111 protein-coding genes (2 of these 111 cut by a window edge) are annotated in these 113,958 nt (G+C 72.8%); 45 read left to right on the forward strand and 66 right to left on the reverse strand.

Features of this window, described 5'->3' with window-relative positions; translation table 11 throughout:
• The 3 genes in view from BLU42_RS11210 to BLU42_RS11220 are tightly spaced (each overlapping or abutting the next) and all read left to right on the forward strand, a layout consistent with a single transcriptional unit that may run on beyond the window.
• On the forward strand, positions 1-288 hold the 3' portion of the coding sequence (locus BLU42_RS11210; protein ID WP_091074503.1) for an HAD-IA family hydrolase. 504 nt of this gene lie to the left of the window's left edge; the window shows 288 of its 792 coding nt (coding positions 505-792); its start codon lies beyond the left edge, outside the window; its stop codon occupies positions 286-288.
• Positions 285-1,202 carry a dihydrodipicolinate synthase family protein gene (locus BLU42_RS11215; protein ID WP_157719937.1) on the forward strand — a complete coding sequence of 306 codons (918 nt, stop codon included), beginning with the start codon at positions 285-287 and terminating at the stop codon, positions 1,200-1,202. Before BLU42_RS11210 ends, BLU42_RS11215 begins: the two co-directional genes overlap by 4 nt.
• Positions 1,202-2,542 carry an FGGY-family carbohydrate kinase gene (locus BLU42_RS11220; RefSeq protein ID WP_091074505.1) on the forward strand — a complete coding sequence of 447 codons (1,341 nt, stop codon included), beginning with the start codon at positions 1,202-1,204 and terminating at the stop codon, positions 2,540-2,542. Before BLU42_RS11215 ends, BLU42_RS11220 begins: the two co-directional genes overlap by 1 nt.
• Before the next feature lie 70 nt (positions 2,543-2,612).
• Here the strand turns inward: BLU42_RS11220 and BLU42_RS11225 are convergent, their stop codons facing one another.
• Entirely contained in the window at positions 2,613-2,786 is a 174-nt protein-coding gene (locus tag BLU42_RS11225; RefSeq protein ID WP_091074506.1) for a CsbD family protein, read from the reverse strand.
• A gap of 111 nt (positions 2,787-2,897) precedes the next feature.
• Positions 2,898-3,629 carry an SDR family oxidoreductase gene (locus tag BLU42_RS11230; RefSeq protein WP_091074507.1) on the reverse strand — a complete coding sequence of 244 codons (732 nt, stop codon included), beginning with the start codon at positions 3,627-3,629 and terminating at the stop codon, positions 2,898-2,900.
• 81 nt (positions 3,630-3,710) lie between these two features.
• On the opposite strand from BLU42_RS11230, the gene BLU42_RS11235 reads away from it, so the two are divergent.
• From BLU42_RS11235 to BLU42_RS11290, 12 genes are all read left to right on the forward strand, one after another.
• On the forward strand, positions 3,711-4,286 hold the full coding sequence (locus BLU42_RS11235; protein ID WP_091074508.1) for a TetR/AcrR family transcriptional regulator: 576 nt from the start codon (positions 3,711-3,713) through the stop codon (positions 4,284-4,286).
• Between the two features lie 228 nt (positions 4,287-4,514).
• Positions 4,515-5,564, forward strand: a complete 1,050-nt coding sequence (locus tag BLU42_RS11240) for an ABC transporter ATP-binding protein (RefSeq protein WP_091074509.1) — start codon at positions 4,515-4,517, stop codon at positions 5,562-5,564.
• Between the two features lie 90 nt (positions 5,565-5,654).
• On the forward strand, positions 5,655-6,758 hold the full coding sequence (locus tag BLU42_RS11245; RefSeq protein ID WP_091074510.1) for an ABC transporter substrate-binding protein: 1,104 nt from the start codon (positions 5,655-5,657) through the stop codon (positions 6,756-6,758).
• A 50-nt stretch (positions 6,759-6,808) separates the two neighbouring features.
• The gene (locus BLU42_RS11250; protein ID WP_091074511.1) at positions 6,809-8,569 is read left to right on the forward strand and encodes an ABC transporter permease; all 1,761 of its coding nucleotides are present in this window, start codon (positions 6,809-6,811) and stop codon (positions 8,567-8,569) included.
• Entirely contained in the window at positions 8,562-10,121 is a 1,560-nt protein-coding gene (locus tag BLU42_RS11255) for a DUF885 family protein (RefSeq protein WP_231918590.1), read from the forward strand. Before BLU42_RS11250 ends, BLU42_RS11255 begins: the two co-directional genes overlap by 8 nt.
• On the forward strand, positions 10,118-11,833 hold the full coding sequence (locus tag BLU42_RS11260) for a gamma-glutamyltransferase (protein WP_091074513.1): 1,716 nt from the start codon (positions 10,118-10,120) through the stop codon (positions 11,831-11,833). Before BLU42_RS11255 ends, BLU42_RS11260 begins: the two co-directional genes overlap by 4 nt.
• Positions 11,830-12,621, forward strand: a complete 792-nt coding sequence (locus tag BLU42_RS11265; protein WP_091074514.1) for an IclR family transcriptional regulator — start codon at positions 11,830-11,832, stop codon at positions 12,619-12,621. The genes BLU42_RS11260 and BLU42_RS11265 overlap by 4 nt, the downstream gene beginning before the upstream one ends.
• An 88-nt stretch (positions 12,622-12,709) precedes the next feature.
• Positions 12,710-13,663, forward strand: a complete 954-nt coding sequence (locus BLU42_RS11270) for a succinylglutamate desuccinylase/aspartoacylase family protein (protein WP_091074515.1) — start codon at positions 12,710-12,712, stop codon at positions 13,661-13,663.
• Entirely contained in the window at positions 13,660-14,910 is a 1,251-nt protein-coding gene (locus BLU42_RS11275) for a metal-dependent hydrolase family protein (RefSeq protein ID WP_091074516.1), read from the forward strand. The genes BLU42_RS11270 and BLU42_RS11275 overlap by 4 nt, the downstream gene beginning before the upstream one ends.
• Positions 14,907-15,755, forward strand: a complete 849-nt coding sequence (locus BLU42_RS11280) for an aldo/keto reductase (RefSeq protein ID WP_231918104.1) — start codon at positions 14,907-14,909, stop codon at positions 15,753-15,755. The genes BLU42_RS11275 and BLU42_RS11280 overlap by 4 nt, the downstream gene beginning before the upstream one ends.
• Before the next feature lie 184 nt (positions 15,756-15,939).
• Positions 15,940-17,505, forward strand: a complete 1,566-nt coding sequence (locus BLU42_RS11285; RefSeq protein WP_091074517.1) for an FAD-dependent oxidoreductase — start codon at positions 15,940-15,942, stop codon at positions 17,503-17,505.
• Positions 17,506-17,669: 164 nt separating this feature from the next.
• Positions 17,670-18,407 (forward strand): TIGR02391 family protein, encoded by a 738-nt coding sequence (locus BLU42_RS11290; RefSeq protein WP_091074518.1) that lies wholly within the window; start codon positions 17,670-17,672, stop codon positions 18,405-18,407.
• Positions 18,408-19,054: 647 nt separating this feature from the next.
• On the opposite strand, the gene BLU42_RS11295 is transcribed toward BLU42_RS11290, so the two are convergent.
• Both BLU42_RS11295 and BLU42_RS11300 read right to left on the reverse strand, forming a co-directional pair.
• Entirely contained in the window at positions 19,055-20,572 is a 1,518-nt protein-coding gene (locus tag BLU42_RS11295; protein WP_091074519.1) for a phytoene desaturase family protein, read from the reverse strand.
• Positions 20,569-21,270 carry a carotenoid biosynthesis protein gene (locus tag BLU42_RS11300; protein ID WP_157719938.1) on the reverse strand — a complete coding sequence of 234 codons (702 nt, stop codon included), beginning with the start codon at positions 21,268-21,270 and terminating at the stop codon, positions 20,569-20,571. Before BLU42_RS11300 ends, BLU42_RS11295 begins: the two co-directional genes overlap by 4 nt.
• Before the next feature lie 20 nt (positions 21,271-21,290).
• Here BLU42_RS11300 and BLU42_RS11305 point away from each other — a divergent pair, with 20 nt between their 5' ends.
• Together BLU42_RS11305 and BLU42_RS11310 are read left to right on the forward strand one after the other, a co-directional pair.
• Entirely contained in the window at positions 21,291-22,124 is an 834-nt protein-coding gene (locus BLU42_RS11305; RefSeq protein ID WP_091074521.1) for a prenyltransferase, read from the forward strand.
• A gap of 212 nt (positions 22,125-22,336) precedes the next feature.
• Entirely contained in the window at positions 22,337-23,557 is a 1,221-nt protein-coding gene (locus BLU42_RS11310; RefSeq protein ID WP_091074522.1) for an MFS transporter, read from the forward strand.
• Positions 23,558-23,750: 193 nt separating this feature from the next.
• Here BLU42_RS11310 and BLU42_RS20620 read toward each other — a convergent pair whose 3' ends face one another.
• The 15 genes from BLU42_RS20620 to BLU42_RS11380 form a co-directional block, all read right to left on the reverse strand.
• Positions 23,751-24,998: a hypothetical protein gene (locus BLU42_RS20620; RefSeq protein ID WP_157719939.1), complete on the reverse strand. Its 1,248-nt coding sequence runs from the start codon at positions 24,996-24,998 to the stop codon at positions 23,751-23,753.
• A 235-nt stretch (positions 24,999-25,233) separates the two neighbouring features.
• Positions 25,234-26,061: an LLM class flavin-dependent oxidoreductase gene (locus tag BLU42_RS11315; RefSeq protein WP_091074523.1), complete on the reverse strand. Its 828-nt coding sequence runs from the start codon at positions 26,059-26,061 to the stop codon at positions 25,234-25,236.
• Positions 26,058-27,083: a Gfo/Idh/MocA family protein gene (locus BLU42_RS11320; protein WP_091074524.1), complete on the reverse strand. Its 1,026-nt coding sequence runs from the start codon at positions 27,081-27,083 to the stop codon at positions 26,058-26,060. Before BLU42_RS11320 ends, BLU42_RS11315 begins: the two co-directional genes overlap by 4 nt.
• Positions 27,080-27,808, reverse strand: a complete 729-nt coding sequence (locus BLU42_RS11325; RefSeq protein ID WP_091074525.1) for a GntR family transcriptional regulator — start codon at positions 27,806-27,808, stop codon at positions 27,080-27,082. The genes BLU42_RS11320 and BLU42_RS11325 overlap by 4 nt, the downstream gene beginning before the upstream one ends.
• Positions 27,808-28,683 carry a DUF4438 family protein gene (locus BLU42_RS11330; protein WP_091074526.1) on the reverse strand — a complete coding sequence of 292 codons (876 nt, stop codon included), beginning with the start codon at positions 28,681-28,683 and terminating at the stop codon, positions 27,808-27,810. The genes BLU42_RS11325 and BLU42_RS11330 overlap by 1 nt, the downstream gene beginning before the upstream one ends.
• Positions 28,680-29,570, reverse strand: a complete 891-nt coding sequence (locus tag BLU42_RS11335; RefSeq protein WP_197680414.1) for a DUF4438 family protein — start codon at positions 29,568-29,570, stop codon at positions 28,680-28,682. Before BLU42_RS11335 ends, BLU42_RS11330 begins: the two co-directional genes overlap by 4 nt.
• Complete coding sequence (locus BLU42_RS11340) at positions 29,567-31,030, reverse strand: TldD/PmbA family protein (RefSeq protein ID WP_157719940.1); 1,464 nt, start codon at positions 31,028-31,030, stop codon at positions 29,567-29,569. Before BLU42_RS11340 ends, BLU42_RS11335 begins: the two co-directional genes overlap by 4 nt.
• Positions 31,027-32,517, reverse strand: a complete 1,491-nt coding sequence (locus BLU42_RS11345; RefSeq protein ID WP_091074527.1) for a TldD/PmbA family protein — start codon at positions 32,515-32,517, stop codon at positions 31,027-31,029. Before BLU42_RS11345 ends, BLU42_RS11340 begins: the two co-directional genes overlap by 4 nt.
• The gene (locus BLU42_RS11350; protein ID WP_091074528.1) at positions 32,514-33,677 is read right to left on the reverse strand and encodes a Gfo/Idh/MocA family protein; all 1,164 of its coding nucleotides are present in this window, start codon (positions 33,675-33,677) and stop codon (positions 32,514-32,516) included. Before BLU42_RS11350 ends, BLU42_RS11345 begins: the two co-directional genes overlap by 4 nt.
• On the reverse strand, positions 33,674-34,816 hold the full coding sequence (locus tag BLU42_RS11355; RefSeq protein WP_091074529.1) for an ABC transporter ATP-binding protein: 1,143 nt from the start codon (positions 34,814-34,816) through the stop codon (positions 33,674-33,676). Before BLU42_RS11355 ends, BLU42_RS11350 begins: the two co-directional genes overlap by 4 nt.
• Positions 34,813-35,700: an ABC transporter permease gene (locus BLU42_RS11360; protein ID WP_091074530.1), complete on the reverse strand. Its 888-nt coding sequence runs from the start codon at positions 35,698-35,700 to the stop codon at positions 34,813-34,815. Before BLU42_RS11360 ends, BLU42_RS11355 begins: the two co-directional genes overlap by 4 nt.
• Positions 35,697-36,647, reverse strand: coding sequence for an ABC transporter permease (locus BLU42_RS11365; RefSeq protein WP_157719941.1), 951 nt, complete (start codon positions 36,645-36,647; stop codon positions 35,697-35,699). Before BLU42_RS11365 ends, BLU42_RS11360 begins: the two co-directional genes overlap by 4 nt.
• A gap of 2 nt (positions 36,648-36,649) precedes the next feature.
• Complete coding sequence (locus BLU42_RS11370) at positions 36,650-38,257, reverse strand: ABC transporter substrate-binding protein (RefSeq protein WP_091074532.1); 1,608 nt, start codon at positions 38,255-38,257, stop codon at positions 36,650-36,652.
• Entirely contained in the window at positions 38,254-39,300 is a 1,047-nt protein-coding gene (locus BLU42_RS11375; RefSeq protein WP_197680415.1) for an ABC transporter ATP-binding protein, read from the reverse strand. Before BLU42_RS11375 ends, BLU42_RS11370 begins: the two co-directional genes overlap by 4 nt.
• Positions 39,297-40,097 (reverse strand): SDR family NAD(P)-dependent oxidoreductase, encoded by an 801-nt coding sequence (locus tag BLU42_RS11380; RefSeq protein ID WP_157719942.1) that lies wholly within the window; start codon positions 40,095-40,097, stop codon positions 39,297-39,299. Before BLU42_RS11380 ends, BLU42_RS11375 begins: the two co-directional genes overlap by 4 nt.
• A 627-nt stretch (positions 40,098-40,724) precedes the next feature.
• On the opposite strand from BLU42_RS11380, the gene BLU42_RS21710 reads away from it, so the two are divergent.
• The 4 genes from BLU42_RS21710 to BLU42_RS11400 are packed head-to-tail and all read left to right on the forward strand — an operon-like array spanning position 40,725 to position 44,378.
• On the forward strand, positions 40,725-41,387 hold the full coding sequence (locus BLU42_RS21710; RefSeq protein WP_407940268.1) for a D-2-hydroxyacid dehydrogenase: 663 nt from the start codon (positions 40,725-40,727) through the stop codon (positions 41,385-41,387).
• Between the two features lie 26 nt (positions 41,388-41,413).
• Complete coding sequence (locus BLU42_RS11390; RefSeq protein WP_157719943.1) at positions 41,414-42,391, forward strand: dihydrodipicolinate synthase family protein; 978 nt, start codon at positions 41,414-41,416, stop codon at positions 42,389-42,391.
• A complete protein-coding gene (locus BLU42_RS11395) occupies positions 42,388-43,182 on the forward strand; it encodes an SDR family oxidoreductase (protein ID WP_091074536.1) in 795 nt (264 codons plus the stop codon). Before BLU42_RS11390 ends, BLU42_RS11395 begins: the two co-directional genes overlap by 4 nt.
• Positions 43,179-44,378 carry a pyridoxal phosphate-dependent aminotransferase gene (locus BLU42_RS11400; protein WP_091074537.1) on the forward strand — a complete coding sequence of 400 codons (1,200 nt, stop codon included), beginning with the start codon at positions 43,179-43,181 and terminating at the stop codon, positions 44,376-44,378. Before BLU42_RS11395 ends, BLU42_RS11400 begins: the two co-directional genes overlap by 4 nt.
• Before the next feature lie 4 nt (positions 44,379-44,382).
• Here BLU42_RS11400 and BLU42_RS11405 read toward each other — a convergent pair whose 3' ends face one another.
• The gene (locus BLU42_RS11405) at positions 44,383-45,123 is read right to left on the reverse strand and encodes a helix-turn-helix transcriptional regulator (protein ID WP_197680416.1); all 741 of its coding nucleotides are present in this window, start codon (positions 45,121-45,123) and stop codon (positions 44,383-44,385) included.
• A 112-nt stretch (positions 45,124-45,235) separates the two neighbouring features.
• On the opposite strand from BLU42_RS11405, the gene BLU42_RS11410 reads away from it, so the two are divergent.
• The gene (locus BLU42_RS11410) at positions 45,236-46,312 is read left to right on the forward strand and encodes a zinc-binding dehydrogenase (protein ID WP_091080203.1); all 1,077 of its coding nucleotides are present in this window, start codon (positions 45,236-45,238) and stop codon (positions 46,310-46,312) included.
• Positions 46,313-46,321: 9 nt separating this feature from the next.
• Here the strand turns inward: BLU42_RS11410 and BLU42_RS11415 are convergent, their stop codons facing one another.
• A complete protein-coding gene (locus BLU42_RS11415) occupies positions 46,322-46,765 on the reverse strand; it encodes a MarR family winged helix-turn-helix transcriptional regulator (RefSeq protein ID WP_091074539.1) in 444 nt (147 codons plus the stop codon).
• Positions 46,766-46,826: 61 nt separating this feature from the next.
• On the opposite strand from BLU42_RS11415, the gene BLU42_RS11420 reads away from it, so the two are divergent.
• A complete protein-coding gene (locus tag BLU42_RS11420) occupies positions 46,827-47,195 on the forward strand; it encodes a VOC family protein (RefSeq protein WP_091074540.1) in 369 nt (122 codons plus the stop codon).
• A gap of 20 nt (positions 47,196-47,215) precedes the next feature.
• Here the strand turns inward: BLU42_RS11420 and BLU42_RS11425 are convergent, their stop codons facing one another.
• From BLU42_RS11425 to BLU42_RS11445, 5 genes are all read right to left on the reverse strand, one after another.
• Entirely contained in the window at positions 47,216-47,767 is a 552-nt protein-coding gene (locus tag BLU42_RS11425) for a hypothetical protein (RefSeq protein WP_091074541.1), read from the reverse strand.
• 93 nt (positions 47,768-47,860) lie between these two features.
• Positions 47,861-49,099 (reverse strand): family 1 glycosylhydrolase, encoded by a 1,239-nt coding sequence (locus BLU42_RS11430; protein ID WP_091074542.1) that lies wholly within the window; start codon positions 49,097-49,099, stop codon positions 47,861-47,863.
• A gap of 65 nt (positions 49,100-49,164) precedes the next feature.
• Positions 49,165-50,061: a carbohydrate ABC transporter permease gene (locus BLU42_RS11435; RefSeq protein ID WP_091074543.1), complete on the reverse strand. Its 897-nt coding sequence runs from the start codon at positions 50,059-50,061 to the stop codon at positions 49,165-49,167.
• The gene (locus BLU42_RS11440; RefSeq protein ID WP_091074544.1) at positions 50,061-50,999 is read right to left on the reverse strand and encodes a carbohydrate ABC transporter permease; all 939 of its coding nucleotides are present in this window, start codon (positions 50,997-50,999) and stop codon (positions 50,061-50,063) included. The genes BLU42_RS11435 and BLU42_RS11440 overlap by 1 nt, the downstream gene beginning before the upstream one ends.
• 55 nt (positions 51,000-51,054) lie before the next feature.
• Complete coding sequence (locus BLU42_RS11445) at positions 51,055-52,323, reverse strand: ABC transporter substrate-binding protein (protein ID WP_157719944.1); 1,269 nt, start codon at positions 52,321-52,323, stop codon at positions 51,055-51,057.
• Positions 52,324-52,548: 225 nt separating this feature from the next.
• On the opposite strand from BLU42_RS11445, the gene BLU42_RS11450 reads away from it, so the two are divergent.
• The 5 genes from BLU42_RS11450 (at position 52,549) to BLU42_RS11470 (ending at position 57,283) form a co-directional block, all read left to right on the forward strand.
• Positions 52,549-53,553 carry a LacI family DNA-binding transcriptional regulator gene (locus BLU42_RS11450; RefSeq protein ID WP_091074546.1) on the forward strand — a complete coding sequence of 335 codons (1,005 nt, stop codon included), beginning with the start codon at positions 52,549-52,551 and terminating at the stop codon, positions 53,551-53,553.
• A gap of 2 nt (positions 53,554-53,555) precedes the next feature.
• Positions 53,556-55,349 carry a glycoside hydrolase family 2 TIM barrel-domain containing protein gene (locus BLU42_RS11455; protein WP_091080206.1) on the forward strand — a complete coding sequence of 598 codons (1,794 nt, stop codon included), beginning with the start codon at positions 53,556-53,558 and terminating at the stop codon, positions 55,347-55,349.
• A gap of 146 nt (positions 55,350-55,495) precedes the next feature.
• Complete coding sequence (locus tag BLU42_RS11460; RefSeq protein ID WP_157719945.1) at positions 55,496-55,981, forward strand: hypothetical protein; 486 nt, start codon at positions 55,496-55,498, stop codon at positions 55,979-55,981.
• Between the two features lie 61 nt (positions 55,982-56,042).
• Positions 56,043-57,020: an epimerase gene (locus BLU42_RS11465; protein ID WP_091080210.1), complete on the forward strand. Its 978-nt coding sequence runs from the start codon at positions 56,043-56,045 to the stop codon at positions 57,018-57,020.
• A gap of 44 nt (positions 57,021-57,064) precedes the next feature.
• Positions 57,065-57,283 carry a hypothetical protein gene (locus tag BLU42_RS11470; RefSeq protein WP_157719946.1) on the forward strand — a complete coding sequence of 73 codons (219 nt, stop codon included), beginning with the start codon at positions 57,065-57,067 and terminating at the stop codon, positions 57,281-57,283.
• A 115-nt stretch (positions 57,284-57,398) separates the two neighbouring features.
• Here the strand turns inward: BLU42_RS11470 and BLU42_RS11475 are convergent, their stop codons facing one another.
• Together BLU42_RS11475 and BLU42_RS11480 are read right to left on the reverse strand one after the other, a co-directional pair.
• Complete coding sequence (locus BLU42_RS11475) at positions 57,399-58,361, reverse strand: sugar phosphate isomerase/epimerase family protein (protein ID WP_231918105.1); 963 nt, start codon at positions 58,359-58,361, stop codon at positions 57,399-57,401.
• Positions 58,358-59,380 (reverse strand): 3-hydroxyacyl-CoA dehydrogenase family protein, encoded by a 1,023-nt coding sequence (locus BLU42_RS11480; protein ID WP_091074549.1) that lies wholly within the window; start codon positions 59,378-59,380, stop codon positions 58,358-58,360. The genes BLU42_RS11475 and BLU42_RS11480 overlap by 4 nt, the downstream gene beginning before the upstream one ends.
• A gap of 131 nt (positions 59,381-59,511) precedes the next feature.
• Here BLU42_RS11480 and BLU42_RS11485 point away from each other — a divergent pair, with 131 nt between their 5' ends.
• Positions 59,512-62,124 (forward strand): HAD-IC family P-type ATPase, encoded by a 2,613-nt coding sequence (locus tag BLU42_RS11485; RefSeq protein ID WP_197680418.1) that lies wholly within the window; start codon positions 59,512-59,514, stop codon positions 62,122-62,124.
• A gap of 30 nt (positions 62,125-62,154) precedes the next feature.
• Here BLU42_RS11485 and BLU42_RS11490 read toward each other — a convergent pair whose 3' ends face one another.
• Positions 62,155-62,832: an NAD(P)-dependent oxidoreductase gene (locus tag BLU42_RS11490; protein ID WP_157719947.1), complete on the reverse strand. Its 678-nt coding sequence runs from the start codon at positions 62,830-62,832 to the stop codon at positions 62,155-62,157.
• A gap of 80 nt (positions 62,833-62,912) precedes the next feature.
• A complete protein-coding gene (locus BLU42_RS11495; RefSeq protein ID WP_091074552.1) occupies positions 62,913-63,431 on the reverse strand; it encodes a pyridoxamine 5'-phosphate oxidase family protein in 519 nt (172 codons plus the stop codon).
• Positions 63,432-63,591: 160 nt separating this feature from the next.
• Here BLU42_RS11495 and BLU42_RS11500 point away from each other — a divergent pair, with 160 nt between their 5' ends.
• Complete coding sequence (locus BLU42_RS11500) at positions 63,592-64,056, forward strand: MarR family winged helix-turn-helix transcriptional regulator (RefSeq protein ID WP_172825786.1); 465 nt, start codon at positions 63,592-63,594, stop codon at positions 64,054-64,056.
• Between the two features lie 67 nt (positions 64,057-64,123).
• Here the strand turns inward: BLU42_RS11500 and BLU42_RS11505 are convergent, their stop codons facing one another.
• The 13 genes from BLU42_RS11505 to BLU42_RS11565 form a co-directional block, all read right to left on the reverse strand.
• Positions 64,124-65,041, reverse strand: a complete 918-nt coding sequence (locus tag BLU42_RS11505) for a DMT family transporter (RefSeq protein ID WP_091074554.1) — start codon at positions 65,039-65,041, stop codon at positions 64,124-64,126.
• 11 nt (positions 65,042-65,052) lie between these two features.
• Positions 65,053-65,502: a type II toxin-antitoxin system PemK/MazF family toxin gene (locus BLU42_RS11510; RefSeq protein WP_331715233.1), complete on the reverse strand. Its 450-nt coding sequence runs from the start codon at positions 65,500-65,502 to the stop codon at positions 65,053-65,055.
• Positions 65,427-65,630: a hypothetical protein gene (locus tag BLU42_RS11515; RefSeq protein ID WP_091074556.1), complete on the reverse strand. Its 204-nt coding sequence runs from the start codon at positions 65,628-65,630 to the stop codon at positions 65,427-65,429. The genes BLU42_RS11510 and BLU42_RS11515 overlap by 76 nt, the downstream gene beginning before the upstream one ends.
• Positions 65,631-65,652: 22 nt before the next feature.
• Positions 65,653-66,132 carry a GNAT family N-acetyltransferase gene (locus tag BLU42_RS11520; RefSeq protein WP_157719948.1) on the reverse strand — a complete coding sequence of 160 codons (480 nt, stop codon included), beginning with the start codon at positions 66,130-66,132 and terminating at the stop codon, positions 65,653-65,655.
• 27 nt (positions 66,133-66,159) lie between these two features.
• Positions 66,160-66,552, reverse strand: a complete 393-nt coding sequence (locus BLU42_RS11525) for a metal-sulfur cluster assembly factor (RefSeq protein ID WP_091080216.1) — start codon at positions 66,550-66,552, stop codon at positions 66,160-66,162.
• Positions 66,553-66,593: 41 nt separating this feature from the next.
• A complete protein-coding gene (sufU, locus tag BLU42_RS11530) occupies positions 66,594-67,046 on the reverse strand; it encodes a Fe-S cluster assembly sulfur transfer protein SufU (RefSeq protein ID WP_091080220.1) in 453 nt (150 codons plus the stop codon).
• A gap of 16 nt (positions 67,047-67,062) precedes the next feature.
• Positions 67,063-68,328 carry a SufS family cysteine desulfurase gene (locus tag BLU42_RS11535; RefSeq protein ID WP_091080224.1) on the reverse strand — a complete coding sequence of 422 codons (1,266 nt, stop codon included), beginning with the start codon at positions 68,326-68,328 and terminating at the stop codon, positions 67,063-67,065.
• A 107-nt stretch (positions 68,329-68,435) separates the two neighbouring features.
• Positions 68,436-69,212 (reverse strand): Fe-S cluster assembly ATPase SufC, encoded by a 777-nt coding sequence (gene sufC, locus BLU42_RS11540; RefSeq protein WP_091080227.1) that lies wholly within the window; start codon positions 69,210-69,212, stop codon positions 68,436-68,438.
• 28 nt (positions 69,213-69,240) lie between these two features.
• Complete coding sequence (locus tag BLU42_RS11545) at positions 69,241-69,573, reverse strand: non-heme iron oxygenase ferredoxin subunit (protein ID WP_091074558.1); 333 nt, start codon at positions 69,571-69,573, stop codon at positions 69,241-69,243.
• Positions 69,573-70,793: a Fe-S cluster assembly protein SufD gene (gene sufD / locus BLU42_RS11550; RefSeq protein WP_331715235.1), complete on the reverse strand. Its 1,221-nt coding sequence runs from the start codon at positions 70,791-70,793 to the stop codon at positions 69,573-69,575. The genes BLU42_RS11545 and sufD overlap by 1 nt, the downstream gene beginning before the upstream one ends.
• A 51-nt stretch (positions 70,794-70,844) precedes the next feature.
• Entirely contained in the window at positions 70,845-72,317 is a 1,473-nt protein-coding gene (gene sufB / locus BLU42_RS11555) for a Fe-S cluster assembly protein SufB (RefSeq protein ID WP_231918106.1), read from the reverse strand.
• Positions 72,314-73,060: a helix-turn-helix transcriptional regulator gene (locus BLU42_RS11560; protein WP_091074559.1), complete on the reverse strand. Its 747-nt coding sequence runs from the start codon at positions 73,058-73,060 to the stop codon at positions 72,314-72,316. The genes sufB and BLU42_RS11560 overlap by 4 nt, the downstream gene beginning before the upstream one ends.
• A 233-nt stretch (positions 73,061-73,293) precedes the next feature.
• The gene (locus BLU42_RS11565) at positions 73,294-74,367 is read right to left on the reverse strand and encodes an ATP-dependent DNA ligase (protein ID WP_091074560.1); all 1,074 of its coding nucleotides are present in this window, start codon (positions 74,365-74,367) and stop codon (positions 73,294-73,296) included.
• Positions 74,368-74,455: 88 nt separating this feature from the next.
• On the opposite strand from BLU42_RS11565, the gene BLU42_RS11570 reads away from it, so the two are divergent.
• The 3 genes from BLU42_RS11570 to BLU42_RS11580 are packed head-to-tail and all read left to right on the forward strand — an operon-like array spanning position 74,456 to position 76,933.
• Complete coding sequence (locus tag BLU42_RS11570; RefSeq protein WP_172825787.1) at positions 74,456-75,175, forward strand: ABC transporter ATP-binding protein; 720 nt, start codon at positions 74,456-74,458, stop codon at positions 75,173-75,175.
• Positions 75,172-75,945, forward strand: coding sequence for an ABC transporter permease (locus BLU42_RS11575; RefSeq protein ID WP_091074561.1), 774 nt, complete (start codon positions 75,172-75,174; stop codon positions 75,943-75,945). The genes BLU42_RS11570 and BLU42_RS11575 overlap by 4 nt, the downstream gene beginning before the upstream one ends.
• 19 nt (positions 75,946-75,964) lie before the next feature.
• On the forward strand, positions 75,965-76,933 hold the full coding sequence (locus tag BLU42_RS11580) for a COX15/CtaA family protein (protein ID WP_231918107.1): 969 nt from the start codon (positions 75,965-75,967) through the stop codon (positions 76,931-76,933).
• Here BLU42_RS11580 and BLU42_RS11585 read toward each other — a convergent pair.
• Entirely contained in the window at positions 76,902-77,501 is a 600-nt protein-coding gene (locus BLU42_RS11585; RefSeq protein ID WP_091074562.1) for an antibiotic biosynthesis monooxygenase, read from the reverse strand. The two genes, BLU42_RS11580 and BLU42_RS11585, sit on opposite strands and share 32 nt — an antisense overlap.
• Before the next feature lie 259 nt (positions 77,502-77,760).
• On the opposite strand from BLU42_RS11585, the gene BLU42_RS11590 reads away from it, so the two are divergent.
• Positions 77,761-79,272, forward strand: a complete 1,512-nt coding sequence (locus tag BLU42_RS11590; protein WP_091074563.1) for a DEAD/DEAH box helicase — start codon at positions 77,761-77,763, stop codon at positions 79,270-79,272.
• Positions 79,273-79,275: 3 nt separating this feature from the next.
• On the opposite strand, the gene BLU42_RS11595 is transcribed toward BLU42_RS11590, so the two are convergent.
• A complete protein-coding gene (locus BLU42_RS11595) occupies positions 79,276-79,806 on the reverse strand; it encodes a 2'-5' RNA ligase family protein (RefSeq protein WP_091074564.1) in 531 nt (176 codons plus the stop codon).
• Between the two features lie 89 nt (positions 79,807-79,895).
• On the opposite strand from BLU42_RS11595, the gene BLU42_RS11600 reads away from it, so the two are divergent.
• Positions 79,896-80,510, forward strand: a complete 615-nt coding sequence (locus BLU42_RS11600; protein ID WP_091074565.1) for an HD domain-containing protein — start codon at positions 79,896-79,898, stop codon at positions 80,508-80,510.
• A 9-nt stretch (positions 80,511-80,519) separates the two neighbouring features.
• On the opposite strand, the gene denD is transcribed toward BLU42_RS11600, so the two are convergent.
• Positions 80,520-81,509 (reverse strand): D-erythronate dehydrogenase, encoded by a 990-nt coding sequence (denD, locus tag BLU42_RS11605; protein WP_091074566.1) that lies wholly within the window; start codon positions 81,507-81,509, stop codon positions 80,520-80,522.
• Positions 81,510-81,521: 12 nt separating this feature from the next.
• Entirely contained in the window at positions 81,522-82,484 is a 963-nt protein-coding gene (locus BLU42_RS11610) for a heme o synthase (protein WP_091074567.1), read from the reverse strand.
• A 289-nt stretch (positions 82,485-82,773) separates the two neighbouring features.
• Here BLU42_RS11610 and tkt point away from each other — a divergent pair, with 289 nt between their 5' ends.
• The 3 genes from tkt (at position 82,774) to pgl (ending at position 87,034) form a co-directional block, all read left to right on the forward strand.
• A complete protein-coding gene (gene tkt / locus BLU42_RS11615) occupies positions 82,774-84,987 on the forward strand; it encodes a transketolase (protein WP_172825788.1) in 2,214 nt (737 codons plus the stop codon).
• 48 nt (positions 84,988-85,035) lie between these two features.
• Positions 85,036-86,190: a transaldolase gene (tal, locus tag BLU42_RS11620; protein WP_091074569.1), complete on the forward strand. Its 1,155-nt coding sequence runs from the start codon at positions 85,036-85,038 to the stop codon at positions 86,188-86,190.
• A 91-nt stretch (positions 86,191-86,281) separates the two neighbouring features.
• Entirely contained in the window at positions 86,282-87,034 is a 753-nt protein-coding gene (gene pgl / locus BLU42_RS11625; protein ID WP_091074570.1) for a 6-phosphogluconolactonase, read from the forward strand.
• A 34-nt stretch (positions 87,035-87,068) separates the two neighbouring features.
• On the opposite strand, the gene BLU42_RS11630 is transcribed toward pgl, so the two are convergent.
• The 15 genes from BLU42_RS11630 to uvrA all read right to left on the reverse strand — a co-directional run bounded on the left by BLU42_RS11630 (position 87,069) and on the right by uvrA (position 103,850).
• Entirely contained in the window at positions 87,069-87,677 is a 609-nt protein-coding gene (locus BLU42_RS11630; protein WP_197680421.1) for a Pr6Pr family membrane protein, read from the reverse strand.
• Positions 87,678-87,739: 62 nt separating this feature from the next.
• Positions 87,740-88,144: a hypothetical protein gene (locus BLU42_RS11635; RefSeq protein ID WP_091074571.1), complete on the reverse strand. Its 405-nt coding sequence runs from the start codon at positions 88,142-88,144 to the stop codon at positions 87,740-87,742.
• 2 nt (positions 88,145-88,146) lie between these two features.
• A complete protein-coding gene (locus BLU42_RS11640) occupies positions 88,147-88,506 on the reverse strand; it encodes an RNA polymerase-binding protein RbpA (protein ID WP_091074572.1) in 360 nt (119 codons plus the stop codon).
• A 122-nt stretch (positions 88,507-88,628) separates the two neighbouring features.
• Positions 88,629-88,874: a preprotein translocase subunit SecG gene (gene secG / locus BLU42_RS11645; protein WP_091074573.1), complete on the reverse strand. Its 246-nt coding sequence runs from the start codon at positions 88,872-88,874 to the stop codon at positions 88,629-88,631.
• Between the two features lie 157 nt (positions 88,875-89,031).
• A complete protein-coding gene (gene tpiA, locus BLU42_RS11650; protein WP_091080249.1) occupies positions 89,032-89,802 on the reverse strand; it encodes a triose-phosphate isomerase in 771 nt (256 codons plus the stop codon).
• An 87-nt stretch (positions 89,803-89,889) separates the two neighbouring features.
• Positions 89,890-91,077, reverse strand: a complete 1,188-nt coding sequence (locus tag BLU42_RS11655) for a phosphoglycerate kinase (RefSeq protein WP_091074574.1) — start codon at positions 91,075-91,077, stop codon at positions 89,890-89,892.
• A gap of 133 nt (positions 91,078-91,210) precedes the next feature.
• Positions 91,211-92,215 carry a type I glyceraldehyde-3-phosphate dehydrogenase gene (gene gap, locus BLU42_RS11660; protein WP_091074575.1) on the reverse strand — a complete coding sequence of 335 codons (1,005 nt, stop codon included), beginning with the start codon at positions 92,213-92,215 and terminating at the stop codon, positions 91,211-91,213.
• A 148-nt stretch (positions 92,216-92,363) separates the two neighbouring features.
• Complete coding sequence (locus tag BLU42_RS11665; protein ID WP_091074576.1) at positions 92,364-93,479, reverse strand: Gfo/Idh/MocA family protein; 1,116 nt, start codon at positions 93,477-93,479, stop codon at positions 92,364-92,366.
• A 37-nt stretch (positions 93,480-93,516) separates the two neighbouring features.
• Positions 93,517-94,497 carry a DNA-binding protein WhiA gene (whiA, locus tag BLU42_RS11670; RefSeq protein WP_091074577.1) on the reverse strand — a complete coding sequence of 327 codons (981 nt, stop codon included), beginning with the start codon at positions 94,495-94,497 and terminating at the stop codon, positions 93,517-93,519.
• Positions 94,498-94,582: 85 nt separating this feature from the next.
• Positions 94,583-95,590, reverse strand: a complete 1,008-nt coding sequence (locus BLU42_RS11675) for a gluconeogenesis factor YvcK family protein (protein ID WP_407940177.1) — start codon at positions 95,588-95,590, stop codon at positions 94,583-94,585.
• Between the two features lie 18 nt (positions 95,591-95,608).
• The gene (gene rapZ / locus BLU42_RS11680; RefSeq protein ID WP_269458037.1) at positions 95,609-96,478 is read right to left on the reverse strand and encodes an RNase adapter RapZ; all 870 of its coding nucleotides are present in this window, start codon (positions 96,476-96,478) and stop codon (positions 95,609-95,611) included.
• A 432-nt stretch (positions 96,479-96,910) separates the two neighbouring features.
• A complete protein-coding gene (gene uvrC / locus BLU42_RS11685; protein WP_091074579.1) occupies positions 96,911-98,914 on the reverse strand; it encodes an excinuclease ABC subunit UvrC in 2,004 nt (667 codons plus the stop codon).
• 54 nt (positions 98,915-98,968) lie between these two features.
• Positions 98,969-99,484: a Rieske (2Fe-2S) protein gene (locus tag BLU42_RS11690; protein WP_231918109.1), complete on the reverse strand. Its 516-nt coding sequence runs from the start codon at positions 99,482-99,484 to the stop codon at positions 98,969-98,971.
• A gap of 462 nt (positions 99,485-99,946) precedes the next feature.
• Entirely contained in the window at positions 99,947-100,741 is a 795-nt protein-coding gene (locus tag BLU42_RS11700) for an NAD(P)-binding domain-containing protein (RefSeq protein WP_197680422.1), read from the reverse strand.
• 7 nt (positions 100,742-100,748) lie between these two features.
• Entirely contained in the window at positions 100,749-103,850 is a 3,102-nt protein-coding gene (uvrA, locus tag BLU42_RS11705; protein WP_091074581.1) for an excinuclease ABC subunit UvrA, read from the reverse strand.
• A gap of 250 nt (positions 103,851-104,100) precedes the next feature.
• Here uvrA and BLU42_RS20625 point away from each other — a divergent pair, with 250 nt between their 5' ends.
• Positions 104,101-104,751 (forward strand): maleylpyruvate isomerase family mycothiol-dependent enzyme, encoded by a 651-nt coding sequence (locus tag BLU42_RS20625; RefSeq protein WP_157719949.1) that lies wholly within the window; start codon positions 104,101-104,103, stop codon positions 104,749-104,751.
• A gap of 93 nt (positions 104,752-104,844) precedes the next feature.
• Positions 104,845-105,504 (forward strand): MBL fold metallo-hydrolase, encoded by a 660-nt coding sequence (locus tag BLU42_RS11715; protein ID WP_091074586.1) that lies wholly within the window; start codon positions 104,845-104,847, stop codon positions 105,502-105,504.
• Between the two features lie 18 nt (positions 105,505-105,522).
• Here BLU42_RS11715 and BLU42_RS11720 read toward each other — a convergent pair whose 3' ends face one another.
• Positions 105,523-106,845 (reverse strand): aminotransferase class I/II-fold pyridoxal phosphate-dependent enzyme, encoded by a 1,323-nt coding sequence (locus BLU42_RS11720; protein WP_091074588.1) that lies wholly within the window; start codon positions 106,843-106,845, stop codon positions 105,523-105,525.
• A gap of 40 nt (positions 106,846-106,885) precedes the next feature.
• On the opposite strand from BLU42_RS11720, the gene BLU42_RS11725 reads away from it, so the two are divergent.
• From BLU42_RS11725 to BLU42_RS11740, 4 genes are all read left to right on the forward strand, one after another.
• A complete protein-coding gene (locus BLU42_RS11725) occupies positions 106,886-107,551 on the forward strand; it encodes a pyridoxamine 5'-phosphate oxidase family protein (protein WP_091074589.1) in 666 nt (221 codons plus the stop codon).
• A gap of 198 nt (positions 107,552-107,749) precedes the next feature.
• On the forward strand, positions 107,750-108,256 hold the full coding sequence (locus tag BLU42_RS11730; RefSeq protein ID WP_157719950.1) for a hypothetical protein: 507 nt from the start codon (positions 107,750-107,752) through the stop codon (positions 108,254-108,256).
• The gene (locus tag BLU42_RS11735; RefSeq protein WP_091074594.1) at positions 108,253-108,558 is read left to right on the forward strand and encodes a hypothetical protein; all 306 of its coding nucleotides are present in this window, start codon (positions 108,253-108,255) and stop codon (positions 108,556-108,558) included. The genes BLU42_RS11730 and BLU42_RS11735 overlap by 4 nt, the downstream gene beginning before the upstream one ends.
• Positions 108,555-109,736, forward strand: coding sequence for an MFS transporter (locus BLU42_RS11740; RefSeq protein ID WP_091074596.1), 1,182 nt, complete (start codon positions 108,555-108,557; stop codon positions 109,734-109,736). The genes BLU42_RS11735 and BLU42_RS11740 overlap by 4 nt, the downstream gene beginning before the upstream one ends.
• A gap of 9 nt (positions 109,737-109,745) precedes the next feature.
• On the opposite strand, the gene BLU42_RS11745 is transcribed toward BLU42_RS11740, so the two are convergent.
• The 3 genes from BLU42_RS11745 to BLU42_RS11755 form a co-directional block, all read right to left on the reverse strand.
• A complete protein-coding gene (locus BLU42_RS11745) occupies positions 109,746-110,273 on the reverse strand; it encodes a DinB family protein (RefSeq protein ID WP_091074598.1) in 528 nt (175 codons plus the stop codon).
• Positions 110,274-110,362: 89 nt separating this feature from the next.
• Positions 110,363-111,757: a threonine/serine exporter family protein gene (locus BLU42_RS11750; protein ID WP_157719951.1), complete on the reverse strand. Its 1,395-nt coding sequence runs from the start codon at positions 111,755-111,757 to the stop codon at positions 110,363-110,365.
• Positions 111,758-111,862: 105 nt separating this feature from the next.
• Positions 111,863-112,840 carry a C40 family peptidase gene (locus BLU42_RS11755; RefSeq protein WP_091074603.1) on the reverse strand — a complete coding sequence of 326 codons (978 nt, stop codon included), beginning with the start codon at positions 112,838-112,840 and terminating at the stop codon, positions 111,863-111,865.
• Between the two features lie 248 nt (positions 112,841-113,088).
• Here BLU42_RS11755 and BLU42_RS11760 point away from each other — a divergent pair, with 248 nt between their 5' ends.
• Positions 113,089-113,958 carry the 5' portion of a sugar phosphate isomerase/epimerase family protein gene (locus tag BLU42_RS11760; protein WP_091074604.1) on the forward strand. It continues 138 nt past the right edge of the window, so the window shows 870 of its 1,008 coding nt (coding positions 1-870); it begins with the start codon at positions 113,089-113,091; its stop codon lies off the right edge, out of view.

Raw genomic sequence — 113,958 nt, forward strand, 5'->3', positions numbered from 1 at the left:
GCCGTGCGCGAGCTCGGGCTCGACCGCGACGACACCCTCGTCGTCGAGGACTCGCGCAACGGACTGCTCGCGGCCACCGGCGCCGGGCTCCCCTGCCTGGTGACGGTCAACGGCTACACCCGCGAGGAGGACTTCGGCGAGGCCGTCCTCGTCGTGTCCGAGCTGGGCGACCCCGACCGCGGTCCGGTCGAGGTCCTGGCCAACCGCGGCCCGGCGACGCCCGGGGCCTACCTGACCCTCGACGACCTCTCGGCGTGCCTGGGCACCCGGACCGGAGCGACCCGATGAACCCTCTGCTGACCGGCGTCATCGTCCCGGCCACGACCCCGTTCGACGACGCCGAGGACCTGCGCCTCGACTGGCTCGAGCACAACCTGCGCCGCTGGAGCACCACCGCCGTGCGCGGCGTGATGGTCCTCGGCACCAACGGCGAGTTCCGCTCGGTCGACGACGACGAGGCCCGCGCCGTGGTGGCTACCGCCGCCGCGCACCGCGGCGACAAGACCCTGATCGTCGGGGCCGGGCGCGAGTCGACGCGGCTCACCGTGCGGTTCATCGAGAGCATCGCCGAGCACGCCGACGCGATCGACTACGTCTCCGTGCTGCCCCCGCACTACTTCAAGGGCGCCATGACCCCCGAGGCGCTGCGGCAGCACTACGTCGCCGTGGCCGACGCCAGCCCGGTCCCCGTGCTGCTCTACGTCGCGCCGAGCTACGCCAACGGCGTGCTCATCCCGCCCGCGGTGGTCGCCTCCCTGGCCGACCACCCGAACATCGCCGGGATCAAGGACACCTCGAACGACCAGATCACCGCCTACCTGCTGGCCGCGGGCGGGCGCGACGACTTCTCGGTGCTGGCCGGGACGATGAACACGATCATGACCGGGCTGCTCTTCGGCTCCCCCGGCGGCGTGGTCTCCGCGGCGAACTTCTTCCCCGACGAGTGCGCGGAGGTCGTGCGCCTGGCGTCCGACGGCAAGCAGGCCGAGTCGCTCGCCGCGTACGCCGACCTGCAGCGCCTGATCAAGGTCACGGGCGGGCGGCGCGGGGTGGCGAGCCTGAAGGGCACCATGAACCTGCTCGGCTACCGCGCGGGCGTCCCGCGCGGGCCGGTGCGGGCCCTGGACGCCGACGAGACCGCCGCCGTGCGCGAGGCGCTCGAGGCCCACGGCAAGGTCGTCGACGAGGGAGGGACGCGCTAGTGCACGCCTTGTCCATCGACTTCGGCACGTCGTCGGTCAAGGTCGCCGTCGTCCAGGCGGCGGACGACGGCGGCCTGCAGATCGTGGAGACGGCGACCGCGCCGTACCCGAACATCCTGCTGCCCGGGGAGAAGAACGAGATCGACCCCGACGAGCTGTGGGCCGGCTGCTACGCGGCCTGCCAGCAGCTCGACCCGGCGCTGCGGGAGCGGGTCGAGGTGCTCTGCTACGACACCTTCTCCCCGTCGCCGGTCTTCGTGCGCCGCGACGGGACGCTCTCCTACCCGAACATCGTCACGCACCTCGACCGCCGCAGCCGGGCGCAGAGCGCGTACATCGACGCGGTGGTCGGCAACGAGCGCTTCCTCGAGATCGCGGGCATCCTGCCCTTCGCCGGCGGCGCCGGGGCGATGACCTTCATCTGGTTCGCGCAGAACGCGCCGGAGGTCCTCGACGACGCCCACCGGATCGGGCACCTGCCGACCTACGTCCACCACCGCCTGACCGGCGAGTGGGCGACCGACCTCGTCAACGCCTCGATGACCGGCCTGTACGAGACCACGACGCAGGGCACCTGGTCCGAGGAGCTGCTCACCGCTTTCGGCATCGACCGCGGGCTGCTGTGCGACATCGTCGACCCGGGCACGTCGCTCGGCACGCTCCGCCCCGAGGAGGCCGAGCGGCTGGGCCTGCGCGCGGGCATCCCGGTCGCCGTCGGCACGAACGACATGGCCGCGGCCCAGTGCGGCGCGGGCAACGTCGAGGCGGGCCGGGTGATGAACACGGCCGGCTCGAGCGACATGGTCAGCGTCCTCACCGACCGCCCGGTCACCAGCCACGGCTACTACCTGCGCAACGCCGCCCTGCCGGGTCTCTGGCAGATCTACGCGACGACGGCCGGCGGCTTCGCCCTGGAGTGGTTCTGGGCGCAGCTCTGCCAGGACATGACGCGCACGGAGTTCTACGAGCAGTTCGTGGGGCGGGCGCTGGAGGCCTGGCCGACCGACGGCGAGGTCACGTTCGCGCCCTACCTGACCGGCGACCGGCAGTCGCTGGAGAAGCGCACGGGCAGCTGGGACGGGCTCACCCTGGCCACCACCCGCGAGGAGATGCTCGCGGCGGTGCTCAAGAGCATGAACCGGGTGCTCGCCGCGACGCTGCGCCAGGCGGCGGAGGTGGTCGAGCTCGACCCGGTCGTCAAGCTGACGGGTGGGATGTCGGACGCCACGTACGTCGCGCTCAAGCAGCGCGAGATGCCGGGCTTCGAGTTCGAGGGCGTCGACAACTGCCCGATCCTGGGCAACGTCTGGCTCGCGCGCCGGGGCCTCGGGCTCGTCTGACCGTCCGCCGACCACCCGGACACGCGAACGGGGTCGCGCGGCTCACGCCGCGCGACCCCGTGGACCAGCGTCAGTCCTGGACGGCGTCCTTGGCCTTCTCGGTCTCCATGCGAGCCTCGCCCATGGCCTGGTCCTTGTGACCCTGCGCGGTGAGCTCGGCGTCGTCGGTCTTCTTGCCGACGGCCTCCTCGGCCTTGCCGGCCGCCTTCTGGACGGCGTCCTTCGCCTTGTCTCCGATCGACATGCGTGTCTCCTTCGCTCGAACGTCTGAGGTGCCGACCCTAGCCAGGGCCACCTGTGCGTCCGAGGGCACTCCCCCTCCGGTCCCCGACGAGGATCGAGGCCCTATGGGGTCTCAACCGGCCGCGGCCGCCAGCCCCGCGATCTGCTCACCCAGCCAGGGGTAGAGCTCCTCGCCCGGGGTGTTGAGCCGGGCCTTGAGGTCGCGGGTGGTCTCGTCGGCCAGCACCTCCAGCGAACCGTCACCGACCGCGTCGTACGCCTGCGCCACGACGCTCGCCGCGCTCACCTTGGGCACGTCCCAGCGCGTGGTCATCGGCGTGTCGATCATGCCCACCAGGAGCCCGACGACCTGCGTGCCCTGGCCCTGCAGCGCGAGGCGGAGCGCGTTGGTCGCCGACCACATCGCCGCCTTCGACGCCGCGTAGCCGGTGGGCATGCTCACCCAGGCGGCCGCCGACAGGATGTTCAGCAGGGTGCCGCCGCCGTTGCGCGCCAGCACCGGCGCGAACGCGTTGCTGAGCCGCAGCGTGCCGAAGAAGTTCGTCTCGAAGACCCGGCGCAGCTCCTCCTCCGGCCCGGTGATCAGGTCACCTGCCGGCGCGATCCCGGCGTTGTTGATCAGCACGTCGACGTCCGGCGCCGCGGCGACCGCGCGGGCCGGCGCCTCGGGGTCGGTCAGGTCGAGGTCGAGCGGGACGACGCGCTGGTCGTGCCAGTCCCGCGTCGAGCGCGCGGCGGCGTAGACCTTGGCCGCGCCCCGCTCGAGGCCCTGCGCGACGAACTGCTCGCCGAGCCCGCCGTTGGCCCCGGTGACCAGGACGTGCCGGCCCTGAAGTGACTGCATCTAGACTCCTCGTGTAAGTGGGGAACTCCCCCGGATCCAGTATGTGGGGATGCTCCCCACTTGTTCAAGGAGGGTCGGCGTATGGCGTCCGCCACAGGTGCGACCCGACCGCTGCGGGCCGACGCGCGCCGCAACCGCGACGCGATCCTGGCCGCGGCGCGCGAGGCCTTCGACGCCGACGGGGTCCTGACGCCGCTCGACGCCGTCGCCACCCGTGCGGGCGTCGGCAACGCGACGCTCTACCGCAACTTCCCCACGCGCGACGACCTGCTCGCCGAGGTCATGCAGGCCAGCCTGGTCGACGCGCTCGCCGAGGCCGACGAGCTGGCACGCACCCTGCCGCCGCGCGAGGCGCTGACCGAGTGGCTCGTACGCCTCGCCTGGCAGCTGCGCCTCTGGCACGACCTGCCCTACTGCCTGGCCAACGCGCACGCCGGCACCGACTCCCCCGTCAGCTCGACCTGCAACCCGGTGCACCTGCGCCTCGACGCCTTTCTCGACGCCGCCCGCGCCTCCGGCGACCTGCAGGCCGAGGTCGACGGGCCCTCGCTCTACGAGCTCGTCCTCGCGCTCTCGTGGGCGACGGACCGCTTCCACGACGACCGGGACGCCGCCCGGCGCCGCGTCCTCCTGGCCAGCGCCGGCCTCTTCGCCTAGGCCTGCCGGGTCCGACAACCCGCCTGCGCCCGCACCACCCGGCACCCGAGCCCGTCCGTGGACGGGCTCGAACAGGCCTGCGCACCGACCCGCAGCGCGGACGCCTGCGGCCCGCGAGTTAACAGAACGGAAACGACGAGGGCATGGACGAGGCATGCCTGGCGCCGTAGTGTCATCACCACTGAACGAGAGCGCACTACCACTCAGTGAGAGTCGAGGCGGCAGATCATGATCTCGGACGTGCAGGACGCCGTGCTCGACGGCGTGACGAAGGTGTACGCGGGCGACGTCCGCGCCGTCGACGACGTCTCGCTGTCGGTTCGCCAGGGCGAGTTCTTCTCGATCCTCGGGCCCTCGGGCTGCGGGAAGTCGACGCTGCTCCGGATCCTCGCGGGGATCGAGACCCACTCCGAGGGCCGCGTGCAGATCGGAGGCCAGGACGCCTCGCGCATGCCGGCGAACAAGCGACCGACGAACCTGATCTTCCAGCGGCTCGCGCTCTTCCCGCACCTGAGCGTCGCCGAGAACGTCGCTTTCGGACCCCGTGTGCAGAGGCGGCCGGCCAAGGACGTCCGCTCGACCGTCGAGGAGATGCTCGCCCTCGTCGAGCTGGAGGGGTACGGCGCCCGCAAGCCGTCCCAGCTCTCCGGGGGTCAGCAGCAGCGGGTCGCCATCGCCCGGGCCCTCGCCTGCGGCCCCCGTGTGCTGCTGCTCGACGAGCCCCTGGGAGCCCTGGACCTCAAGCTGCGGGTGCAGATGCAGGTCGCGCTCAAGAAGATCCAGCGCGACTCGGGCACCACCTTCGTCTTCGTCACGCACGACCAGACCGAGGCGCTGGCCATGTCGGACCACGTCGCCGTGATGAACGCGGGCCGGGTCGAGCAGGTGGGCACACCGGAGGCGCTCTACCACCGTCCCACCACCCGGTTCGTGGCCACGTTCCTCGGCGACACGAACCTGCTGCCGGCCGAGCACGCCGCGTCACTCGTCGGCGGCGCTGCCGGCGGCGATCGCGTCGTCCCGCGCGGCACCCTCAGCGTCCGTCCCGAGGTCCTCGCCGTCGCCCCGTCCGACGCAACCCCCGGCCGTCCGGCCACCGTGGTCGAGCGGACGTTCGAGGGCGCCAGCGTGCGGCTGGTCGTGCGTACCGAGCCGGGCGCGCCCGACCTCGTCGCCCGGGTCCCCTCCCGCGGCGCGTTCGTGCCCGAGGTGGGCGATCCCGTCCGGGTCTCCTGCCGGGCCGAGGACGCCGTGCCCGTGGCCGACCTGCCTACCTGACCGCTCAGACCTGCACCGCTCGTCCGTCGACGCCCGTCGAACCCCTCCGCCCGAACCCTCCGCCGCACCGTCCGCCCGAAAGGTCCCGCCATGACCCTCCCTCGCACGAGCCCGGCCTCGCTGAGCCGCCGCGGCTTCCTCGGACTCGGGGCCGCAGCCGCCGCCGCGAGCACTCTCGCCGCCTGCGCCTCGGCGCCGAGGTCGGCGTCCACCGGCGGAGCCGGGAACAAGCTGCAGATCGTGATGACGCCCTTCGCCGGCGCCGACCTCGGGGTGATGCCGCGGGAGTTCGCGAAGGACTACATGGACCGCCACCCGAACGTCGAGATCAAGATCGACGACACGCTGAACCTCGCGAAGCAGACCGCGGCCTACCAGGCCGACCCGAAGGCCCCGCTCAACAACCTCGTCTTCTCCAACGGCGGCGGGACCGCCGGGGGCAAGGCCACCGGCATGTACGCCAAGATCGACTACAGCCGCATCCCCAACACCGACGGCCTCGACGAGACGTTCGTCGAGAAGGACCACGTCGGCGTCGTCTTCGGGGCGGACCAGCAGGGCATCGTCTACAACACCGAGAAGTACCCCGACGGGTTCGGCGACTGGTCGCAGCTGTGGGACCCCGCCCAGCTGGGCACCCTCTGCTTCTTCACGGTGCCGTGGTGGGCGATCGGGATGGCCAGCAAGCTCAACGGCGGGAGCTGGGAGGACATGGACCCGGGCTTCGCGGTGTGGAAGGAGCACGCGAAGAACATCCGCACGATCGTCAGCGCCAACCCGCAGTTCCTCAACGTCCTCTCCACCGCCGAGGCGCCCCTCACCTCGCACTACTTCGGCACGAGCAACGCCTGGAAGAACACCGGGGCCCCGATCGGCTACCGCGCGCCCGAGCAGGGCGTCTTCTTCGACCCCGTCGGGGTCAACATCAACTCCGGTTCCTCTGACGACCAGGTCGAGGTCATGCACGACATGATCAACGAGATGCTGTCCCCGACCTGGAACCAGCGCTGGGTCGACACCTCCATCCAGATCCCTGCGGTGACGGCGACGCAGCTGACCGACAAGCTCCAGGCGCTCAAGCCGATCGCCGACCGGTCCTCGCAGACCTTCGTCGACGTCGACTACGCGGTGGTGGGGAAGAACCTCGCGGCGTGGACCGAGCGGTGGAACACCGAGATCGTCCCCAACATCTGATCCCCCGCGCGAGCGCTGCGTGAGACCGACCGCGTGAGAGAGGTGCACCGATGACGACCAGCCCGCTGGTGGCCCTGCGGCCGCGGAGGCCACGAGGGGTCGAGCGACGCCCCGACTGGCGCCGCGTCGCGCTGCTCGCACCCAGCGTGGTGCTCTTCCTGGCCGTCTTCGTCACGGCGATCGAGTCCGCGGTGGAGTACTCGTTCCAGCTCTACTCGCCCGACGGTGCGTACGAGCTCAACACCGTCGCCTCCTGGACGAAGTTCCTCACCAGCCGCTACTACCTCTCGGTCATCGCGGACACCCTGGTCATCGGGCTCCTGGTCACGGTGATCACGGCCGTGCTCGGCTACCTGACCGCCTTCACCATCTACTCGATGCGCAGCCGGGTCGGGCGGGCGGTGCTCAACGCGGTGGTGTTCTCGTCGCTGATCTTCTCCGGGATCGCGAGCGTCTACTCCTGGCAGCTCGTGCTCGGCGAGGCCGGCTTCCTGAACCAGCTCCTGCGCTCCGTGGGCCTCGCCCCGGTCCGGCTGCTGTACGAGCGCTCCGCCGTCGTGCTCGCCCTCGTGCACACGCTCCTGCCGATGATGATGCTGCCGATCCTGACCAGCCTGAACCAGGTCGACGGCAGCTACGACGAGGCCGCCCTCGACATGGGTGCCTCGCGGGTGCGGCGGTTCCTCAGGATCACCCTGCCGCTGAGCTGGCCCGGTCTGGTCGCGGGCGCCCAGCTCACCTTCGCGCTGGCCATCTCCAGCTTCACCGCGCCCGCGCTGCTCGGCGGCGGCCGGGTCTCGACGCTGTCGACATCGGTCTACAACCTCGTGGGCACGGCCGACTTCCCGCTCGCCTCGGTCGCGGCGATCGTGCTGCTTGTGCTGGCCCTCGCCTCCACGGGTCTGTTCGTCCTGGTGCACCGGCGCGTCGGGGAGGTGAGCCAGGGCGGCTCGACCTTCGTCCCCGCCCGGCCGAAGGGGGTGCGCTGGCTGTCGACCTGGGTCGTGCTCGTCACCGTGTTCCAGGTGCTCCCGGCCGCGATCGTCGTGATCAGCTCGTTCTCCTCGGTCCCGTACGGCGTCTGGCCCCCGCCCGGCTACTCGACGCGCTGGTACACCAACCTGCTTCAGCAGGACGAGGTGCTCGGCGCCGCCGGCCGCAGCCTGGTGGTCGCGACCGTCGTGGCCGTGCTCGCGGGCGTCTTCGGCACCGCGGCCTCGCTGGTCTTCAGCCGTCGCCGGTTCCGGGGGGCCGGTGCGGTGCAGTCGATGCTCTTCACGCCCGTGATCGTGCCCAAGATCGCCTTCGGCTTCGCCGTGTTCATGTTCCTCGGCCGGCTCGGGCTGTCGGGCGGGCCGGTGGGTGTCGTCCTCGCCCACACGGTCGCCGCGACGCCCTTCGTCATCTCGCTCGTGATGGCGGCGCTCGCCCGCAGCGACCGCACCCTCGACGACGCCGCGCTGGACCTGGGGGCGTCGCCGCTGACGGTCTTCCTCCGCTCGACGCTGCCGCAGGTCTTCCCGGCGGCGATGCTCGGCGTCGTCTTCGCCTTCCTCATGAGCTTCAACGAGGTCGACCTGTCGATCTTCCTGCTGAGCAGCGACAACCAGACGCTGCCCGTGTGGATGTTCGGTTACCTGAACAACTACCAGGACCCCACCCCGGCCGCGCTCTCGACGCTCATGAGCGTGTTCTCGCTGGTCCTCGTCGCCGTCCTCGTCGGCGGGGCCAGCCTGCTCGGGCGCCGACGCCGCTCGGCGTTCGGCGGGGTCGCCGACGTCGCAGGAGGACCCGCCCGTGCCGATGCCTGAGCCCACGCCACGTCCCGACGCCCGGCTGAGGCGCGTCGCCGACCTCGACGCGAGCTACCTGCGCGAGTACTCGGGCCTGCACGAGGAGTACGACGGCCGTGTCGCCGACCTGTCGCCCGCCGGGGTCGAGGCGATGCTCGGCCGGCTCGGGGGTCCCGCGTACGCCGACCCCGTCGACGAGCGGCAGGTCGCCGCCACCGAGCACGCCATGAGCGTCCGCTTCGGCCGGCTGCAGCAGCACCGTCGCGACCCCTGGGTCCACGTGGAGGCGCTCGACCTCTCGCAGTACGAGCGCGGGTACGCCCCGGCCGAGGACCGGCGACGCGCCCGGGAGGAGCACCTGGGCCACTACCCCGACCTCGTGTCGGCCGCGCTCGCCTCGCTCGACCTCGTCCCCGCGCCGGTCGCCGGGATCTTCGCGCCGGCCGTGCGCGGGCTGGCGGCGGGGCTCGCGGACGACGACGGCGACACCGCGAGCCGGGCGCGCACCGCGCTCGCCACGCTGGGTCGACGGCTCGAGGAGCTCGCGACGGGCTCCGAGGTGCCCGTCGGCATCGGCCCGGAGCTGCTCGAGGAGCTGCTGTCGTGCGAGGACGAGGTCCGTCTGGACACCGGCACCCTCGCGGACCTCGCTCGGAGCGAGTACGACCGGATGGAGCCGGTGCGCGTCGAGGCGGAGGAGCGGCTCGCCCGCGAGCTCGGGGTCCCGCAGGACCGGGTCCTCGCGGCCGTCCTCGACGACCACGGCGACTTCGACGCCGTGCTCGCCGACACCGCGACCATGGTCGCGCGCGCCGCCCGGTTCGCCGCGGAGCGGGAGCTCATCGCGCGGGTGGAGGACGACTGCCGCGTGGAGGCGTCCCCGCCGGCGCGCCGCTTCGCCGCCGGCCGCGTGAGCTGGCGGGCGCCCTGGGAGTCCTGCGGCGGCTCCTACTTCCACATCACGCCGCCCAGCCCGGCGTTCACCCCGGCCGAGGTCGACCGGTGGCTCTCCCGCTTCAACCGGCCCGCCATGACGGTGATGGCCGTGCACGAGATCGCGCCCGGGCACGCCAGCCACGCGCTGATGATGGCCGACGCCGCGACCACGGTGCGCCGCACCCTCTGGTCGGAGCTCTTCTTCGAGGGCTGGGCCCACTACGCCGAGGAGATGGTCTGGGAGGAGGGCTACGGCGCCGGCTCCGCGGCCTACCAGCACGCGATGGCGCTCGACGCGCAGATGCGGGCCGTCCGGGTCGAGGCCGTGCTGGCGATCCACGCCGGCGGGGCGTCCGTCGCGGAGGCCACCGCCCTGTTCGAGGAGCGGACCTTCCTCTCCGGGCCCGCGGCGCACGCGGAGGCGCTGCGCTGCGCCTGGGAGCCCAGCTGCACGCGCTACACGGTGGGCAAGGTCGCCTTCCGCAACCTCCGGGAGTCCGCCTCGCGGAGCGCGGGCCGTCCCACCCTCAGGGCGTTCCACGACCAGCTGCTGGCCCTGGGCTCGCCCCCGGTGGGGCTGGCCGCCGACGTGCTGGGTCTCGACTGCGGGCTGCCCCGCCGGGGCGCGGCGTGACGTCCTCCGAGCCGCGTCCGGCGACCGCGCTCGAGCAGGGCCCGAAGCCGACGGCGACGGGGTCGTCGGGGGTCGTCTCGGCCTCGCACCCGCTGGTCGTCGAGGCGATGGCCGACGCGCTGCGCGCCGGGGGCAGCGCCGCCGACGCCGTGACCACCGGCGTGCTGCTCCAGACCGTCGTCGAGCCGCAGATGACGAGCCTCGCGGGCGGTGTCGGCATCCTCAGCCACGACGCCCGGACGGGGGCGTACGCGTACCTCGACGGCGAGCTGGCCCACACCCGCTCCGGCGCGCCGGTCGCGCGGACCTGGCGCGAGTACGACGTCGTCCAGGCGGCGCTGGGCGACGGGGACGGCCGCCGCATCGCGGTCCCCGGCCTGGTCCGCGCGCTCGCCGAGCACCACCGCCGGCACGGGCGGCTGTCGTGGGCCCGGTGCCTGGCCCCGGCCGAGGAGGTCGCCCGCGACGGCTTCGCGATGTACTCCTTCCTCTACGGCGAGACCTACCTCGCCCAGGAACGGCTGGCCCGCTACGCCTCCGGGCGCGCCGAGTTCCTGCCCGACGGCCACGTCCCGCCCGTCGGCACGCGGGTGCGCCGCCCCGCCCTCGCCGAGACGCTGCATGCGCTGGCGACGGAGGGCCCCGACCACATGGCGCAGGGGGCCTGGGCCGCGGCGTTCGTGGAGGCGGCGCGCTCCACCGGGGCCGACCTCGGGGTCGACGAGCTGCGCGACCACGGCCCGGTCGACGCCGAACCCCTCACCTTCCGCGCCTTCGGGGCCACCGTGCGCAGCGCCCCGCTGCCCGCCACGGGCGGCGCGCTGGTCGCCCTGGTCCTGCGGGTGGCCGAGCGCTGCGGCGTCGACCTGCTCCGCGACTTCCGCACCGACGCGGCCGCCCTGGCCCGGCTGCGCGCGGTCGTCGGGCTGGCCGAGCACGTCAGCGACCTCGTCGCCGCGAACGCGGGCGGCAGCACCGAGGCCCTCGCGGCGGTGCTCGACGACGGCGCCTCGGCCGTCCTCGGAGACCTGTCCCGGGCGGTCGGCGTACGCCGCGGACCGGAGCAGCCGCCGGCCCCCGGACCTGCGGCTCCCGCCACCACCCGGGCGCCCGCGAGCTCGGTGAACACCTCCCACCTCGTCGCGGTGGACGCCGAGGGCAGCAGCGTCTCGGTCACCCACAGCGTCTGCGGGACGACGTTCGGCACCGGGCTCGTCGTGGGCGGCGTGAACGTCAACAGCGGCAACGGCTTCCCGGGCGAGGTCGGGGTGCGCGGCGGGCGGGTCGTGAGCCCCTTCCCGCCGACGATGGTGAGCCGCACGGACGCCGCGCCCGACATCGTCACCGGCTCGCCCGGCCTCGCGGCCCGCGCGGTCGCGCACGTCCTGCTGGGCCGGCTCGGGTTCGGGCTCTCCATGACCGAGGCGATCGACGCGCCCCGGTTCCAGGGCTCCGGCCTGGACGACACCCTGCACGTCGAGGCGCGCGTCGAGCCCACGGTGCTCGACGAGCTGACCCGGACGTGGCGCGTGCCGGTGAGCGCGGTGGCCCCGTACCACTGGCACTTCGGCGACGTCCACACCCTCGAGCGGGGCGAGCACGGCATCACCGGGCACGCCGACCCGCGCCGGCCGGGATCGGTCGTCGCGCTCGAGGCGCCGGGGCCGAGACTCGAGCCGCGGACGGTCCACCCGACGGAGGGAGCACCATGACGACGAAGCCGGCCACGGCCGAGCCCAGGACGAGCTACATCGAGCGCACGCTGCGCCTGCTGGAGCTCGTCTCGACGCTCCCCGTCCAGGGACGCACGGCGACGGTGATCGCCCGCGCCGGCGACGTGCCGCTCTCCACCGCGGCCCGCCTACTGTCCAACCTGTGCGCGTGGGGCTACCTCCGCGCCGACCACCAGGGCTGGTACGTGCCCGGGCCCCGGCTGGTCGCGATGTCGGTCATGGTGCGCTCGACGCTGCCCGCGCTCGACCAGCTGGAGGCGGCGGCCCGCCGGCTGACGGCCGAGATCGGCGAGTCGGTGACCGTGGGCCAGCTCGTCGGCGACAACCTCTACATCGTCGCCCGCGCCGAGTCCGAGCACGCCGTGCGCGCCGTGAACCGGCTCGGTGAGCCGATCAGCCCGTCCACCTCCGCGCTCGGCAAGGCGGTGATGGCGCTGGTGCCGCCCTGGCGGCGGCTCCAGCTGCTCGACGCGGCCGGCGAGACCGACCCGCAGGCCGCGCTCGCCGCGGTCGGCCCCGAGCTCGAGCTCGCTGCGGTGCAGGGCTACGCCAACGACGAGGAGCAGTTCGCCCCGGGCCTGCGCTGCCGGGCCGTGGCCGTGCTCGACGCCGACCAGGTGCCGTACGGCGGCCTATCCGTCGGTGGGCCGGCCGCGCGCTTCACCGCGTCCATCGCCGACTCGGTGGTCCCCCTGCTGCAGGACGCGGCCGAGCAGCTGAGCCTGGCCAACCCTGCCCACGGGCCGGACCGGCACCAGGCCTCCTGACCCACGCCGCCACCGCGGCCGACCGACCGACCGACGCACGACACCCACCCGCACCCGCGGGTGGCGCACCACGACGAAAGGACCCACCGTGCCGTTCGCGCACACCATCGAGCGCCTGGACGTGACCCGAACCTCCACCGGCGCGACCGCCGAGCTGGTCGTGCACCGGCTGACGGGCGACCGGCCCGGACCGACGCTGGTCATGTTCGGCGGGATCCACGGCGACGAGGCGATGGGCGTGGAGGCGGTGCGCCGGGTCCTCACCTCGCTCGAGGGGGCCGAGCTGAGCGGCACCGTCGTCGCGGTGCCGGTCGCGAACCCGTTCTCCTTCGAGACGATGACGCGGCACACCGTCCAGGACGGGCTGAACCTCAACCGCATCTTCCCCGGCGACGCCGGCGGGTCGATCACCGAGCAGCTGGCGGCCGCGCTCGTGGGCGTCCTCGAGGGCGCCGACCACTTCATCGACTTCCACTCCAGCGGCCTCTACTCGACCGTGGACTACGCCTACCTGCACGAGAACGGGCGGGAGATGGCCGAGGCGTACGGGACGCCCCTGCTCTACCACCACGACTCCTACTCCGGCTCGGCCACGGCCTGGGCCCTCGAGCACGGCATCGGGGCGATGGTGAGCGAGCTGGGCGGCGGCGGGCAGCTGACCGAGCAGTTCCTCGACCGCGCGGTGACGGGCGCGACGAACGTGCTGCGCGCGCTCGGGATGCTGACCGGCGAGGTCTCCCCCGCGACGGCGGAGCAGGTCGTGATGACCGCGCTCGTGACCCTGCGCCCGAGCAACGGCGGGACGCTGCTGTCCGACTTCGGGCCCGAGCACCTGGGTGAGCGCATCCCGCAGGGGACCGTGCTGGGCACCGTGGTCGACGCCGGCACCTTCGAGGTGCTCGAGACCCTGCGTGCGCCGTTCGACCCGAGCATCCTCGTGCTCACCCGCGAGTCGACCTCGCGCGTCGCCCCGGGGGACTACGGGTTCATGGTCGGCGACGGTGCGACCACGAGCACCGTCGCCGAGGAGCTCGCCGGGTGAGCGGACCTGCCCTGCCCGAGGTCCCCCGGGGCTCCCTGCGCATCCGCCACGTCACCCTCGTCGACGTCGCCGGGCGCCGTACGGTCCGCGACGTGGCCGTCGTCGTCGAGGACGGGACGATCCGCTCGGTCGGCCCCGACGACGGCTCCCCCGTCACCGACGGCGACCGGGACGCGACCGGGCTCTTCGCCCTGCCCGGGCTCGTCGACGCCCACGTGCACGTGACGGCCTCGACCGCCGACGAGTGGGCGCTCACCGGGATGCCGATGTCCTACGTCGCCGCCGGAGCCTTCGCCGAGCTCCGGGCCACGCTCTCGCGCGGCTTCACCCTGGTACGCGACGCGGGCGGGGCCGACGAGGGCCTGTCCCGGGCGCTGGCCCACGGGCTCGCCGTCGGCCCCCGGCTGGTCCGCTGCGGGCACGCGCTGTCCGCGACGGGCGGGCACGGCGACCTCCGTCCGCGCGGGCGGCACGCGCTGGAGGACCAGCGCCTCGCGCCGGGCATCGGCCTCGTGGTCGACGGCGTGGACGCGATCCGCACCGCGGTGCGGAAGGAGGTGCGGGCGGGGGCCGGCTTCGTCAAGCTGATGCTCTCGGGCGGCGTCTCGAGCCCGACCGACGCGATCGACGACCTCCAGCTCGCCGACGAGGAGATCGCCGCGGCCGTCGACGAGGCCGCCCGTCACGGGCTCCCCGTGGCGGCCCACGCCTACACCGCCGCCAGCATCGAGCGGGCCGTGCGGCTGGGCGTCAGCACGATCGAGCACGGGAACCTGCTCGACGACGCGACGGCACGGCAGATGGCGGAGGCGGGCACCGTCTACGTCCCGACGCTGTCCACGTACGAGGTTCTCGCCGAGCAGGCGGGCCCGGACGGCCTCGGCCCGGCCAGCGTGGCCAAGCTCGCCGAGGTCAGGACCCGGGGTGCCGAGGCCGTCCGCACGGCGGCCAGGCACGGCGTCGCGATCGCCTTCGGGACCGACCTGCTCGGCTCGGCCCGGGACCGGCAGAACGGCGAGTTCGCGCTGCGGGCACCGCTCCAGCCGGCGTGGGACGTGCTGGCGTCGGCCACGGTGGTCGCCGCGCGGGCGCTCGGCCTGGCCGGGCGCGCGGGCGAGCTCGCGCCCGGCGCGGCCGGCGACGTGCTGCTCTGCCGGCGGGACCCCTCGACGGACCCGGCTGCGCTCGCCGACCCGTCGGACCTGATCGAGGCCGTCGTCCTCGCCGGCCGGGAGGTGGCGCGGTGAGCGTCCACGGACCGCGTGCGGTCGGCGACACCGAGGTGCACCCCGTCGCCCTCGGCGGGATGCTGCTCTCCATCGAGGGACGGCCTCCGACGGAGCGGGCGGTCGCCACGGTCCGGGCGGCGCTGGAGGCCGGAGCCACCCTCGTCGACACGGCCGACGCCTACCACGCGGGCGCCGACGAGGTCGGGCACAACGAGACGCTCGTCCGCCGGGCGGTGGACGGCGTGAGGCCTGCACCCATGGTGGCCACCAAGGGCGGGCGGGTCCGGCCCGGCGACGGCCGCTGGCTGACCGACGCGTCGCCGGCCCACCTCCGTGCGGCGGCGCAGGCCTCGTACGAGCGGCTCGGCGGCGTCGGGATGGACCTCTACCAGCTGCACGCGCCCGACCCGGAGGTCCCCTACGCGCAGTCGCTGCTCGCGCTGCGCGACGTGGTCGACGAGGGCCTGGCGCGCCAGGCGGGGGTGTCCAACGTCGACGCGGGCCAGCTCGAGCTCGCCGTGGAGGTGCTCGGCGACCGGCTCGTCAGCGTGCAGAACCAGTTCTCCCCCACGCACCGTGGGACCGAGGACACCCTGCGGCTCAGCGAGCAGGCCGGGCTGGCCTTCCTCGCCTGGCGTCCGCTGGGAACCGTCAGGGACCCGGGCTCACCGGTCGGCGCCGCCTTCGCGCGGACGGCCCGGGAGCGTGGGGTGTCGGTGCCCCGGCTCGTCCTCGCGTGGCACCTCGCGACCTCGCCGGCCCTCGTGCCGCTGGTCGGTGCCACGCGGCCCGAGACCGCCGCCGACTCCGTCGCCGCTGCCGACCTGGACCTGTCGGCCGAGGAGCTGGGCCGCCTGGGCTGAGGGGTCCTGCGGCGGTGCCCGGCCCTGCGGACGCGGGGTCGGGCGCGGCCGGGGCGCTGACCCGGTCCGTCCGTCTCGGTCGGCCGGTCGACGCGGAGCCCCTGGCTACACTCGGCCCGCCGCTCGCAGCCGTGGTCGGCAGAAGGAGTCGGTGACTGATGCCCCACCTCGGCGGAGGTGCCCGGTGAGGCGCGCCTGGATCCCCGGTCGCGACGTCAGAGCCGAACGCCACCCCGGCCACGCCGGGCTGGCCAAGGCCCCGCACGACGGGGCGCGACCGACGGCCCTCGTCCTCGGTGGCGGGATCGCCGGCATCGCCGCCGCGGTCGGCCTGGCCGAGCGCGGGGTCGGCGTCACCCTGGTCGAGCGCGAGGCGCAGCTGGGCGGTCGCGTCCGCGCCTGGCCCGTCGAGCAGGCCGACGGCAGCACCACGACCATGAGCCGCGGCTTCCACGCCTTCTTCCGCCAGTACTACAACCTCCGGGCGCTGCTGCGCCGCGTCGACCCGGCGCTCGAGGGCCTGACCCCCGTCTACGACTACCCGCTCGTCCTCGCTGGCGGGCACCGCGACTCCTTCGCCAAGGTCCCGAAGACGCCGCCGCTCAACATGGCGGCCTTCGTCGCGCAGAGCCCGAGCTTCAAGGCCTCCGACCTGGCGAACATCGACAAGGTCAAGGTCTGGGAGCTGCTCGACGTCGACTTCCCCCGGACCTTCTCCGACCACGACGGCGAGAGCGCCGCCGAGTTCCTCGACCGGCTCGGCTTCCCCGACGCGGCACGGCACCTGGCCCTCGAGGTCTTCGCCCGCAGCTTCTTCGCCTCCCCCGACGAGTTCTCCGCCGGTGAGTTGGTCGGCATGTTCCACAGCTACTTCCTCGGCTCGTCCGAGGGCCTGCTCTTCGACGTCCCCGTCGACGACTACGACACCGTCTTCTGGGCGCCGCTGGCGCGCTACCTGGAGCGGCTCGGGGTCGAGGTCCGCACGGGCGAGTCCGTCGAGGCGCTCGACCTCACGTCGGGCGACGGGCAGGTCCGGGTGACCACGGACGCCGGCGGCCTCACCGCCGACACCGTCGTCCTCGCGACCGACCTGCGTACGACGCGCCGTCTCGTCGAGGCGACGGAGAGTACCACGGACGACGCCGAGTGGCGCAGCCGGCTCCTCGAGACCACGAACGCGCCCCGCTTCGCCGTCTGGCGCCTGTGGCTCGACCGCCGGGTCGACGCCGACCGGCCGCCCTTCCTCGGCACCAGCGGCTACGGCCCGATGGACAACATCACCGTGCTGGAGCGCTTCGAGGCCGGCGCCCGCCGCTGGTCGGACGACCACGACGCCTCCGTCGTCGAGGTGCACGCGTACGCGCTGCAACCCGAGGACGGCGACGACGAGCAGGTCCGCGCCACGCTGCGCGCCGAGCTGGCCCGCGTCTACCCCGAGACCGCCGACGCGCAGGTCGTCGCCGACGAGTGGCTCGTGGAGGACGACTGCCCGCTGGTCGGCACCAGCCCCTGGCTGCGGCGCCCCGAGGTCGGCACGCCCGACCCACGGCTCGTCCTCGCGGGCGACGGCATCCGGTGCGACTACCCCGTGGCCCTCATGGAGCGCGCGGCGACCACCGGCCTCCTGGCCGCGAACACGCTGCTCGGGCGCTGGGGCCTCGCGGGGCACGACCTGTGGACCGTCCCGACCAGCACCCGGCAGCCGCGGCTGCTGGGGGCTCGGACTCTCCTGGAGCGCGTCGGGTCCTGAGACCGATCTTGGCGTCCATCCTGCTCAACCGGGGTCAAGTTGTCGTTACGGCCGAGCGGTCAAGGGCCGTAACCTCCCACCTCACGATTAAGTCGTCCGGATGCTCATCGAGGCTGCGCCTGTGTGCTCCGTACGAGGGTCGGCCAACGCGCTAGCGTCTTGTCATGGCTGAGTTGAACACGGAGTGGGCGCTCGAGAAGCTACGCGGGTTCCTTCGCGTTCTTGAGCTTCGCTACGTACCGGATGGGCCCAATACGTTCGGCTTCGCCCACTACGCGCTTGCTAATCCGAAAGAGGAGGTCCAAGCGGCAGCGCAGGTCGCGGAGCAAATTCTTGACCGGATCGTCCTCGACTGGCGAACGGCAGATTGGATTGCGCCTGCCAAGCAGGCCTGGTGGCGTCACCGCGAGGCAACTCACAGGGCGATCGCCCAGCTTGAGGCACAAGAGGAGCTTGAGGCAAACCTTGGCAGCGTCGGACCCAAATTATCTGCGGCCAGCCTGCACCCTTGGGTGTGGGGAAGCATCGCCGGCCTGTGGGGCAGCGGTCACTTCGGCGAAGCCGTGGGCGCAGCCGCTCGGGCGATCAACGCGCAAGCTCAGTCGAAGCTCGGCCGACGGGACGCCTCTGAGTGGGCGCTCCTAAGTGACGCGTTTTCGCCTAACCGGCCGATCGAGGGTCACCCACGCTTGAGGCTCTCCGAGGACGACGGCGGCGACACTTTTAGAAATCAGCACGCAGGAGCTGGCGACCTGGCGCGTGGGCTTTATAGGGCCGTGCGTAACCCGCTTTCTCACGAGGAGACCGAAATCGCAGAGAACGTCGCGCTCGAGTACGTCGCAGCGTTCAGCGTTCTCGCGCGGTGGGTCGACGCCGCCGAGGTTCTTCCGGCCGACAACTGAGTCTCTCATCCCGTCGCTCCCCCATTTGCGGCGCAGCGGACACCCTCGGTGACCTTCACTAGGGGTCGTGTGTGGCTTAGGGCGATTCGCTGGACGCGCTCCGCACGTGGGTCCTAGCCGACCATCAGGATGCGGGGCGAAGAGTCGACAAGCCCACGGGGTCTAAGTGCACCCATAGGTCGCCTCATCAACTCGTTGTGCGGACTGTATGGGTACTTGGGCCAGCGAGCCGACGTCGAGCGATCCGCCTCGCTCGGGAACTGACACGACGAACGTCAGGTAGTACACAGCGACCTCGCCGAGCGTGCTCAGATCGGAGAGGACGGGCGTCTTCCTCCAAGCATCTCAGGTGCGCCACAAGTCCATAGGTCCGAGCACAGGAGCACCCTACGGGCATGAACTCGACCAACCGTGGATGGCGTCGGGCAGCAGTTGGGGCCTGCCTACTCCAGGTGTCCCGCACGCGGGTCCTCTTACTGCGGCGGACTGCAGCCTTCGCCAAATCAACTATCCGCGAGCGGCTCGGCGTGCGGGTTCAACGAGTTCGTGAGAAGCGAGACGGCCGCACACCTTATCGTCGGCTTGGCTAAACAAGGGCACTACGACAAGACGATCGACTCCTGCGTTAGAAGCTCGTCGCGACGGCCTCAAACCGGCAGGGGCCCGCTGCTGGTGTCGCCGATGATGCGCTTGTAGGCGAGCTCGGCCGAGATCAGGCAGATCGGCATCCCGATGCCCGGGTTGGTGCTGGCGCCGACGTAGTAGAGGTTCGACAGCCTCTTGCTGATGTTGTTCGGGCGGAACGCCGTCTGCTTCATCGTGTGCGCCAGCCCCAGGGCAGAACCGCCGTACGCGTTGTAGTCGGCGGAGAAGTCCCGCGAGGTGTAGGTGCGCTCGAAGACGATCCGCGACTCGAGGTCGGGGACGTCGAAGTCGGCCGCCAGCAGGTCCAGGGTGCGGCGACGGTAGGTGGCGATGTCGGCGTCGCTCATCGGCAGCCCCGGCGCAACCGGCACCAGCACGAAGAGGTTCTCGTGGTCCTCGGGCGCCGTCGACTCGTCGGTCCGGCTGGGCGCGCAGACGTAGTAGGACGGGTCGTCGGGCCAGGCCGGGCTGTCGAAGATCTGGCCGAAGCTGCGCTTCCAGTCCTGCCCGAAGGCCAGGTTGTGGTGGGTCAGGCTCGGCACCCGCCCCTTCAGCCCGAGGTAGAGGATGAACGCGCTCGGCGCGAGCGTCTTCTTCGACCAGTAGCGGGCCGAGTAGGTGCGGTCCTGCTTCTCCAGCAGCTCGGTCTCGGTGTGCGCCATGTCGGCGTTGGAGATGACGAGGTCGGCGTGCAGCACCTCCCCCGACTCGAGCCGTACGCCGGTCGCCTTGCCGCCGTCGCTGAGGATCTGCGCCACCGGCGCCCCGGTGCGGTAGGTGACGCCGTGCTTGGTGCCGATCGCCTCGAGCGCCTGGATGATCGAGTAGATGCCGCCCCTGGGGAAGAACACGCCCATGTTGAAGTCGATGTGGCTCATGATGTTGTAGAGCGCCGGGGTGTTGTACGGCGAGGAACCGAGGAAGACCAGCTGGTACTCCAGGATCTTCTGCACCGTGTCGGTGGAGAAGGACCGGCTGATGTACTTGTGCATGTTCTCGAAGACGTGCAGCTGACGGCCCTGCACCGCGGTCTTGCGGTCGATGAAGTCGAAGAAGCTGTCGTGGTTGCGGTACATGAACTGGTCGATGGCGATCGCGTACTGCTCCGCCGAGCTGTCCAGGTAGGTCCGCAGCGCCTGCCCGCTGCCGGGCTCCAGCCGCTCGAAGGTCTCCACGTCGCGGTCGAGGTCGGAGAACATGTCGACCTCGAGGTCGGTGCCCCGGAAGGCGATCCGGTACGACGGGTCGAGCCGCTGCAGGTCCAGGTGGTCCTCGACCCGCTCGCCAAGTAGCGCGAAGAAGTGCTCGAAGACGTCGGGCATGAGGTACCAGGACGGGCCCATGTCGAAGCGGAAGCCGTCGGCCTCGAAGTAGTTGGCCCGCCCACCCAGCAGGGCGTTCTTCTCCAGGACGGTGACCTCGAAGCCGCGCTTCCCGAGGAGCGCCGCGCTGCCCAGGCCTCCGATGCCGCCGCCGACGACGAGTGCTGTGCTCTTGGGGCTCACAGGACTGGGGCTCACGGGACGCGACGATAGGCGGGCGACAAAGCCACGATGGTGACGACACCGACGCCGACCGCGAGCCAGTGTCCCTGCCAGGCGTTCACGGCGGTCCAGAAGACCAGGACGAGCCAGAGGTTGCGCGCGAACAGGCCCGGCAGCGGCTGCGGCAGCCGCAGCCGGCGCAGGACCAGCACCGCGATCCCGGCGGACAGGACCCAGCCGAGGAAGTTGACCAGCGGCACCCCGTAGTAGCGGCCGGGCTCGTCCCAGGCCCAGAAGCCGAGCCCGACCGCGGCGGGGTCGAGGACGAGGTCGCAGACGACCGCCAGGACGACGGCCTGCCACCAGCGCCGGGTGCTGGCGAGGCTGCCGAGCAGCAGCGGCGTCCAGGCCAGCAGCACGGTCGGCGGCGCCAGCCCGAGCAGCGGCGGACCCAGGATCCCGCTGTAGTGGAACCGGCCGTACGGAAACCCGGTGGCGACGGCGAGCGACTCGAAGACCAGCGCGTAGAGCCCCAGCCCGAGCAGCAGCAGCGCGCCGCGCCGGGCGCCCAGCCAGCGCACCGCCCCGACGATCACCGGCATCGAGAAGAGCAGGATGGCCAGCGCCGACACCCACCACCAGCGGGGCTGCAGGGGCGCGATGGACAGACCCCCGGCCGCGGCCACGAGGAGCACGGCCAGGGGCCAGCGCCACCTCCGGAACGCTTTGTCCACGACACCTAGGATCGCGGCCCATGGGCCAGCTGCTCCGGGTGTCTCGGCCCCGGTTCTGGATGTACCTGCTGGGGCCCTTCATGATCGCCCTCGCAGCGACGTCGCTGCGCCCGCCGCTTGAGGTCTGGCTGCTCGGGCTCTACCTCACGCTGCCGGCCAACCTGCTGATCTACGGCGTGAACGACCTCTTCGACGTCGAGACCGACCGGCTCAACCCCAAGAAGCAGGACTACGAGAGCCTGTTGCACCCCGAGCAGCGTCGCGGCCTGGTCACGGCCATCCTCGTGCTGAACGTGCCGTTCCTCGCCCTGGTTCCCTTCCTCCCCCACGCCTGGCCCTGGCTGCTGGTCTTCCTCGTCACCGGGGTCGGCTACTCGGCACCGCCGATCCGGGCGAAGGCCCGGCCCGTCGTCGACGCCGCCTTCAACATCCTCTACGTCGCACCCGGCCTGGCCGCGTACGCGACCATGAGCGGCAGCCAGCCCCCGGTCTCGATCGTCCTGGCGGCGCTGCTGTGGTGCATGGCCATGCACGCCTACTCCGCCGTGCCCGACATCGACGCCGACCGCGAGGCGGGGCTGGCGACCGTCGCCACGCGCTTCGGTCGACGCGGGACGCTGCTGCTTTGCGGTGCCGCGTACGCCGCGGCCGCGCTGCTGGCCCTCCCCTCGCTCGGGGTCTTCGCCCTGATCGCCGGACTCGTCTACCTCGCGATGATTGCCCTCTCCCTCCGCAGCAGCGGGCGCTCGCAGCTCTTCGCGCTCTACCGCCGCTTCCCCCTGCTCAACACCGTGCTCGGCGGCGCGCTCTTCGTGGTCACGGGGGTCCAGCACCAGACTTGGCCGTTCGCCTGAGGTTCCGCGGTCAGCGCTTCCCGGTAGCGATCGACGGGCTGAGGAAGAAAAGCCGGGGTAAGGAAGTTGCGGCTCACGTCGCACCCCTTGTGGGAACCGCGACGAGCACGATCGCTCTTCGCACGGCCCGCCATCGACCGCCGGGCACACGTCCCGACGTCTCGACCAGGCCTGCGCGCGCTCCGGCAGCGCGCACCAAGGAGCTGAACCCCATGACGAGCACCGTACCGGTCTCCGTCGCCCCCGTCACGGCACCGCCCGCCGCACCTGACGCGCCCGCTCGGACCCGTTCGGGCTGGCCCGGCGTCATCGCCCTCATGGTGGCCGTGTTCACCCTCGTCACCAGCGAGTTCCTCCCGGCCAGCCTCCTGCCCCTGATGGCCGCCGACCTCGGCGTCACCGAGGGCGTCGCCGGCCAGGTCGTCACCGCCACCGCGCTCGTCGGCATGGTCGCGGGGCCCTCGATGGGCCTGCTCTTCCCCCGCCTCGACCGGCGCCGCCTGATCATCGGGCTGCTCGCGCTCGCGGTCGTCTCCAACCTGCTGAGCGCGATCGCCCCGACGTACGCGATCGTCGTCGTGTCCCGACTGCTCCTCGGCGTCGCCCTCGCCGGCACCTGGGCGATGGCTCTCGCCGTCGCCTCGACCCTGGTCCCCGCCGACAAGGTCGGCCGCGCCATGGCCGTGGTCAACCTCGGCGTCTCCGCCGCCACCGTCGCCGCCGTCCCGCTCGGCGCCCTGATCAGCTCGCTGTACGGCTGGCGCGCCGTCTTCTGGGCCGTGGCCATCGCGACCGCCGCCGCGGTCGTCCTGTTCGTCGTCGCGATGCCGTCCGTCCCGGCCGCCGCGAGCGAAGGCGTCCGCACCCTCCTCGCCGTCCTCCGCCGTCGCGTCATGATCCTGGGCCTCATCGGCCTGGCGGTGATGATCGCCGGCCACTTCGGCAGCTACACCTTCATCCGCACCGCCGCCGAGGGCATGCCCGAGATGACGCCCGCGCTGATCGCGATCCTGCTCGCCGTCTACGGCCTCGGCGGGCTCTTCGGCAACGTGATCGCCGGGCTCCTCGCCGACCACCACCTCGGGGTCGTGCTGGTGGCGGTCCCGTCGCTGCTCGCGGTGTCGATCCTCGGCTTCTCGCTGTCCGACGGTTCCGTCGTGCTCGCCTTCGCCGCGATCGCCGTCTGGGGCCTCGGCTTCGGCGCCATCCCCACCACCTCGCAAACCTGGGCCTCCCGTGCGGAGCCCACCCGCGTCGAGGCGGCCGGCGGCCTCTTCGTCGCCAACTTCCAGCTCGCGATCGCGCTGGGTGCCGCTCTTGGTGGCGTCCTGCTCGACGGGTTCGGCGTGCACACGGTCTTCCTCGTCGGTGCGGTCGCGGTGCTCGCCGGTGGGGCGCTTTTTGCGTCGACGCGGAGACTGCTGCCCCGCTGAAGGATCCCCGGGATGGGTTCACGCCTCAGCGAAGCAGCAGAACCGCTTCGGATCACGGCGGAGACGCAACTACTCAAAGTGCTAAATGCGCGCTCCAATCAGCTTACCGCCTGAGCCTGCAAACCAGCAGCACTGGGGCCTACTTGCGCAGGGCGGAGAGAAGGAACAACGCATGCAGTTACTCGCCTCTGGCTCACCCGTGAATCGTGCTACCGGCTCGCCAAAGAAAGTGGAGCTCATTCAAGTCAACTTCACGCCTGTCCTTTAGATACTCGGCGTAGTTGGCAACGGCGGCTCCAGTTGCAAGGACTAAACCAGGCAAAATTAAGGGGGTGAACTGCATCAGGCCGACGGTCGTCATCAGTCCCCCAACAGCCAAAGATCCCGCGGATCGCGCACCAAGAATTCTGGCCGATTTCTGGCTTCGTAGTGTGAGGCTCGCTATTGCGGGGTTTAAGACATCTTCCACAATCTCCTTGGCAAGACCGACAGCGTCCGGTTCCTCGACATTGGCCAGCCTCTCTTTAATCGCCTTCGACAGGGCAGATCGGAAGATCTCGAACTCCTCCCTTTCGGCAGCACGGAAACTCAGCAGCTGACCGATAGGCGCATCGTGAAATAGAGGAACCGCGACATTGAGAGCGACTTCTCCGACCTCAACTCGATTAGCAGCAGACGCAAGTTTGACTTTGCTGGTCTCAAGAGCGAACTGCCCCAATGTTGCGCGACTTCGACGGGCAAGGCTGACGCTACGAGTATAAGAAGCAACCAGTCCCCGCGCTTGACGCTCAATGACCCGATTCTTCAGCTTCGCAGTACTGAGTTCGGGGGGTACTTTACCGATCGAGACCGTACTCAGAGCGGGGTGCCGGAAGACCCACTTTCGACCTGAGCTAGTGTCGATTACCTTCAGCTTTCCGCCATTTTTAAATTCTCTTCTGAGGAGCTTGACCATCTCATCCACCGGGCTCAAGCCCGCCTCAAGCGCGTGTTGGTTTAGATGCTCTGTGCAAAGCCTCATGTCGCGTCTGAAATGAAAGAATTCGGTAACGTCAGCGTCACGGATGTACAGGTACACCTCTACGGCAGTGGCTAACTTCTCTCGAGCGTCCTCGCGATCTTGAGAAGCACTCAAGAGGAAGTCTTGTGGATCTAGTCCCACGACAATTACGTGGTCGAAGAATAACCACGTTTGACGAACAAGCTTGTCGACCGTCGCTTTCAAGCACTTGATGTCGTTACACGCGAAGCGCGTGGTCAGATCCGAGCCCGTTCCTGCGACGAAGTTCTTACCCGCCGGTACATCGGGAAGCGCTTGAGCATCCTCTGCGGCGGCGAGTGCACTATCTAAACCATCGTCTGTGGCGATGCGGATCCGAGCTGCCTCCCATGAAGTCAGGCCACGCTCGCGCAGCCACTCCGCAACCCAGTAATCGCTCACAGAAGCCTCGTCACCAATAGTTCGAGTAATCATCGCCCGCGATGTGCCGGTGCTGCGACCGACACATGCCGAAGGCTCGCTGCAGCCCAGCGAGCCCCAGCGACTTAGAGTATTTCACGCCTGAACGTGCACTGGCGTAGTGGCCTGTAGTGCTACACCGATCTGCGGCTTCTCGAACCACAACCCTCCGCATGCAGGGCGAATCGCTCCCACCAGTGTCGCCGGACTGGGCTACTCAGAGCTGCGCGGATAGGGCTACGTGCACTGAGTTGAGTTCCATTCGGTACGGACCGACCTGCGTCAGCACCCAGCTCGCGCCGGCGTCGGCCCAGGGCTTCGCGTCGGTGTCTGCGGTCACCTGGACCACGAGCTCGATCGGCTCGCTCTCGCGCCCAGCCGCCGAACGGGCCGCGTCGATCGCCGTACGCGCCTCGGCGACGTCCTCCGGCCCCTGGAGGCCGATGACGAAGTACCCGTCGAACCTCGCCGCCCGGCGCTGCGGGGGCTTGTTGGGCCAGCGTCCGCCGATCCAGATAGGGATTCCGCCCGGGCGCGTGGCCGGCGGGAGGAAGGTGACGCCGGCGGCCTTGTGATGGGGGCCGTCGTGGTCGACGCGCTCCCCCGACAGCAGCCCGGTCAGGACCTCGAGGCCCTCGTCGAGCATCGTCGCGCGGGTCTTGGGGTCGACCGTCTCGCCGAACGCGGACAGCTCTCCCCCGCCGCCGTCACGGCCGCCGCCGTCGTCGCCCAGGCCGAAGCCGAGGATCAGGCGGCCGTCGGAGAGCCGGTCGAGGGTCGCAGCCTGCTTCGCCACCACGTGCGGGCGGCGGCGGGACAGCGGCGTGACCATGATCCCGAGCTCGATGCGCTCGGTGACCATCGCGGCGGCGGCAAGGCAGATCCAGGGGTCGGCGATCTCGGTGACCGGGTCGGCGTAGAGCAGGTGGTCCCAGACGAAGATCCCGTCCCAGCCCGCCTCCTCGGCCTGCATCGCCACGTCGGCGAACACCCGCGGGTCGGCCAGCGGGTCGAAGGCCGGGAGGAACAGTCCGCGCTTCGTCATCGAGCACCCCCGACGGTCGACGTACCGGCCGCGGACGAGTCCAGGGGCAGACCGGCCGCCTCGCGCGCGAGACCGAGGGCCTGGGCGACCGGCAGGGCGGACGACGACGCGAGGTGGACGGGCGCGGCGTCCTCGCGCAGCACGGCGGCGATGTGCCGCAGCGCCGCGGTGAACGAGTGCGCGTCGACGGTGGGGCTCTCGACGACCGGCTCGGAGGAGGCCGACGAGCGGACCTCGATCTGGGCCCCCGGCGTCGGGTGCCAGGGGTTGTCGACGCGGATCACGCCTTCGCTGCCGAGCAGGAGCGCGGTCGTCTCGGGCTGCCGACGGAACCCGCAGGTCAGCAGCAGGCGGCGGTCGTCGGCGTACGTGAGGACGCCGGCGGCCTCGACCTCGACCTCGTCGCCCATGACCGCGGTGACGACGGCGGACGACGCCGGCGAGCCGAACAGCTCGTGTGCGAGCCGCATCGGGTAGCAGCCGACGTCTGCCAGCGCGCCGCCGAACATCGGCGCGGAGAGGCGGATGTTCTCCGGCCGGGTGACCGGGAAGTGGAAGGACGCCACGACCTCGCGTAGCTCGCCGATCGCGCCGGAGCCGATCAGCTCGACGACCCGGCGGTGCTGCGCCTGGAACGGGAAGACGAACGACTCCCACAGCAGCGCGTCGTTGGTCTGCGCGAGATCGATCAGCGCCTGCGTGGCGACGGCGTTGGTCGTGAGCGGCTTCTCGCAGAGCACCGCCTTGCCCGCCTCCAGCGCGGCGGCGGCCCACTCGGCGTGCAGCGGGTTGGGCAGCGGGACGTAGACCGCCTCGACCTCGGGGTCCTCGAGCACGGCCTGGTAGCCGTCGACCGCCCGGGCGACGCCGTGCTCGGCGGCCCACGCCTGCGTACGGGCCTGGTCACGCCCGCCGACGGCGACGGGGACATCGCCGGACTCGGCGAGGGCGGGCAGCAGCTGGGCGCGGGCGATGTTGGCCGTGCCGAGGATGCCCCAGCGGACCGGCTCGCGCGCGCTCACGCCCGGCCCCCATTAGCGGCCGCGGCGGCGATGACGTGCGCCGGGACGGTGTCCCGGTCGGTGACGTAGTGGGCGTAGATGGCCTTCTCGATCTGTCGGGACGTCCCGGTCCGCAGCGCGTCGCGGACGGGTTCGTGACGCGCGCGCGCCGCGGTCAGCGCGAGGTGCTGCCGGTCGATCGAGGCGCGCATCAGCGCACCGATCTGGCCGTTGACGGTCGACCACAGCTCGGCGGCCCGTCGTCGGCCGGAGGCGTTGACGATCAGCCCGTGGAAGTGCACGTCCGCCTCGACGACGCCCTGCATGTCGCCCTGCTCGGCCGCCTCGTCCATCCGGTCGAGCGCGGCGGCGAGCGCCTCGTCGAGACCGACCTTCTCCTCGCGGGTCAGCGACTTGGCGATGCCGGCCTCGAGCACGTAGCGCGCGAAGCAGACGTCGTCGGCGTCCTCCTCGCTCATCCGCGTGACCACGCTGTGGCGGCGCGGCGAGATCTCGATGAGCCCTTCCGAGGAGAGGCCGCGCATCGCCTCGCGCACGGTCGCCCGGCTGACGCCGAGGTCGCTGGCGATCGTGGCCTCGACCAGCCGGGCGCCCGCGGGCAGCTCGTTGTTGAGGATCTGGCGGCGCAGCGCGTTGCGCACCGCCTCCGGCAGCGACTCGTGCTCGAGCACGGCGCGCACCCCCTGCCTCCCGGAGCCGGTCGGCTGGACCAGCGTCTGGGCCATCATCCTGCCCTGCCGGCCGCGCTGGGTGCGGCTCCCACCAGGGCGTTCACCCTGAGTCCCTCGTGCGTACCAGGTTCTGGGACGGCACGGAGCAGGGCGGCCGGTCCGCAGAGCAGCGGCACCAGGCCCGGACCGTGCCCGGGCATCGGGCTGTCGCCGTGCACGACGAGCCCGACGGTGACGTGCCCGCGGCGGTAGCCCATGTTGTGCCGCACGTCGAGGTCGGCGACCGCGAGGAGGTCGCCGAGGCGGAGCTCGGCGAGCAGCGGGTCGCCGGGCGCGAAGGCCAGGTCGACGTCCCACTGCTGCGCCGGACGGCCGATGCCGTTGCCGGCGAGCCGGCTCGGGACGACGCCGCGGACACCGACGTCGACGCCGCCCCCGTCGGGGGCCACGCGGATGCCGAGGGCCGGCGCGAGCGAGGGGTCGAGGTTCAGGAGCTCGACCTCGGCGGGCAGGCCGTCGAGCCGGGCGCCCTGCCCGTGCGCCCGCACGCTGAACCCGTCGCCGGGCCGGAGCTTCGCCAACGCCTCGTCGGGCAGCCAGACGAGCAGCCGCCCGTCCTCGCCCCGCTTGCCGAACACCCGCCCCTGGGTCCCCGCCGCCGCGCCGGAGCGCACGACGACCGGGTTGCCCACGCAGCCGTACGCGGTGAGCGCGTGGCGTGCGGCCTGGTCGGGGTGGCCGATGCTGACGCCGGGTGCGACGTGGTCGCCGACCGCGTGGGTGACCAGGTCACCGAGCGCGACGCCGAGGACGATGCCGCCGTCGCCGACCGGGACGTACGGGTGCCCGTCGAGGTCGATGCGGTAAGGGGTCGTGCCCATCGCCGGCGCCTCCGCGACGCCGGCGAGGTTGATCGCGACGCTCCTCATGCCGCCACCTCCTTCTCGGTCGAGCGGGCCGGGCCGACGTAGTGACGCAGGTTCGCGTCGGCGTCGAGCACGACGTGGAAGGCCTCGGCCGGCCCGCTGAAGAGCGAGGTCGGGCCGGGACCGTGGCCGAAGAGCGCGCACTGCCCGGTGGAGATCGTGCCGATGGTGATCCAGCCCGGCCGGTGGCCCCGGCCCCAGCTGTGGTCGGTGTCGCGCAGCACGACGAGGTCGCCGATCCGCAGGCCCTCGAGGCCGAGCGACAGCGACTCGTCGAGCCCGGCGTACGCGCCCATCAGGTCGGTGTTCGCGAACTCCGACGACATGCCGCCGCCGGCGCCGGCCGCGTCCGCCGGCACGTCGACGGCCACGTGCACCTCGAGGCGTCCGTCACCGGTCGTGCCGCCGGGCATGGCCGCGAGTACTCCCGGGTCGAGGTTCTTGACGCGGACCTGCGGGTGCGCGGTGAGCGCCAGGCCCTGGCCGCGGGTGCGGACGGTGACCTGGTCGCCGACGGTCGCGCCCTCGAGCACCGCGTCGGCCGCGTCGACGAGCACGTACGCGTGCTGGCCGATGGCCACGCCGCTCCCGCCCGCGGAGGCGCCGGAGACGAGCGTGACCTCGTTGCCGACGCAGGTGAGGTACTGCAGGGCGTAGTTCGCGGCCGGGTCGGCGTGCCGGACCGACAGGCCCGGCTCCAGGTGGTCGCTGGCCCAGCCCGTCGCCGGCTCGCCGAGGTGGCCGGCCAGCGTCACGCCGCCCATGCCGGGCAGCAGGAACGGCGAGCCGTCCGCGTCGACCCGGTAGGCGTGCCGATCGGCGGTGGCCGGCCACACCTCGCCGGCCAGCAGCTGGGTCACCAGCCGGTCGGCGTTGCTCTCGACCTTCACGCGGTCTCCTCCTCGGGGGTCTGAGGTGCGGTGGGGCTCGTGGACGAGCTGGCCGAGCCGAAGCGGAAGCCCCGGACCCGGACGGCGGGCGCGCTGACCGCGCCGTTCCAGACGTTGGCCAGCGGCTGGGCGAGCACGTCGGAGCCGATGGCGTCGACGCGCGACAGCACGCCGAACACCGACTCCGTGAACCGCGCCGGGCGCACCGGCGTGGTCAGGCGCCCGTCCTCGATGAGGAAGCAGGCGTCGCGGCTGCCGCCGGTCAGCGTGGTGGCGGCCGGGTCGACGACCCGGAGGTACCAGAGGCGCTGGACGTAGACGCCGCGCTCCACGCCGCCGACGAGCTCCTCGACGCTCGCGGTGCCGGGCGCCATGGTCAGGCTCATGGGCGCCGGGTGCGGCGTCTCCTCGCGGGCGATGTGCGCGTGCCCGGTCAGGGCCAGACCGGCCTTCGCGGCACTGGCGCGGTCGGTCACCGCGTCGCTGACGACCCCGTGGTCGAGCAGCGGGACGCGCACGGAGTCGGTGCCCTCGGGGTCGAACGGGAACGGCAGCCCCCGGACGGCCCGCGGGTCGTCGGCGATGTCGACCGTCTCGGGGGCGACCCGCTCGCCACGACGTCGGGCGACCGCACCCACGCCGTCGGCCACGGCGTCGCCGGTGAACCCGTACGCGTGGAAGCCCTCCAGCAGCTCGCCGGTGGCGAGCGGGCCGAGGACGACGTCGTACGTGCCGTCGGCCAGGTCGACCCGGCCGCGGGCGCGGCCGGCCTCCTCGACGGTGCGGGCGACGACCGCGTCGAGGTCGAGCACGTCCAGGCGCCGGTCGAGGTCGACCCAGTGCGAGGTGCCGTCGTCGATCCGCACGGTGAAGGTTCCGAAGGCCTCGGTCGCGGCGGCGTAGCGCTCGACGCCCTCGTGGTCGACGACCGCGAGCTCGGTGACCGCGCGGCCGAGCATGCCGAAGGCCTCGCCCCCGGCCTGCGCGGACGCGCTCATCAGCCCACGGACCGCGTCGACCCGCTCGGACGTGCCCCAGGCCGCCGTCCCCTCGTCCCACAGGGCGTCGGGCCCGAGCGTGGGCACCTGGCCGGCGGCCGCGGGAGCGGGCAGCACGGGCAGCGGGCCGGCCGCCCTCGCCAGTGCGGCGGCGCGCCCGGTGGCCCGCCGACCGGCGTCGGCCGCACCGGCCAGGTCGGTCGTGGCCACCCGGGCCGAGCGGCCGTCGACGACCGCGCGGACCATGAGCTGGCGCTCGTGCACGTCCTGCGGCTGGTGCACGCGGTCGACGGCGAAGCGGGTGTAGCCGCCCGCCCGCCCGGACAGGAAGGCCTCGGCCTCGTCCGCCCCGGCCGCCTTGGCCGCCCGGACCGCCTCGCCGCACGCCGCGACGGCGCGGTCGGCGCCGACGGCGGGTTCGGCCAGGTCCACGAAGGTCGTCGGAGAAGAAACTGCGGTCATCGCGCCACTCCCGTCGAGAGGCCCCGGAACAGCGACGGCGACGCGCCGTGCCCCAGGAACCCCCACTGCTTGGGCTCGCCCTTGCCGCAGGGCATGCCGTACGCCTTGAACTCCTCCGGCCCGGCGACCGCCTCGAGCGAGCCCCAGAACTGCGGGGTGAGGCCGCCGTAGGAGAAGCCGCGCAGCAGCCGGCCGCGCTTGCCGTTCTTCACTTCCCAGGCCGCCTCGGTGCCGAACTGGAACGCCATCCGCCGGTCGTCGATCGACCAGGTGCGGTTGTCGTCGGCGTAGTAGCCGTCGCCCATCCGGTCGAGGAGCTCGTCGAGCGAACCCTCGCCCGGCTCGAGGTAGACGTTCGTCGCGAAGCAGACCGGGAGCCAGGCCCAGCCGTCGGCGCGGGCCGCGCCCGGCCAGTCGCTCCCCGAGCCTGCGCCGCCACCGTGGCGCGCGACCGCGTCCCGGCTCGACAGCACGTCACGCAGGATCCCGTCCTCGACGAGCAGGTGCCGTGACGCGGGCGTGCCCTCGTCGTCGAAGGCGAAGCTGCCCCGGGTGCCGGGCATGGTCGGGTCCGCGGCGATGGTCATCGCCGGGGAGCCGTAGCGCAGCGTCCCGATGTCCTCGGGCTGCACCCACGAGCGGCCGGCGTAGTTGGTCTCGTCGCCGAGGATCCGGTCGAGCTCGAGCGCGTGCCCGACGGACTCGTGGATCTGCAGCGCGAGCTGAGCCGGGCCGATGACCACGTCGGCCGTGCCGCCGGGGGCCTGCGGCGCGCCGAGCAGCGCCACCGCCTCCTCCCCCACCCGGGTGGCCTCGTCCTCGAGCCCGAGGCCCAGGACGTACTCCCACCCGGCCGCGGCGGTGTTGCCGTGGAACGAGTTCGGGAAGCTGCGCCGCTGGGCACCACGCTCGTCCGCCGCGACCGCGAGCAGCATCGCGCCGCTCTCGACGAGGTGCTGCGATTGCCGCGACCCCTCCGAGTCGGCGTAGTGCTTGTGCTGCCGCTTGGCGTTGAGCCCGGCCGTCACCGAGCGCACCAGCCCCGGTGCGGACGCCGCCGTGACGATCCGCTGCAGCAGGTCGTGCCGCTCGCCCGCCGGCACCTCGAAGGGGTCGACGTCGACCGGCACCGACCACGTGCCGCTGGTGGGTTCGCGCGGGGCGAGCCTCACGGGCGCGGTGCCCGTGGACGCGCCCGCCACGGCCACTGCCCGGCGAGCCACCGCCGCGGCCGAACCCGCACCGTCGACCGGCGCCGAGGCGAAGCCCCAGATGCCGTTGCGCAGCACGCGGACGCCGAGGCCGGCGTTGTGCTCTCGCCGCTCGTCGAGCTCGCCGCGGAGGTCGGTGTAGAGCCGCTCCTCCTCGGCCTCGACGAGGCGGACGTCGGCGAAGGTCACGCCCTCGCCGGTCGCCGCCGCGAGCGCCTCCTCCATCAGCGCCCGGGCGGAGGCGTCGTCGAGGGAGCCCCAGGTGTGGGCGCTCACGCGGCGGGCGTCTGGGCCTGGGACGACTCCGTCCCGGCCAGGGGGAAGTCGACCCACGCGCGCTGGCGGTGCGAGGCCTCGAAGGCGTTGATCGTGTGCTGCACGAGCGCGCCCTGACGGAAGTCGCCCTGGTTCTCCGGCCCGCCGGACAGGATCTCGGTGGCGAAGTCTGCGACGAGGTTGGAGTAGAAGAGGAACGGCCACGCCTCGAGCGAGCTGCCGCCGTTCGGGAAGAAGCGCTCCGGGATCTCGCGCTCGACGAACTCGACCTCGTCCTTGGTCGCGGTCTTGATCGTCTGGCAGATCCCGTTCTCCTCGACGAGGCGGACGATGATCGCGCCCTCGGAGCCGTAGATGCGGACCTCGATGCCGGGGAAGTTGCCGACGGTGACGAAGGAGGACTGGACCGAGGCCAGGCCGCCGCCCTCGAACTCGGCGATGAACATGTCGCCGTCGTCGATGTTCATGCGCTCCATGCGACCGGTGTCGCGGACCATCCGGCGCGGCACGAAATTGCGCATGGTGCCCACGACCGAGGTCAGGGGCGCCCCCATCCACCAGTGCATGATGTCGATCACCGGGGCGCCGTAGCCCTCGATCGAGGCCACCTGGATGCGGTCGGGGTCGCTCGGGTCGTTCTGCTGGCGCAGCGGGTTCATCGGGTCGAGCCACTGGCTGTTCTGCTCGTAGGCGTTGATCATGTACGGCGTCCCGACGAAGCCCTGCTTGATCAGCTCGGCGGCGTACATCGTCGCTGGCGCGTAGCGGAAGGTGAAGCCGAGCTTGGTCTTCAGGCCCTTGCTCGCAGCGAGGTCGGCCGCGCGGACGACCTCGTGGTAGTCGTGGTTGACCGGCTTCTCGCAGAGCACGTGCTTGCCCGCCTCGAGCGCGGCCATCGTCACCTCGAAGTGCATGGCGTCGCCGGTGACGACGTCGATCACGTCGATGTCGGGGTCCTCGACGAGCTCGCGGTAGTCGTCGGTCACGCGGTCGACCTTGAACTGGTCGCCGGCGGCCTTGACCAGGTCGCGGTCGACGTCGGCGAGGCCGACCACGCGGCAGCGCGGGTCGCGCTGCCAGCCGGGGATGTGCGAGCGGGTGGCCCAGCGGCCGGTGCCGACGACGCCGATGTTGAGCGTCTGCTTGTCGGAGGAAGTCATCGTTGTTCTCCTTGGTCCTTCGGGGTGGTCGGGGGTGCTGCGGCGGCGTCGAGCTCGTCGGCGCGGCGGCAACGGCTGTGGTGGGAGTCGGGTCGGGTGGGGGCGCCCACGGCGAGCAGCTCGGTGCGCCACTCGTCGCAGGCCGCCTCGTGCAGCTCGCAGCGGGCGGCGAAGCGGCACGTCGGGCCGAGGCCCACGAGGGGCGGCGGTGCGCCGGGGATGACGCGCAGCGGCTCGTCACGGGCCACGGCGCTGGGCAGCGCACCGATGAGGGCCCGCGTGTACGGGTGGCGTGGCTGGGTCAGCAGCGTCGCGGTGTCGGCGATCTCGACGACCTGCCCGGCATACATGACGGCGACGCGGTCGCAGACCTGCGACACCACCGACAGGTCGTGGCTGACCAGGACCAGGCTGGTGCCGAGGTCGCGCTGGAGCGAGAGCAGCAGCCCGAGGATCTGGTCCTGGATGAGCACGTCGAGCGCGGTCGTCGGCTCGTCGGCGACGAGCATCGCCGGGTTCTGCGCGATGGCGATGGCGATGAGGGTCCGCTGGAGCATCCCGCCGCTGAACTGGTGCGGGAAGGCGTCGAGTCGCCGCTCAGGGGCCGGGAGGCCGACTTGGCGCAGCAGCTCGATGACCCGCTCACGGCGGGCCGCCGCGCCCTTCACCGTGTCGCCGAGCGCCTCGGCGACCTGGTCGCCGATCCGCTTGACCGGGTCGAGGGAGGTCATCGGGTTCTGCGGGATCATCGCCACATGCCGGCCCCACAGCCGACGCAGCCGCCGAGGCGGCAGGCCGGTGATGTCGTCGACCCCGAGGCTGGGGTAGGCGACGGTGCCGGTGACCTCGGTCTTGGGCGTGGGGCGCAAGCCCAGCAACGCGCGGCAGGTGACGCTCTTGCCCGAGCCCGTCTCCCCCACCACCCCGAGGACCTCGCCCTGGCGCAGGGTCAGCGTGACCCCGTCGGCGGCGTGCACCGGCCCGGCGGGCGTCGGGATGCTGACCCGCAGGTCGCGGACCTCGAGCAGGACGTCGCCCGGCTCACGCGGGTCGGCCGGCGCGGGCACGACCTCGTCGGCCTCGGGCATGCCCACGCGCTCGTCGGGGGCCAGCGCGGGCCCGGGCGTCGCGGCGCTCACTGCTCGGCCCGCAGGACGTCGGCGAGCCCGTCGCCGAGGAGGCTGAAGGCCACCCCGAGCACGACCAGGGCGATGCCCGGCACGAGCGAGAGCTGCCAGTTGGACAGGATGTAGGCCTGCCCCTCGGAGATCATCGAGCCCCACTCCGGCGTCGGCTGGCGCACGCCGATGCCGAGGAAGCCGAGCGAGGCGCCGAGCAGCACGTTGCCGACCGCGTCGACCATCGCGAAGACGATCACCAGCGGCGCGACCGAGGGCAGCACGTGGCGCAGCAGCACCCGCGGCGTGGAGTAGCCGAGGACGTTGGCCGCGACGACGTAGCCGTAGCGGCGCGCCGCCAAGGTCTGGCCGTGCGCGATGCGGGCGTAGCCGACCCAGCTCGCGACCCAGAGCGCGATGAACATGTTGCGCAGGCTCGGGCCGAGCGAGGCGACGATCGCGATCACCAGGACGATGAAGGGGAAGGCGAAGAACAGGTCGACGACCCGCATGATCACCGACTCGACCCAGCCGCCGACGTACGCGGCGAGCATCCCGATCGCCGTGCCGACGACGAGGGTGACGATCGTCGCGCCGAAGGCGATGGCGAGGTCGTAGCGCCCGCCGTAGAGCACGCGGGCCCACAGGTCTCGGCCGAACGCGTCGGTCCCCAGCGGGTGCCCGGGCCCGGGCGGAGCGAGCGGGTTGAGCGGGTCGATGTCGATCGGCGAGGCCGAGGTGAAGAGCGGCGCGCCGAGGCACATCACGGCGATCGCGGCGAGCAGCACCATTCCGGCGACGAGTGAGAAGCGCCCGCGCAGGGCCTTGGGCAGCGGCAGCCGCAGCCAGCGCGCCCGGCTCAGGCGGACGCCGCCCAGCTGGGCCGGGTCGACGAGGGTGGTCATCGGGTCACCGCCACGGAGAGTCGGGGGTCCAGGAGCCGGTGGACGACGTCGGTGAGGACGTTGACCAGCAGCACGAAGACCGCGAGCACGAGGGAGACGGCCTGCACGACCGGGTAGTCGCGGGTCGAGACCGCGCCGACCAGCAGGCTGCCCATCCCGGGGATGGAGAAGACGTTCTCGATCACGACCGTGCCGCCGACGAGGAAGGCGAGGTTGACGCCGAAGACGACGGCGACCGGAGCGATCGCGTTGCGGAGCACGTGCCGGGCCAGGACGGACCAGCCGGAGATGCCCTTCAGGCGGGCGATCGTGACGAAGTCGGACTCGAGCACCGTGATCGTGCTGGCCCGCAGCGAGCGCACGAGCACCGTGGAGAACGGGATCGCCAGCGTCACCGCCGGCAGCACCAGGTGGTAGAGGTGCCCGACCAGCCCGGTGCCGTAGCCGCCGATCGGGAACCACCCCAGCTTGAGCCCGAAGACCAGGATCAGCACGATCCCGATGAGGAAGGCCGGCAGGGCGTAGCCGAGGGTGAAGAACACCCGCGTGCCCTGGTCGACCGCCCCGCCGCGCTTGACCGCCGCCAGCACCCCGAGCGGGAGGCTGATGAGGGTGCAGAGCACGGCGGTGACGGCGACCAGCAGCAGCGAGGGCCCCACCCGGTCGACGAGGATCTCGCCGACCGGGCGGTGGTACTGGTACGACTCCCCGAACGACCCGGTGAGGGCCGAGCGGAGGAAGATCCCGTACTGGGTGAGGATCGAGTCGTTCAGGCCCAGGGAGTTCCTGATCTGCTCGGCCGCCTCGGGCGTGTAGCGGTTGCCGAGGATCTGGGTGGCCGGGTCGCCCGGCACCAGGCGGATGAGCACGAAGCTCACCAGCGTGATGCCGAACAGCACCGGGACCAGGTTCGCCAGCCGGGTCCAGCTCAGGCCGAGGTTCCTCACGGTCAGTGGCTTCCGACGGTGAGGCTGAGCAGTGAGTCGTTGTAGTTGCCGAGCGGGGAGACCTGGAAGCCGCTGACCCACGAGCCGGAGGCGTAGCGGAAGGGCGCGTAGGCCAGCGGGATGAACGGCGCCTGGTCGGCGATCGTCTGCTGGACCTGCGTGTAGAGCTCCGCGCGCTTGGTCTCGTCGGTCTCCGAGCGGGCGTCGTTGATCGCCTTGGTCGTGGCCTCGTCGCCCCAGTAGGAGCTGAACGAGTTGGCCCCGCCCTTGATGTCGGCGCCGAAGGTCGCGACCTCGTCGGGGTCGATGATGTCGTTGGTCCAGTAGCGCAGACCGAGCCCGTTGGTGCCCGAGCGCTCGTTGGTGTACGCGGTCGACTGCTCGTAGGACTGGATCGTCACGTCGATCCCGACCTTGGCCAGGTCGTCCTTGATCACCACGGCCTGCGCCTGGCCGGCGGCGTCACCGCTGACCGTGATCAGGTCGGTCTTGAAGCCGTTCGGGAAGCCGGCCTCGGTGAGCAGCTGCTTGGCCTTGTCGAGGTCGGGCTTGGGTGCGGCGATCGACTCGGCCCAGTAGAGCATCTTGTAGGGGAAGAAGGTGTTCGCCGGCACCGCGTTGCCCTGGTAGGCGAGCGTGTTCATCGCGTCGAGGTCGAGCGCGGCCTTCACGGCCTGGCGGACCCGGACGTCCTCGAACGGCTTGGACTTCAGCGGCACCTGCAGGAAGTCGACGCGGGTCGACGGGAAGAGGTCGACGCGCAGCTTGGGGTTGGCCGAGAGCTGCTTGACCAGGTTGCCCGGCGGGTTCTCGATCACGTCCACCTGGCCGCCCTGCAGCTGCAGCACGCGGGTGTTGTCGTTGGTCACGATGCTGACGTCGACGGTGCTGATCTTGGGCTTGGGGCCCCAGTAGCTGTCGTTGCGGGTCAGCACCAGGTTGCTGTCGGGCTCGAGCTTGGTGACCTTGAAGGGACCCGCGCCGTACGGGGTCTTGTTGAAGAAGTCCTTGTCGGCCTCGACGGCCTTCTGCGGGAGGATCCCGAACGCGTACATGGCGAGGTCGGCGAGCAGCGGCGCGTGCTTGGTCTTGAGCTTGATCACGACGGTCTGCGCGTCGGGCGCGGTGATCGACGTGACCGGGGTGATCAGGAAGCCCCAGCCGCCCTCGAGGTCCTTGGCGCGGTTGATCGACCAGGCGGCGTCGGAGGCGGTCACCGGCGAGCCGTCGGCGAACTTGGCGTCGGGGTTGAGCTTGAAGGTCCAGGTCAGGCCGTCGGGGCTGGTCTCCCAGGTCGAGGCCAGGTCGGGGACGACCTTGGTGCCGGTCGGGTCGGTCTGCACGAGGCGGGCGTAGATGTTCTGGTCGAGCCAGATGCTCTCGTTCGCCGCGTTCTCGGCCGGGTCGAGGGTGTCGATCGCGACGCCGTTGGCGATCTTGAGGGTGTCGACCTCGCTCGTCGCGGCCGGGGCGGAGGCGGCGGGGTCGGTCGAGGACCCTCCCCCTCCTCCGCAGGCGGCGAGCACCAGTGCGGCGGCGGCGATGCCGGTCGCACCGGTCAGCCGGAGCCGCCGCAGCGAGCGGCGGGGCGTGGCGGGCAGCTTCGTCATGCGTTTCCTCCAGGAGGTGGGGTGGCGGTGGAGCCCGGGTAGAGGTGGCAGGCCACGCGCTGGCCGGCCGGGGTGGTGGTGGGGAGCGGCACGACCTCGCGGCACACGGTCATGGCGGCCGGGCACCGGGGGTGGAAGGTGCAGCCCGAGGGCGGGGTGATCGGGTTCGGCAGCTCGCCGGCGACCGCGCTGGTGGTCGTGCGACGGCGGCCGAGCTTGGGGGCGGCGGAGAGCAGCGCCTGCGTGTAGGGGTGCGCCGGGCTGGCGAAGATCGCCTCGGCCGGCCCGGACTCGACGACGCGGCCGAGGTAGAGCACGGCGACGTCGTCGGCGATCCGCTCCAGCACCGCGAGGTCGTGGGTGATGAAGAGGTACGCCAGGCCCAGCTCGGACTGCAGCCGCTGGAAGAGGTTCAGGACCTGGGCCTGGACCGAGACGTCGAGCGCCGAGACCGGCTCGTCGGCGACCAGCAGCCGCGGCCCGACGGCCAGCGCCCGGGCGATGCTGACCCGCTGGCGACCGCCGCCGGAGAGCTGGCCGGGCTTGCGGCCGGCCCAGCCGGAGGGGAAGCCGACCTGGTCCAGCAGCTCGGCCACCCGGGCCGGTCGCTCGGCGGCGGGGACGGTGCCGGTGACCTTGAGGACCTCGGCGAGCGCGGCGCCGACCGTCTCGTGCGGGTTCAGGGAGGTGTACGGGTCCTGGAGCACGACCTGCACGTCGCGCCGCAGCCGGTGGCTCATCGCGCCGCCACCGGAGGCGACGTCCTTGCCGTCGAGCAGGACCTGGCCGCTGCTGGGGCGCTCGAGGCGCAGCACCAGCCGGCCGAGCGTGCTCTTGCCCGAGCCGGTCTCCCCGACCACGCCGAGGGTGCGCCCGGGCATCACCGACAGGCTCACGTCGTCGACGGCGCGCAGGACCTCGCCCGGCTCGCGCTTGAACCACGCCCGCGTGCTGCGCTGCAGCGCGTAGTGCTTGCTCAGGCCCCTCGTCTCGAGCAGCGGCGTGCGCATCGTCGCCGCCAGCTCGGTGGCGAGGGCCGTCACGCTGACGCCCCCACAGGCTCGGCGGTCTTGAGCTCGCCCGGCATCCGGAACCGCCCGGCGCCCGACCCGCCGTCGACCGCGATCACCGCGGCGTTCACGTGGTCGCTCTCGGGCAGGCAGAGGAAGCGGACCGCGTTGGCGATGTCGGCCGGGAGGCCGGCGCGGCCGGTGGGGATCGAGGCGGTCAGCGACGCGCGCAGCTCGTCGCTCGCGCGGTCGGGGTTCGCCTCGCTCGCGCCGCGGACGTCGATGTAGCCGGGGGCGACGACGTTGCTGGTGATCCCGAGCGGGCCGAGCTCCATGGCCAGCGTCGCGGAGATCGTCTCGACCGCGGCCTTGGACGACGCGTACGCCGCCCCGCGCGGCCGTGGGCTCTTGGCCGAGCCGGTCGAGATGCTCACGATGCGGCCCGAGCCGAGGCCGGCGTCGACGTAGCGCTGGACGAAGGCGCGGCAGGCGAGGAACAGCCCGGTGACGTTGACGTCGAAGACGTGGCGCCAGGCGGCCGGCGTCATCTCCAGCAGGCCGGCGGTCGGGTAGTCGGCGGCGTCGTTCACCAGGATCGACGCCGGTCCCCACCGCTCCTCGAGCGTCGCGAGGGCCCCGTCGACGGCGCCCTCGTCAGCCACGTCGCCCACGACCGAGAGCACGTCAGGGCGGTCGAGCGGGCACGGCGAGAGGTCGAGCACGCCGACCTTCGCGCCGCTGTCGGCGAGGGCGGCGACGATGGCCCGACCGAGCCCGTTGGCCCCGCCGGTGACCAGGGCCACCGACCCGTCCAGCGCTCCTGCAACCACGCGTCCTCCTCGTTCGATCTACGTCGGTTGTCGACAATCGACGATGTTCCACGCGGCCGCGGACTGTCAAGGGATTCTGAGAAACGTCCGTGTAACGGTCGTGAGTCGGCTTCTCACCAGGGCACTCGCTCGGGGCGTCGCCCTGGACGCGACCGGCGCCGAGGGACTACGTTCGGTCGACAATCGACGATCGCGACGAACTCCTGCCACCCGGCGACGCGGTCGACCGGACGCCCGGCGTCCAGGAGGAGCATCGAACCCGTGCCCGCAACCACCGTCCTCATCGCCTCGCCGCTCGAGGCCGAGCTCGTCGACCGGCTGCGCTCCGCCGTGCCCGAGGTCGAGGTCGCCTTCGAGCCCGACCTGCTGCCGGTCCCCCGCTACCCCTGCGAGCACGGCGGGACGAAGCCCGACCTCGACGCCGCGCAGTCGCAGCGGTGGTCGGACCTGCTCGCCGGCGCGGACGTGACCTTCGACTTCGACTGGCGCGACCCCGCCGCGACGGCCACCAACGCGCCCCGGCTCCGCTGGGTCCAGGCCACGAGCGCCGGCATCGGCGGGTTCGTCGCGCGCACCGGGCTGGACCGGACCGACATCACCTTCACCACCGCCGCCGGCGTGCACGCCGTGCCGCTCGCCGAGTTCGCGCTGACCGGCGTCCTCGACCTGGCCAAGGGCGTGCCGCACCTGCGGGCGCAGCAGGCCGCGCACCGCTGGGAGCGCTACGCCACCACCTCCGTCCGCGGTCGCCGCGCGGTCGTCGTCGGCCTCGGCTCGATCGGGCGCGAGACGGTCCGCCTGCTCGACGCCGTCGGGCTCGACGTGGTCGGCGTCGGCCGGCCAGGACGGACGTACGACGTCCCCGGTGCAGCACGCGTCGTGAGCACCGACGAGCTCGACGAGGTCCTGCCGGGCGCGGAGGTCGTCGTGCTGGCGACCCCGCTCACCGAGGAGACGAACGGGCTGCTGAGCCGGGCCCGCATCGACGCGCTGCCGGCCGGCGCGATCCTGGTCAACGTGGCTCGCGGACAGGTCGTCGACGAGGCTGCGCTGGTCGACGCGCTCGCGTCGGGCCACCTGGGCGGCGCGGCGCTCGACGTCTTCGAGGTGGAGCCGCTGCCGGCGTCGTCCCCGCTGTGGGACATGGCGAACGTGATCGTCTCGCCGCACTCGGCCTCGACCCTGGTCAGCGAGAACGCGGCGCTGGTCGACCTGTTCATCGACAACCTGCGGCGCTTCCTCGGCGGACGCCCGCTGCGCAACACCTACGACGCGACGAGGGGCTACTGAGCCCCATGGGGACGGAGAAGCAGACGATGACGCAAGCCTCGGGAACGGCCGGGTCCGGTCGGGAGGACGCCCTGCAGGGCGGGACTTGGTGGATCGCGCCGACGCCGTTCGCGGCGGACGGTTCGGTGGACGGCGACGCCATGGAGCGGGCGGTCCGCACCGCCGTGGGCTGGGGCGTCGACGGGGTCACCGTGCTGGGCGTGATGGGCGAGGTCACCTCGCTGTCCGACGCCGAGCGCGACGTGGTGCTGGGCGCGGTGTCCCGCGGTGCGGGCGAGGTGCCCTTCGCCGTCGGCTGCTCGTCGGCCTCGGCCCCGCTGGTCGCCGAGCGCGCCGCGCGGGCGCAGGAGCACGGCGCCGTGGCCGCGATGGTCGCCGCCCCTCCCCTGGTCCGCGACGCCGACACGGTCGTCGCCTTCTTCGACGCGGTCGGACGGCGCTCGCCGCTGCCGGTGCTGCTGCAGGACGAGCCCGTCGCGACGGGTGTGCAGCTCGCGGTGTCGACGCTGGTCGAGGCGCTCGAGCGGAGCGGTGCGGTGGCGATCAAGCTCGAGGACGCCCCGACCCCGCCCAAGATCACCAAGCTGCTGGCCAAGGTCCCGGACCTCACCGTCTACGGCGGCCTCGGCGGCGTGTCCGCGTACGCGGAGCTGTCGCGCGGGGCCGCCGGGACGATGACCGGCTTCGCCTACCCCGAGGTGCTGCGCGCCGTGCGCCTCGCGCTCGCCGACGGCGACCGGGCGCACGCCGCCCGCGTCTTCGACGCCTTCCTCCCGCTGATCGCCTTCGAGGGCCAGCCGGGCTACGGCCTCGCCATCCGCAAGGAGGTGCTGCGCCGCCGCGGCGCGCTGACCTCCGGCGCGATGCGCGGTCCGGTCCCCTCGGCCGGCCTCGACGCCGTCACCACTGCCGAGCTCGACGAGGTCCTGGCCCGGGTCGGGCTCGACCCGTCATCGGAGCGCTTCGACGTGGACGCCTTCCTCGGGGCGGAGGTGGCGGCGTGAGCACCTCTCCTGCTGCGCAGCGCAAGGTCGCCGTCGTCGGCGGCGCCACCTCCGGGCTCGGCGCCGCCTCCGCCCGGGCGCTGGCCGAGGCCGGGCACGACCTGCTGCTCTGGTCGCGCGACCAGGCCCGGCTCGACGCCACGGCCGCCGACCTGGCCGGCACCGGCGTCACCGTGCGCACGGTCGCCGCGGACGCGGCCGACCCGGGGGCCGCGGCGGTCGTGGCCGAGGCCGCGGTCGAGGCGTACGGGCGCGTCGACGTCCTCGTCCTCAACGCGGGCGGCCCGCCCGTCGCCCGCGCGGACGAGGTCACGGCCGAGGGCCTGCGGGCGGCGTTCCAGCTGCTCGCGGTCACCCCGGTCGACCTGGCCAACCGGCTGCTGCCCGCCATGCGGGAGCGCGGCTGGGGCCGCGTCGTCTCGATCATGTCGTCCGGCGTGCGCGAGCCGATCGACACCCTCGCCTACTCCAACGCCGGGCGCGCGGCGCTCGCCGCCTGGATGAAGACGCTGTCCCGCACAATCGCCGGCGACGGGGTCACGGTCAACGGCGTCCTGCCCGGCCGGATCGCCACCCCGCGCGTGGCCTCGCTCGACGAGGCCGCGGCGAAGCGGACCGGCAAGCCCGTGGAGGACGTCAGCCGCGACAGCGCGGCGTCGATCCCGGCCGGGCGCTACGGGCGCCCGGAGGAGCTGGCCGCGGTCGTCGCCTTCCTCGCCTCCGACGCCGCGTCGTACGTCACCGGGACCACGATCGCGTGCGACGGCGGTTCGCTGAGGTCGCTCCCGTGAGCCCCCAGGCTGCGGGGAGCGCCTTCACCGTCGGCTCGGCGGCCGCGGCCGCCATCGCCCCCTCGGGGATCCGCGCCGTGGCCGACCTGGCCTGGCGCACCCCCGGCACGCTGCAGCTGCAGATGGGCGAGCCGTCGCACCCGACGCCGCCGCACGTCGTCGAGGCGCTCGCCCAGGCGGCCCGCGACGGGGCCACCCGCTACGGCCCGACCCCGGGCATCCCCGCCCTCCGCGAGGCCGCCGCGGCGAAGGTCGCCCGGGTCAACGGGCTGAGCGTCTCCCCCGACGACGTCACCGTCTGCGCGGGCGGCGTCGAGGGCCTCGGCGCGACCTACCGGGCGCTGCTCGACGCCGGTGACGAGGTCCTCGTCCCCGACCCGGGCTGGCCCAACCTCGGCACCCTCGCGGTCGTCTGCGGCGCGGTCCCGGTCGGCTACCCGCTGCTCGCCGGCGACCGCCCGGGTCCCGACCTCGACGCCCTCGAGGGGCTGGTCACGCCGCGGACGCGCGTGCTCGTGGTCAACAGCCCGTCCAACCCGACCGGCGGCGGCTTCGACGCCGCGGTCCTCGAGGACGTCCTCGGCTGGGCGGCCCGCCACGGGCTGTGGGTGGTGGCCGACGAGTGCTACGACGAGATGTGGCTCGACGACCCGCAGCCCTGCGCGGCGCTCGTCGCGGAGCGCCTGCGCGCGTCGGGCCGGCCGGCGCCCGAGGTCGTCAGCGTCTTCTCGCTGTCGAAGACGCACGCCATGACGGGCTTCCGGCTCGGCTACATCTGCACGCCGCCCGCCCTCACCCCCGTCGTGCGCCGGGTCCAGGAGACGACCCTCTCCTGCGTCAGCACCCCGACGCAGTGGGCCGGCGCCGCGGCGCTCGGCGGCCCGCAGGACCACGTCGAGGAGATGCGGGCGGCCTACCGCGCGCGCCGCGACCGGTGCTCGGCGCAGCTCGGGGACCAGTGGGCGCTGACCCTCGCCACCCGACCGTCGGGAGCCTTCTACCTCTGGCTCGCGTACGCCGGCGACGAGCCGAGCACCGACCTCGCCCGCCGCCTCGTCGTCGACCACCAGGTCGCGCTGGCCCCGGGCCGCGCGTTCGGACCGGCCGGCGAGGGCCACCTGCGCGTCTCCCTGGCCTCGGCCGACGACGTGCTGGCCGAGGGGCTCCACCGGGTCGTGGCGGCGCTCACGGCCTGAGTCGTCAGACCGGTGAGTAGATCGTGAGCACCTGGTCGGGCTGATCGCTCACGAGGAACGACGCGTACGCCAGCCGCCGCTCCTCGCCCGTCCGCGTCCGCACGCGCTTGACGCCGGACTGGCTCGTGGCGATGTCGTAGCGCGGCCACCAGGTGTCGGCCTCCGGGCTCGCCTCGCGCAGCTCGCGCTCGAGGGCGGCGAAGCGGGCCGAGCCCGGGTGCCGGCCCGCGTTGGCCCGCAGCCGGGCCAGGACCCCCTGGGCGACCAGCGGCCAGTCGGGCAGAACGTCCCGGGCCACCGGGTCGGTGAAGACCCAGCGGGCGAGGTTCGGCTGCTCGGTCTCCCAGGCCCCGCGGAACCACTCGACGGCCGCGGGGTTCCACGCGAGCAGGTCGAAGGTGCGTCCCGTCACGTACGCGGGGTGGGGCTCGACCAGCGCCGGCACGCCGGCCACCTCGGGCGACAGCACCTCGGCCTCCTCCGCCGGCGCCACGCCGTCGCTCGCCAGGGCGTGCAGGTGGGCCCGCTCGGCGTCGCCCAGCCCCAGCGCCCTCGCGAGCGCGTCGAGCACCTGACCGGACGGGCGCACGTCGCGCCCCTGCTCGAGGAACGTGTACCAGGTGGTGCTGATCCCGGCGAGGGAGGCCAGCTCCTCACGACGCAGCCCCGGCGTCCGGCGCCGGCTGCCACTCGGCAGGCCGACGTCGACCGGTGAGGTCCGCTCCCGCCGCGCGCGCAGGAACATCGCGAGCTCTCCCCGACCTCGGCCGTCCGTGGTCCACTCCTCTGCTGGTAGGTCCGGTACCAGTATGAAGCGGCTCTGGATACCAGGCTGAAGCCGACCGAGACTCGTGGTCATGAAGGCATGGGTGCTGGGTTCGCTGGATCAGGGTCTACGGCTGGAGGAGGTCCCGGACCCCAGACCGCGCAGCGGTGGAGCCGTCCTCCGCATGCTCGCGGTGCAGGTCCCCGCGTACACGCGGGTGCTGGTCGCCGGGGGCCGCGGCGGCATCGCCACGCCGACGGTCCTGGGCGTCGGCGGCATCGGGGTGGTCGAGGCCGTGGGCGACGACGTCCACACCGTGCGGCCGGGCGAGGTGGTCATGACCGGCGGGTTCCTGACGTCGGGCCGCGTCGCCGAGCCCGAGGAGGTGCTGCTCGGCTGGACCGGCATCGGCGGTCGAGGCCGGTCGACGGCGACCACCGACGCGATGCGGCGGACCTGGCGCACCGGGACCTTCGCCGAGCGGGCGCTCATGCCCGCGTCGACCCTGCTGGCCCTGCCGGGCGCCGAGCACCACCCCGATCCCGCCCGGCTGGCGTTCCTGCCGTGGCTGACCATCGCCGCCGGAGCGGTGGAGCGGAGCGGCCTCGGCCCCGGCGACCGCGTCGTCGTGAGCGGGGCGACCGGGCAGCTGGGGGGTGCGACGGTGCTGCTCGCGCTCGCGCGCGGCGCCGGCCGGGTCGTCGCGTACGGCCGCAGCACGGCCAGCCTCGAGCGCCTCGCCGCCCTCGACCAGCGCGTACTCACCGTCCCGGCGACCGGGGACCGGGCGACGGACGCAGCGGCGCTGACCCGCGCGCTCGACGGCGACGCCGACGTGGTGGTCGACGCCCTCGGCCCGGCGCCAACCAGCGACCTGACCATGGCGGCGTACGACGTGCTGCGCACCGACGCCACGATGGTGCTCGTCGGTGGAGTGCGCCAGGACCTGTCCATCCCCTACGGCGACCTCATGCACCGGCGCCTCACGCTGCGTGGCTCGTGGATGGCGTCGAACGAGACCGCGTACGCGACCTGGCGCCAGGTCGAGGCCGGCCTGGTGGACCTCGACGCACTGGCGGTGACCACGGTCGGGCTGGACGACCCCGACGACGCCCTCGCGCGGGCCGAGGCGGTGCGCGGCCTGGAGATCGTCACCCTGGTGCCCTGAGGGGAGCGGTCAGTCGCGAAGCGCGCGGACCATGCTCCTTAGCGCCTCGGCCGCCCGGGCCTGCCCGGCCTGGTCCAGGCCGGACAGCATCCTGACCTCGACCGCCCGCACGGCCGCGGTCGCCGCGCCCAGGCTCCGGCGGCCCTTGGCCGTGAGCCGCGTCGGGATCACCTTGCCGACGGCCTCCTCCGCGGGCCGGGCCACGAGACCCTCCTCCTCGAGGGCCTGGAGGAGGACGTTCATCGACTGCCGCGTCACGAACGCGCCGCGGGCGAGCTCGGAGCCCGAGAGCCCCGGGCGCTGGGCGAGCAGCTCCAGGCAGGAGTAGCGGGTGACGTTCATGCCGAGGGGCCGCAGCACCTCCTCCATCGCCGTGCGGAGCGCGCTCGACGCCTCCTTGAGGAGGTAGCCGACCGACGTCTCGAGGTCGATACCCGACCCTGCTTGACCCATGTCAGGAGTCTGACATACGCTCCCGTGTGTCAGATAACTGACACAACCAGAGGAGCTCTTCATGCCCGTGACCGGACCCGACTTCATATCCCTGCAGGTGCGCGACCTCGACGCCTCGCAGGCCTTCTACGAGCGCTACCTCGGCCTCGTGCGCTCCCCCGCCGGCCCGCCGCACGCGGTGGTCTTCGACACGAAGCCCGTGGCCTTCGCCGTCCGCGACCTCGTGCCCGGCACCGACCTCGACGCCGTCCCGCAGCCGGGCGTGGGCGCAGCGATCTGGCTCCACGCCACCGAGGTGCAGGAGATCCACGACGCCCTCGAGGCCGACGGGCACCGGATCGTCACGGTGCCGTTCGACGGCCCCTTCGGGCGCACGTTCACCCTCGCCGACCCGGACGGCTACCAGATCACGCTGCACGACCGCGGCTGAGCACCGCACCGGCACCGCGGTCAGACCGGGTCGTCGAACCGGTAGGTCCTCGCGAGCGTGAGCCCCAGGTCGTGGACCGCCCGCTCGATCTCGGCCCGCGGGGCGCCGCAGGGCTCCTCGGGCAGGTGCGGGACCACGGCCCGGCCCTCGGCGTCCACGAGGACCAGGTACGACAGGCTCGTGGCGACGGCGGCGCAGGCCGCGTGGCTGTCGGGGTTCGCCACCTGGTCCGGCAGCTCGAGCGACGCCAGGAACGCCGGGGTCACCGACGACGTGCGGTCCTCCTCGATCACCACCCGGGTGGCCGTGTCCGAGACCCAGCGGCACCGGACGACCCGTACGGGCCGGAAGTCCGCGGGCAGCACACCCGAGCCGACCAGGCCGCCGAAGCCGTCGGAGCGCGGCACCTCGCTCGGCCTCGACGGGCAGTGGTCCAGCGACGCGACTGCGACCGCGGTCGGCCGGGTCCCCTCGAGCGCGTCGGGGACCCGGGCCCCGCAGCCCGCCAGCGTGGCCGTCGCGCAGAGCACGGCGAGCCCGAGGGCGGCGGATGCCACCCGTGTCTTCAGCACCCCACGATGCTGTCGCCCACGGAGCTCGCCGCCAAGTGCTCACGCAGATCGTTGCGGGAGCGGTACCTCTGACGGCCGGTACCGCGGCACTCGTCAGGAGACGCTCGACCCGATGGCACGAGCGTCCGTCGCGAGCTCCCGGAAGACGGCGAAGGCGTCGTTGCGGACCCGCGCCAGATCCTGGTCGGCGCCGCGGACGAGATCGACGAGCCCGAACTCCATGAACCACTCGTCGGGCCGCTTCTGGTCGTAGCGGTAGAGCCAGTCGACGAGGGTGAAGAACGGGAACCAGGTGAACCCGACGACGTCGTGGCCCTCGCTGCGGAGCGCGAGGAGCTCGTCGGTCGCCAGCCGGAGCCACTCGACCTTCTCCTCCGGCGTCCCGACCAGCGACGACTCGGTCACGGCGACCGGTCGCCCGTACCGGGTCGAGTAGAGCTCGACGAGCGTGCGGAGCCCGGCGGCGTCGCTGCGCACCGGCTCGTGCCGGCCGTCCACGACGCGGCCGGTCGAGAAGCGCGGGTAGTAGTTCAGGCCGACGACGTCGGGCTGGACGGCGTTCTCACGGAACCACGTCAGGTCGGCCTCGGTGACTCCGTGCTGGTGGAGGTAACCCCGCAACGCGTGCCCGGTGTCGACCCGCCCCGTGATCAGGTCGAGCGCCAACAGCCGACGCTCCTCGAGCAGCCAGCGAGGGAGCGGCGACGTCTCGCCCTCGAAGAGGAAGCCGGCGTCGACGTGGACGAAGGTCGCGCCGGGAAGGACGGCCGCGATCTCCTGCTGGGTCCGCACCATGCCGCGGGCGATCTGGACGATCACCTTGACGAAGCCGTCCTGCCCCTCCAGGTATGGCGGCCAAGCACCGTTCTGCCCGCACCACTCGGCGTTGACGTGCGGCTCGTTCAGCGGGGTGTAGTCGGTCCAGACGTCTCGGTAGCGCTCAGCGACGGCCCGGCCGTAGCTCGCGACGCGCTCGGGGTAGGAGGCGTTGAGGAAGGAGTTCTCCAGCCACAGCGGCGTTCCGTAGTGCATGAGGTCGACGACGCAGCGGATGCCGAGCTCGCGCATCACCTCGACGACCTGGTCGGTCCAGGACCAGTCGAACTCGCCGGGGCGGGGCTCGACGAGGTACCACGGCACGCCCCAGCGCAGCAGCTCCGCGCCGCTCTCCGCGACGAGCGCGAGGTCCTCGCGCCAGTGCGCGTAGTGCTGGGTCAGCTCGTACTCGTCGAGCTTGCGGTGCCCCACACGCTCCTGCGGGATGAAGGTGTCCTCGATCCCGACGCCGTAGTGCAGGCGTCCCTCCCGGTACCAGGGCGTGCTGGCGCTCACGATGATGCTGTCCTCTCGATGGTGGTGATGGTGGTCGGGACGGGACGAAGGGGCCCCGAGGAGGCTCACTTGAGCCCGGTGGTCGCGATGCCGGCGACGAAGCTGCGCTGGATGAGCAGGAAGAACAGCACGACGGGCACCAGGGCCAGCAGCGATCCGGCCATCAGCAGGCCGTACTCGACCACGTGCTGACCCATGAAGAGCGCGAGCCCGGCCGGCAGGGTCGAGGTCTCGACCGAGGACGACATGACCAGCGGCCAGAGCAGGTCGTTCCAGTTGTACTGGAAGTGGAACAGCCCGAGGGTGAGCAGCGCCGGTCGCGCCAGCGGCATGATCACGCTCCAGTAGGTGCGCCACTCCGACGCCCCGTCCACCCGTGCGGCCTCCTCCAGGTCCTTCGGCAGGGACAGGAAGAACTGGGTGAGGAAGAAGATGCCGAACGCGTTGGTCATGCGCGGAACGATCAGCCCAGGGAGGGTGTTGGTCAGCCCGAGCCCGTTGAGCATGTCGTACAGCGGGATCAGCGTCACCTGGAACGGCAGCATGAGCAGCAGCAGGATCAGCACGAAGACGACGCCGCGGCCCTTGAACGGGATGCGGGCGAGGGCGTAGGCCGCCATCGAGTCGAAGAGCAGCGAGATCAGCGTGACCGAGCCCGCGAAGACGATCGTGTTGACGTAGAGCCGGGCGAACGGGATGCGGTGCCAGACGTCGACGAAGTGCTCGAGCGTCAGCTGGCGCGGCCACAGCGTCGGCGGGTAGGTGACGACGTCGGCCTCGGGCTTGAACGCCGTGAAGAACATCCAGATCACCGGCAGCAGGACGGCCAGGCCGATGCCGATCGCAAGAACGGCGAGCAGCACGGTGACGAGGCGGTCGCCCGCCCGGCCTGAACCGTGGACCCGAGGTGCGCCCGGACTGGTCCCGGCGACCTCATCGGTCGGCAGCGTGGTGATCGCCATCAGTACCTGACCTCCCGCCGGCGGAGCCAGCCGAACTGGACCATCGAGAGCACGAACACCAAGATCAACAGCACGAACGAGATCGCCGAGGCGTAGCCGAAGCGCAGGCTCTGGAAGCCCTCGCGGTAGATCAGCACGACGAGGGTCTCGGTCCTGAAGAACGGACCGCCGTGCGTCATCACGTAGATCTGGTCGAACGCCTGCAGCGACGCGATCAGCGCCAGCACGGCGACCAGCAGCGTCTGGTTGGCCAGCAGCGGCAGCGTCATGCTGCGGAACCGCTGCCAGGCGCCGGCGCCGTCGAGCCGTGCGGCCTCGTAGACGTCGGCCGGGATCGACTGGATGCCGGCCAGGTAGATGACCATGTAGAAGCCGACGTTCTTCCACACCCCGACCGCCATGACCGCCGCCATCGCGTAGCGGGGGTCGGTCAACCAGCCCTGCTCGGGGACGATGCCGACCTTGGCGAGCCAGTAGGACAGCAGGCCGATGTTCGGGTCGAGCAGGAAGGACCAGGCGATCGCGATGATCCCGAGCGACACGATGAACGGCAGGAAGATCGCCGTGCGGGCGAAGGCCCGTCCGACGAACGGCCGGTTCAGGAGGACGGCCAGCAGCAGCGCGAGCACCACCGTGACGGGCGTGACGACCACGGCGTAGAGCAGCGTGTTGCCGAAGGCGTTCCAGAAGTCCGGGTCGCCGACGAGCTCGCGGTAGTTGTCGAGCCCGACGAACCGCGCCGCCCGGATGAGGTTGTAGTCGGTCAGCGACAGGTAGGCCGCCTGGATCATCGGGTAGAGCGTGAACGCGAACAGGATGATCAGCGACGGGGCGAGGAACAGCCAGGCGGTGATCCCCCGCCGGGTCGTCGCCCGCACCCGCCGGTGCTGGCGTGCGCCCGCCGCGGCGATCGGGGCCGTGGTCGACGTGGTGGTCATCGGTGTCCTCCCTCGGACGGGCGCACGGTTCGCGCGCCCGCCCACGGGTCGGTTGCTACTTGTCGAGCTGGCTCTGGACCTGCGTGGAAGCCGCGGTGAAGATGTCGTCCACCGAGCCCTGCCCGTTCAGGGCTTTCTGCACCGCCGGCTCGAAGACGTCGGTGATGATCGGGCCGCCCGCGGCCACACCCGCGAGCAGGACCTTGGCCCGCTGTCCGACCTCGGGGGCGCCGAAGATCGCGGGGTACGGGCTGCCCGTCACCTTGTCTGCGACGTCGGCGCGGTTGGGCGGGAAGCCGGACCCGCTCGACCAGGTGGTCTGGCCCTTGGCCGAGTTCCAGTAGGCGAAGAACTTGTACGCCGCCTGCTTGGTGCTCGCGTCCGCGTTGGCCGGGATGCCCATGGCCACCACGTCGGCCAGCACCGTGTTGCTGCTGGGTCCGGCGAACGGCGGCACGACCTCGTAGTCGATCTTGGCGTCGGTGAAGCCGCCCGTCGCCCACGGCCCGACGATCTCGATCGCCGCCTTCTGCGTCGTGAAGAGCTTGTCCGCATCGGCGCCCGACAGCCCGACGGGCGCGGCCTTCTTGTCCTTCACGAGATCGACCCAGTAGTTGAGCGCCTTGAGCGACTCGGGGCTGCCCAGCTGGGAGGTCTTGCCGTCGTCGGACACGATCGCCCCGCCGGTCCCCCACAGCATCGACTCGAAGACGGGGACCGTCTCGTGGTCCGCGAGCGCGATCGCGTACTGGTCCGGCTTGCCGTCGCCGTTGGTGTCCTTGGTCAGCTTGGGCACCATCGCCGCGAACTCGTCCCAGGTGGTCGGCGGCTTCGACGGGTCGAGCCCGGCCTTCGTGAACAGGTCCTTGTTGATGTACATCATCATCGGCGTGTAGTTGACGGGGACGCCGAACTTCTTGCCGTCGAACTCGGTGGCCTGCACGGCGGCCGGCGCCAGGGCAGAAGAGTCGTTCGCCGGGTCGGTGTAGTAGTCGTCGACGGGCTGGAAGAGCCCCTGGTCGGCGAACTGCGGCAGCCGGGAGGCCGACATGGCGATGATCTGCGGGCCGTCGTTGCCGGCCACCGCTGTGAGGACCTTCTGGTAGAGGGTGTCCCACGGCATGATGTTCGTCTTGACCTCGACCTGGTCCTGCGAGGCGTTGAAGTCCTTGACGACCTGCTCCAGCGCAGGTCCGTCGGGACCCGTGAAGCCGTTCCAGAAGTTGAGCGTGACCTTTCCGCCCGTGTTCGCCGCCGGCTGGTCGTTGCTCGCTGAGGTGCCCTGACCCGCGCACCCGGTCAACGCGAGCGTGAGCGCCGCCAACCCTGCACCTGCGGCGACGAGAGCGCGCGACGCGCGCTCTCGACCACCGCGACCTGCCTGTCCTGCCATGATTCTCAATCCCCTCGTTCAACGTTGAACTGCCGAGCAGGACCCTGTTATACATGACCACCGGACAGCGCCACAAGAGGTGCGACGGCGGCGTGCCACGGGCTCTGAACGGGGTGGCGGCAGACGGCGGGACGGACCCGGAGGGGAGGCTCAGGCATGCCACGGACGACGCTCAAGGACGTCGGCGCGCGCGTCGGCGTGTCCGCCAAGACGGTCTCCAACGTCGTGAACGGCACCGGCTGGGTGACTGATGAGGTGGCCGACCGGGTGCGTGCAGCGATGGCCGAGCTGGGGTACCGGCCGAACCTCGCCGCCCGCCAGCTGCGCAGCGGCAGGAGCGGCATGATCGCCCTGGCCCTGCCCCAGCTCGCGCAGCCCTACTTCGCCGAGCTCGCCTCGCAGCTCGTCCGGGCCGCGCACGAGCGCGGGATCACGGTGCTCATCCAGCAGACCGACAGCGACGTGGAGGCCGAGCGCCGGATCCTCTCCGGGATCGGTGCCCCCGCGGTCGACGGCCTGATCATGAGCCCGCTCACGCTCGGTCCTGCGGACCTGTACGCACGCACCGATCCCACCCCGCTGCTGCTGCTCGGCGAGCAGGCCGGGGCCAGTCCGTACCCGCACGTGGCGGTGGACAACACCGCGGCCGGGCAGGCGGCGACCGAGCACCTGCTGGGGCTGGGCAGACGCCGGGTCGCCGCGCTGGGCGCCATGGAGTCCGAGCCACGCCGCGCCGCCGACCTGCGTCTAACGGGCTACCGACGGGGTCTGGAGGCCGCCGGGCTCGAGCTCGACGAGCGCCTGGTGCTCCCGGTCGTCGACTACCAGCGCGCCGACGGGGCCGCCGCCGCGAGGCAGCTCCTGGAGAGCGACGTGCGTCCGGACGCGATCTTCGCCTTCAGCGACCTGCTCGCCCTCGGGGCGATGCACGAGCTGCTGGTCGCCGGGGTCCGCGTGCCGGAAGACATCGCGGTGATCGGCTTCGACGACATCGAGGAGTCGCGCTACAGCACGCCGTCGCTGTCGTCGGTCTCGCCCGACACGTCCTCCCTGGCCCGCACCGCCGTCGAGCTCCTGCTCGCCGACCCGCCGGTCCCCGGCAACCACACCGTCGACTTCACGATCGTGGAGCGCGCGAGCACGAGGAGAGCCGAGACGTGACCATGCCCGAGCTGCCGGACGCGCTCGCCCAGGACCCGACCCACCCGCGGCCGCAGCTGGTCCGTCACCACTGGCAGGACCTGGGCGGCGAGTGGGACTTCGCCGTCACCGACGTGCGGGTCACCAGTCCGTCCGACGTCACCTTCGACCGGCGCATCGTCGTGCCCTTCCCGCCCGAGTCACCCGCCTCCGGGGTTCACGAGACCGGTTTCCTCGGCGCGGTCTGGTACCGGAGGACGGTCGACCGCGAGGACCTCGAGCGGGCGGGCCTGAGCGAGAGCCGCGATCGAGTCCTCCTCCACCTCGGCGCCGTCGACCACGCTGCACGCGTCTGGCTGAACGGACAGCTCGTCGCGACGCACGTCGGCGGGCAGACGCCCTTCACCGCCGACCTCACCGACGTGCTGGACGTCCACGGCGACAACGTGCTCGTCGTCCGGGCCGTCGACCCGCCCCAGGACGTCTCGGTCCCGCGCGGCAAGCAGGACTGGCTCGAGCAGCCGCACGTCATCTGGTACCACCGCACGACCGGGATCTGGCAACCGGTCTGGCTCGAATGCGTCGGGGACGTCGCCGTCGCCGCGCTGACCTGGACTGCCGACGTGCCGACCGCCACCGTGTCCCTCGACGTACGGCTCACCGGCCACCTCGAGCCCGGGGCCCGCGTTCGCGCCGCGCTGCGCCACGAGGGCGTCCTGCTCGCCGAGGCCTCGGTGTCCACCCTCGGCGACCCGGACGTCGGGATCCGGCTGGTCCTCCCCCGTCAGCGGAACGGTCAGCAGCACGAGGACCTGCTGTGGATCCCGGAGCACCCGACGCTGCTGGACGCCGCCGTCGTCGTGGAGGACGCGCAGGGGTCGGCCGTAGACCTGGTCGGCAGCTACCTCGGCCTGCGGACCACCGGCGTCGGCGACGACCACTTCCTCCTCAACGACCGGCCTCTCGTCGTCCGGGCCGTCCTCGCGCAGAACTACTGGCCCGAGACGCACCTGGCGGCCACCGACGCGATGCTGCGTCGGGAGGTCGAGCTCATCCTGTCGCTCGGCTTCAACACCGCCCGCGTCCACCAGAAGGCCGAGGACCCGCGCTTCCTCTACTGGGCCGACCGCCTCGGGCTGATGGTCTGGGCCGAGACCGCGAACGCGTACGCCTTCGACGCGCGGGCCGTGCGGCACCTCGTGACCGAGTGGACGGACCTCGTGGTGCGGGACAGGTCCCACCCCTCCATCGTCACCTGGGTGCCGCTGAACGAGAGCTGGGGCGTGCAGCACATCAGCCACGACCCCCGGCAGCAGGCGTACAGCCGGTCGCTCGCCGACCTCACCCGCGCACTGGACGGGACACGGCCCGTCGTCTCCAACGACGGCTGGGAGCACACCTCCTCGGACCTGTGGACCGTCCACGACTACGAGTCGGACCCGGGCGTGCTGGCCAAGCGCTACGCGGACCGGGGCGCGGTGGACGCGCTCGTGGCCGGCGTCGGACCAGCCGGGCGACGCCTGTCGGCCGGCCAACCTGCAGGTCGACGGCCGGTGCTGCTCACCGAGTTCGGCGGCGTCAGCCTGGCCGCTGGCGGGAGCGAGGACTGGGGCTACTCGACGGCCAGCGACGCCGAGGCGCTGGAGGACCAGGTCGGGGGCATCCTGCGCGCCGTGACGTCGAGCCGCGCTCTCGCCGGCTTCTGCTACACGCAGCTCACCGACACCGGGCAGGAGACCAACGGGCTGCTCACCGCGGGCCGCGAGCCCAAGATCCCCGTCGAGCGGGTCCGGCGCCTGGTCCGGGGCGGCAGCTGAGCAGGGTGGACGCCAGCCGGCCGATGCCGCTCTTGGCCACGGCTCGGGCCCGATCTCGCAGAACGTCAGCGCAGAGCCCGTCGCGACCGTAGGTTGTGCGCGCCGACCGTGACCGCACGACGCCCGGCACGACCGAGGAGAACCCCGTGAGCATCATCAAGACCGTCGCGAAGACCGCCGCGGCCGCCGCCCTGACCATCGGCCTCGCGGCCGGCGCCCCCGCGGCCCAGGCCGCCCCCACCACGGCCCACGCCACCTACAGCCAGCACTCCGTCGCCACGCCCGCCGCGAAGAAGGCGGCCAAGGCCTCGACCAAGATCAGCGCCAGCGGGCCGAGCACGGCCAAGGCGGGCGACGACCTGACCTTCACCGCCAAGCTGACCCGCAAGTCGGGCAAGAAGTACAAGAACTACTCCGGGCAGAAGCTGTCGCTCGTCGTCCTCGACGAGCAGGGCTCCGACACCGGCGAGATCCTGCTGACCAAGAAGACGAACAAGTCGGGCAAGGTGACCTTCGTCCTCTCGAGCGAGGGCGTCGACGCCGGCGCGTACGACTTCCTCGTCGCCTACAAGGGCGGCTCCAAGGTCAAGCGCTCCGAGTCGGCGATCATCACCGTCACCCTCACCGCGTAGTCCTCGAGGAACCCCGGCCGACCGCGCCGAACCGGCACCGCACTGTGCGACCGTGTCCCTCGTGACACCTCCACGGGCGGTGCTGGCCGGCGGGTCGGGGTTAGTCGGCGTACGGCTCGACGAGGACCTCCGCGCCCGCGGCTACGACGTCGTGCACGTCGGGCGGCGCGGTCCGGACGTCCGCTGGGACGAGCCCGAGGCGCTGGACGCCGCGGTCGACGGCGCCGACCTGGTCGTGAACCTGGCCGGCCGCAGCGTCGGCTGCCGCTACACCGACGCCCACCGCGACGAGATCTACGCCTCCCGCATCGACACCACGCGGGCGCTCCACCAGGCGGTTCGCCGGGCGGCGGACCCGCCGCGGCTCTGGATGAACGCCAGCACCGCGACCATCTACCGCCACTCGACGGACCGGCCGCAGACCGAGGACGACGGCGAGCTCGGCGAGGGCTTCTCGGTCGACGTCGCGCGGGACTGGGAGCGGGCGTTCCTCGACGGCGACCTGCCGGGCACCCGCCGGGTCGCCCTGCGCATGGCGATCGTGCTCGGCGACGGGCCGGCGCTGAACAAGTTGCTGACCGCCGCGCGCTGCGGGATCGGCGGCGCGCAGCGCGACGGCTGGTGGTTCCCGCACCGGCGCTACCGCGGCATCGGCCCGACGCCGACCGGCCCGACCGTGTGGCACCGCCACCACGACACCGCGCGCGGCAGCCAGCGGTTCAGCTGGATCCACCTGGAGGACCTCGTCGCCGCCGTCGCCTTCCTCGACGAGCACGCCGAGATCGACGGCCCCGTGAACCTCGCCGCGCCGGGCACGAGCACGAACGCCGCGCTCATGGCCGCGCTGCGCCGGGCGGCCCGGGCACCCTTCGGCCTGCCGGCGCCGCGGTGGTTCCTCGAGGTCGGCATGGTCGTCCTGCGCCAGGAGTCCGAGCTCGTGCTCAAGAGCCGCTGGGCGGTGCCGAAGCGGCTCCTCGACGCGGGCTTCGCGTTCCGCTGGACCGAGCTCGAGCCGGCCGTCGCCGACCTCACCCGCTGACCGACCGGCTCACCGCCACCGGCCGCTCGGGGCTACCGTGAGTCATGGATCTGGTGTCGTTCCTCCTCGGGCTGCTGCCGGTGGTCACGATCGGCTTCGTCTGCGTCGTCGCCTTCCGCCGGCGCCGTCGGGACCGCTCCTCCGGCAGCTCGCCACTCGTCGTCAACCCGTACACGCTGGCGATGGAGCCCGACGCCGACGCACGCGGGAGCCTGCCGGTCGTGCAGCCTGCGCCGCAGCACACCACCGGGCAGAAGCTCTAGGACCCAGCAGCAGGACGCCACCCCACCGGTCCGCACCGGGCACCCCGTGCGCCAACGAGGCACCTCCTGCAGGAGGTGCCTCGTCGCAGAAGGGGTGCCCCGTCGGCCGCCCGGCTCAGTCGAGCAGGGTGGCGAGCACGTCGCGGATGTAGCGCTGGTTGCGGGCGATGACGCCGAGGCTGTCGCTGCCGTAGTGCTCGCAGAGGAAGGCGCCCGTGAAGCCGAGCTCGAGGGCGCGGCCGACCACCGAGCGGTAGTTGATCAGCCCGAACTCCATCGGCAGCGGGAACGTCGCCACGGTGCCCGTCGCCGGGTCCTCGTCGCGCGAGTAGTTCTTCACGTGCCAGTAGTTCGCGTAGGGCAGGACCTTCTCGAACATCTCGGTGACCGGCTCCATCGGCCGGTGCAGCCGGATGAAGTTGCCGATGTCGGGGTTGAGCCCGCAGGCGGGGTGGTCGACCTCCTGGAGGAAGGACACGGCGTCGTCGCAGGTGCCGACGTAGGTGTCCTCGTACATCTCCAGGGTGATCTGCTGCCCGTTGCCCTGCGCGTGCTCGGCCAGCTCGCGGATCCGGGAGGCGGCGAGCGCCCGCGCCTCGTCGGAGAAGTCGTCCTTCCAGCCGTCCTCCAGCCAGAACCACAGCGCCTTGGCCTGGGCCGGGGTGAAGGGCTGGAAGAAGCCGAAGCTCACCATCGGCACGCCGAGCGTCTTGGCGGCGTCGAGCAGCCGGTGGCTGTAGTCGAGGTACTCCTCGCCGTGCTCGGGGTCCATCACGCTGCGCCGCGAGGTGGAGATCGCCGGGATCGTCAGCCCCGAGTCGGCGAGGACGGCGGAGAAGTCGTCGAGACGCCCGGGCGACAGGTCCGCGACCCGCACCCAGGTGTCGGTCGGGTCGACCTCGGTGCAGCCCAGCCGGCGTACGAGGCGCAGCTGCCGCCCCCACTCCTGGGGGTCGGCGTCCTGGATCGGGCCGCCCTTCGAGTCCTGGCCGCCGAAGGCCAGCATCGCCGCGGCGATCGGCCAGGTCTCGGCGGTGTACGGCGCCTGCGTACCCGGGGTGTTGACGTAGGTGCTCACTGGTCCGACTCCTCGGTCGTCGTCAGGGGCTGAGGATTCTCGAGCGCCTCGGGGGTCTCCGTGGCGCCACCGACCGTCGGCGCCGGGCCGAGCTCGCGGAGGAGCTGGCCGAGGCGGGCGTACGCGCGGTTGCGGTAGGCGACGAGCGGGGCGGAGTCCCCGGCCGGGATGACGAACCCACCGTCCTTCTTCACCCCGAGGTGACCGCTCTCGACCAGCTCGGTGATCACGGCCGGTGCCGCGAACCGCTCGCCGTAGTGCTCGGCGAGGGTGCCGAAGCCGGCCGCGTAGATGTCGAGCCCGGCCATGTCGGCAATGGCGAACGGACCGAAGAAGGGCAGCCGGTAGCCGAACGTCGTCCTGACGACGATGTCGACGTCCTCCGCGGTCGCCACGCCCTCCTCGACGAGCGAGGCGGCCTCCTTGAGCAGCACGTACTGGAGGCGGTTGAGCACGAAGCCCGCCTTGTCGCTCACGCGCGCGCTGAGCTTGCCCGTCCGGGCGACCAGCTCCTCCGACGCCACGACGGCCGCCGGATCGGTGCCCTCGTGCGCGATGAGCTCCACGCCGGGGATGAAGGGGGCGGGGTTGGAGAAGTGCACCCCGAGGAAGCGCTCGGCGCGCTGCAGGTTCACGGCGAGCCCGCCGATCGGCAGCGTCGAGGTGTTGGTCCCGATGATGGCGTCCGGACGCGCGGCGGCCTCGATGGCGGCCAGCACCGGACCCTTGACCGCGGGGTTCTCGGAGACGGCCTCCTCGATGAAGTCCGCCTCGGCGACGGCCTCGGCCAGGCTCTCGGCGGCCCGTACGTTGGCCACGACCAGGTCCGTCGATCCCGGGTCGAAGAGGCCCTGGTCCTCGAAGGCGCGGGCCTCCTGCCGGATCCGGTCGAGCTGGCGTCGGGTGGTCTCGGCATCGGCGTCGGTGACGGTGACCCGGAAGCCGGCGATGGCCAGCACCTGGGCGATGCCGCCGCCCATGTAGCCGGCGCCGACGACGGCGATGTTGCGGATGCTCACCCGCAGCAAACTAGCCCCGCCCGACCGGCGGTGTCAGGGAGCCCCCGGTCTCGCGCCCCGGGTGGGCACGCTCTCGTGAGACCACACGGATGTACGCCCTGGCGGACAGGCGCTGGCCCCACAATGGCTGCGTGCCGGGCCCGACGAGCGACGCACCGCCCGAGCCGGCGGTCGACCTCACGCCGCTCACCGGGCTGTCGGCGGCCGAGGCCGAGGACCGTCTGCGCCGCGGCGAGGGCAACGAGGCGGTGAGCGCCTCGGAGCGCACCTACGGGCGGATCCTGCGCACCAACGTCTTCAACCTCTACAACACCATCCTCTTCGCGATCGGCCTCGCGCTCCTCGCGCTCGGGCGCTACAACGACGCCGTCATCAGCGTCGGCATCGGCCTGCTGAACGCGGTCATCAGCGCGGGCCAGGAGATCCGCGCGAAGCGGCAGCTCGACCGTCTGCAGGAGAGCGACCGGGGCACGGTCGTCGTCGTTCGTGGCGGTGACGACGTCGAGCTCGATCCCACCGACGTCGTGCGGGGCGACCTCGTACGCGTCCGCCCCGGCGACCCCGTCGTGGTGGACGGGCCGGTCCGCGACGGGCGGGTGTCGGTGGACGAGTCGCAGGTGACCGACGAGCCCGGCGCCCAGCGCCGCGACGTCGGCGACGAGCTGCTCTCGGGCGGCCGGGTCGTCGACGGCGAGGGCCTGCAGCAGGCCCGCGACGTCGGCGCCGGCAGCCACGCCGGACGCCTCACGGCCGAGGCCCGCGGCTCACGGACCGCCGGCACCCCGCTGCAGCACCAGATCGCCTTCTGCGTCCGGCTCGTCATGGTCGTCGTCGTGCTGATGAGCGGCGCGATCCTGCTGCAGGCCGCGCTCGACGACCTCCGCGTCACCCGGGTCGTGCAGACCGCGGCGGTGCTGTCGGGACTGGTGCCGTACGGGCTGTTCTTCCTGATCGTGCTCGCCTACACCGGCGGCGCGGTCGTCGCCTCGCGCCGCGGGGCGCTCGTGCAGCAGGTGAACGCCGTCGAGTCGCTGAGCAACGTCGACGTCCTCTGCACCGACACGGCCGGGGCGCTGACGACCGGCCGGCTCGACGTGACCGAGGTCGTGCCGCTCGCCGGTCGCGGCCGCGACGACCTCGACGCCGCGCTGCACGCGCTGACCCGCGCCGTCGGCACCTCGACGCCCACCGGCGCAGCCCTACGGAGGGAGCTGGAGAGCCACGCCGGGACCGGGGAGCCCGTCCGGGAGGAGGTGCCCTTCACCGCCGCGCTGCGCTGGGGCGGCGTCCGGACCGACCGGGCGAGCTGGGTCGTCGGTGAGGTCGACGCGCTCGCCCCGGCCCTGACCGGGACGGGCCTCGAGCAGCAGGTCGAGGGGCGCTCGGCGCAGGGTCTCCGCCTCCTCGTGGTCGCCGAGGCGGCCGAGCCCGACGCCGAGCTGCACGGCTCCGGCGGCCGGGCGACCCTGCCGGCGCTCCAACCCCTCGGCCTGGTCTGCCTGGCCGAGGAGCTGCGCCCCGACGCCCGCGACACGGTCGCCCGCCTCGTGGCCGAGGACATCCGGGTCGTGCTCCTCTCAGGCGACGACCCCGTCGCCGTCGCCGGGACCGCCCGGCGTGTCGGTCTCGACCCCGGCACCCCCGTCGACGGGCGCACGCTCGACGGCCTCGACGACGACGAGCTGGACGTCACCGTCGCGCAGGCCGACGTCGTCGGCCGCATCAGTCCGGCGCAGAAGGTCCGGGTCGTCAGCTCGCTGCGCCGGCAGGGCCACTACGTCGCCGTGGTCGGCGACGGCGTGAACGACGCCCCCGCGCTCCAGGCCGCCCAGGTCGGCGTGGCGATGCGCAGCGGGAGCACGGTCGCGCGCGACGTCGCCGACATCGTGCTGCTCGAGGACTCCCTCGGCGCCCTGCTGCCCGCCCGCCGCGAGGGCCGGCGCATCATCGGCGGGATCGCGGTCTCCACCCAGGTCTTCCTGACCCGCGTCGCCACCCAGGCCCTCGTGATCGTCATCGTCACGATGCTCGGGCTCGGCTTCCCCTACTCCCCCGCCCAGACCGGGCTGACGCTCTTCACCGTCGGGCTGCCGACCCTCTTCCTGACCGCGTGGGCCCGGCCGGGCGGGACGCACCGCAGGCTGCTGCTGGAGCTCGTACGGTTCGTCACGCCGGCGGCGGTGCTGACTGCGGCGTTCGCGGTCGGCACGTACACCTACCTGTACACGACCATCACCGACGGCTTCGCCGACCCGCGGCTCCGCGACCGGCTGGTGACCGAGTTCTCGCGCTACACCGACCTGAACGCCGCCGATCCAGGGTTCGTCTCCGCGGCGGCCACCGTCGGGGCGCAGACCGGGCTGTCGACGTTCGTCTCGATCGCCTCGATCCTGCTGATCCTCTTCCTCGAGCCGCCGACGCGGCTCTTCGCGTCCTGGACGCGACCGAGCCCGGACAGGCGGCCGGCCGTGCTCGTGGTCGTCCTGCTCGTCGGGCTGCTCGCCGCGCTGGTGGTGCCGACGCCGCGCAGCTACTTCGGGCTCACCCGCCCCGCCCCCGTCGTGTACGAGATCGCGGTCCCGCTGCTGCTGCTGTGGTTCGTGGTCCTGTCCGCGGTGTACCGGTTCCGGGTGCTCGACCGGCTGCTCGGCCTCGGCGACCTGACCCCGCTCGAGCCGGAGGAGACCGCCGAGACCGACGTCCAGGACACTCGCCGACCTCGCCGGACGACGGCCGGCGCCTGAGCGGTCGCCCGGCGGCGCACCGCCCCCGGGTCAGCGTTTGAGCATCTCGCGACGGAAGGTCGTGAGGGCGCCCACGTGCAGCCCGGGCGTGCTGACCGCGGCGACGCGGCGTCGATAGCGGTCGTCGTCGAGCTGGTCGAGCAGCACGGCCGCCAGGTCGTCGCGCGAGCAGTAGGGGCCCTCGACGACGTCCTCGGCGATGGCGTACCCCGTGCCCGGCTCGTCGGTGAGCCCCGGTGGGCGCACGATCGTCCAGTCCACTGGGCTGTCGGACACGACGGCCTCCATGCGCTCCATGTCGTCGTACACGGTCCGCCCGAAGGTCCTCCTCGCGAGCCGGTGGAAGGCCCGCCCGGGCACCGAGAGGTCGTCGCGCTGCGCCAGCGGGGTGACGCCCGACGACGTGACGGCCAGGAGCCGGCGGCAGCCGCTCTCGCGCATGGCCCCGACCACCGCTGACGCCGCTCGGGAGTAGACCGTGACCGGTCGGCGCGTGTACGCGGAGCCGATGACCGAGATCACGGCGTCGCAGTCCTCGAGGGCGTCGCGCGCGACGCCGGGATCGGTGGCGTCGCCGCCCGCGACGCGGAGCCGGGCGTGCTGGAGCGGGAACGCCCCGGGCTGACGCGTGGAGGCCGTGACCGCGTGCCCGCGCTCGAGGGCGAGGCGCACCACCCGCCTCCCGGTCGGGCCGTTCGCGCCCAGCACGAGCAGACGGTGGGGCCGGGGATCCGATCTCGCGGGCCCTTCGCGCCGGTCGTCTCGGGCGGCCGGGGTGAGGCCCGTCGTCACAGCCGGACCGTGCCGTTGTCGATCGGGTCGCGCTCCGGCTCCTTGGTCACCGCGGCCCTGAGCGTCCCGAGCGCGATGCCGACGGTGCTGCTCGGCCCGTCCCAGTACTCGGCCGTGTCGGCGTGGACCTTGATCAGGGTCAGGCCGGGTGTGTCGAGCCCGTCGGGGAACCAGGCCTTGAGCACCGGGGTCCAGAGGTCCTCGGCCCGGGTCCGGTCGTGGACGACCTCGGCGCGACCGGTGATCGAGGTCCACGCGTTGCGCCTGGTGTCGGCAAAGGCCACGTTGACCTCCGGCGCGGCGCTGATCTGCGCGACCTTCGCGGAGTCGTCGGAGGCGAAGAACCACAGGTCGCCGTCGAACTCGGCCTCCTGCACGGCCATCGGGCGACTCACCTGCCGGCCGTCCTCGGTGGACGTCGTCAGCATCGCGACCTGCGCGTCCTCGACGATCTCCACGATCCGCTCGCGCCCGGCTTCGCCCTGCTCGTCGCGATCCTGCTCGATGCTGGTCATGAGGCGACCTCCGTGTGAGTAGCAGTTTTCTGCTAGTTATCCGGACACTACCCCTGGTGGACAAGGAGATGCTGGGAGCATGACCGACCGCACGCGAGCGACACCGGCGACAGCGGCACCCGCGACCGGAGTCGCGCCGGCCGTGGACGCGGAACGTCCCGTGCAAGACCTCACCGCGGCCGAACTCGACCAGATCCTCACCTGGAGCGTCGTCCGGGTCTCCCGTTTCCTCGGGCAGCGCTTCGCCGAGCGGCTGGCCGAGTCGGGGCTGAACCCGGTCCACTTCGGCGTCCTGGCCTGCCTCGCCATCGAGCCCTCGATGACGCAGGCCGACCTCGCCCGGTCCGTGCTCGTACGCCCGCAGAGCATCGCCTCCCTGCTCGACACGTTGGAGTCGAAGGGACTCCTCCGACGCGCAGGAGGCCGGGCGCGCGGACGCCGCAACCCCGTGCAGCTCACCGACGAGGGCCGCCAGGCCCTGCACGCGGTCTGGGACGTGGCCCTGTCCACCAACGACCTCGCCGACGCCGGCCTCGACGCCGACGAGAGCGCCGAGCTCAACCGGCTCCTCCTCAAGATCATCAGCAGCACCCGCGGGACGCCGCTCGACGGCTTCTACGAGTAGGCGACGGGCTCCAGCGCCTCGACGGACGCGACCTCGTCAGACCCCGGGAGCCCGTCGCACCCGTGGCTCACGAACCGTCCCGGTCCGGCGCGAGCCGGGCCGTCGGGCCCGCCTCGAGCACCGCCTCCCGGTGCTGCTCCGCGTGGAGCCGCTCGTCCTCGCGGACGAGGCGCCAGACGCCGACGGCCATCATCGTCACGCCCGCCACCTCGGCCAGCAGGCGACCCGGTGTGGTGAAGAGCCGGTCGCCGAAGACGATCGCGCCGAAGGTCACGGCGACGAGCACGTCCATCATGTTGAGGACCGGCACGCTGACCGAGAGCCGCGTCGCCTGGTACGCCCGCTGGCTGAGCGTGAACGCCGTGAGTCCGGCGGGCACGACGAGCCACACGGGCCAGTGGCCGAGGACAGCCCCGAGCCCGGGCTCCGGGAACGAGGTCGAGAGCTTGATCAGGCCTGCGGTCAGGCCGTACAGGATCCCGGCGGCCACGCCGAGCAGGAAGCCGCGCCGGGCCCGGACCTCGGTCGAGCGCGAGAGCAGGAACGCCGAGGTCGCGAGCAGCGCGGCCACCACGACGAACAGGGCCGCCTCCCGCGGACCGGGCGGGTGGTGCGGCACGGGCACCGAGGCCGAGGTCACGAAGAGGGTCAGGCCGGCGCAAGTCACGACGGCCCAGGCGATCTCGGCCAGGTCCGGACGGGAGCGGTCCAGGCCGGCGCGGACGAAGACGGCGAAGACGGTGGTCGTCACCACGATCGGCTGGACGACCCTCAGCGGCCCCTCGTGGAGGGCGGCCACGTGCAGCGCGAAGGCGACGCCGCTCAGCGCGATGCCGAGCAGCCAGCTGCGGCGGCGCAGCAGCCGGGCGAGCAGGCGGCCCGACGCCACCTCGGCGTGGGTCACCCCGCTCGCCGCCCGGTGCTGCAGCGCGGTGGCAGTACCGAAGACGGCGGCGGCACCGAGAGCGAGCACGACCGCGAGCATCGCGGTCGACTCTATGACTCCCGGGTTGCGGGCGTGCCGGGTCGGGAGGACGGGCGCGCGATCGACGCCTGCACCCCGAGGTAGTGAGCCAGGGCGAGCTCGACCTCAGCGAGCTCGTCCCGGTTCAGGAAGTCGACGGGGTCACCGTGGACGTACGCGACATCGATCGAGCGGACCTGGTCGACCAGGAACCGCATCGTGCGTCCCGCCACCTCGAGCTCGGGTCGGTGGATCGACGGGCCGGCAGACGTGGAGGTCGAGGTCGGCACCACGGTCACGACGGACGACGGGGAGTCCGACGGCGAGACAAGAAGTCCCAGACGCCGGCCTCCCTGCTCGTGCCCGCGCGGGCGGCCGAGGTCGACCGCGTAGACCGCTCCCCGGATCACCAGGCGTCGGGCTCGGAGCTGAGGTCCTCGCCGATGAGCGCTTCGGCGTCCGAGCGGAACTGCTCCAGCCACCGGTCGTGGTCGAGCAACCTCAGCGCGCGCCGGAGCGTGTCCGTCGTGCTCTCCCCAGGTCTGGCTGCCTCCCGCAGGATGCGCTCGTCCTCTGCTGTCGGGCGGAAGCCGATCGTCGTGCCCGCCATGTCCCGACCGTACAACAGATGTTCAACGCAGGTCGGCGCGCAGGACGGCGTACAGGACGCCGTCGCGGTAGCAGCCGTCACGCCACTGCGCACCGCGGGTCACGCCCTCACGGGTGAAGCCGGCGCGCTCGAGCGCGCGCTGCTCGGCGACGTTGTCGACGTCGGTGTGGGCCTCGACGCGGTTGGCCGTGGTGTGGGTGAAGAACAGCTCAGCCACCCGGCGTTGCGCGGCAGCGCCGACGCCGCGACCACGGTGCTCCGGGCGGACCCAGATGCCGATCATCGGGCAGCGGGAGCCGGCGTTGGGGCCCCAGCCGCGCCAGTGCCAGCTGACCTCGCCGGCCAGCTCGCCCTGCTCGTCGACGACGGCGTACGCACCGGCGTCGTCGAGCCGCGACGGCGCCGGGTACGGGCTCGGCGCCAGCGGGCCGAAGTCGTCGAAAGGGGTGTCAGCCCCGACCAGCAGGGCCAGGTCGGCCGGCCGCTGCGGTCGCAGGGTCACCACGGCCGGGTCGGCAAGGTGGAGGGATCAGACGTTGAAGCCGAGGGCGCGCAGCTGCTCGCGTCCGTCGTCGGTGATCTTCTCCATGCCCCACGGCGGCATCCAGACCCAGTTGATCGCGAACCGGTTGACGAGGCCCTCGAGGGCGGTGTCGGTCTGGTCCTCGATGACGTCGGTCAGCGGGCAGGCCGCCGAGGTGAGCGTCATGTCGATGGTCAGCGAACCGTCGTCGTCGAGGTTGAGCCCGTAGATCAGGCCCAGGTCGACGACGTTGATCCCGAGCTCGGGGTCGACGACGTCCTTGAGCGCCTCCTCGATGTCGGCCACGGTGGCCCGCGCCGCGGGGCCGTAGTCACCGTTGGAGGCGCTGGCGCTCGACACGTCGGGCAGGTCGTCCTGCACCAGCTCGGAAGGCCGCATGGCGGCGCTCTGCTGGGTCTCGCTCGTCTCTGCGGTCATGCTCAGACCTCTTTCTTCTGATCGGCGCTGACCCGGACGGCCGCGTCCTTGAACGCGGACCAGCCGAGCAGCGCGCACTTGACGCGTGCGGGGAACTTCGCGACGCCGGCGAAGGCGATGCCGTCCTCGAGGCGCTCCTCGTCGGGCTCGACCTGGCCCCGGCCCTGCATGAGGGTCAGGAACTCCTGGTGCAGCGACAGCCCCTCGTCGACGCTCTTGCCGATCACCAGGTCGGTCATCACCGACGTCGACGCCTGCGAGATGGAGCAGCCGACGCCCTCGTACGACACGTCGGCGACGGCCCCGTCCTCGACGTGCAGGCGGAGCGTCACCTCGTCGCCGCAGCTGGGGTTGACGTGGTGCACCTCGGCCTCGTACGCGTCGCGCAGACCGCTGTGGTGCTTGGCCCGGTAGTGGTCCAGGATGATCTCCTGGTACAGGTCCTCGACGTTCATGATCACTCTCTCCTGGTCAGCGACCGCGCGGAGGACGGCTGAAGAAGCCGACCACGTAGGTCAACGCGTCGACCAGCGCATCGATTTCCGACGTCTTCGTGTAGAGGTAGCTCGACGCGCGCGTCGAGGACTGCACCCCGAAGCGCTCGTGCAGCGGTCGCGCGCAGTGGTGCCCGCCGCGCACGGCTATGCCGCGGGAGTCGAGCAGCTGGCTGACGTCGTGCGGGTGGATCTGCTCGCCGTCGTGGTTGACCAGGGTGAAGGAGATCGCCCCGCCCCGGTCGACCGCGGTGGACGGGCCCAGGATCTTCAGGCCCGGCACGCTCGCCATGCCCTCGAGCGCGTACGCCGTGATCAGGTGCTCGTGCGCGGCGACCTGGTCCATGCCCAGCTCGCTGAGGTAGCGCGCCGCGGCGGCGAGGCCGACGGCCTGCGCGATCGGCGGCGTCCCGGCCTCGAAGCGGTGCGGCGGCGGCGCGAAGGTCGAGCCCGTCATCCGGACGGTCTCGATCATCTCGCCCCCGCCCAGGAAGGGCGGCAGCGAGGCGAGCAGGTCGTAGCGGCCCCAGAGCACGCCGATGCCGGTCGGACCGACCATCTTGTGGCCGGTGAAGGCCACCAGGTCGGCACCCAGCGCCTGCACGTCGACGGCCATCTGCGGCACGGCCTGCGACGCGTCGAGGACGACGGTCGCCCCGTGGGCGTGGGCCGCAGCGGCGACCTGCGTGACCGGGTTGACGGTGCCCAGGACGTTCGAGACGTAGGTGATCGAGACGATCTTGGTGCGCTCGTTGATCAGCCCGGACGCGAGCCCGCCCTCGACGTCGAGCCGGCCCTCCTCGGTCACGTCGAACCAGCGCAGCGTGGCGCCAGTCCGCTCGGCGAGCAGCTGCCACGGGACGATGTTGGAGTGGTGCTCCATCACCGAGACCACGATCTCGTCGCCGGGACGCAGCGAGGCGCCGAGCGAGTGCGCGCAGAGGTTGAGCGCCTCCGAGGCGTTTTTGGTGAAGATGATCTCCTCGCTGGAGGCGGCCCCGACGAAGTCGGCGATCACCGCCCGCGAAGACTCGAACGCCTCGGTCGCCTCGGCGCCGAGCAGGTGCATGGCCCGCGCGACGTTGGCGTTGTGGCTGAGGTAGTGGTCCTCGATCGCCTCGACGACGCAGCGCGGCTTCTGCGAGGTGTTCGCGCTGTCGAGGTAGACCAGCGGTCGGCCGTCCGGCGTCGTGCGCTCCAGGATCGGGAAGTCGGCCCGGATCGCCTCGACGTCGAACGGGATCGGCTCCTCGGCTTGGAGCGCCTGGGCGCCCTCCAGCTCCTCCGGCTCGACGACCGCCGGGTACTCCGCGTGCGTGGTCACGAGGACCTCCTCAGGAGACGGACGGTTCAGACGCCGGCGGTGGCCGCGTTGGCGGCGCGCACGTACTTGTCGTAGCCCTCGGCCTCGAGCCGCTCGGCCAGCTCCTGGCCGCCCTGCTCGGCGACCCGGCCGTTGACGAACACGTGCACGAAGTCGGGCTTGATGTAGCGCAGGATCCGCGTGTAGTGCGTGATCAGCAGCACGCCGCGGTCGCCCTGCGCGGAGAAGCGGTTGACGCCCTCGGAGACGATGCGCAGCGCGTCGATGTCGAGGCCCGAGTCGGTCTCGTCGAGGATCGCGAACTGCGGGTTGAGCAGCTCCAGCTGCACGACCTCGTGGCGCTTCTTCTCACCGCCGGAGAAGCCCTCGTTGACGCTGCGGTTGGCGAACTCGCGGTCCATCTGGACCCGGTCCATGGCGCCGTTGACGTCCTTGACCCACGTGCGCAGCTTGGGGGCCTCGCCGTCGATCGCGGTCTTGGCGGTGCGCAGGAAGTTCGCGACGCTGACGCCGGGCACCTCGACGGGGTACTGCATGGCGAGGAACAGCCCGGCGCGGGCGCGCTCGTCCACCGTCATGGCGAGCAGGTCCTCGCCGTCCATCGTCACGGTGCCCGAGGTGATCTGGTACTTCGGGTGGCCGGCGATGGAGTAGGCCAGCGTGGACTTGCCGGAGCCGTTCGGCCCCATGATCGCGTGCACCTCGCCGCTGGCGATGGTGAGGTCGACCCCCTTGAGGATCTCCTTGGGGCCGGACTCGGTGTTGACCGAGACGTGCAGGTCGCGGATCTCGAGCGTGGGCATGGTCATGTCTCCTAGAGCGTGCGGTGAGTCAGTTCGTGGGGGCGTCGGGACGGGCGTCGAGGTCGACGTAGACGTCGTCCCCCTCCACCTCGACCCGGTACACGGCCACCGGCTCGGTGGCCGGCAGCCCGAGCGGCTGCCCGGTGGTGAGGTCGAAGCGCGAGCCGTGCAGGTAGCACTCGATCTCGCCGTCGCCGACGTCGCCCTCCGAGAGCGGGATGGCGGCGTGGCTGCACTCGTCGGCGATCGCGTAGATGCGGTCACCGCTGCGGACGACCGCCACGTCGTCGCGGCCGACCTCGACGCTCAGCGCCGACTCGGCGGCCAGCTCGCGCAGCGCGCAGGCGCGGACGAGCGCCATCAGACGGCGCTCGAGGTCGGCAGGCCGACGTTCACCCGGAGCTCGGCCTCGACGGCCTCGAGCAGGCGCTCCTCGACCCCGGCGACGCCGATGCGGCGGATGATGTCGGCGAAGAAGCCGTGAACCACCAGGCGACGGGCCTCGGCCTCGTCGATGCCGCGGCTGCGCAGGTAGAAGAGCTGCTCGTCGTCGAAGCGGCCGGTGGTCGACGCGTGCCCGGCACCGGCGATGTCGCCGGTCTCGATCTCGAGGTTGGGCACGGAGTCGGCGCGGCAGCCGTCGGTCAGGACCAGGTTCTTGTTGGACTCGTAGGTCTCGATGCCCTCGGCGACCTTGCGGATCAGCACGTCGCCGATCCAGACCGAGTGCGCGCCCTCGCCCTGCAGGGCGCCGCGGTAGTCGACGTTGCTGCGCGTCTTGGGCGCGTTGTGGTCGACGAAGAGCCGGTGCTCGATGTGCTGGTCGGCGTCGACGAAGTAGAGGCCGAGCTGCTCGACCGCACCGCCGGGGCCGGAGAACTCGGCCGTCTCGACCAGGCGGACGAGGTCGCCGCCGAGCGAGGCGGAGATCGTCCGGACCTCGGCGTCGCGCCCGACGACGATCGAGGTCTGGCCGCCGTGCACCGCGTCGTCCTCCCACAGCTGCAGGCCCGCGAACTCGACCTGCGCGCCGTCGCCGACGAGCAGCGTGGTGTTGCCGGCGTAGACCGCGCTCCCCCGGTGCTCGAGCACGACGATCGCCTTCGCGAAGGCGCCGACCCGGACGACGAGGTTGCCGTAGGCGCGCTCCGCACCCGTGCCGGTCACCGTGATGACGACGGGCGCGTCCAGCTGCGCCTCCGCGGCCACGTCCACGAACGTCACGTGGCCGGCGTGGGCCGCCGCGAGCGCGGCGACCCGGTCGACGGGAGCCGGCCCGCCGAGCGCGCGCGCCTCCTCGGCACCGATCCGGCTGACGGTCACGCCCTGCGGCGCGTCCACGGCCACCTCGACCTCGCCCTGGGCGTCGCCGCCCTGGAGCAGCCCCCGCAGGCGCTTGAGCGGGGTGAAGCGCCAGACCTCCTCGCGCCCGGTGGGCAACGGGTGGTCGGCGAGGTCGTACGAGGCGACCGGGTGGAGGTGGGACGCGACCGTCTCCACCGCCGCCGAGACGGCGGCGACGGAGTCGTTCGGGGCCTCAGCCGGCACGACCTCGATGGGCGCGTCGATCTGGACGGACAAGAGTTGCTTCCTTACGCGTTGATCGGCAGGGGCGGCAGGGACGGGCCGGCGTCAGCCGACCGCGCCCTCCATCTGCAGCTCGATGAGGCGGTTGAGCTCGAGGGCGTACTCCATCGGCAGCTCACGGGCGATGGGCTCGACGAAGCCGCGCACGATCATGGCCATCGCCTCGTCCTCGCCCATGCCCCGGCTCATCAGGTAGAAGAGCTGGTCGTCGCTGACCTTCGAGACCGTGGCCTCGTGCGCCATCGACACGTCGTCCTCGCGGACGTCGACGTAGGGGTAGGTGTCGGAGCGGCTGATGTTGTCGACCAGCAGGGCGTCGCACTTGACGATCGACGCCGAGTGGTGCGCGCCGTCCTGCACCTGAACGAGGCCGCGGTAGGACGTGCGGCCGCCGCCGCGGGCCACCGACTTGGAGATGATCGAGCTCGAGGTGTGCGGCGCGCAGTGCACCATCTTGGAGCCCGCGTCCTGGTGCTGGCCCTCGCCGGCGAAGGCGATGGACAGCGTCTCGCCCCGGGCGTGCTCGCCCATGAGGTAGACGGCCGGGTACTTCATGGTGACCTTGGAGCCGATGTTGCCGTCGATCCACTCCATCGTCGCGCCCTCCTCGCAGGTGGCGCGCTTGGTGACGAGGTTGTAGACGTTGTTCGACCAGTTCTGGATGGTCGTGTAGCGGCAGCGCGCGCCCTTCTTGACCACGATCTCCACGACGGCGCTGTGCAGCGAGTCGGAGGAGTAGATCGGGGCGGTGCAGCCCTCGACGTAGTGCACGTACGCGCCCTCGTCGACGATGATCAGCGTGCGCTCGAACTGGCCCATGTTCTCGGTGTTGATCCGGAAGTAGGCCTGCAGCGGGATCTCGACGTGCACGCCCTTGGGGACGTAGATGAACGAGCCGCCCGACCACACCGCGGAGTTGAGCGCGGAGAACTTGTTGTCGCCGACCGGGATGACCGTGGCGAAGTACTCGGCGAAGAGCTCCGGGTGCTCCTTGAGCGCCGTGTCGGTGTCGAGGAAGATCACGCCCTGCTTCTCGAGCTCCTCGTTGATCTTGTGGTAGACCACCTCGGACTCGTACTGGGCGGCGACGCCGGACACGAGGCGGGCCTTCTCGGCCTCCGGGATGCCGAGCTTGTCGTACGTGCTCTTGATGTCGGCGGGCAGGTCGTCCCAGGTGGCCGCCTGCTTCTCCGTCGAGCGCACGAAGTACTTGATGTTGTCGAAGTCGATGTCCTCGAGCTCCGCGCCCCAGGCCGGCATCGGCTTGCGGTCGAAGAGCTTGAGGCCCTTGAGGCGCAGGTCGAGCATCCACTGCGGCTCGCTCTTGAGGGCGGAGATGTTCTCCACCACGGCGGTGCTCAGGCCGCGCTGCGCGATGGAGCCGGCGGCGTCGGAGTCGGACCACCCGAAGCGGTAGCGACCGAGGGCGTCGAGGTGCTCGTCCTGGCTCTGCCCGGTGCCCGGGGCAGCCGCGGCGGGCGCGGTGGTGGTGGCGGTCTCGTCAAGGATGTCGGTCATCTCGTGTGCTCCTCGTGATCGGGGGCGTACCTAGGGTTCAAGTCGGTGGTGCGGGGCGATGTTCCGCCTGGCGGGTGTGATGTCGGTGGGATTCGCGGGACGTGGGTCGTGCAGACGCCGTCGCCGTGGGCGATCGTCGCCAGGCGCTGGACGTGCACGCCGAGCTGGCGGCTGAAAGCCTCCGTCTCGGCCTCGCAGAGCTGCGGGAAGCGTTCGGCGACGTGCACGACCGGGCAGTGGTGCTGGCACAGCTGCTCGCCCGCGGCCGCCGGCCGGACCGACGCCGCGTAGCCCTCGGCCGACAGCGTCCGCGCCAGCGTCTGGGTCGGGCTCTCCGAGCCCGGGGCGCCGTCGAGCTCGCGCCGGACGTGGTCCTCGAGCGAGGCGAACCGCGCCGAGGCGAAGGCGTCGACCGCCTCCGGCCCTGCCGTCCGGGCCAGGAACTCCAGCGCCTGGACCGCGAGGTCGTCGTAGCCGGCGCCGAAGCTGTCGCGCCCGGCGTCGGTGAGGACGAAGACGCGGGCGGGCCGGCCCCGGCCGCGCGAGCCGTAGACCCGCTGCTCCCGGGAGGTCAGGAGGCCCTGCTCGACCAGCCCGTCGAGGTGGCGGCGCACCCCGGCGGCGGTCAGCCCCAGGCGCTCGGAGAGCTCCGCGGCGGTGGAGGGGCCGTGCTCGAGGACCGAGCGGGCGACGCGCTGCCGCGTCGAGGCGTTCGGGTCGCCGACCGGCTGCTCGCCGGTCACCTGACCCGTCTCCTCCGCGGTTTTCACAAGGCCAGTGTGCTCTTATTCGATCGGTGATCAAGCAAGGCGAACCTAAGGCGGAGCCGCCCGACGCGTCCTGCTCGACGTCCGCTCGTTCCCCGACCCGAGACGCGTCGCGGGTCCTCGATCCCCACGGGGCGACGCCGGCCGGCTCCGGTCTCGGGTCGGCTTCTGAGCGCGACCACTGATCGAGGCTGATCGAGGCGTGGCCCTCAGGACAGGCCGAGGACGTCGGCGAGGTCGAAGCGGACGACCTCCTCGAGCTGGGCGTACGTGCACGAGCGCGGGTCGCGGTCGGGGCGCCAGCGGTTGAACTGCGCGGTGTGGCGGAACCGCGGGCCCTCCATGTGCTCGTAGCGGACCTCGACGACGAGGTCGGGGCGCAGCGGGGTGAAGGAGAGGTCCTTGCCGTTGTTCCAGCGGCTGTACTCGCTGTTGCGTGGCGTCCGCGTCCCCTCCTCCTGCTTGGCCCAGGCCCAGGGGTGCTCGTCGAACGTCGTGACCAGCGGCTGCAGCTCGGTGAAGAGCTCCTTGCGCCGCGCGGCCGGGAAGGCGCCGATGACGCCGACGTTGGCCAGCTGGCCCTCGTCGTCGTAGAGGCCGAGCAGCAGCGAGCCGATGCTGTCCGGACCGCTCTTGTGCACCCGGTAGCCGGCGACCACGCAGTCGGCCGTGCGCGCGTGCTTGATCTTGAACATCACCCGCTTGTCCGGGGAGTAGCGCAGCGCGTTCGGCTTGGCGACGACGCCGTCGAGCCCGGCGCCCTCGAACTGGGTGAACCACTCCTGCGCGACCGCGGGGTCCGTGGTGACCGGCGTCAGGTGCACGGGCGGCTGCGCGTCGGCGAGGGCCCGCTCAAGCGCAGCGCGGCGATCGGCGTACGGGCGAGCGGACCAGTCCTCGTCACCCCACGCCAGCAGGTCGAAGGCGACGAAGCTGGCCGGCGTCTCCTGCGACAGCTTCGTCACGCGGCTGACCGCCGGGTGGATGCGCTGCTGCAGGACCTCGAACTCCAGCCGCTCACCGCTCGCCGGGTCGACGACGACGATCTCGCCGTCGATCACCGCCCGCTCGGGAAAGCTCGCCAGGACGGCCTCGACGACCTCGGGGAAGTAGCGCGTCATCGGCTTGCCGTTGCGGCTGCCGATCTCGACCTCGTCCCCGTCGCGGAAGATCACCGACCGGAAGCCGTCCCACTTGGGCTCGTAGGTGAGGTCCCCGGTGGGGATCTCCTTGACCGACTTGGCCAGCATCGGCGCGACCGGCGGCATCACGGGCAGGTCCATCGGGCCATCCTGCCCGTCGGCACGCGGGCGGCTGTGACCCCTCCCTCACCAGGGCGGATGTGACGGTGGGCCGCCCTAGACTCGACCCGTGGCCAGCCCGACCGCGTGCGCGCTGGAGGTGCGCGACCTCACCGTGCGCCTCGGCGGCGCCGTGGTGCTCGACGCGCTGGCCCTGACCGCCCGGGCCGGGCACCTGACCGCCGTCCTCGGCCCGAACGGTGCCGGCAAGACCACCCTCCTGCGCTGCTGCACCGGCCTCGTCCGCCCCGACGCCGGGTCGGTCGCGGTCCTCGGCCACGCGCCCGGCGACCCGGAGGTCACGGCCGCCGTCGGCCTGATGCCCCAGAGCACCGGCGCCTGGTCGGGCATCCGGGCCGGTGAGCTGCTGCGCTACCTCGCCTCCCTGTACGCCCACCCGCAGGACGTCGACGCCCTCGTCGCCCGGCTGGGGATCGGCGCGTACGCCCGCACGCCCTACCGGCGCCTCTCCGGCGGGCAGCAGCAGGCCGTGAACCTCGCCGGCGCGCTCGTCGGCCGCCCGTCGCTGGTCTTCCTCGACGAGCCGACGGCCGGGATGGACCCGCACGCGCGACGCGCGACCTGGGAGCTGCTGCGCGAGCTGCGGGCGGCCGGGGTGTCGGTGGTGCTGACCACGCACGCGATGGACGAGGCCGAGGCGCTCGCCGACCAGGTCTGGATGATCGACCGCGGCCGCGTCGCCGCGTCCGGGACCGTCGCGGAGCTGACCAGCACGGGCCAGAGCCTCGAGGACGTCTTCCTCACCCGCACCCACGGGGTCGTCGGATGAGCGCGGGCGGCACGACGCTCGACCTGCGCCCCGCCCCGGGCGCCGCGCCCGCCGGGCGGCGGGTCCGGGCCCACGCGCTCACCGAGTTCCGGCTGCTGGTGCGCAACGGCGAGCAGCTGCTGCTCGCGCTGGTCATCCCGCTCGCGATCCTCGTCCTCTCGGCGCTGACCCGGGAGCGGTTCGTGCCGCTGGCCCAGGCCGCCCCGTCTGTGCTCGCGCTCGCCGTGTGGTCCTCGGCGTTCACGTCGACGGCCATCGCCACCGGCTTCGAGCGTCGCTACGGCGTCCTCGAGCGCCTCGCCGCCACCCCGCTCGGGCGTCCCGGCCTGCTGCTCGGCAAGGCGCTGGCCGTCGTGCTCGTGCTGGCCGGCCAGCTGGTGGTGCTCGGCGTGGTGGCCCTCGCGCTCGGTTGGCGCCCGGCGTACACCGCGGGGTCGCTGCTCGCCTCGCTCGCCCTGGTCGTGCTCGGCGCGGCGGCCTTCGTCGGCCTGGCGCTGCTGCTCGCCGGACGCCTGCGGGCCGAGGCGACGCTCGCCGTGGCCAACCTCGTCTACGTCGTGCTGCTGGTCGGCGGCGGGCTCGTCGTCCCGGTCGCGCGCTACCCCGCGGTGCTGCGGCCGGTGGTCGACGCGCTCCCCACGGCCGCGCTCGGCGAGGGCCTGCGCGCGGGCGCCGCGGGTACGGTCCTGGCCTGGACCTTCGCCGTGCTGCTCGCCTGGCTGGTCGTGGCCGTCCTCGCCGCCCGGCGGGGGTTCCGGTGGACCGCATGACGTGCCCGAGGAGGGACCGATGACCGCGACCGAGCTGCGACCGGCGCCGGACGACCGGACGCGCACCGCGCCCTGGGAGCCCGTGCTCCGGCTGGTGACCGGACCGACCGCGATGCGCCGCTGGGCGGTCGCGGCCCTGGCGATCAACGTGGTCATCGTCGTCACCGGGGGTCTCGTCCGGCTGACCGCCTCCGGGATGGGCTGCCCCACCTGGCCCCGGTGCAGCGAGGACTCCTTCGTCACGCACCCCGAGCTGGGGATCCACGGCGCGATCGAGTTCGGCAACCGGCTGCTGACCTTCGTCCTGGTGGTCGTCGTCGCCCTCACCTGGATCACCGCCCTGCGCCTGCGCGACAAGGCCCGCCTCGAGGTCCGCGGCGGCCGGCGTCGCGACGTGCGCTGGCTGGCCGGCGGCCTGCTGCTGGGCATCCCCGCGCAGATCGTCATCGGCGGCATCAGCGTCCTCACCCACCTCAACCCGTGGGTCGTGGGCCTGCACTTCCTGGTCTCGATGGCGCTGGTCGGGCTGGCGACCGGGCTGGTCCGCGTGACGTGGCCGGCCCGTCGCACCACTGTGGTCCAGCCGTTGGCCCGGGTCGCGACGCGGGTGACGTTCGTCGGCATGGTCGTCGCGGTCTGGCTCGGCACCGTCGTGACGGGCAGCGGCCCGCACGCCGGTGACCTCGACGCGGTCCGCAACGGCCTCGACGGCGGCACGCTCGCCCACCTGCACGCGGCGGCGGTCTGGGTCACGATGGCCGCGACGGTCGTCTGCCTGGTCTTCAGCCGCAGCCTGCCGGTGCTCCTGCTGCTGGCGGTCGAGGTCTTCCAGGCCGTCATCGGGCTGACGCAGTACCACCTCGGCGTGCCGGTGCCGCTGGTCGCGCTGCACCTGCTCGGCGCCTCGCTCTCCGTCGCCGCGGCGACGAACCTGCTGCTCGCCCTGCGGCGTCCCCTCAGCGCGCTCGAGGCTCGAGCCACGGCCTGAGCCGTGCGGTGACGAAGGGCAGCACGACGTAGGTCATCACCGGCGTCAGCACGACGGTGGTGATCAGCACGCGCAGGGCGATCGGCACCGTGCCCCACACCGGCAGCAGCGAGACCAGCAGCGTGAAGACGAGGTTGGTCGGGAAGAAGCCGAGCCAGATCGTCACCGCCTGCTTCCAGCGCGCCGGGGCGACCGGCCGGGCGGCCTCGTCCTCACCGGCGTCGACCAGCGCCGACGTCGGCACGTCGAACCAGCCCTCGATCCCCGTACGCCGCTCGGTGCGCGCGTCGTGCACGAACTCCTCCCCCGTCCGGAGCCACCAACGGCGCTCGGCGGAGGACTCCCAGGCGGCCAGCGACGCGGCGTCGGCGAAGCGGTAGAGCGTGTACCAGAGCGACGAGGACGCGTCGGCCCGCACCCAGCCCGAGCCGAGGTAGCCGGGCATCCGGCTCGCGAGGCTCGTCCCGGTCTGCACCCAGGCCAGCGCCTCGGCCTGCCGGTGGGCGTCGACGCGGCGCTCCACGGCGACGGTGATGGGCTGCTCGGGAGTCTGCTGGACGTGCTGCACGCGCCCAGTGAAGCCCGCGCAGATGACGGGCGTGTAATCCGCCGTTCGGGGGACGTCGTCCACCTCCCGCCGGTGTGACTCGCGTGACCTGTGGGGTGCTTGCCGCTTCAACCGTCTGGGCGGCCGCTATGCTGGTTCCATCAGCTTGCTTCCACTCCTGCCGCAAGCAGTCCGCACGTCGTAGCCCTCGGGCTCCGTGCGTGGCGCCTCCGAGAAGAGCTCGGGCCGGGTGTCGGCGGGAAACCACGGACGGATCTCCTTGACCCAGCACGACTTCAGCACGCTCGGCGTGCCCGCGTCCCTCGTCGGCGTCCTCGCCGAGCGCGACATCACCACCCCCACCCCCATCCAGGCCGCCACGCTGCCCGACTCCCTCGCCGGGCGCGACGTCCTCGGCCGCGGCCGCACGGGCTCCGGCAAGACGTACGCCTTCCTGCTGCCCCTGGTCGCCCGCCTGTCGGCGACCTCGCCGCGCCGCCGGCCGGGCGCTCCTCGGGCCCTGATCCTGGCCCCCACGCGTGAGCTCGTCGGCCAGATCGAGGCGGCGCTCGCGCCGCTCGCCGCCACCACCGGCCTCACCTCCCGCACCGTCTTCGGCGGTGTCAGCCAGGGCCCGCAGGTCACCGCGCTGCGCAAGGGCGTCGACATCGTCATCGCCTGTCCCGGGCGCCTCGAGGACCTCGTCAAGCAGGGCCACGCCTCGCTCGGCGGCATCGAGGTCACGATCATCGACGAGGCCGACCACATGGCCGACCTGGGCTTCCTCCCGGTCGTCCGCCGCCTGCTCGACCAGACGCCGCGCGACGGCCAGCGCCTGCTGTTCTCGGCCACGCTCGACGCGCAGGTCGACGTGCTCGTGAAGCGCTTCCTCCACGACGCCGTCGTGCACGAGGCCGACTCGGCGCAGTCCCCGGTCTCGACCATGACCCACCACGTCCTGCACGTGGACCGCGAGCAGCGCTTCGGCGTGCTCGCCGACCTGGCCAGCGCGCCGGGCCGCACGGTCGTCTTCACCCGCACCAAGCACGGCGCCAAGGCACTCGCCCGCCAGCTCAACGCCAAGGGCATCCCGACGGTCGACCTGCACGGCAACCTGAGCCAGAACGCCCGTACGCGGAACATGGACGCCTTCCACAGCGGCAGAGCCACGACCCTCGTCGCGACCGACATCGCCGCCCGCGGGATCCACGTCGACGACGTGGCCCTCGTCGTCCACGCCGACCCGCCCGTCGAGCACAAGGCCTACACGCACCGCTCCGGGCGTACGGCCCGCGCGGGCAGCGACGGCACCGTCGTCACGCTGGCCACCGGCGAGCAGCTGCGCGAGGTGCGTTCGCTGACCAAGGCCGCCGGCATCTCGCCGACGACCAGCCGCGTCCAGGGCACCCACGACCCCGTCCTCAGCGAGCTCGCGCCGGGCGAGCGCAGCCTCCCCGGCGGCCTCACCGTCGCCGTCTCGAGCGACAGCGGTGCGGGCGAGTCCCGCCCGCGCAGCGGCGGCAACGGTGGCGGCGGTCGCCGTCGTGGCGGCAGCGGCAGCGGCAGCGGTGGCGGCCCGCCCAAGGCCGCGGCGCAGCCGAGCGGTCGCGGCAGCGGTCGTCCCGCGCGCAGCGCCGCCCCGGCCGCCAAGGGCCGCGGCACCGCCCGTCCGGCCGGTCGTCGTACCGGTGGCGGTTCGGGGAGCGGGTCGGGCAGCGCGCTCGCCTACTCCACGACCAGCGGTGGCTCCTCGCACTCCGCCGCCTCGTTCAGCAGCAAGGGCCGCCGCTAAGCCCTAGGGTCCCGGCGGCGCGAGGGTCCACGCGACCTTCGCGTCGCCGTCCCAGCGGCGGCAGGCGCCGACGACGGTCTCCAGGTCGTCGACCTCACCCAGCGCCTGCACCACCGCGCCGAGCTCCTCCACAGGCACCCGGCGCGCGAGGGTCACGTGCGGGGTCCAGCGCCCGGGCGCGAAGTGGCTGTCGTCCTCGACGCCGCACGCGGCGGCCACGCGGGCCTGGAGCGCGAGCAGCGCGGCGCTCACCACGACCTGCCGCACCACCACCAGCCGTCCGCGCCGCGGTCCGAAGACCAGCAGCGCGCCCAGCCGGAGGGGCAGCGCGAGCCCGCCCACGAGCGCCGGCAGCGCCGCGTCCACCTCGGCGGCCACCTGCGCGCCCGCCCACAACGTCACGTGCGGGCGGTGCGTCGGGCTGGGATCGACACGTCGCTCGGTCGGCAGCGACGCCTCCGCCAGGCGGTCCCACTCGGCCAGCACGGCCGCCTCCGACGCGGCGTCGAGCAGCAGCTCGACCGACTGCGTCACGCGGCACCCGGGCCGACCACGGCCCCACTCGTCGGAGATCCCACGCCCGGAGCGTACGGGTGGCACCGTCCCCCTGCGACGATGACCGCATGCGCCTGCAGGACCTCCGTGCGCCCGAGACACCGGCGACGAGGGCGGCCCTCGAGCTCGCCACGGCCTGCCACACGCCGGCGCTGCTCAACCACGTGCTCCGCTCATGGCTGTGGGCGGAGGCCTTCGCCCTGCTCGAGGACCGCCACGGCGTCGACCACGAGCTGCTCCGGACCGCGGCCGTGCTGCACGACATCGGCCTGGTCGAGGCCTACGACAACGTCGCGCTCTCCTACGAGGAGGCCGGGGGCCAGGTCGCCGTGGCGCTGACCGCCGGCGCCGGCTGGCCCGCCGAGCGCCGCCGGCGGGCGCTCGAGGTCGTCGTGCGGCACAACTGGCCGTCCGTGGACCCGGCCGTCGACGTCGAGGGGCACCTGCTCGAGGTGGCGACGGGCCTGGACATCAGCGGCGCACGCCCCGACGCGCTGCCGGACGACCTCGTGGACGCGGTGCTGACGCGCCACCCGCGCCTGACCCTCGCCGAGGAGTTCGGGAGGCAGGTGAGCGACCAGGCGGCCCGCAAGCCCGGCACGGCAGCGCGACGGCTCGTCGACGGCGGGCTGCTCTCGAAGCTGGCGCACCACCCGCACGAAGGGCGTGCGGCGGCGCGGTAGCGCGCTGCCTCAGCCCGGCAGGACGCCCCCGAGCTCGTCCTCGACGTGCGCGCGGATGATCTCGTCGAACGACGTCTCGGCCCTGAACCCCAGCCCCTCGGCCCGCGAGGCGTCGAGCGCCCCGGCCCAGGTCTCGACGATGCGCATCACGGCAGGGTCCGGCTCGTGCCGGACGAGGCGTACGGCCCGCTCCCCCGCGACCCGCCGCAGCGCCTCCAGCTGCTCGCCCACGGTGGCGCTGAGCCCGGGCATGGACAGCGTCCGGCGCGGCCCCACGAGGGCGGTGTCGAGCGTCGCCGCGCGCACCAGGAAGTCGACGGCCGAGCGCGGCGAGGCGAACCAGTGCCGCACCGTCTCCGGGACCGGCAGCACCGCCTCCTGCCCCACCAGGGGCTCGCGCAGGATCGAGGAGAAGAACCCGCTCGCGGCCGCGTTCGGCGCGCCCGGACGGATGCAGACCGTCGGCAGCCGGACCCCGACGCCGTCGCAGAAGCCGCGCCGCGTCCAGTCGGCCAGCAGCAGCTCGCCGATCGCCTTCTGCGTCCCGTACGAGGTCAGCGGCGTCTGGTGGAAGTCCTCGGGGATCGGCAGCGGCAGCGGCGCCCCGTAGACGGCGATGGAGGACGTGAGCACCAGGCGCGGCGTGCGGCCCTCGGTCTCGTGCGACGTGCGGACCGCGTCGAGTAGGGCGCGCGTCCCGTCGAGGTTGACGCGGTAGCCGAGGTCGAGGTCGGTCTCGGCCTGGCCGGAGACGACGGCGGCGAGGTGGAAGACGACGTCGGGACGCCCGGCCACGAGTCGGTCGGCGACCCCGTCCGCGGCCAGGTCGGCGGCGACCAGGTCCACCGTGCCGGCGAACCCGTCGGGTGCCGTCGGGGCGACGACGTCGGTCAGCGTGAGGTGCTCGACCGCGGCCTCCCCCAGCGAACCGTCACCCACCAGCCGCGCGACGAGCTTGCGGCCGAGCATGCCGGCCGCGCCGGTGACCAGGACGTGCACGCCCGTCCCCGCTCAGCGCAGCAGCGGGTCGACCGCGGCGGCGACGAAGACCAGGGCGAGGTAGGAGTTCGACCAGTGGAAGAGCCGCATCGGGCGCAGCGCGGCGTCGGTCAGGCCGGCGCGGGCCCGGTTGTAGAGCTGCACCGCCTCGACGAGGAAGACCAGCCCGGCGATTCCGGCGACCGAGGGGTAGAGCCACCCGGTCTGGGCGACGGGCCACAGCGCGAGGGAGACCAGCACGGTCACGACGCTGTAGACCAGGATCTGGCGGGCGACCGCGGGCGCGGAGCGCACGACCGGCAGCATCGGCACGTCGGCCGCGGCGTAGTCGGCGCGGTAGCGGAAGGCCAGCGCCCAGGTGTGCGGCGGGGTCCAGAAGAAGACGATCGCGAACAGCACGAACGGCGCCAGCGCGATCTGGCCGGTCACCGCGGTCCAGCCGATCAGCGGCGGGAAGCAGCCGGCGATCCCGCCCCAGACGATGTTCTGGGGGGTGCGGCGCTTGAGCAGCATCGTGTAGACGAAGACGTAGAACGCGTTGGCCCCGAGGGCGAGCCCGGCGGAGAGCCAGTTGACGCCGAGGCCCAGCACGAGGGTGGCGGCGACGCCGAGCACGGCGCCGAACACCGTGGCCGCGCGCGGCCCGACCATGTGGCGCGGCAGCGCACGGCGCCGCGTACGGCGCATGCGCTCGTCGATGTCGCGGTCGAGGACGCAGTTGAAGACGTTGGCGCTGGCCGCCGCGAAGCAGCCGCCGAGCATGGTGAGCGCGACGAGCGCGAGCGGCGGGACCCCACGTGCTGCGAGGAACATCGCCGGCACGGTCGTCACCAGCAGGAGCTCGATGATCCGCGGCTTGGTCAGGTTGACGTACGCGGAGAGGACGTCGCGCGCCGTGGTCCGGGCTGCGTCGCGCTCCTCGGCGGCCGAGCCACCCGCCGCGGCGGCGTCGCCGGTCAGGTCCAGGGCGCTCACAGGTTGAACTCTCTCACGTCGGGCACCGTCGACCCACCGGACGGCGGTGCGTGTGCCCCGCCAGCGTAGGACGGCCGGCCCCCGCTCCCCAGGCCTGCGCGGTGTGGTCTACGTCGTACGGGCGGTGACGCCCGCACGACAGGTCGGGGACGTCGTGGTGAGTGGTCGGTGTCCACGCGGGTAGGCCCTGTGCTGTGACGCACCCCGCTCGATAAGGTCGGGGGGTCGGAGTCGCCGGCGCAACCGCGGTCGGCGCCCGCCTGCTGCTCGCATCCCGGAAGGATCGCTCGTGACCGACACCCAGACCACCTCCCCGACCCAGGACGACATCTTCCCGGAGGGGTGGACCGACCTCGACACCAAGGCCGTGGACACCATCCGCGTCCTGGCCGCCGACGCGGTGCAGAAGGTGGGCAACGGGCACCCCGGGACGGCGATCAGCCTCGCCCCGGTCGCGTACCTGCTCTTCCAGAAGGTCATGCGTCACAACCCGGCCGAGCCGCACTGGCCGGGCCGCGACCGCTTCGTGCTCTCCTGCGGCCACTCGAGCATCTCGCTCTACCTCCAGCTGTTCATGGGCGGCTGGGGCCTGGAGCTCGAGGACATCGAGGCGCTGCGCACCTGGGGCTCCAAGACCCCGGGCCACCCGGAGTACGGCCACACCGACGGCGTCGAGATCACGACCGGCCCCCTCGGCCAGGGCATCGCCAACGCGGTGGGCATGGCGATGGCCGCCCGCCGCGAGCGCGGCCTGCTCGACCCCGACGCGCCCGAGGGCGAGTCGATCTTCGACCACCAGATCTACTGCCTGGCCTCCGACGGCGACATCGAGGAGGGCATCAGCAGCGAGGCGTCCTCGCTCGCCGCCACCCAGCGCCTCGGCAACCTCACGCTGATCTACGACCGCAACTTCATCTCGATCGAGGGTCACACCGACATCGCGCTGACCGAGGACACCGCGGCCCGCTACGCCGCCTACGGCTGGCACGTCACGACCGTCGACTGGCTCGAGGGCGGCGAGTACCGCGAGAACGTCAAGGCGCTCCTCGACGCGATGGATGAGGGGCGGAAGGTCACCGACCGGCCGACCTTCATCCAGCTGCGCACGATCATCGCCTGGCCCTCGCCCACCAAGCAGAACACCGAGGGCGCGCACGGCAGCGCGCTCGGCACGGACGAGGTCGCCGCGCTCAAGAAGGTCCTGGGCTTCGACCCGGACAAGACCTTCGACGTCGACCCCGCGGTCCTCGAGCACACCCGCGGGCTCCGCGACCGCGGCGCTGCGGCGCAGGCCGCGTGGCAGCAGGGCTTCGACACCTGGGCCGAGACCAACGCCGAGGGCAAGGCCCTCTACGAGCGCATGGTCGACGACGAGCTGACCCCGGGCTGGGAGGAGGCGCTCCCGACCTGGGACGCCGACCCCAAGGGCGTCGCGACGCGCGCAGCGTCGGGCGCCGTGCTCACCGCGCTCGCGCCCAGGCTCCCCGAGCTGTGGGGCGGCTCGGCCGACCTCGCCAGCTCGAACAACACGACGCCGAAGGGCGAGCCGAGCTTCCTCCCGACCGACCGTCAGAGCGAGGAGTTCAAGGGCGGCCCGTACGGCCGGGTGCTGCACTTCGGCATCCGCGAGCACGCGATGGGCGCCATCCTCAACGGCATCAAGGTGCACGGCGGGACGCGCCCCTACGGCGGCACGTTCCTGACCTTCTCCGACTACATGCGCGGCGCGGTCCGCCTGTCGGCCCTGATGCGGGTCCCGGTCACCTACGTGTGGACCCACGACTCCATCGGTCTCGGCGAGGACGGCCCGACCCACCAGCCGATCGAGCACGTGTCGTCGCTCCGGCTGATCCCGGGCCTCGACGTCGTCCGCCCGGCCGACGCGAACGAGACCGCCGCCTCCTGGGCCGCGATCCTCAAGAACAAGGACCGGCCCGCCGGGCTCATCCTGAGCCGGCAGAACCTGCCGATCGTGCCGCGCGGCACCGACGGCTACGCCACGACCGAGGGCGTCGCCCGCGGCGCGTACGTGCTGAAGGACTTCGGCACGGCCGACCCGGACAAGACGGTGATCATCGTCGCCACCGGCTCGGAGGTGCAGCTCGCGGTCGGTGCGGCCGAGGCGCTGGCCGGCGAGGGCGTCGCCGTGCGCGTGGTCTCGATGCCCTGCCGCGAGTGGTTCGACGAGCAGGACGACGCCTACCGCGAGTCGGTCATCCCGGCGGCCGTCAAGGCGCGGGTCAGCGTCGAGGCCGGGGTCTCGGGCAGCTGGCGCGACATCGTCGGCGACGCCGGCCGGATCGTCAGCATCAACCACTACGGCGCCAGCGCCGACGGTGCGCTGCTGTTCAAGGAGTTCGGGTTCACCACCGAGACCGTCGCCGCCGCGGCGCGGGAGAGCCTGGCCCACGCCTCCGACGCCGGGGCGCCGCTGCACGCCGCGGCCGCCGGCCCCAAGAACACCGGCGACCACGAGCCCGACGCGGGCGCCACGATCAGCTGAGCACCCCTCAACCCACCTCGCACCACCCATCCCGAGAAGGACAAGCACATGAGCGACCGACTCAAGGGTCTCGCCGACGAGGGCGTCTCCATCTGGCTCGACGACCTGTCGCGCGAGCGCATCAAGACCGGCAACCTCGAGGGCCTGATCAAGGACTCCTCCGTCGTCGGCGTCACCACCAACCCGACGATCTTCGCCTCGGCGCTGTCGAACGGGGCCGCCTACGACGACCAGGTCCGTGAGCTCGCCTCGCGCGACACGGCCGTGGCCGACGCGATCAAGACGCTGACGTCGGACGACGTCCGCAACGCCTGCGACCTCTTCAAGGGTGTCTACGACTCCACGAACGGTGTGGACGGGCGGGTCTCGATCGAGGTCGAGCCCGGGCTGGCCATGGACACCGAGGGCACCTCGGCGCAGGCCGCCGACCTGTGGAAGATCGTCGACCGGCCGAACGTGCTGATCAAGATCCCGGCGACCAAGCCCGGCCTGCCGGCGATCGCCAACGCGATCGGCGAGGGCATCAGCGTGAACGTGACGCTGATCTTCTCCCTCGAGCGCTACCGCGCCGTGATGGACGCCTACCTCAGCGGGCTCGAGCAGGCCTCGGCCAACGGCCACGACCTGAGCGGCATCCACTCGGTGGCGTCGTTCTTCATCTCCCGCGTCGACTCCGAGGTCGACAAGCGCCTCGACGCCATCGGCAGCGACGAGGCCCTCGCGCTCAAGGGCAAGGCGGCCATCGCGAACGGCCGGCTCGCCTACGCCGCGTACGAGGAGGTGTTCGCCGGCGAGCGCTTCGCGGCCCTCGAGGCCAAGGGGGCGAACCGGCAGCGTCCGCTGTGGGCCTCCACCGGGGTCAAGAACCCCGACCTGCCCGACACGCTCTACGTCACCGAGCTCGTGGTCGCCGGCACGGTCAACACCATGCCGGAGAAGACGATGCAGGCCTTCGCCGACCACGGCGAGCTCAACGGCGACCGCGTCAGCGGCACCGAGGAGGAGGCGACGCAGGTCTTCGACCAGCTGGAGGCCGTGGGCGTCGACCTCGACGACGTGTGGGAGGTCCTCGAGTCCGAGGGCGTCGACAAGTTCGACAAGTCGTGGGGCGAGCTCGTCGACACCGTCCAGACGGCGCTCGACGACGCGAAGAAGGGCAAGGCGCCGGGCGAGTCGACCGACGTCGACGACCCCAACAACTAGGTCTCACGCAGCACGAGGGCCGGACGGAGCGCACGCTCCGTCCGGCCCTGCTCGTCCCCGCACACCCTCGTCCCCACCAGGAGGCCCCGCCGTGCCCACCCCTGCCGAGATCGTCGTCCACGCCGACGCCGACGCCGTCGCCGAGGCGCTGGCCTCCCGGCTCACCCGCACCCTCGCCGACCTGCAGGCCCGGGGTCGCACCCCGCAGGTCTGCCTGACCGGCGGTGGCATCGCCACGAAGGCGTACGCGCGGCTCGCCGCCGACGGCCCGGGCGACGTCGACTGGTCGCGGGTGGACCTGTGGTGGGGCGACGAGCGGTTCGTGCCCGCCGCGGACGCCGACCGCAACGCGGACGCGACCGTGGAGGCCCTGCGCGGCCCGCTGCGCCTCGACGACGCGCACCTGCACGTGATGCCCGCCTCCGGAGCCGGCCTCGACCTGGACGAGGCGGCGGCCGCGTACGCGCGTGAGCTCGGCGAGACGGTCTTCGACGTCTGCCTGCTCGGCATGGGCCCCGACGGGCACGTCGCGTCGCTGTTCCCCGGCCACCCCGACGCGGACGCGCCCGGCACCGTGATCGCGGTCCGGAGCTCCCCCAAGCCCCCGCCCGAGCGCCTCAGCGTGACCATGGACGTCATCAACCGCTCGCGCCAGGTGTGGTTCTGCGTCAGCGGCGCGGAGAAGGCCGAGGCGGTCGCGAAGGGCGTGCTGGGCACGGGTCCCGACCCGGTGCCGGCCGCCCGCGCCACGGGCACGGAGGCGACCGTGTGGCTGGTCGACGAGGCGGCCGTGGCCGACCTGCCCGAGACGCTGCCGGGCGGCGCCGAGCGCGTCGAGGTCTAGTCCCCGCGCGGGGGCGGGACCTCGGCGCGGGACGTCAGCGCGGCGCGGGCGCCAGCCGGCGGTCGAGCCAGCGGAAGACCAGCAGGAGCAGCACGCCGAGCACCAGCACCCCGCCTACGGCGAGCAGCGCGGGGCCGTAGCCAACCTCGGAGACGTCGAGGAAGGGGTACGGGTACCAGCCGGTGATCGCACCACGCACGAACGTGTAGACGACCCAGGCCAGCGGCCAGGCGAAGGCCCAGCCGAACGTGGACCAGGCGATCCGCGGGCGCGGCCCGACCAGGGCCCAGAAGACCACCGTGGCCAGGGGCGAGACGAGGTGGAAGCCCATGCCGGCCACCAGGGCCCAGCCGGACAGGTCGACCAGCGGCGCCAGCAGCGTCCAGTAGACGATGCCGGTGATCGAGATGCCGAGCAGCGCGTCGAGGCGGACGACCCGCCACACGCGGCCGTCGCGGGCCGGGTCGAGGGCCAGCGTCAGCGACGCCGCCAGCACGAAGAGGTTGCTCTGGATGGTGAAGTAGCTGAGGAAGTCGGCCAGCCGCCGGCCGACCGAGACCCCTGCCAGGCTGTCGCCGGTGTTGCTGTCGGTGCCGCCGAAGAGCAGCAGGGCGAGCTGGACGACGAGCGAGACGACCACCACCAGGGCGACCGCGGCGTGCAGCGCCCGCGGGAGGCGGTGGGTCCGGGGGTCGGCGGTCGTGCTCAGCGCAGCTCGACCCCGTCGAGCAGCTCGCGCATCGTGCGGTACGGGTCGGCGGAGCCGAGCACGTTCTCGCCGCGCTTGAGCAGGCAGCAGAAGACCCGCATGTGGTCGGAGCCGACGGTCCGCCAGGAGGCCACCCGGGCCTGTTCCCACAGGCACGTCGTCTCCAGCACGTACGGCTGCAGCAGCTGCCAGGTGTGCAGGTCGGCCGTGCCCAGCAGGCCGGTGTTCAACGGCACCCCGGCCAGCCAGGCGACGATCTCGTCGACCTTCGAGCCCTCGCGGACCGGGTTGCCGACCGTGGCCGCCGCGAAGACGTGCAGGAACGTGGTGGTCGCCACCTCGACGGCGTCCGCGCGGTAGAGCCCCTCCAAGCCCGCGTAGCGCGGTGGCCGGGGCGGCACGCTCAGTAGATGACCTCGCCGCGCGCGCGCCGGTCGCGCAGCGACGCGAGCGCCTCGCTGAGGATCGTCGCCGCCTCGACGTCGCTGCGACGCTCCTTCACGTAGGCGAGGTGCGTCTTGTACGGCTCGTTCTTCGTCGGCGGCGGCGGGTTCTTGGCGTCGTTGTTCGCCGGGAGGCCGCAGCGCGGGCAGTCCCACATCTCCGGCACCGCCGCGTCGGCGGCGAACGCTGGCCGCGTCTCGTGCCCGGACGAGCAGAAGTAGGAGACGTAGAGCCGCGGTGCGGTGTCGCCCCGCTCGGCCTCGCCCATCGGCCCTGCCCCGACCCTGCTGCCCCGGATCGCGCTTCCGCTACCAGCCACCGTCAGATCCCCCGATCCGTGTTGTCAGAGGTGCACATCGTGCACGTCGCCCTGCGAGGCCCATCCTTGGACGTCAAGTATGAGACGGCTGAGCGGCACGCCGGTCCAGCACCAGCCACGTCTCAGGAACCGAGCTTGTAGAGCAGCCCGAGGGCGACGATGCAGGCCAGCCAGATCACCGCGATGATGATCGTGAGCCGGTCCAGGTTGCGCTCGGCGACCGACGACCCGCCGAGCGACGACGAGATGCCGCCGCCGAAGAGGTCGGAGAGGCCGCCACCGCGCCCCTTGTGGAGCAGGACGAACAGGGCCAGCGCCACGCTCGTGATGACGAGCACGATCGAGAAGATCAGGATCGGGGTGGTCATGAGAGGCACAAGCACGGGCTGAAGTTTAACCCAGCCCGGGCCCCGGACCCACCGCTCTGCACGGGCGGCACCCCGCTCGGGACGGCGACGGCCCGGAAGGTCCCCACGCAGGATGGTGGACCCGCCGGGCCGGCGGTCGGGGCTCAGGCGTGCAGGGTCAGAGCGTGGGCAGGTCGTAGAAGCGCGCGATGCCCGAGAACTCCTCGACCTTGAGGCTCGCGCCGCCCACGAGGGCGCCGTCCACGTCGGGCTGGGCCATGATCGCGGCCACGTTGTCGGACTTGACCGAGCCGCCGTAGAGCACGCGGACCGCGTCGGCGGTGTCCTCGGCGTACAGCTCGGCGACGGTCGCCCGCACCGCGGCGCAGACCTCCTGCGCGTCCTCGGGGGTCGCGGTCAGGCCGGTGCCGATCGCCCAGACCGGCTCGTAGGCGATCACGAGCCCGGCGACCTGCTCGGCCGAGAAGCCGGCGAGCCCGGCCCGGACCTGCGCGACGACGTGGGCCACGTGCTCGCCGCTCTCGCGGACGTCCTTGCCCTCCCCCACGCAGACGATCGGCGTGATGCCGGCGGCCAGGGCGAGGTGGGCCTTGGTGTTGACCAGCGCGTCGTCCTCGTGGTGGTACTCGCGCCGCTCCGAGTGGCCGACCGCGACGTAGCGGCAGCCGAGCTTGGCCAGCATCGACGCCGAGATCTCCCCGGTGTAGGCCCCGGCGTCGTGCGCCGAGAGGTCCTGGGCGCCGTACGCGAGCTTGAGCCGGTCGCCGTCGATCAGCGTCTGCACCGAGCGGAGGTCGGTGAACGGCACGAGCACGACCACCTCGGACTTCGCCGCGTCGTGCTTCTTGTCGTCCAGCGTCCAGGCGAGCTTCTGCACGAAGCCCACCGCCTCGACGTGGTTGAGGTTCATCTTCCAGTTGCCGGCCATCAGCGGCGTGCGGGGCACAGGGTGTCCTTCGTCAGTTGGGTCGTGCGGCGGGGTACGGCGGGTGCTGCGTACGAATGCGGGCGGCGGTCAGCCGAGCACGGCGAGGCCCGGGAGGGACTTGCCCTCCAGGTACTCCAGGCTCGCGCCGCCGCCGGTGGAGATGTGGCCGAAGTCGTCGTCGGCGAAGCCGAGGTCGCGCACGGCCGCGGCGGAGTCGCCACCACCGACGACCGAGAGCCCGTCGACCTCGGTGAGCGCCTTGGCCACGGCCCGCGTGCCCTCGGCGAACGGCACCCACTCGGCGACGCCCATCGGGCCGTTCCAGAAGACCGTCCTCGAGGAGGCGATGACCTCGGCGAAGGCCGCGCCCGACTCGGGGCCGATGTCGAGGCCGAGCTGGTCGGCGGGCATCGCGTCGGCCGCGACGACGGTCGGCGGGGCGTCGGCCTTGAACTCCGGCGCCACGACGATGTCGGTCGGGAGCACGATGCGCTTGCCGTCGGCCTGGGCGCGCTCCAGGTAGCCCTTCACGACGTCGATCTGGTCGCGCTCCAGCAGGCTGGTGCCGACCTCGTGGCCCTGCGCGGCGAGGAACGTGAAGACCATGCCGCCGCCGACGAGCAGCGTGTCGGCGGTGCTCAGCAGGTTGTCGATGACCGCCAGCTTGTCCGACACCTTGGCGCCGCCGAGGACGACGGCGTACGGGCGCTCGGGCGACTCGGTGAGGCGGCGCAGCACCTCGACCTCGGCGAGCACGAGGCCGCCGGCGGCGTTGGGGAGGAGCTGGGCCACGTCGTAGACGCTGGCCTGCTTGCGGTGCACGACGCCGAAGCCGTCGGAGACGAAGACGTCGCCGAAGGAGGCGTACTTCTGGGCCAGCTCGGCGCGCTCGGCGTCGACCTTGGACTCCTCGGCCGGCTCGTAGCGGACGTTCTCGAGCATGGCCACCTCGCCGTCGCCGAGGCCGGCGACGATCTCGGCGGCCGACGGCCCGACCACGTCCTCGGCGAGGCGCACGTCGGTCCCGAGCAGCTCGCCGAGCCGCGCGGCGGCCGGCGCCAGCGAGTACTGGGGGTTCACCTGACCCTTGGGCCGGCCGAGGTGGGCCATCACGACGACCTTGGCGCCGGCGTCGCGCAGCTGCGTGAGCGTCGGGACGGAGGCGCGGATGCGGCCGTCGTCGGTGATGGTGCCCCCGTCGAGCGGGACGTTCAGGTCGCAGCGGACGAGGACGCGCTTGCCGCGCAGGTCCCCCAGGTCGGCGACGGACTTCATCTGCGGACTCCTTCGCGTGCGGTCAGGCACATGGGTTGAGGCACCTCGGGCGCTCCCCGGCGGGGACGCCCCAGACGTGGCCCGAGCCCGCCGAAGACGTGTTCGACGGGCTCGGGACGGGACGTGCGTGAGGTCAGAGCGACTTGCCGACCAGGCTCACGAGGTCGACGAGGCGGTTGGAGTAGCCCCACTCGTTGTCGTACCAGCCGACGACCTTGACCTGGTTGCCGATGACCTTGGTCAGGCCCGAGTCGAAGATGCAGGAGCTCGGGTCGGTGACGATGTCGGACGACACGATCGGGTCGGTCGTGTACTTGAGGTAGCCCTTGAGCGCGCCCTCGGCCGCCGCCTTGACGGCCGCGTTGACCTCGTCGACCGTCGTCTCGCGGCCGACCTCGATGGTGAGGTCGGTGGCCGAACCCGTGGGGACCGGCACGCGCAGCGCGTAGCCGTCGAGCTTGCCCTTGAGCTGCGGGAGGACGAGACCGATGGCCTTGGCCGCACCGGTCGAGGTCGGCACGATGTTGAGGGCGGCGGCGCGCGCGCGACGGAGGTCGCTGTGCGGGCCGTCCTGCAGGTTCTGGTCCTGGGTGTAGGCGTGGATCGTCGTCATCAGGCCCTTGACGATGCCGAACTCGTCGTCGATGACCTTGGCCATCGGCGCGAGGCAGTTCGTCGTGCAGGAGGCGTTGCTGATGATGTTGTGCGCCGCGGCGTCGTAGTCGCCGTCGTTGACGCCCATGACGACGGTGAAGTCGTCGTTCTTGGCCGGAGCCGAGATGATGACCTTCTTGGCGCCGCCGTCGAGGTGGGCCTTGGCCTTGGTGCCGTCGGTGAAGAAGCCGGTCGACTCGATCACGACGTCGGCGCCGACCTCGCCCCAGGGGAGCTTGGCGGGGTCGCGCTCGGCGAAGGACTTGATCAGCGAGTCGCCGACCTGGATGCCGCCGTCGACGACGGCCACGTCCTGGCCGAGGCGGCCGAGGATCGAGTCGTACTTGAGCAGGTGGGCCTGGGTGGCGTCGTCACCGAGGTCGTTGAAGGCGACGACCTCGATGTCCGCCCCGGAGGCCTGGACGGCGCGGAAGAAGTTGCGCCCGATCCGGCCGAAGCCGTTGATGCCGACACGCACGGTCATGAAGCGTTCTCCTCACAGGGTGGTCCAGCAAGCCCTTGCCGGGCTCGTCCCCACGATAACGAAGTCGTTTCTCCCGCGTTACGACCGCTCGCCCACTGGTCTGATACCAGATGGGCACCTGGTACGCCCAGTGGTCACATGATCAAGGTCACGCGGGCCGGCCGACGACGTCGTGCACCGGCGACCAGGACCGGAGCCGTTCGCGCACCGCCGCGTCCCGCTCGTCGGCCAGCGCGGTCGCGTACGCGGCCTCGAGGACCTCGGCCAGCTGCACGCGGCGACCGTCCCGGGCCGACAGCACGGCGGCCTCGACCACCGCCAGGCTCATCACGTTCGCGTGCACCTCGCCCGACGGCACACCTCCGTGCCGGAGCGCCGCGACGAGCTCGGCGAGCGCACCGGCCGTCTCCTCGGGCTCCTCCCCCACGACCGCCGGGACGGGCGTCCCGTCGAGCCGCTCCGCCACCGGCACGCCGTCGCCGTCCCAGACCGCGCTCCCGCCCTCGGCGCCGACCCGCCAGCGCCCGTTCCAGGAGGTCTCCAGACCCGGGGCGCACCAGCTGCCGGAGAAGGTGAAGCGGGCGCCGGACGCGAAGGCCACGACGACCTCCGCCGAGGCGTCGCCGGCGAACCAGCTCCACGCGGGGTTGTGGCTCTCGCAGTAGACCGACACCGGTTCGCTGCCGGCCAGGTCGCGGGCGAGGTCGAGCTGGTGGATCGCCATGTCGACGAGGAGCGGCTGCTCCATCTCCTCGCGGAAGCCGCCGAAGTGCGGCGCCCGGAAGAACGCGCAGCCGAGCGAGGCGACCGGGCCGAGCTCGGCGAGCTGGCGCCGCAGGGCCGCGAGGTGGCGGAAGTAGCGGCGCGACTGCGAGACGACGAGCAGGCGGCCCGCGACCTCCGAGGCCGCCGCCAGCGACAGCCCCTCGGCGACGGTCGGCGCGAGCGGCTTCTCGCTCAGCACGGTCATCCCGGCGCGCAGGGCCGCCGAGGAGACGGCGTGGTGCGCGCCCGGGACGGTCACGTTCAGCAGGACGTCGGGCGGCTCGACCGCCAGCCGGTCGTACGCGGTGGCCACCGGCACCCCGGCGTGGCCCTCCTCGTCCGCGGCCCGGCGGGCGGTGGCCTCGTCCAGGTCGACGAGGCCGACGAGCTCGACGTCGGGGTCCGCCGCGAGGGTGCGGAGCCACGTCCGGCCCATGCCGCCGGCACCGACCTGCACGACCCGCACCGGGCGGTTCGGCGGCACCGTCGGGTTCGTCACGGCCTACGCCTGCCCGGTCTCGTCGACCGCGTCCGGCTCAGTCCTCGAGCATGTCCGAGGTGAGCGAGGCCTCGGTGTTCGGGATGCCGAGCTCGGCGGCCTTCTTGTCGGCCGTGGCCAGCAGGCGCCGGATGCGTCCGGCCACCGCGTCCTTGGTCAGCTGCGGGGTGTGCAGCTGACCCAGCTCCTCGAGGCTGGCCTGCTGGTGCTCGACGCGGAGGTGGCCGGCGACCTTGAGGTGCTCGGGGACGTCGTCGCCGAGGATCTCGAGGGCCCGCTCCACCCGGGCGCCCGCGGCGACGGCCGCACGGGCCGAGCGGCGCAGGTTCGCGTCGTCGAAGTTGGCGAGCCGGTTGGCCGAGGCGCGGACCTCGCGCCGCATCCGGCGCTCCTCCCAGGCCATCAGGGAGTCGTGGGCGCCGAGGTGGGTCAGCAGCGCGGCGATCGCGTCGCCGTCGCGCACCACGACGCGGTCGACCGCCCGCACCTCGCGGGCCTTGGCCGGGATCCCGAGGCGGCGGGCGGCGCCGACGAGGGCGAGCGCGGCCTCCGGGCCGGGGCAGGTCACCTCGAGGGCCATGGAGCGGCCGGGCTCGGTCAGCGAGCCGTGGGCGAGGAAGGCGCCCCGCCACGCGGCGACGCAGTCGCAGGTCCCGCCGCTGACGACCTGGGCCGGGAGCCCACGGGCCGGGCGGCCCTTGGAGTCGACGAGCCCGGTCTGGCGGGCGAGGGCGTCGCCGTCCTTGACCACGCGGACGACGTAGCGCGTGCCCCGGCGCAGCCCGTTGCCGTTGACGACGACGAGGTCGCTGCTGTGGCCGAAGACGTCGGCGATCTCGGTCCGCAGGCGCCGGGCCGCGGCACCGGTGTCGAGCTCGGCCTCGATCACGATCTTGCCGCTCACCACGTGCAGGCCGTTGGCGAAGCGCAGCATGGCCGCGACCTCGGACTTGCGGCAGCACGGCTTGGTGACCTTGACGGTCGCGAGCTCCGCCTTCACCTGCGCCGTCATCGCCATGCGGGGAACTATGCCACGGCTGTCACGCACCCCTCCCCGTCCCGGGACGGACGAAAAGACGGGCCGGGCGGGTGGTAGGGAGCGCTCAGACGCCCATGATCTCGGCGTACGCCGACGCCAGCCGGAGCGGGTCGTGGCGCGGTGAGCCGTCGCGCACCGCGAGGTCGGCGAGGGCGAGCTCCGCACCCAGGGAGTCGGCCCAGGCCGGCAGGTGCGGGTCCTCGGAGGCGAAGCCGCTGTCGGCCAGGACGACGTCCAGGCGGAGCTTGGGCGCGTGGTCGGCGAGCAGCTCGATGTGCTTGGCCGCCGAGAAGCCCGCGGTCTCCTCCGCCGGCTCCAGGTTGAGCACCAGCACGCGCTTGGCCGAGGTGGTCTCGATCGCCTCGGCGAGCTGCGGGACCAGCAGGTGCGGGATCACCGAGGTGAACCACGACCCCGGCCCGAGCACCACCCAGTCGGCGGCGAGCACGGCGTCGACCGACTCGGGGCAGGCCGGCGGGTCCTCGGGGAGCAGGTGGACCGAGCACACCTCCCCCGTCGTCTTCGCCACGCGCGCCTGGCCGCGGACGGAGGAGACCTCGTCCGGGTGCTCGGCCGACAGCCCGATGACGTCGGCCTCGATCTCGAGGGGCACCGAGGCCATCGGCAGCACGCGGCCGGTGCAGCCCAGCAGGCGGGCGACCATGTCGAGCCCGGCGACCGGGTCGCCGAGCCGCTCCCACAGGCCGGCGATCAGCAGGTTGCCGATGGCGTGGTCGCCGAGCGGGCCCGGGGACTGGAAGCGGTACTGCAGCACGTCGGCCCAGGTGCGACCGGACTCGTCGTCGCCGCACAGGGCGGCCAGGGCCATGCGCAGGTCGCCGGGCGGCAGGCAGCCGAGCTCGCGGCGCAGCCGGCCCGAGGAACCGCCGTCGTCGGCGACGGTGACGATCGCGGTGAGGCGGTCGGTGACCCGCCGCAGCGCCGAGAGCGAGGCGGAGAGCCCGTGGCCGCCGCCGAAGGCGACCACCGCCGGGCGCCGCTCGACCAGCGGACGCCCGTGCAGCCGCACCGGCGCGCGCACCGCCCCCGGCGCTCTCATGCGGTCGCTCACCCCCGCATCATGCCCGGCTCACTCCCGGCCCAGGTCGCGGTGCAGCACCGTGGTGGGCAGGCCGTCGGCCCGCAGCCGCCGGGCCAGCTCCTCGGAGATGGCCGTGCTGCGGTGCTTGCCGCCGGTGCAGCCGATGCCGATCGTGGCGAAGCGCTTGCCCTCGTGCAGGTAGCCCTGCGAGACCGTCTCCAGCACCTGCTCGAGCGAGTCGAGGAAGGGCTCGGCGCCCGGCTGGCCCAGCACGTACGCGCTCACCGGCGCGCTCAGCCCGGTCTGCGGGCGCAGCTCGGGCACCCAGTGCGGGTTGGGCAGGAAGCGCACGTCGAAGATCATGTCCGCGTCGAGCGGGATGCCGTTCTTGAAGCCGAACGACAGCACCGTCACCCGCAGCGCGTGGTCCGGGCCGCCGTACGCGTGCGTGATCCGCGAGCCGAGCTGGTGCACGTTCAGCGAGGAGGTGTCGATGACCAGGTCGGCCGCCGCGCGGAGCGTGGCCAGGAGCTCGCGCTCGCGGTGGATGCCGTCCAGCAGGCGCCCGTCGCCCTGGAGCGGGTGCGGCCGGCGGACCGACTCCTGGCGCCGCACGATGACGTCGTCGGAGGCCTCGACGTAGACGATCTCGGGGACCGTGCCGGCCTCCTTGAGCTCGGCGAACATCGTCGGCAGCTGCTCGAAGAACGAGCGCGTCCGCACGTCGAGCACCACCGCGAGCTGCCGGATGCCGGTCCGGCGGGCCTCGTCGCAGACGTCGGGCAGCACGCTCGGCGGCAGGTTGTCGACCACGTACCAGCCGAGGTCCTCGAGGTTGTCGGCCGTCGTCGACCGACCTGCGCCGGACATGCCGCTCACCACGACCAGGCGCAGGGGCGCGACCTCGGTCGCGGTCACGTCGGTCAGGGCGGCGCGTTCGTCGATGGGCGGCGTGGGGGCGGTCGCCGTCTCTGTGCTCACGCCGCCCATTATCCGTCCGAGCGGACGCTCACGCAGGCCCCGCGCGCCGACCACCCCGCAGGAAGTGGCCGTGGGCAGCGCCAACACCACGACGGAGCCGCGGGGGCACTCCCGAGACCGCGCTCCGAGCCCGCCCGACCGGCGACCCGACCGACATGACCGCAGGGGCGGGCCGACCGCTGGGGCCGTCCGCAGTCGTGACGTCGGAGGCGGGTGCCTGGACGAGGGCGTCGGGCGTGGATGGGTCTGGCGGGAGCACGGGCGTATGCCGTCCGCCGCACACGAAGCAGAGGTGAGGACGCTCGTGCGGATGGTTGTCCGACGCCCTCGTCCAGGTGCCCGCCGGCAGCAAACGGACGAAGGACGGGCTCAGCGGTCGACCAGTACCTCGCCCGTGGCCATGTCGATCGCGTCGCCGGCCGGGCGGGAGTCGAGCGCGGCGAGGACCGCTTGCGCGGTCTTGAGGCCGAACCCCGGCACCGCGGCGATGTCCTCGACGCTGGCGGCGCGCAGCTTCTTGAGCGAGCCGAAGTGGTGCAGCAGCGCCTTGCGCCGCACCTCGCCGAGCCCGGGCACCTGGTCGAGCACCGACTCGACCATGCTCTTGCTGCGCCGCCCGCGGTGGTGGGTGATGGCGAATCGGTGCGCCTCGTCGCGGACGCGCTGGAGCAGGTAGAGCCCCTCGCTCGTGCGCGGGAGGATCACCGGGTCCGGCGCGTCGGGCAACCAGACCTCCTCGAGGCGCTTGGCCAGGCCGCAGAGCGCGACGTCGTCGACGCCCAGCTCGTCCATGGCGGCCGCGGCGGCGGCGACCTGCGGCGGTCCGCCGTCGACGACGACGAGCTGTGGCACGTACGCGAAGCGGCGCGGCGCGCCGGTCTCGGGGTCGATGAGCAGCGGCCCCTCGCCGCCGGAGCCGTCGGTCGCGGACTGCGCCGCGCGACGGTCGTCGATCATCCGCTTGAAGCGGCGCGTGATGACCTCGTGCATGGAGGCGACGTCGTTCTGGCCGTCCACGCCGCGGATGACGAAGCGGCGGTACTCGCTCTTGCGCGGCAGGCCGTCCTCGAAGACGACCATCGAGGCGACGACCTCGGTGCCCTGCAGGTTGGAGATGTCGAAGCACTCGATGCGCAGCGGGGCGCCCGGCAGCTCGAGGGCCTCCTGGATCTCCTCCAACGCCCGGTTGCGGGTCGACAGGTCGCTCGCGCGGGTGGTCTTGTGCCGGATCAGCGCCTCGGCAGCGTTCTTGGCGACCGTCTCCATGAGCGTGCGCTTGTCGCCGCGCTGCGGGACGCGGATGCCCACGTGGGAGCCGCGGCGCTCGCTGAGCAGCTCCGTGAGCGAGTCGAGCGAGGTCGGCAGCTCGGGCACGAGGATCTCGCGCGGCACCGCGTCGCGCGGGTCGGGGTCGTGGTCGGACTCCGCGTACAGCTGGAGGAGGAACTGCTCGACCAGCTCGGGCGTGCCGCCCTCGTCGAAGCGGTCGGCGACCCAGCCGCGCTCGCCGCGGATCCGGCCGCCGCGGACGTGGAAGATCTGCACCGCGACCTCGAGCGGGTCCTCGGCCAGGGCGATGACGTCGGCGTCCGTGCCGTCGGCGAAGACCACCGCGTTGCGCTCCAGCGCGCGCTGCATCGCCTGGGCGTCGTCGCGGAGCCGGGCGGCGCGCTCGAAGTCCATCTCGTCGCTCGCCGCGCGCATCTTGCGCTCGATCGAGCGGATCATCGGCGTCGCCTGCCCGCCCATGAACTGGCAGAAGTCGTCGACGATCTCGCGGTGCTCCTCCGGCGTCACCTTGCCCACGCAGGGCGCCGAGCACTTGTCGATGTAGCCGAGCAGGCAGGGCCGGCCGAGCAGCTGGTGGTTGCGGAAGACCCCGGGCCGGCACGAGCGCATCGGGAAGACGTGCAGCAGCTGGTCGACCGTCTCGCGGATGGCCCAGGCGTGGCTGTACGGGCCGAAGTAGCGGTTGCCCTTGCGCTTGGGCCCGCGCCCGACCATCACCCGCGGGTACTCCTCGCTCAGCGTCACCGCGAGCCAGGGGTAGGACTTGTCGTCGCGGTACTTGACGTTGAACCGCGGGTCGAACTCCTTGATCCAGGAGTACTCGAGCTGGAGCGACTCGACCTCGGTCTGGACGACGGTCCACTCGACCTTGGTCGCGGTCGTGACCATCTGCCGGGTGCGCTCGTGCAGCCCCCGCGGGTCGGCGAAGTAGGAGTTCAGCCGCTGGCGCAGGCTCTTGGCCTTGCCGACGTAGATGACCCGCCCGTTCTCGTCGGAGAAGCGGTAGACGCCCGGCTGCTCGGGGATCGACCCGGGTGCCGGGCGGTAGGACAGCGGCGAGCGCCGAGCACGGGTTCCAGGCACGGGCCCCAGGTTAGGTCGCCCCGCTGACAGTCCCGCCGCCCCGAGACGGCCGGCTCATCCGGTGACGTAGACCTTCGACCCGACGACGGTGGTCGCCGACTCCGCCAGCGGCTTGTTCGCCGGGCCCTGCTTGACCGAGCCGTCCTCGACCGAGAACTCGCTGCCGTGGCAGGGGCACTCGATGACGCCGTTCGCGACCTTGGTGACCGGGCAGCCCTGGTGCGTGCAGATCTTGCTGAAGGCCTTGAACGTGCCCGCGCTCGGCTGCGTGACGACGTAGTCGGCGTCGTCGAGGATCACGCCACCGCCCGTCGGGACGTCGGCGGTCGCCACGCTCGGCCCGCTCGGCGCGGCCTCGCTCGACGCCTCCGCGGACGCGGACGCGCTGGGGCTGCTCGCGGCGGGGCTGGAGGACGCGCTGGTGGGCGCGGCGGAGGTGGGCACGGGGGCGCCCGCCTGGCCCTCGGCCCCGCACGCGGCCAGCGTCAGCACGGCGCCGCCCGAGACCACGACGATGCCCGCCGTACGCAGCACGTCCCGTCGCGACGGGGCGAGGCTTCCCTGGTCCACGCGGGTCTCTTCGGAGGTGTCGAGACGGTTCATCGGTCGCTCCCGGGGTCGAGCAGGCTGGGGCCAGCCGCTGGTTGATCGGCCAACGACCCGGGCCACGCCGGTGGTTCCCGACGCCGGGCGCCCTGCGACCCTCGACGGGTGGAGGGACGTCGACTCGCGCTGCCGTCGGTCCCACCCGGGTCGGTCCTGCTGCGGCCCTTCGCCGACACCGACGTGCCCATGCTGCGCGACCTGGCGACGGACCCGTACGTGCCGACGATCGCGGCGTCGCCGGCCAGGCGCTGCGCGCGCTCACGACCTTCGCGTGGACCCTGCCGGACGTCCTCCGCGTCGAGCTCTTCGTCGAGCCCTGGAACATCGCGTCGCTGCGCACCGCCGAGGTCGCCGGGTACGTCCGGGAGGCTGTGCTGCCCGGTGCGGAGGTCCGCGGCCGGTCGACCGACCTCGTGAGGCTGGCGCTCAGCCGGCCGAGCGACCACCCGTGACGCGCGCGAGCACCGCGTCCAGCGCCGTCTCGACCACCGCGTGGGTCCCGGCCGCGCGGACGTGCTCACGGACCTGCTGGTTGAGCCCGCCCGGCGTGGCGTGGTCGTCGGCGAGGGCACCGAGCTCGCGGTCGGGCTCGGCGGCCAGCGCGTCGCTCAGCCCGCGCAGCAGCTCGCCGACGTAGGCCCGCGCGTCGGGGCCGGGGACGCCCTGGCCCGCGAGCCAGGCCTCGACGGTCGCGAGCAGGTCGAGCTGCGTGGCGGCGAAGGCTGAGGCCGCGCTGAAGGCGTCGAACGCCAGCTCGTCCTCGAGGGCGGCGACCTCGCCGAGCCGGGCGAACAGCGCCAGCGCGGCCGGCTCGGGCGGCACGACCGGCACGAGACCCTGCCGGGCCGCGACCGAGGGCAGCGGGATGGCCCGGGCCACGCGGGTCGCCGGGGCCACCGCGGCGAGCAGGTCGGCGACCGGCAGTGCGGCGACGACGCTGACCACGACCTGCTCGGCGCTGAACCGCAACCCGTCGAGCACCGCGGGGGCGTCCACCGGCCGCGGTGCGAGCACCACGCAGGGCGCGGCGTCGACGACCGCCTGGTTGTCGGACGCCACCCGCACGTTGCCGAACCGCGCCGCGAGCGCAGCGCTGACGGCGGCGCCACGCGGCGACACGACGATCGCGGGCGGGTCGTCGAGGGTGCTCAGCCCCTCGACCATCGCCCGGGTGATCGCCCCGGTGCCGACGAACCCGTACGCCGCAGCCCAGCCGCTCACGCCGGGATCAGCTGGCCTGGCGGGCGGCCGCCGCGGGCTTCGTGACGGCCTTCTTGGCCGGCGCCTTCTTGGCGGCGGCCTTCTTGGCCGGGCGGCCGTTGGTCGGGATCTCGCCCGGCTTGCGCTTGGTCGCCTCGCGCTTCTGCGCGTCGGCCGCGCGCTTGGCAGCGGCCTTGGTCATCGGCGCGGCGACCCGGGCGGCGAACGCCTCCTGGACCAGCCCGACCTCGACCTCGCGGCCCTCGAGGATCGGCCGCAGGAACTCACCCGTGTACGACTCGGGCGTCGCGGCGATCTGCTCCGGCGTGCCCTCGGCCACGAGCGTCCCACCGCGCGACCCGCCCTCGGGACCCATGTCGATGAGCCAGTCGGCGGTCTTGATCACGTCGAGGTTGTGCTCGATGACGACGACGGTGTTGCCCGCGTCGACGAGGCGGCCGAGGACGCTCAGGAGCTTGCGGATGTCCTCGAAGTGCAGGCCGGTCGTCGGCTCGTCCAGCACGTAGAGCGTGCGGCCCGTCGAGCGCTTCTGCAGCTCGCTGGCCAGCTTGACGCGCTGCGCCTCGCCGCCCGACAGCGTCGGAGCGGACTGGCCCAGACGGACGTAGCCGAGCCCGACCTCCTTCAGCGTGGTCAGGTGGCGCGCGATGCCGGGGATGGCCGCGAAGAAGTCCGCGGCCTCCTCGATCGGCATGTTGAGCACGTCGGCGATCGTCTTGCCCTTGTAGTGCACCTCGAGCGTCTCGCGGTTGTAACGCGCGCCGTGGCAGACCTCGCAGGGGACGTAGACGTCCGGGAGGAAGTTCATCTCGATCTTGATCGTGCCGTCGCCCGCGCAGTTCTCGCAGCGGCCGCCCTTGACGTTGAAGGAGAAGCGGCCCGGCTGGTAGCCGCGCACCTTCGCCTCGGGCGTCTCGGAGAACAGCCGGCGGACGTGGTCGTAGACGCCGGTGTACGTCGCGGGGTTGGAGCGCGGCGTCCGGCCGATCGGCGACTGGTCGACGTGGATGATCTTGTCGATCTCGTCGGCGCCGGTGATCGAGCGGTGGCGCCCGGGGACGTCGCGGGCGTTGTAGATCTTCTTCGCCAGCGCGCTGTAGAGGATCGAGTTGACCAGCGTCGACTTGCCCGAGCCGGAGACGCCGGTGACCGCGATCAGCTGCCCGAGCGGGAAGCCCACGGTGACGTTCTGCAGGTTGTGCTCGGTCGCCTGGTGCACGACGATCTCGCGGCCCTTGACGCGCGGGCGACGCAGCGCCGGGAGCGGGATCGAGCGGCGGCCCGACAGGTACGCCCCGGTGATCGACTCCTCGCTGTCGAGGAGCTCCTGCACGGGTCCGGAGACGACGACGTGACCGCCGTGCTCCCCCGCGCCCGGGCCGATGTCGACCGCCCAGTCGGCGACGCGGATCGTGTCCTCGTCGTGCTCGACGACGATCAGCGTGTTGCCGAGGTCGCGCAGCCGGACGAGGGTCTCGATCAGGCGGCGGTTGTCGCGCTGGTGGAGCCCGATGCTCGGCTCGTCGAGGACGTAGAGCACGCCGACCAGGCCGGAGCCGATCTGGGTGGCGAGCCGGATCCGCTGGGCCTCGCCCCCGGAGAGGCTGGCGGTCGGGCGGCTGAGCGAGAGGTAGTCCAGGCCGACGTCGAGCAGGAACTTGAGCCGCTCGTTGATCTCCTTGAGCACGCGCTCGGCGATCTGCAGCTCGCGGTCGCTCAGCTCGAGGTCGCGCAGGAAGGCAGCGGCCCCGTCGATCGACATCGACGAGATCTCGGCGATGTTGAGGCCGCCCAGCGTGACGGCGAGCGACGTCGGCTTGAGCCGCGCGCCCTTGCAGGTCTTGCAGGGGACCTCGCGCATGTAGCCGGCGAAGCGCTCGCGCGAGGTGTCGGTCTCGGCCTCGTTGTGGCGGCGCTCGATGTAGGCGACGACGCCCTCGAACTTGGCGTTGTAGCTGCGCTCGCGGCCGTAGCGGTTGCGGTAGCGGACGTGCACCTGGCCGGGGACGCCGTGCAGCAGGAGCTTCTGGATCGTCGCGGGCAGGCGGTGCCAGGGCGTCGAGGTCTTGAAGCCGTGCTCGTCGGCCAGCGACTCGATCAGGCGCTGGAAGTAGTCGGCGACGTGGGCCGACGCCCAGGGCGCGATGGCGCCGTCGTCGAGGCTCAGCTCGTCGTCGGGCACGACCAGCTCGGGGTCGACCTCCATGCGGGTGCCGAGGCCCGAGCAGACCGGGCAGGCGCCCCAGGGCCCGTTGAAGGAGAACTGGCGCGGCTCGAGCTCGTCGATGGCGATGTCGTGGCCGTTGGGGCACGCCATCTTCTCCGAGTAGGTGCGCTCGCGCTCCGCGTCCTCGACGTCGCGGTCCACGTAGTCGACCGTGACGATGCCCTGGGCCAGCCCGAGCGCGGTCTCGACCGAGTCGGTGAGGCGCTGCTTGACGGTCGGCTTGACCGCGATGCGGTCGACGATGACGTCGATCGAGTGCTTGTACTTCTTGTCGAGGACCGGCGGGTCGGTCAGCTGGACGATCTCGCCGTCGACCCGGGCGCGGCTGAAGCCCTGCGTCGCCAGGTTGCGGAAGAGGTCGGCGTACTCGCCCTTGCGGTCGCGGATCATCGGCGCGAGGACCTGGAAGCGGGTGCCCTCCTCCAGCGCCATCAGCCGGTCGACGATCTGCTGCGGCGACTGCTTGCTGATCCCCTCGCCGCAGACCGGGCAGTGCGGGCGCCCGGCGCGCGCGAAGAGCAGGCGGAGGTAGTCGTAGACCTCGGTGATCGTGCCCACGGTCGAGCGCGGGTTGCGGCTCGTCGACTTCTGGTCGATCGACACCGCCGGGGAGAGGCCCTCGATGAAGTCGACGTCGGGCTTGTCCATCTGCCCGAGGAACTGCCGCGCGTACGCCGACAGCGACTCCACGTAGCGGCGCTGGCCCTCGGCGAAGATCGTGTCGAAGGCGAGGCTCGACTTGCCGGAACCCGAGAGCCCCGTAAAGACGATCAGCGCGTCGCGCGGGAGGTCGAGCGAGACGTTGCGCAGGTTGTGCTCGCGAGCGCCCCGGACGACGAGGCGGTTCTCCGGGAAGGACTCCTGCGAGGCGGCTTCGGGCACGGACGACAGAGTAGATGTGGACACCGACAGTTCCGAACCCCGCGAGAGGGCCCGGGTATTCCCCCTCCGGCCGCGTCCGTCCGGGCCCGGTGGTGCGAACGCGCGGCGGCTCGGCGCCGACGGAACGCCCCCGCTAGCCTCGCCCCGTGAGCCAGCCCAGCGCCGACGCCCAGCTCGCCGACCTGCGGGGGCTGGTCGCCAGGGCCACCCAGCAGCTGCTCGGCGCGACCATCGCCGTCACCGACGAGCAGTGGCCGCACCGAGCCGGCTCCCGCGCTGGAGCCGGGCGCACGTCGCGACCCACCTCGCCCGCCAGGCCGACGGCTTCACCAACCTCGTCGAGGGCGCGGAGACCGGCACCCGCACGACGATGTACGCCTCGCCCGAGGCCCGCGACGCCGACATCGAGACGGGCGCACGGCGCTCGGGCCTGGAGCTGCAGACCGACCTCGACACCAGCGCCGGCCGGCTGGCCGAGGCCTTCGAGCGGCTCGACCACGTCGCCGCCGACGCCCCGGGGGACGCCGGGCCCGCGCGCGGCTGGGCCGCGTCGGTCGAGCTGCGCGGCGGCCTCGTGGTCCCGGCGCGGCTGCTGCCGCTGGGCCGCCTCTTCGAGGTCGCGCTGCACCTCGTCGACCTCGACGTCGGCCACGAGGTCGAGCAGCTCGACGAGCCCGTCGCGGAGTGGCTGATCGAGTGGTTCGCCTTCCGCGCACGCGCCCGCGACGAGTTCCCCCGCGTCGAGCTCCACGCGCCCTCGGGCTTCACCGGGGAGGTCGGGACCGTCGGCCCGCCGGTCGTCGTCCGGGGCCCCGCGCCCGCCCTGCTGGGCTGGCTCACCGGCCGGACCCCCGCCGGATCGGTCGACGGCGCCGGGGGCCTGGTGCTGCCCACCCTCTGACCCGTCCGACCTGACCCGTCCGACCCGGCCCGGCCCACCTGACCCGGACGACCCCGGAGCGCGCTCGGGGTGACCTGGCCCGAGACTGGGCCCATGGCCGGACTCCACCACGTCACCCGCGGCGGCGAGCCGCTGACGATCGCACTCTCCCCCACCGTCACCCTCACGAAGGTGTCGGTCGGGCCGATGGACAACAACGCGTACGTGCTCGAGGGCGGCGGCGGGCTGGTCCTCGTGGACGCGGCCGACGACGCCGCGACGCTGCTCGCCGTGCTCGGGGACCGCGACCTCGACGCCGTCGTCACCACCCACCGGCACGCCGACCACTGGCAGGCGCTCGCGGACGTCGCCCGGACGGGGGCCCGCCTCGTCGCCGGCACGCCGGACGCCGGGGCCATCCCCGACGACGCCGGTGTGACGCGGCCGGACGGCGTCTGGGACGGCGACACGGTGGCCCTGGGCTCCGAGCACCTCGACGTCGTCGGCCTGGTCGGCCACACGCCCGGCTCGGTGCTGCTCGCCTACCGCGGCGGCGACGGGCCGACGCACCTCTTCACCGGCGACAGCCTCTTCCCGGGCGGGCCGGGCAGGACCCGGAGCCCGGAGGACTTCACCTCCCTGATGGACGACCTCGAGGCCAAGGTCTTCGCGGTCTTCGACGACGACACGGTCGTCCACCCCGGGCACGGTGACGGCACCACCCTCGGCGCCGAGCGCCCCCACCTCCAGGAGTGGCGCGAGCGCGGCTGGTGAGCGACGGGCCGGTACCCGTCAGGCCGTGACCGGTCCGCCCGACGTCCCGCGGACGGCCTCGCGCAGAGCCGTGGCGAGCTCGACGGCCGCGGCCTCGTCGAGGTCGCCGACGGTGACGCGCACGGCCGGCCCGGCGTCCTGGCGGAACCGCTGCCCAGGCGCCACGGCCCACCCGGCGGCGAGCAGCGCGGCGACCGCCCGCGCCTCGTCGGGGACCGGCACCCAGACGTTCAGGCCGGTCGCGCCCGTGCCGGGCACCCCGACGTCGTCGAGCGCCCGCAGCAGCGCCGTGCGGCGGGCGTCGTAGGTGTCGGCGGCGACCTCGACCACGCGCGCCACCTCCGGGTCGGACCACAGGGCCACCGCGAGGCGCTGCAGCAGGGTGCTCACCCAGCCGGACCCCACCCGCAGCTGGCCCTCGACCCGGGCGGTCGTCGCCTCGTCGCCGACGACCACGGCCAGGCGCAGGTCGGGCCCGTACGGCTTGGACAGCGACCGGACGAACGCCCAGGCCGAGGTCGAGCCCGCCAGGCTCGCCAGCGGCACGCGCGCGAGCTCGGCCGCGTGGTCGTCCTCGACGAGCAGCACGTCCGGGTGGGCGTCCAGCACGCTCCTCAGCCGCGCGGCGCGTGCAGGCGTCACCGCCGCGCCGGTCGGGTTCTGCGCCCGGGTGGTGACGACGACGGCGCGGGCCCCGTCGGAGAGCGCCGTGGCGAGGGCGCGCGGGTCGGGCCCCGCCTCGTCGACGCGGACGGGCAGGGCCCGCAGGCCCGAGGCGGCGAGCAGGTCGAGCAGGTTGGGCCAGCCCGGGTCCTCGACGGCGACGGCGTCGCCCGGGGCCAGGCGGGCGAGCAGGATCCTGCGGATCGCGTCGAGCCCGCCCGCGGCCAGGGTGAGGTGTGTGGCATCGACGCCCGCGGCCGCCAGCCGCCGCCGGGCCAGGTCGGCGAGCTCGGGCAGGACGAGGTCGCCCGGGGCCTCGGCCGGGTCCGCCCAGCGGAGGTCCACCGTGTCGAGGCGCGGCAGCAGCGCCGCCGACGGCTGTCCGGACGCGAGGTCGACGACGCCCGAGGGCACCGCGGGGCCGCTGCTCCGGGTCGCGAGCGCCGGACGCGCACGCACCCGGGTCCCCAGCCGTCCGCGGGTCTCGACCAGCCCCCGGGCGGCCGCCGTCTTGTAGGCGCTGGCCACCGTGCCGGGCGCGACCCCCAGCTCGGTCGCCAGGCCCCGCACGGTCGGCAGCAGGTCGCCGGCGACCAGGCCGCCGTCGCGGACGGCCCGCTCGAGGGAGGCGACGATCTCGGTTGCCGTGGACCCGGCCAGGCGATAACGTTCTGTCACAATCAGAAGATTGTACTAGATCAATCGAACGAGCGGAACCATGCCGAGCACCACGACCTACGCCCCCTCCGCGCGCACCACGCCCACCCGGCTCCGCGAGCGCGTGTCGTACGACCGCGACGCCGTGCACGCCGCCCTCGACGAGGCGGTCCTGTGCCACGTGGCCTTCGTCGTCGACGGTGCCCCGGTCGTCCTGCCGCAGCTGCACGCGCGCGTCGGCGAGACCCTCTACCTGCACGGCTCGACGGGCGCCCGGGCGATGCGCCAGGCGCAGACCGACGGCATCGACGTGTGCGTGACCGTCACACACCTCGACGGCCTCGTGCTGGCCCGCTCCGCCTTCCACCACTCCGCCAACTACCGCTGCGTCGTCGTCCACGGGCGGGCGCACCTCGTCACCGACCCCGCGGAGAAGGACGAGGCCCTGCGCCACCTCGTCGACGCGGTCGTCCCGGGCCGGTCCGACCACGTCCGTGGGCCCAGCCGCCGCGAGCTGGCCGCGACCGCGGTGCTGCGGCTCGACCTGGTCGACGTCTCCTACAAGCACCGCGAGGGCCCGCCCGGGGACGACGAGGACGACCTCGGCTCGCCCTGGTGGGCAGGCGTCCTCCCGCTGCGCACCGTGACCGGGGAGCCGGTGCCGGCACCGGACCTCGTGCCGGGCGTCGAGGTCCCGGAGCACGTGCGCGGGTGGGCGCGGGGCTGAGGTCCCCTGGCCGATCGGCCGCCAACCCGTCAGGGCCCTTCGACAGGCTCAGGAAGCGTTCTCGGGTCCCTGCCTCCGCCCTTGGCTCGCTCAGGGAGCGTTCCTCAGTCCCTGCCTCCGCCCATCGACAGGCCCGAGGAGCGTCCCGCGCCACGTCCGGGAACGGTGCTCGACGCTTCGCGTGGCTACGGTGTCGGCGTGGACGCGGTGATCGCCTGGTCGGGCTTCGTCGGGGCCTGGCTCCTCGTCGCCGGGCCGCTGTTCCAGGCCGCGACGGAGCTCGACGAGCAGGGCGACCACCGCCGCGGACTGACCCGGGTGTCGGGCGTCGTCGAGTCGCCGCCGCGGCTGTCGCCGTGGTGGTGGCTGCTGCCGCCGGTCGCGTACGTCAAGCAGCGCCGCCGGCAGGCGGCCTACCGCGCGGCGGTGATGGACGCCCTGACGACCGACGAGCTCGAGGACTTCGTCGAGCTCAGCGGCACCGCCACCGGCTGGGCGATGGTCGCGTCCGGCGCCTTCTTCATCGCCGTCAAGGAGACCTGGGAGCTGCTGGAGCTCTACGAGGCACCCGGCTGGCTGCTGCCCCTGGCGCTCCTGGTGATGCTGGCGCTCTGCGCGGCCAACACCGTCGTCCGCGTCCGGTGGGGCCACGGCGTGGTCGACGCCAAGCGGCGTGCGGCGGGCGCGAGGAGCAGGGCGGCGTGACCGACGGACGCGACCCGGCTGCCGGCCCCGAGGAGCCGGACGACCTCGCCGCCCTCGTGGAGCGGGTTCCGCCGGGCTGGACCGAGGTCGCGTATGCCGGCCTCCGCTGGGGGCTGACCCGCACCGACCGGGCGCGGGGCGGGACCACGTCGATCTACGCCGAGGAGCTGGGCGGCCCGGGGTTCGTCAGCGCGAACGTCTGGCGCACGCAGGGCGGCGAGCTGCTGCGGCCGTGCGAGATGCCCGCGGAGCGCGTCCTCGACTTCCTGCGCGGCTGGATCCCGGCGGAGGACGCGCGGTGACGGACCGGTCCTGGCGCGGGGTCGCCCCGGCGATGTTCATGGTCGCGTGGGGCGGCAACCACTTCTCGCCCCTGCTGCTGCTCTACCGCCAGGTCGAGCACTACTCGGCGGTCGAGGTGGACCTCTTCTTCGCGTTCTACATCCTCGGGCTGGTGCCCGGCTTCCTGCTCGCCGGGCCGCTGTCCGACCGCTTCGGCCGGCGCCCGCTGGTGGCCGCCGCGCTGGCCCTCGGCGTGGTCGGCAGCGTCGTGCTCGGCCTGGGCGCCGCGAGCCCGGCGGCGCTGTGCGCCGGACGGCTGGTCAGCGGGGTCAGCGTCGCGTCGGTGATGGTGGCCGGGACGACGTGGGTCAAGGAGCTGTCGGTGGCCGCCGCCCCGCCGGTCCGGGCCCGCCGGGCCGCCCTCACCCTGACGGTCGGCTTCGGGATCGGGGCCGCCGCGGGCGGGGCGCTCGCCCAGTGGGGCCCCGCGCCGACGCTGCTCCCCTACGCCGTGCAGGTCCTGCTGTCCCTGGTCGCCGCGCTGCCGCTCGCGCGGACGCCCGAGACCCGGCCCCGCGGGCTGCTGCCGGTGCGCCCGCTGCGCGAGGAACTGCACCTGCCCGCCGCGAGCCGGCCGCGCTTCCTGCGCGTCGTGGTGCCGATGGCGCCCTGGGTCTTCGGCGCACCCGCGCTGGCCTTCGTCGTCGGACCGGCCCTCGTCGCCGGGCGGACCGGCGCGTACACGATCGCGTACGCCGCGCTGGCCGCCGTCGTCACGCTCACCCTCGGCGCGGGGGTGCAGCCGTTCGTCCCGCGGCTGGCCCGCCGGGTCCGCGGGCGGCAGGCCGTCGTCGGGCTGGTGCTCGTCGGCGTGGCCTCGCTGCTGCTCGCCCTTGACGTCGCGCTGGGCTCGGTCGGCGTGGCGCTCGTAGCCGCCGCGCTGCTCGGGACCGCGTACGGCATCTGCATCCTGACCGGGCTGGTCGAGACCCAGGCGCTCGCCGACCCGGAGCGGGTCGCGGGGCTCACCGGCGTCTACTACTCGCTGATCTACGTCGGGTTCGTCCTGCCCGCCGTGCTGTCCGGGCTGTCGGTCGTGGCGCCCGAGGTCTGGCTGCTGGTGCTCGTCGCCCTCGCCGCCGGGGCCTGCGCGGTCGCGGTCGAACGCGGCCTGCGCTCGACGGGGCCGCCGGCGTAGGCGGACCGCCTACTGGCCGACGCGCCCGTCGACGCACTCGCGCAGCAGGTCGGCGTGACCGCAGTGGCGCGCGTACTCCTCGATCATGTGGACGAGCACCTCGCGCAGCGCGACGGGGTCGGTGTCGGTGCGGCGCGACAGGGTGCCGAGGTCCTCGGTCGCCGCCACGAACGCGTCGGTGTCCGCGCAGGCCCGCTCCCAGAGGCTCCATGCCTCGGCCACGACGGCCGGGTCGGCGACCGCGCCGTCGAAGTCGCCGTCGCGGTGCTCGTCGCTGCTCCAGGGGCGCTCGAGGTGCTCGCCGCGCATCCAGCGGACCGTCCAGATCATCTCCACCTCGGCGAGGTGGCGGACCAGGCCCAGCAGCGACATCGTCGAGGGCGGCACCGAACGGCGCGCCAGCTGCTCGGCGTCGAGCCCGTCGCACTTCATCCGCAGCGTGTGGCGGTAGACGCGGAGATAGTCGAGCAGCGTCGCCCGCTCCCCCTCGAGCACGGTCGCGGACCCGCGCGGGTCGTCGTCGGGGTCGACCCACATGTCACTCGCCTGCGACGCCCGCGTCCACCGCTCCCGCTGCTCCACCCGGACACCCTGGCGGGGCGGGTGCCGCCTGTCCACCCGGAGGTTCAGCCGCGCCGCAGCACCCGCCGGCGGACCGGCTGGCCGATCAGCTCGGCGACCAGCACCGCCGCGGCGATGGCCAGGCCACGGGCGCCCGCGTTGACGATGCTGAGCAGCCCGGCGGACGGCTCGCCCGTGCTCAGCTCCAGCAGGCCGGTGTAGAGGGTCAGCCCGGGCAGCAACGACAGGATGCCGGGCACGACGACCATCATCGGCAGCGCCCGCTGGGCGTTGGCCAGGACGTAGCCGCTGATGCCGACGACGAAGGCCGCGCAGGCGTAGGCGGGCACGCCGACCACCCCGAGGGCCTGGACGACCGAGAGCACGAGCATCCCCATCGCCGCGCTCAGCGCCGCGGCCGGGAGCAGCCGGTAGGGCGTGTAGTAGGTGATCGCGGCCGCCGTCGCGGCGACCGCGGCGGACGCGACCCGCACCGGGAGCGCGTCGAGCCCGAGCGTGCCCGGGTTGACGGACATGTCGACCCCGAAGGCGCGGGTCACCGCGAGCCCCAGCGCCACGCCGCCCACCAGGCCGGCGACCACGAGGAGGACCTCGAAGACGCGAGCGGCACCCGTCACCAGGTAGCCGCTCAGCGCGTCCCGCACGCCGTTGACGAGCAGGCCCCCGGGGAGCAGCACGACGATGCTGCCGGCCACCACGAGGGCCGGGGTGCTCTGGGCGCCGAGCGCGGTCGTCGTGGCCGCGGCCAGCGTCGCCACGAGCCCGCCCACGACGTTGAGGTAGAAGGTCGGGACCCGGTGCCCCGCGAGCCAGCGCCCGACGAGGTCGGTGAGCATCGCCGAGGTCGCCACCACGACCGCCGCGGCCCAGTCGCCGCCGAGCTGCGTCACGATCGCCGCGGCGAGCAGCCCGCGGGCCAGGGTGACGGCGTTGTCGCCGTACGGGTGCGGGCGCCGCTCGATCTCGGCCAGCCGCGCGAAGGCGGCCTCGCGGTCGAGCTGGCCGCCGGCGAGCGCGATGAGCAGCTGGTGGACGTCCGCGAGCCGGGAGTGGTCGTCGCTGCGCTGGCGCACGACGCTCACCGAGGTGATCGGCGGACGCACCTCGTCGGGCCGCACCGAGACGACGATCGAGGTGAAGGTCACGTCGACCTCCGGGCTCGGCAGCCCCATGGCCAGCGCCGCGGCCCGGATCGACGCCTCGACGTCGTCCATGGACGCGCCGCGGGCGAGCATCACCGCCCCGACCCGGTGGGCGAAGTCGAAGGAGCGCTGCTGCTCCGCGTCGTCCGGCGCGGGCAGCGGCCGCTGCACGTCCCACAGGTCCAGGGGCGGCACCCCGTGGATCAGCGTGGGCGGGTCGTCGTCGGCCCAGACGCGGTTGACCTGGCGGCGCAGCCGGCGCCACCGCTCCTGCCCCGGCTGGTCCTCCCAGGACACGACCACCCCTCGCTGCGTTCAGGTCCGCCGCCGCGGACCCCGCCGATGCTGGTTCGCCGCCGCGCTCGTTGTCAACCGGCCCCGGGCCGCGTCGACCAGCACCCTCTAGCCCGGGCGGCGGGCACCCTTCCAGGGCATCGACGTGACCGCGATGTAGCTGACCTTGCTGCCGGGCTTCGGCGCGTGGACGACCTTCCCGTCGCCGGCGTAGATGCCCACGTGGGAGGGCCCGGAGTAGAAGAAGACGAGATCGCCGGGCCGCAGGTCGGCCTTCGCCACCGCGGTGCCGAGCTTGTACTGCGCGGCCGCGCTGTGCGGCAGCGTGACCCCGGCCCTGCCCCACGCCCGCATCGTGAGGCCCGAGCAGTCCCACCGGTCCGGACCCGCGGCGCCGTACTCGTACGGGTCCCCGAGCTGGGCCTTCGCGAAGGCCAGGGCGGTCTCTCCGGGCGTGGTCGCCGCGGGCGCACCGGGGTCGCCGCCCGGCTCCCCGCCCTGGTCCCCGGTGCTCGGGGGCAGCGCCTGGCCGCCCGCCTGCAGGGCCGCCCACTCGAGCGCGGTGGTCCGGCCGGTGACCGGGAGACCGAGCCGGGTCTGCAGGTCCTTGACCGCCTGCTCGGTGAGCGCGGCGTAGTTCGTCGTGCCCGGCAGCTCGCGGTGGCCGAGCGCGCGCAAGGAGAGCTGGAGCCTCCGCACGTCGGTGCCCTTGTCCCCGCGCTCCAGCGCCGGGGTCGAGCCCTGCGCGATCAGCGCGGCCCACGTGGCGGGGTTCGTCCGGCCCGTCGCCTCGAGGGCGTGCGCGGTCTGGAACGTCCGCAGCTTGGCGGCGTCCGCCGAGGAGAACGACCGGTTGCGGCTCGTCGCCAGCCCGGCCTGGTGCAGCAGGCACTCGACCGCACCGGCCCTGCTCCCCTTCGTGCCGGCCTTCACGGTCGAGTAGGTCGTGAACTTCGTCGTGCACCCGGCCGCGGCGGCGGGCGACGCCGAACCCGCCCAGACCCCGGCCGACACGGCGATCGCCAGCGCCGCTCCGACGACCCGCCCCACGACCCGCCTCCCGACCCGCCTCTGCGCGACACCCATGACTCGACTCCCTCGTCCGCTGATGACCCGAGCGACCCAGACGTCAGGACCGCGATGAGTTCCCTGCGGGCGCTGACGTCAAGGCGCCACGCCGAGTAGATCGTGCAGAAGAAGATTTCGTGACAGCGCGGTGCCGCCTGTGCACGGCGAGCGCCGCTCGACCGGTACGGACCCCGCCCGACCGCCGTCCCCACCGCCCCGCCAGGCTGGTCCACGTACGACGACGTCGACGTCCACGAGGAGCACCGATGACCCGACCGATCACCCTGTTCACCGGCCAGTGGGCCGACCTGCCCTTCGAGGAGGTCTGCCGCCTGGCCTCGGGCTGGGGCTACGACGGCCTCGAGATCGCCTGCTGGGGCGACCACTTCGACCCCTCGGCCGCGGTGGAGGACGACGCCTACGTGCCCGCCAAGCTCGAGGTGCTCAAGCGCCACGGCCTGCAGGTCTTCGCGATCAGCAACCACCTCAAGGGCCAGGCCGTCTGCGACGACCCGATCGACGCCCGCCACCGCGACATCCTCCCCGACCGCATCTGGGGCGACGGCGACGCCGAGGGCGTCCGGCAGCGCGCCGCCGAGGAGATGAAGAACACCGCCCGCGCCGCCCGCAAGCTCGGCGTGGACGTGGTCGTGGGCTTCACCGGCTCCTCGATCTGGAAGTACGTCGCCATGTTCCCGCCGGCCTCCCAGTCGCTGGTCGACGCCGGCTACGAGGACTTCGCCAAGCGGTGGAACCCGATCCTCGACGTCTTCGACGCCGAGGGCGTCAAGTTCGGTCACGAGGTCCACCCGAGCGAGATCGCGTACGACTACTGGACGACGACGCGCGCGCTCGAGGCGGTCGGGCACCGCGAGGCCTTCGGCCTCAACTGGGACCCGAGCCACTTCGTCTGGCAGGACCTCGACCCGGTCGGCTTCCTCTGGGACTTCCAGGACCGGATCGTCCACGTGGACTGCAAGGACGCGAAGCTCCAGGTCGGCAACGGGCGCAACGGCCGGATGGGCTCGCACCTGGCGTGGGCCGACCCGCGCCGCGGCTGGGACTTCGTCTCCACCGGGCACGGCGACGTGCCGTGGGAGCGCTGCTTCCGGATGCTCAACACGATCGGCTACGAC

The sequence above is a fragment of the Microlunatus sagamiharensis genome (genome assembly GCF_900105785.1).
GTDB lineage: Bacteria > Actinomycetota > Actinomycetes > Propionibacteriales > Propionibacteriaceae > Microlunatus > Microlunatus sagamiharensis.

Bases quoted from the DNA above. Each gene is read 5' to 3' on its own strand.
- BLU42_RS11215 (WP_157719937.1), top strand. From the start codon at position 285: ATGAACCCTCTGCTGACCGGCGTCATCGTCCCGGCCACGACCCCGTTC.
- BLU42_RS11225 (WP_091074506.1), bottom strand. From the start codon at position 2,786: ATGTCGATCGGAGACAAGGCGAAGGACGCCGTCCAGAAGGCGGCCGGC.
- BLU42_RS11230 (WP_091074507.1), bottom strand. From the start codon at position 3,629: ATGCAGTCACTTCAGGGCCGGCACGTCCTGGTCACCGGGGCCAACGGC.
- BLU42_RS11235 (WP_091074508.1), top strand. From the start codon at position 3,711: ATGGCGTCCGCCACAGGTGCGACCCGACCGCTGCGGGCCGACGCGCGC.
- BLU42_RS11240 (WP_091074509.1), top strand. From the start codon at position 4,515: ATGATCTCGGACGTGCAGGACGCCGTGCTCGACGGCGTGACGAAGGTG.
- BLU42_RS11245 (WP_091074510.1), top strand. From the start codon at position 5,655: ATGACCCTCCCTCGCACGAGCCCGGCCTCGCTGAGCCGCCGCGGCTTC.
- BLU42_RS11250 (WP_091074511.1), top strand. From the start codon at position 6,809: ATGACGACCAGCCCGCTGGTGGCCCTGCGGCCGCGGAGGCCACGAGGG.
- BLU42_RS11255 (WP_231918590.1), top strand. From the start codon at position 8,562: ATGCCTGAGCCCACGCCACGTCCCGACGCCCGGCTGAGGCGCGTCGCC.
- BLU42_RS11265 (WP_091074514.1), top strand. From the start codon at position 11,830: ATGACGACGAAGCCGGCCACGGCCGAGCCCAGGACGAGCTACATCGAG.
- BLU42_RS11290 (WP_091074518.1), top strand. From the start codon at position 17,670: ATGGCTGAGTTGAACACGGAGTGGGCGCTCGAGAAGCTACGCGGGTTC.
- BLU42_RS11305 (WP_091074521.1), top strand. From the start codon at position 21,291: ATGGGCCAGCTGCTCCGGGTGTCTCGGCCCCGGTTCTGGATGTACCTG.
- BLU42_RS11310 (WP_091074522.1), top strand. From the start codon at position 22,337: ATGACGAGCACCGTACCGGTCTCCGTCGCCCCCGTCACGGCACCGCCC.
- BLU42_RS11315 (WP_091074523.1), bottom strand. From the start codon at position 26,061: ATGACGAAGCGCGGACTGTTCCTCCCGGCCTTCGACCCGCTGGCCGAC.
- BLU42_RS11325 (WP_091074525.1), bottom strand. From the start codon at position 27,808: ATGGCCCAGACGCTGGTCCAGCCGACCGGCTCCGGGAGGCAGGGGGTG.
- BLU42_RS11330 (WP_091074526.1), bottom strand. From the start codon at position 28,683: ATGAGGAGCGTCGCGATCAACCTCGCCGGCGTCGCGGAGGCGCCGGCG.
- BLU42_RS11340 (WP_157719940.1), bottom strand. From the start codon at position 31,030: ATGACCGCAGTTTCTTCTCCGACGACCTTCGTGGACCTGGCCGAACCC.
- BLU42_RS11350 (WP_091074528.1), bottom strand. From the start codon at position 33,677: ATGACTTCCTCCGACAAGCAGACGCTCAACATCGGCGTCGTCGGCACC.
- BLU42_RS11360 (WP_091074530.1), bottom strand. From the start codon at position 35,700: ATGACCACCCTCGTCGACCCGGCCCAGCTGGGCGGCGTCCGCCTGAGC.
- BLU42_RS11370 (WP_091074532.1), bottom strand. From the start codon at position 38,257: ATGACGAAGCTGCCCGCCACGCCCCGCCGCTCGCTGCGGCGGCTCCGG.
- BLU42_RS11390 (WP_157719943.1), top strand. From the start codon at position 41,414: ATGACGCAAGCCTCGGGAACGGCCGGGTCCGGTCGGGAGGACGCCCTG.
- BLU42_RS11405 (WP_197680416.1), bottom strand. From the start codon at position 45,123: ATGTTCCTGCGCGCGCGGCGGGAGCGGACCTCACCGGTCGACGTCGGC.
- BLU42_RS11410 (WP_091080203.1), top strand. From the start codon at position 45,236: ATGAAGGCATGGGTGCTGGGTTCGCTGGATCAGGGTCTACGGCTGGAG.
- BLU42_RS11415 (WP_091074539.1), bottom strand. From the start codon at position 46,765: ATGGGTCAAGCAGGGTCGGGTATCGACCTCGAGACGTCGGTCGGCTAC.
- BLU42_RS11420 (WP_091074540.1), top strand. From the start codon at position 46,827: ATGCCCGTGACCGGACCCGACTTCATATCCCTGCAGGTGCGCGACCTC.
- BLU42_RS11435 (WP_091074543.1), bottom strand. From the start codon at position 50,061: ATGGCGATCACCACGCTGCCGACCGATGAGGTCGCCGGGACCAGTCCG.
- BLU42_RS11440 (WP_091074544.1), bottom strand. From the start codon at position 50,999: ATGACCACCACGTCGACCACGGCCCCGATCGCCGCGGCGGGCGCACGC.
- BLU42_RS11450 (WP_091074546.1), top strand. From the start codon at position 52,549: ATGCCACGGACGACGCTCAAGGACGTCGGCGCGCGCGTCGGCGTGTCC.
- BLU42_RS11455 (WP_091080206.1), top strand. From the start codon at position 53,556: ATGCCCGAGCTGCCGGACGCGCTCGCCCAGGACCCGACCCACCCGCGG.
- BLU42_RS11470 (WP_157719946.1), top strand. From the start codon at position 57,065: ATGGATCTGGTGTCGTTCCTCCTCGGGCTGCTGCCGGTGGTCACGATC.
- BLU42_RS11495 (WP_091074552.1), bottom strand. From the start codon at position 63,431: ATGACCAGCATCGAGCAGGATCGCGACGAGCAGGGCGAAGCCGGGCGC.
- BLU42_RS11505 (WP_091074554.1), bottom strand. From the start codon at position 65,041: ATGCTCGCGGTCGTGCTCGCTCTCGGTGCCGCCGCCGTCTTCGGTACT.
- BLU42_RS11515 (WP_091074556.1), bottom strand. From the start codon at position 65,630: ATGGCGGGCACGACGATCGGCTTCCGCCCGACAGCAGAGGACGAGCGC.
- BLU42_RS11525 (WP_091080216.1), bottom strand. From the start codon at position 66,552: ATGCGGCCTTCCGAGCTGGTGCAGGACGACCTGCCCGACGTGTCGAGC.
- sufU (WP_091080220.1), bottom strand. From the start codon at position 67,046: ATGAACGTCGAGGACCTGTACCAGGAGATCATCCTGGACCACTACCGG.
- sufC (WP_091080227.1), bottom strand. From the start codon at position 69,212: ATGCCCACGCTCGAGATCCGCGACCTGCACGTCTCGGTCAACACCGAG.
- BLU42_RS11545 (WP_091074558.1), bottom strand. From the start codon at position 69,573: ATGGCGCTCGTCCGCGCCTGCGCGCTGCGCGAGCTGGCCGCCGAGTCG.
- sufB (WP_231918106.1), bottom strand. From the start codon at position 72,317: ATGACCGACATCCTTGACGAGACCGCCACCACCACCGCGCCCGCCGCG.
- BLU42_RS11565 (WP_091074560.1), bottom strand. From the start codon at position 74,367: ATGGACCTGCCCGTGATGCCGCCGGTCGCGCCGATGCTGGCCAAGTCG.
- BLU42_RS11575 (WP_091074561.1), top strand. From the start codon at position 75,172: ATGAGCGCGGGCGGCACGACGCTCGACCTGCGCCCCGCCCCGGGCGCC.
- BLU42_RS11580 (WP_231918107.1), top strand. From the start codon at position 75,965: ATGACCGCGACCGAGCTGCGACCGGCGCCGGACGACCGGACGCGCACC.
- BLU42_RS11600 (WP_091074565.1), top strand. From the start codon at position 79,896: ATGCGCCTGCAGGACCTCCGTGCGCCCGAGACACCGGCGACGAGGGCG.
- tal (WP_091074569.1), top strand. From the start codon at position 85,036: ATGAGCGACCGACTCAAGGGTCTCGCCGACGAGGGCGTCTCCATCTGG.
- secG (WP_091074573.1), bottom strand. From the start codon at position 88,874: ATGACCACCCCGATCCTGATCTTCTCGATCGTGCTCGTCATCACGAGC.
- tpiA (WP_091080249.1), bottom strand. From the start codon at position 89,802: ATGGCCGGCAACTGGAAGATGAACCTCAACCACGTCGAGGCGGTGGGC.
- BLU42_RS11655 (WP_091074574.1), bottom strand. From the start codon at position 91,077: ATGAAGTCCGTCGCCGACCTGGGGGACCTGCGCGGCAAGCGCGTCCTC.
- gap (WP_091074575.1), bottom strand. From the start codon at position 92,215: ATGACCGTGCGTGTCGGCATCAACGGCTTCGGCCGGATCGGGCGCAAC.
- whiA (WP_091074577.1), bottom strand. From the start codon at position 94,497: ATGGCGATGACGGCGCAGGTGAAGGCGGAGCTCGCGACCGTCAAGGTC.
- BLU42_RS11715 (WP_091074586.1), top strand. From the start codon at position 104,845: ATGGCCGGACTCCACCACGTCACCCGCGGCGGCGAGCCGCTGACGATC.
- BLU42_RS11725 (WP_091074589.1), top strand. From the start codon at position 106,886: ATGCCGAGCACCACGACCTACGCCCCCTCCGCGCGCACCACGCCCACC.
- BLU42_RS11745 (WP_091074598.1), bottom strand. From the start codon at position 110,273: ATGTGGGTCGACCCCGACGACGACCCGCGCGGGTCCGCGACCGTGCTC.
- BLU42_RS11755 (WP_091074603.1), bottom strand. From the start codon at position 112,840: ATGGGTGTCGCGCAGAGGCGGGTCGGGAGGCGGGTCGTGGGGCGGGTC.